Genomic DNA, 115343 nt, shown 5'->3' on the forward strand with positions numbered 1-115343 from the left:
GGTGTGGATCGCGCTCTGGAACGCGCCCAGGCGTACGAGTCCGGCGGGCTCCTCGCCGAAGCCGTGCAGCTCCGCCTCGACGCTGTCCATGTGGTCGAGGACGGCGCGCGCCCGCCGGGCGAGGATCAGCCCGGCCGAGGTCAGCCGCACCCGGCGTCCAGTGCGTTCCAGAAGCTGCGTACGGGTCTCGGTCTCCAGCACGGCGAGCTGCTGCGACACGCTCGACGGGCTCAGGCTGGCGGCCTGGGCCACGGCCCGGATGGTGCCGAGCGTGTCGAGCTGGGTGAGCAGCCGCAGCCGCCAGGGATTCATCACGGGGCCATTCTTGTGCGGATCTACCGAACAGGACAGCCGGAAATGTGCGATGGACGTGTCGCTCGCGGGCCGCCTACCGTCGAGGACATGGCTGCTTCCCGCACTGGCACCCCCACGTCCACTACCGGCACCTCAACCGGCACCTCCACGGGCGCTTCCACCGGTACGACCGCGGGCACGACCCCCGGCGTGATCACCGGCCCCGCGGCCGTCCCGTCCGCCCCGCCGTCCGCCGAGAGCTTCTGGGCCGACGCCGAACGGCATCTCGTGCGCTACGGACCCGAGTTCACCCCCGAGATCATCGAACGCGCCGCCGGAAGCTTCGTGTACACCGCCGACGGCCGGAAGATCCTGGACTTCACCTCCGGCCAGATGAGCGCGATCCTCGGGCACTCGCACCCGGCGATCGTCGCCACCGTCCGGCGGCAGATCGCGGACCTCGACCACCTCTACAGCGGCATGCTCAGCCGACCGGTCGTCGACCTCGCCCGGCGGCTGTCCGACACCCTGCCCGCGCCCCTGGACAAGGTGCTGCTGCTGACGACCGGCGCCGAGTCCAACGAGGCCGCGATCCGGATGGCGAAACTCGTCACCGGCAAGCACGAGATCGTCTCCTTCGCCCGCTCCTGGCACGGCATGACGCAGGCGGCGGCGTCCGCCACGTACAGCGCGGGCCGCAAGGGGTACGGGCCGGCCGCGCCCGGCAACTTCGCCATCCCCGTACCGAACGCGTACCGGCCCGACTTCACCACGCCCGACGGCGCGCTCGACTGGCGCCGCCAACTCGACTTCGCCTTCGACCTGATCGACGCGCAGTCCACCGGCAGCCTGGCCGCGTGCCTGGTCGAGCCGATCCTCAGCTCGGGCGGTGTCATCGAGCCGCCGCCCGGCTACTTCGCGGCCCTGCGCGACAAGTGCCGTGAGCGCGGGATGCTGTTGATCCTGGACGAGGCCCAGACCGGTCTGTGCCGCACCGGGACCTGGTACGCGTTCGAGCGCGACGGCATCGTCCCCGACATCCTCACCCTGTCCAAGACGCTCGGCGCGGGACTGCCGTTGGCGGCCGTCGTGACCAGCGCCGCGATCGAACAGGAGGCGTACGACCGCGGGTTCCTGTTCTTCACCACGCACGCCGCCGACCCGCTCGTGGCGGCCGTCGGCAACACCGTCCTCGACGTCCTGATCGCCGACAGGCTCGACGAACGCGCCCGCGCGCTCGGCGCGTTCCTCCGCGAGGGCCTGGCGGAGATCGCCGAACACCACGCTGTGGTCGGCGACATCAGGGGCCGCGGCCTGCTGACCGGACTCGAACTCGTCGTCGACCGCGACACGAAGCAGAGCTCCGACGAGCTGGGCGCACGCGTCACCCGCCGCTGCCTCGAACTCGGCCTGCACATGAACATCGTCCAACTCCCCGGCATGGGCGGGGTCTTCCGCATCGCCCCGCCCCTGACCGCCACCGAGGACGAACTCTCCCTGGGCCTGGCCGTCCTCGACCAGGCGATCGGCGACGCGTCCGCCACGCTCTGAGCCGCCCTCACGGCCTGAGCCGCCCTCACGCTCTGGACCAGCGCCATGCTCTGGACCACGCCCCCGCTCCGAACGACCGCCGCGCGAGCGGCTCGTGTGGCGGCCTAGCGCGGGGAAGCGCTCCCCTTCGGCGGAGTCGAGGCGTAGGGGAGCAGCGCCATCTCGCGGGCGTTCTTGACGGCCTTGGTGATCTGGCGCTGCTGCCGCGCGCTGATCCGGGTGACGCGGCGGCTGCGGATCTTGCCCCGGTCGGAGATGAACCTGCGCAGCAGATCGGTGTCCTTGTAGTCGATGTACTCGATCTTCGCCGCGTCCAGCGGGTTGGGCTGGGATGCGGGGGCCTTGCGGGGATCGGGTCGGCGGGGCATGGGCGGCACTTCCTCGGTCGGTTCGGGTCCCGGCCGCTCCGGCCGGGGGAAAGAGCGGATCAGGACAGCGGGGAGAGCAGTTCGTCGAAGGCGGCCGGGAGGGTCCGCCATCCGGCGCGGCCCGCCGCGTACTCGGCGTCCGTCAACAGGCAGGAGTCCAGGAGGTCTTCGAGTCCCGACCGGTCGAGGCCGGGGGAGGTGAAGACCAGATGCTGGCAGCGGTCGCCGTGCTCCGGGTCCCAGTCGAGGGACGCGGCGGCCGTACGGACCGGGGACTCCAGCTCCCAGGCCGCGTCCGGCAGCGACGCCAGCCACGGGCCGACGCTCTCCACGCACAGGGCGCCACCGGCCGCGTCCCACGCCAGGAGCGTGTCGGGCCGGTCCGCGAGCCAGAAGCGGCCACGGCTGCGGGCGGCGGCGCAGGCCAGATCCTCCAGTGCCGCGTACAACCGGCCGGGGTGGAAAGGGCGGCGCCTGCGCCAGACCAGGGTGCCTACCCCGGCCTCCTCCGCGTCCTGCGGCAGCCGTGAGCAGGCGGGGTGCTGCGCGGCGGCGGCGCCTGCGACGTCGAAACCGGCGAAGGCCATCCTGGCCAGCTCGGTGGTGCCCGCCGCCACCTGCCGCGCTGTCGGGTGGAGTTGACGCAGCAGGGCGCGCTCCTCGTCGGTCGGCTCCTCGTCCTGCACGACGACCAGCACCGGCGGGTACTCCAACTGGCGGGCCCAGGTGTCGCCGACGGTGCGCCGGTCCTGCGGCGCCACCGCGAGGCCCGCGTCGCCGAGGTCGTCGCCGTTGGCCAGGCAGGGCAGGACGAGAGCGGGGTCGACCGCCGTCATGACACCGGCCAACTCCAGGAAGCCGGAGCCCGGTTCGGCGATGATCTCGGCCATCCCCTGCGGCTCGACGGAGTCCCACAGCTCCACCACCGCGAGCCGCGTCAGACCGCTCGCGGCCAGCCGCTCCAGCTCCGGCACCAGGTCCTCGCGCAGAGCGCAGCACGCGCAGTCGTTGACCAGCGGTGTCTCGCCCTCGGACACGAGGCCGTCCGCGTCGCGCACCGTACGGCGCACGACACCGCGTTCCGCGGCCCGCGACAGGTCGTGGTGCAGGGCGACGCTGTCGGGGACCATCGACAGCAACTGCCCGACGACCGTGCGGCGCGCGTCGCCGTGCATACCGGCCACCACGACGACCGGCAGCCGGTCGTACCCCCGCGTCATCGCGGACCCCGCCGCGCGTACCGGCGCTCGAAGCGCTCGACGCGGCCCGCGGTGTCCAGGACGCGGGCGGTGCCGGTGTAGAAGGGGTGGCTCCGCGAGGAGATCTCTACGTCGATGACGGGGTAGGTCCTGCCGTCCTCCCACACCACCGTCGTGTCGCTGGTGGCGGTGGAGCGGGTGAGGAAGGCGAAGTCGGCGGCCTTGTCGCGGAAGACGACCGGGCCGTACGGGGGATGGATGTCGGGCTTCATGGAGGTGTCCTCGTCGTGAGTCGTCGGCTGCGGGGTCCGGTTTCTCCGGCCGCGGTGTCGGGTCAGCGCGCGGGGTCGAGCAGGCCGCGCTCGTAGGCCCTGGCGAGCCGCCGGGGGACCGCGTACGCGACGCCGTCGATGGTGACGGTGACCAACCGCGGTGCGGCGGCCTTCCATTGGGCGCGGCGGTGCCGGGTGTTGCCGCGAGACATCTTGCGTTTGGGAACGGCCATGACGGTCCTTCGTGAGGTGGGCGGACGGGCGAGCCACCACACTATATGGAGATGGATATCGTTTTCAATTAGAGTTGCGTGGACGGGCGCGATCCCGGACACGCCGGTGCGCCGGGACCCTGTGAGCGGGTCCCGGCGCACCGGTCGAGCGGGTCGGACGTGGTCAGGCGCGGTCAGGCCGGTTCGGCGTAGCGGCGGCAGGCGAAGTGCCTGACGACCGGCTCGACCTCGCCGGGCTCGCGCAGGCGACGCACCGCCACCAGGGCGTACGTCTCATGGCCGTCGACCACGTGGGTGCGCGGCAGGGCGAACCTCTCCCCGGGAACCGGCCAGACCAGCAGCCACAGGTGCCTTTCCGAGGTGTACGGCCGCGGGTCGACGGTGACCGCGGCGATCTGGTCCCAGCGAAAGACGAGGTCGGTGGCGCCGAAGTCCCGCATCGCGATGCCCTCGGGGCCGATCCGCAGGCGCAACGGCCGCAGCCACCGCAAGAAGAGCCAACCGCTGCCGTACAGACCGCTGAGCCCGACCAACGGCCCGAGGGCGACGGCCTGTTGGGCGCCCCCGACGGGTCCGCCGGTCCGTAGCGCAGCCCGACCCCTTCGATCTCACCCCAGCCCAGCCGGTGCTCATCGAGGGTGATCCCGTACTCGTCCACCCGCAGCCGGAACGGCAGGCTCGCCCTCCGCAGCGACCGCGCACCCGCGAGGACGGACAACACGGCCAGGAGCAGGGCGATATAAGCCGTCTGCCGGGAATCGCCGCGCGCGAGCGCCGCCCATACGACGGCGCCGACCGCCACTAGCGCCCCCCACCCCACCCAGCGTCTGCCGCTCCGGCGAAGCCGCCCGCTCCTGGTGAACTCCACCGTGCTGCCCCCCTGTTGCCGTCCCTCGGCCGCGTCCGTCGCTACGCGTCAGGGGAGACGACGGGGCCGCGCGCGGCAGTTCCTGTCCGCGCGGGAACGGTGGGGGAGTGACAGGGAAGCGGCCGGGGGCACCGCCGTGGTCGGCGGTGCCCCTGCGGCGTACGGCGTCCGGTGTGCGGCGTGCTACGAGGGTCAGGCGCCGGTGGCCTTGGCGTAACGGGCGCTGACGTCGGTCCAGTTGACGAGGTCCCAGAGCTTGGTGACGTAGTCGGGGCGGACGTTCTTGTACTGGAGGTAGTAGGCGTGCTCCCAGGCGTCGAAGACCAGCAGCGGGGTGGCGCCGTGGCCGACGTTGCCGTGGTGGTCGTAGACCTGTTCCACGATCAGCCGCTTGCCGAGCGGCTCCCAGGCCAGGACGCCCCAGCCGGAGCCCTGGACGGACGCGGTGGCGGCGGTGAGGTGCTTCTTGAACGCCTCGAATCCGCCGAGGTGCTCCTCGATGGCGGTGGCCAGCGCGCCGTCGGGGCGGTCGCCGCCGTCGGGGGACAGATTCTCCCAGAAGATCGAGTGCAGGACGTGGCCGGAGAGGTTGAAGGCGAATGTCTTCTCCAGGCCCACGAGCCGGGCCGGGGCGAGCTGTTCCTTCTCGCGGGCCTCGGCGATCTGCTCCAGCGTGTCGTTGGCGCCCTTGACGTAGGCGGCGTGGTGCTTGGCGTGGTGCAGCTCCAGGATTTCGCCGGTGATGGCCGGTTCCAGAGCGGAGTAGTCGTACGGCATGTCAGGAAGCGCGTAGGTGCCCATCAGGCACGGCCCCTTTCGACAGAGTGAGAATACGTGCCGCGACCCACCCTATGACCTTATTGCGATAGAGTTGCAATAGCGGCACAGGTGCAGCAGCATGGTGTCGGGCGGGGTCGGCCCGACAGCATCCCGGGAGAGTCGCTTCCTCGACGCTGATCGTCTTTCCAACCGGCAACCCGCCGGCCCGCCGGTCCCGCCCGCCGACGTACTGCTGTGCCCGCCGCCCGCGCTCCGATGCCGCCGACCTGGGCGGGCGGGGGGGCCGGGAACGCCGGAGCCCCCTTCGGCGCGGATCTCCGCGTCGAAGGGGGCTCGGCCACGCGTGCCGGAAGTCGGCCGCCTACTGCTTCTTGCGCCGCCCCGCCGCCTTGGGTTCGTCCAGGCAGAGCCGCTCCGCGGTCCTGCTCAGGTGCTCGCGCATGATCCGCTGCCCGGTCTCCACGTCGTCCGCCCGGATGGCCGCGATGATCGCCCGGTGCTCCTCCATGCCGCGCTTGCCCCTCTCGGGCGCCGTCCGCTGCGCGGTCGCGGGTGATATCAACTGCGGCCCGTGGAAGGAGTGGATCAGCATCTCGAACGCGGTGTTGTGCGTGCTCGCCGCCAGCCGCGTATGGAATTCGGCGGACAGCGACACGTCGTAGTCGCCGCCCGCGACCGCCTCCTCCTGCCGGTCGCAGATCGCCTGGAGCGCGGCGATGTCCTCGTCGTCCGCGGTCGCGCACAGCAGCGGCATGATGCCGACCTCCAGGACCAGCCGGACCTGGGTCACATCGGCCGCCGACACCGAGGAGAGCGTGAGCAGATCGGTGATGCTCGCCCCGATCCGGTCGCTGGTCGGCGTGGTGACGAACGCCCCGCCGTGCGCGCCCACCCGGATCTCGACCAGTCCGCCCGCCTCGAGCACCCGCAGCGCCTCGCGCACGGTCACCCGGCTGACCCCGAACCGCTCGCACATCTCGCGTTCCGGAGGGAGCCGGTCGCCCGGCGTCAACTTGCCCTCATGGATGAGCGAGCGCACCTGGTCGACGATCAGCGCGGAGATCCGGCGGTCGTTCACGGGGCTGAGGAGCCGGCCGGACTGACCGTCCTCGGTCCTCGCTGTCGGACGGCGAGCGGCCATAAGGGTTCCTTCCCTAGACGCGGACGACCCCATAGTAGCTGATTAAGGTATGACCAATAGGCCCTGGTTGGGGCCCGGCTCGTGCTCCCCCGTGAGGTCGGCCTCCGGGCCCTACCGACTCCGTGTGCCCCGGTATTGAGCCTTTCCCGCCTCCCGGCGCGCGGATGTTCTCCCGGTGTGTTCGACCGCGCCGCCCGACCCCCTCCCCGGTCTCCTGGCGATAGCGGGCGCCCTGCCGCCGGCCTGGGCGCTGACGGCCTGCGCGGGCGAGCGGCCCGGTCACAGCCCGAGATGGACCCGCCGCACCCGGCGGGTCAGCGCGGGGGAGGGAAGGACTGGGTGGCGCCCGGTCGCGCGGGCATGGGCTGGGTGGAGGCCGCGGTCTGGGCGGCGAGGTGGGCGGCCGTCGTGGCGGGGGCGAATTCCGGGCTGGTCGGGGCGGGTTTGCGGTCCTGGAGGCGGAGGGCGCCGGTGAGGTCGCCGAAGGTGCGGCGGCGCCACTTGCTGATCGGGGTGAAGGTCACCGGACCGTGGCCGGACAGGCCGCCCGCCGCGGTGATGGTCTCGATGAACCGGAGCGCCGAGGTGTGGTCGGAGACCTCGGAGAAGATCCGGCCGCCCACGGTCCAGGGGGAGACGATGACGCACGGCACGCGGAAGCCCGCGCCGACCGGCAGCCCCCCGCCCGGAGTGCCCTTCGGCGACGTCAGGTGGACGAACTCCTCCGGGTACGTACGGGGGTTGGGGACGGGCGGCGGGACGTGGTCGAAGAAGCCGTCGTTCTCGTCGTAGTTCAGGACGAAGACGGTCGAGTTCCACAGCTCCTCGTTGGAGGCCAGCGCCTCCAGCTTGGACGCCAGGTACTGCGCGCCGGCCGCCGGGAGATTCGGCGGGTGCTCGTCGGCCTCGCTCGGCATGTAGAGCCAGGACACGTCCGCGAGGACGCCGTTGGCGCAGTCCTCCTCGAAACCGAGCGCCGGGTCGGACGCCGGGGACGGGTGGGTGGGATCGCCGACCCGTCCCGGTGTGCCGTCGCCGTAGAGCGTGCCGCCGGTCATGACGGCGGTGTGGAGGGCGACGGGCAGGGTCGCCTTGTTCTTGAAGCTGGCGAACCAGGCGAAGACGTTGAACCCGCTGGTCGCGCCGGAGAAGTACGTCTTGACGCTGTACCCCGCGTCGTAGAGGATCTCCGCCGCCGACGGGTGGGTCATCGGGTTCGGCGTGACCGTCTCCAGCACGGGGCCGCCGAATTTGCCCTCCGGGTCGTTGGTGCCGGACATCCACACCAGCCGGTTCGGGTCGGTCGGGCCCAGGACGGAGCAGTGGTAGTTGTCCAGCAGCGTGAAGGACTCGGCGAGCGCCCAGTGGAACGGGATGTCCTCGCGGGTGAAGTAGCCCATCGTGTACGCGCCGTTGACCTCGCCGTCCGAGGCGATGTGCGCGGACAGCCAGCCGTCCATCGCGCCCTGGTTCCACGAGGCGTGCTGGTCGCGCCAGTCGTGGGAGAGCGACGGGATCGCGGCGGCGCCGGTGCTGAGCGTGGACATGTGGAACGGTTCGAGGTACCCGTCGGGGTTGGCCGGATCGGGCTGCCGGAAGACCGAGTCGCCGTTGGGCAGCTTGATCGCCGTCTTGTCGTTGAAGCCGCGGGCACCGGGAAAGGCGCCGAAGTAGTGGTCGAACGACCGGTTCTCCATCATCACGTACACGACGTGCTTGATCTGGGACAGGTCCCCCTCGGCCGGCCCCGCGGTCGCGGCCCGCGCGAGGTTCTCGGGCAGCACGCCCGCCACCCCGGCGGCACCCGCCAGCGCGGCGGCGCTGGCGACGAAGCGGCGCCGGGAGATTCCCGAGCGGCCTGAAGCGGTGTTGCTCATCGTCTGTCTTCTCTCCGTCTCGTGGGACCCGGTCAGGACTTCTGCGGGGCGGGACCGCGCGGGGCGGAGCCGTCGGCCCCGCCGCGTCACCGGACCGGGCGACACCGAGCACCTGGGCGACCGCGCTGTTGCGTGTGTCGGCGAGGTACAGCAGGTCCGAGGACCGGTCGATCGGAGGTCGCCGCGCCGCCGTCGCCGGAGAACGCGCCGAGGCCGTCGTCCGCCTTGTCGGCAGTATGGTCGCCCGCCACGGTCGTGATGGTCCCGGTCCGCGCGTCGACCCGGCGGATCACGTTGTTGGCCGAGTCCGCGATGTAGTCACGGAAGGCGCCGTCGCGGTCGTCGGCGCGGCGGCGTGCGGCGGCTCGGGGCGGGGCACGCGTGCACCGCGAGCGGGTCTCCTGTCGTTCTTCCAGCGTTCAACTCGTAGTCCATGACGGCGCATTGTGCTGTCCCTAGGGTCCCTGAGGGCTGTGAAAGAAGGGACTCATGGACACTCTCCTTGCTGTCCGGGCTCGTGGGATCACCAAGTGCTTCGGTGACGTCGTCGCCCTCGACGGCGTGGATCTGGACGTCGCGCAGGGGCGGATCCACGGCCTGGTCGGACCGAACGGCGCAGGCAAGACCACGTTGTTGGGGCTGCTCCTGGGCCTGGCCGTCGCCGACGCCGGGCACCTCGACATCCTGGGCACGCCGATCGGCCGACTGCTCGCCGCTCCCGAGGGGGTGGCCGGATTCGTGGACGGGCCGGGGCTGTACCCCTCGCTCACCGCCCGGCAGAATCTGGCCGCGCTGGCCGCCCTGCGCGGACGCGACGCGCGGACGGCGGGGATCGACGACGTACTCGACCAGGTCGGCCTCACCGACGTCGCCGACGACAAGGCGCGCGGGTTCTCCCTCGGCATGCGGCAGCGCCTCGGACTCGCCGCGGCCCTGCTCACCACACCCCGGCTGCTCGTCCTCGACGAACCGTCCAACGGCCTCGACCCGGCGGGGAAGAAGCACGTCCACGGTGTCCTCACCCGGCTCGCCGCCGAGGGCGCCGCGGTCGTGCTCTCCAGCCACCGCATGGACGACCTCGAAGCGCTGTGCTCCGACGTCACCATCCTCGCCACCGGAAGGACCGTCTTCTCCGGCCCGCTGGGCAAGCTGGCCGCCGAGAGCCGCGAACTCGACTACCGGCTGCTGACCTCGGACCAGCGGGCCGCCAGCCGGCTGGCCCATGACACGGCCGGTGTGCGTGTCGTGGACGAGGCCGCGACATGGCGCGGCGCCGACGTCCTCGTCGTCCGCGCGCCGACGCCGGCCCTGGACGACCTGGTGGCGCGGATCGTCCGTGACGGTGTCGCCGTACGAGAGGTGGGCCCGGTGCAATCGCCCCTCGAAGCCGCGTTCCTCGCCCTCACCGAGCAGGAGGCGGCCCGATGACCGCGACCGTGTCCGCGACCGACCGCCCGGCTGACGGCCATGACGCCCATGACGGCCATGACGACGGGGCCGGAGTCCGCCGCGTCTCGGTGGCCCGCGCCTACCGCTTCGAACTGGTCAAGCTGGTGTCGCAGTGGCGCATCCGCCTGCTGGTGCTCGCCTGCTGGATCGCGCCCGCGCTCTTCGTCGCCGCGGTGAGCCAGCAGAGCACGCTCCCCTCCGACACCCTCTTCGGCCGCTGGATGCATGCCACCGGGTGGGCCGGATCGCTGGTGGTGCTCGGCTTCTCCGGCACCTGGGCGCTCCCGCTGCTGACCTCGCTGGTCGCCGGGGACGTCTTCGCCTCCGAGGACCGGCTCGGCACCTGGCGGCACCTGCTGGTGGCGGTCAGGTCGCCCGGGCGGATCTTCGCCGCGAAGGCACTGGCCAGCCTCACCGTCATCCTGCTGCTCGTGGCCGGGCTGGCCGCCTCCGGCGTGGTCGGCGGGCTGCTGTCGGTCGGCAACCATCCGCTGGTCGGCCTCGACGGGCACCTGCTGGCGCCTTCCGACGCCGCGCGTGACGTCCTCCTCGCCTGGGCCTGTGTCGTCGCGCCGACCCTCGCCCTGGCCGCGATCGGACTCCTCGGGTCGATCGCGCTGGGACGGTCCCCGATGGGTCTGCTCCTGCCCGCGCTCGTCGCGCTCGCGATGCAGCTCGCCCAGATGCTGCCGCTGCCCGTCGCCCTGCGCCTGGCCCTGCCCGGCTACGCCTTCCTCTCGTGGAACGGTCTGTTCACCAGTCCGGGACAGCTCGAACCGCTGCTGATCGGCATCGCGGTGAGCGTGGTGTGGGCCGTGGTCGCGACGGGACTCGCGTGTCTGCTCTTCCTGCGCCGCGATTTCACCGACCTCACCTCCGACGGCTCGGGGCGCCGTGCCGTCACCGCCGGACTCCTGCCGCTGACCGGCCTGTTGGCCGCGACCTTCGCGGTCATCGCCGTGGCGACCCCGTCGACGGGCTCCGGAATCGACCAGGACAAGATCCAGCGGTCGGTGGCCACCGCGTTCGCCCACCTCTACCGCGTCCAGGCCGGCGACCTGAACCGCCCCGACGTGACGGAGGAGCACCTGCGCGTCACCGCGGCGTGCAACAGGGGCGGGGGCCAGGTCGCCGCCGAGGGTCCGGGCAACGACTGGCGCTGCGTCGTCACCTGGCATCTCCCCGACGTCACGGCCGCGGGGACGGCTGTCTACCAACTCGACGTCACCGCGGACGGGCGGTTCGTGGCCGACGGCGACGGGCCGAAGGAAGTCAACGGCTACTTCCTCGTGCGCACCCCCGTCGGGGACGCGCCGAACCCGCTCTGGCAGTTCGACGGCAACGTCGAACTGCTCCACTCCTCGAAGGGATGACTCCATGCAGGTAGCTCGCCGCCGAAGGCGTACCGAGAAACCGGAGTTCAGCATTTTCGGCAAACGCGTCGGACGCCGGGCGGTCCTGGTGACGTCGGGCGTCAGCGCCCTCGCCCTCGCCGCCACCGGCACCGCGTTCGCCCAGACGCACCAGTTCGGCACCCAGCAGGTCGGGCAGACCACCGACCGGGGCCAGGTCATCTCCAGCGACCAGTACATCGCCCCGTACGGCGAGCGCCTCGTCGTCAACAACGGCAAGATCATGTCGTCCACCGTCAGCCCGGACGGCACCCACCTGGCGGCCGCGGTCACCGACGGCGGGATGGCGCTGTCCGTCGTGGACCTGAAGAGCTGGAAGGTGCAGCAGCTCATCGGCAACTCCGCCGCGGCCGATCTGCGGATCGGCGGCAATGACGTGGGACAGGAAAGCCCCGCGTACTCGCCCGACGGCTCGCAGTTGTGGCTCGGCCAGACCGACGGATACACCAAGTTCACCGTGAACGCGGACGGCAGCCTCGCCCACCCGACGGCCGTCAAGATCCCCGCCGACGGTCCCCGGCACGCGCTGGCGAGCGCGGCGGTCTTCTCGCCCGACGGCGCCACCGTGTACAGCGTGGTCAACGGCCAGAACCGCGTGGTCGCCATCAACGCCGCGACCGGATCCGTCCAGCGGAGCTGGCCCGTCGGCAACGCCCCGCGCGGCATCGTCCAGGTCGGCGACAAGCTGTACGTCAGCAACGAGGGCGGACGTCCGGCGCGTCCCGGCGAGACCACCATCAACTCGTACAACACCCAGGTGGCCGCCGACCCGGTGACCGCCGCCACCACGACCGGCACGGTCAGTGTCATCAACCTGGCCAAGCCCGACGCCGCGCCGGCCAGCATCACCGTCGGGCTGCACCCGACCGCGGTCTACGCCAAGAAGGGAGCGGTGTTCGTCACCAACACCGCGACCAACGACGTGTCGGTGATCAGGACGGCCAACGACAAGGTCGTGCAGACCATCGCCACCCGGCCGTGGCCCGAGGCGTCGGTGGGCTACGAACCCGACGCCGTGACCCTCACCGACGACGGGCACCTCCTGGTGACGCTCGGCCGCGCCAACGCCGTCGCCGTCTACCGCTACACGACCCCGCAGGAGCCGGTCAGTTACGTCGGACTGCTCCCGACGGACTACTTCCCGGCCGAGATCGCGACCGTCGGCAAGCAGGTGGTCGTCTCCAACACCCGCGGCGTGGACGCCCGTCGGCCCACCACCGCCGCCGGGCACGGCACCCACGACACCACGTCGAGCGTGCAGCACTTCACGCTGCCGAACGACCGTGTCATCGCGTCCCAGACGGCCAAGGTCTTCCGCCAGAACGGCTGGACCAACGGCTCGCTCAAGGAGGCCGCGTCCAAGGGCCACGCGAAGCCGGTGCCGGTCCCCGCGCGGCTCGGCGACCCCTCGACGATCAAGCACGTCTTCCTGATCGTCAAGGAGAACCGGACCTACGACCAGATCCTCGGCGACCTCCCGCAGGGTGACGGCGACCCGTCGCTGACCCAGTTCGGCGAGAACGTGACACCCAACCAGCACGCGCTGGCGCGCCAGTTCGGGCTGTACGACAACACGTACGACATCGGCACCAACTCCGCCGAGGGCCACAACTGGCTGATGCAGGCGGACAATCCGGAGTACACCGAGTCCTCCGCCGGTGAGTACCTGCGCAGTTACGACACCGAGGACGACGCGCTCGGCCACCAGCGAAGCGGATTCCTGTGGACCGGCGCGCAGGCGGCGGGGAAGTCGGTGCGGGACTTCGGCGAGTTCCAGCAGTTCCTGACCAAACCCGCCGACGCGAGCTGGCAGAACCTGTACTGCGACGCCAAGACCATGGACGCCACCGGGAAGGACACCGCCTACCCGCTGGACTCCTCCTCGCCGATCCCGTCGCTCAACGCCGTGTCCGTGCCGGGCTTCCCGAAGTTCGACACCAGCGTCCCCGACGTCTACCGGTACCAGATCTGGAAGCAGGACTTCGAGAAGAACGGTCCGGCGAACCTGAACATGTTCTGGCTCTCCAGCGACCACACCGGCGGTCCCGCGAGCCCGGCCGCGCAGGTCGCCGACAACGACCTCGCGGTCGGCAAGATGGTCGACGAGATCTCGCACAGCAGGTACTGGAAGGACTCCGCCATCTTCGTGGTCGAGGACGACTCCCAGGCCGGTCTCGACCACATCGACGGCCACCGCGCCCCGATCCAGATCATCAGCCCGTACGCCCGGCACGGCGTCGTCGACAACCACTACTACTCGCAGATCACGATGATCCGCACCATCGAGCAGATCCTCGGGGTCCACCCGATGAACCAGAAGGACACGGCGGCCAGCCCGATGACCGCGGCCTTCACCAAGAAGCCCGACCTCGCGCCGTTCAACGCGCTGGCCAATCGCACCTCGCTCACCGACGGTCTGTCCACCCCGCCCTCCTGCGGCGTCGACACCCCGGCGGCGCAGAACCCCAACGCGGCGGCGGTACCGGCGGCGGCGGTCCCGGCTGCCGAGAAGCGGCTCGCGGACCAGTGGGACACCTGGAAGTCCCAGCAGCGCCTGACCGGCCCCAACGCGGTGCCCGACTACGCCAACCCGGCGCAGATGAACCACCTCACCTGGTACCAGACGCACAACTGGACCAAGCCGTACCCCGGCGAGGCCAGGATCTTCGCGCCGAACGACGTACCGGGCGCGTACATCCCGTCGTCGGAGAACGACGGCTGACGGTCCGAGCCGGATCGATCGCGAGAGGGCCCCTGGCCGGCGTCACCGCCGCCCAGGGGCTCTCCTGCCGTCCTGGTGTCTTTCCGTCAGCGGGAACGCGAGATCCGCTCCTCGGCGCCGTAGCGGTGCTCCTGGTCGCCGTCCATCGCCTCGTAGATGGTCCTCTTCAGACCCTCGGGGTCGGGAATGTGCTTCAGGGTCAGCAGGCCCTGCTCGGAGGCCGACTCGATCTTGAGCGTCCCGCACCGGATGATCCGCTCCCACAGGGAGGCGGCGAACGAGATGTCGTTGATCCGGGCCAACGGGATGCTGCGCCCGGTCTTGTTCACGAAGCCGACCCGCATGTGGACCCGCTTGGTGGTCAGGATGTAGAGGGTGCCGCGCCACTTCATGAGCGGGATCAGCCAGAACCACAGCGACACGAGCGCGGCCACACCGAGCACCACGTACCTGGCGGCGTCCGTCCAGCTCTTGCCGGACGGCAGCACCCACATACGTTTCCGCCCCCCGCCGACCACGTCGCGGCGCGGCCGGTGCCGCCGTGCTGTGTGTCGAACCCGCCGTCCATCGCCGTTGGTACCGGCAGGTGCGGACGGAATCCGGCTGGGCGGGCCGCTGGTCGGCGGGTGGCCGGTCGCGAACGGGCAGGTCGGGGACCGTACAGTGGGCGATCCGAACGGTGGTACGAACAGCGAAACGCGTGTCGGCACGGGAAAGGCCCGATCATGACGTCCCCTCTGAGCCCGCAGGTCCGCCCGAATCTCGTTCCGGACGACGGCGTCGTGCTCTTCATCGGCGACAGCATCACCGACTGCGGTCGTGACCTGGACGCGCCCGACTCCCTCGGCGACGGCTACGCGGCGATGGTGGCCGAGCGGTACGCGGCCGAGCACCCCGGCTCGGGGGTCCGCTTCGTCAACCGGGGCATCAGCGGCAACCGCGCGGTCGACCTGCGGGGCCGCTGGGACCGGGACTGCCTGGCGGTCGGCGCCGACGTGGTGTCCGTGCTGGTCGGGATCAACGAGGTGTGGCGCCGCTTCGACAGCGACGACCCCACCTCCGACGAGGAGTACGAGGACCACTACCGCACCGTGCTCGGCCAGGCCGCCGACCGGGGCAGCGCGCTGGTGCTGATCGAGCCGTTCGTGATGCCCGTCAGCGAGGACCAACTGGCGTTCCGCGACGACCTGGACGGCAAGCTGGCGGTGGTACGGCGACTGGCCGCCGACTTCTCCGCCACCCTCGTCCCCGCCGACGCGCTGATGACGCGGGCCGCCGCCGACGCCGGTCCCCGCAAGTGGACCGACGACGGCATCCACCTGACCCCGGACGGTCACGCCCTGCTCGCCGACGCCTGGCTCACCGCGGTCGGAGCGGCGCTCCCCGAGCGGGCCTGACCCCCGCGCCCCGGCCGCTTGCCGGTCGCCAGGGCCACCCGGCTCACAGCCGGGTGGCCGTGCGGACCAGGGCGGCGAGGGGGAGGGAGCGGCTGTGGGCGGGCCAGGCGATGTGGGTGACGACGGGCGGAGCGTCGCTGAGCGGGACGGCGGTGTGCTCGGCCCACAGCCAGGCGCGGGCGGAGTCGGGGAAGACGGCCATGGTGCGGCCGAGGGCGATGAGCTGGGCCAGTTGCGTCTGGTCGTGGATCTCGGGGCCAGGGCCTGGGGGATACGTGCCGTCGTGGGCCCAGCGGGCGAGCGGGAGATCGGGGAGGTCGCTGACGTCGGCCAGCGACAGGACCTCGCGCGTGGCCAAGGGGTGCCCTGCGGGCAGAATGGCGATCTGGCCCTCGGTCATCAGTTCCTCGCTGTCGAATCCGGCGAGGGAGTTGAACGGCTTGTGCATGAGCGCCACGTCGGCGCGGCCGTCGCGCAGCATCTCGCCCTGCTCGCACGTGCCGCTCGGCAGCACCTCGATCTCGGCGGCGTCCGGCTCGGCCGCGTAGGCGTCCAGGAGCTCGTGCAGCAGCTCGTGGGACGCGGCGGCCTTCACCGCCAGGACCAGACGGTCGCGGGCCCCGCCCGCGCGGTCGGCGTCACCGGCCCGGCGGGTACGGCGCGCGGCGGCGGCCGTCGCGTCCAGGGCCGCGCGGCCCTCGTGCAGCAGCACCTGACCGGCGCCGGTCAGAGCGACCCCGCGGCGGTCGCGGATCAGCAGCGTGACACCGAGCCGCCGTTCGAGCTGCTGGATCGCGCGGGACAGCGGTGGCTGGGCCATGCCGAGGCGCTCGGCGGCGCGGCCGAAGTGCAGTTCCTCGGCGACCGCCGTGAAGTACCGAAGCTCGCGGATCTCCAAGGTGTCCATGACCCCACCGTACGTGTGATACCTGCCGGGTATGACAGAGCACCGTATCGGTGTTGGATGCGCGGCCCGGCCGCGGGCGAGCATCAACGGTATGAGCGAAACGAAGATCGCGCTGGTGACCGGCGCGAACAAGGGAATCGGCTACGAGATCGCGAGCGGCCTCGGCGCCCTCGGCTACCGGGTGGGCGTGGGAGCGCGTGACGGGGGCCGCCTCGAAGCCGCCGTCGACAAGCTGCGCGCCGCCGGGGTGGACGCCTTCGGGGTGCCGCTGGACGTGACCGGCGACCGCAGCGTCACCGACGCCGCGGAACTCGTCGAGCGGCGGGAGGGCCGCCTGGACGCCCTGGTCAACAACGCCGGTATCTCAGGACCGACGGGGCCGGGGTGGACGCAGGACCCGACGACGCTCGACCTCGACCTGGTCCGCACGGTCGTGGAGACCAACGTCCTCGGCGTCATCCGCGTGACCAACGCGATGCTGCCCCTTCTGCGGCGCTCCGCGTCGCCGCGCGTCGTCAACGTCTCCAGCAGCGTCGCCTCCCTGACCCGGCAGGCGGACCCGGACGTCGAGATCGGCCCGGTCATGGCGGCCTACTCGCCGACGAAGACGTTCCTCAACGCCGTCACCGTGCACTACGCCCGGCAGTTCGCCGGTACGAACATCCTGATCAACGCCGCCTGCCCCGGCCTGGTCGCGACCGACTTCACCGGCTTCCTCGGCCCCCGCACCCCCCAGCAGGGCGCGGCCACCCCCATCCGCCTCGCCACCCTGCCCGACGGCGGCCCGACCGGCGGGTTCTTCGAGGACGCCGGCGTCGTCCCCTGGTAACGGCTTCCAGCACCGAGTCCCGAGGGTGCGCCGGGTCAGCCGGTGACGGCCTCGGCCGCGAGGGCGTCCTGCGCCGTGCCGCGCATGCCCGCGACGATCATGTCGACACCGCGCCGGTAGTACGCGTCGTTGCTCGCGCACGACAAGAGCGCGTCGGCGGCGGCCACGACGTGCGGGTACCGGTCGGGGGAGAGGTCGAGCAGGCTCGCCTTCTTCGCGCTGACGGCCTCCTCGCGGGACTCGGGGTCCAGGGCCGGATTGCTGCGGCCGGGCTCGGTGATGACGAGGGTCACCAGCGAGCACAGCGCCTGACCGGCGGTCTGCGCGCCCTGCTCGACCGGCAGACCGGCCGCGGAGAGCAGCGCGAGGGTGCGTTCGGTGACGACGAGACCGGGCTCCGAGGCGAAGATCCGGGTGATCACCAGACCGGCGGCGTTGGGGTGCGGGCGCAGCGCCGCGAGGAAACCGCTCAGCAGGTCGTTCATCTGCTCGTGCCACGGCCGCTCGTCCGGCTCCGGGACCCGGACGTCGGTCAGCAGCCGCTCGGTGACCGCGTCGAACAGCCCGTCCTTGTCCGGGAAGTGCCGGTACAGCGCCATCGGCGTCACGTCGTGCTGCTGGGCGACCCGCCGGATGGTGACGGCTTCGAGACCTTCGCTGTCGGCCACGGCGAGCGCGGTGGAAATCAGCTCGTCCCTGTTCAAGCGTTTGTGAGCCGCCACGGATCCCGCCACCTCCTGGTCGACAGCCTGAGCGACACCGGATTCCTCGCCGCCGCCACTACGCAGCGTACTGCGTATACAGCCGCGAACGGTGCCGCCGAGGATCAAGGTATACGCCGTACGCATACGGGGTGCGACGCCGGGACTGTCCCGGAAACGGCGGCCGGTCCGCACCTCGGCCGGTGGCCGTATTGCCGGAATTTGCTATGGTCGGATGAGTACCCGACGAGCGCGTCGTACCGGGACCCTGCAAAGACGGCGCACCCCCGTAAGCACGAAACCCACGGAGGTGCCCTCATGGCATGGGTCCTTGTTGTTGTCGCAGGTCTGCTCGAAGTGGCCTGGTCGATCGGAATGAAGTACACCGACGGCTTCACCCGTCCCGTCCCGAGTCTGCTGACCGGCGCGGGCATCGTGGCGAGCATGCTGATGCTCTCCCAGGCGGCGAAGACGCTGCCGATCGGTACGGCGTACGGCGTCTGGGTCGGCATCGGCGCGGCCGGTGCGGCCGTGGTCGGCATGGCGGTGCTCGGCGAGCCCACGACCGCCGCCCGGATCTTCTTCGTCTCGCTGCTGCTGGTCGCCGTGGTCGGTCTGAAGGCGACCTCCGGCCACTGACCGGCGCTGCCGACGGGTCAGCTCGGCTGGCCCGTCGGCATGACGGTGACCTGCTGGATGTTGACCCGCGGCGGCAGCGTCGCGATGAAACCGACGGTCCTGGCGATGTCCCCGGCCTCCAGGAACTCCATCGACCGCCGGGCGCCGTCCAGCCACTCCAGCGCGCCCGCGTCCGTGACGTGGGTCTGGAGTTCGGTGCCGACGATGCCCGGCTCCAGGGAGGTGACGCGCACGTTCTTCGGGCCGAGTTCGACCCGCAGATTCGTGGACAGATGCGTCACGAACGCCTTCGTCCCGCAGTAGACGGCGAAGGTCGGGAAGATGTTCCGCGCGCCGATGGACGAGGTGTTGATCAGGTCGGCGACGCCGCGCTCGGCCGCGGCGGCGATCAACTGCGGGGTGAAGGCGCCGATCGCGTTCATCAGGCCCTTGACGTTGAGGTCGATCTGCCGCTGCCACAGGTCGGTGCGCAGCTCCTCGATCGGCGAGGGCAGCATCACGCCCGCGTTGTTGAACAGCAGGTCGGCGCCGCCCAGTTCGGCCGCGACCCGGTCGGCGGCGGCCAGCAGGGCTTCCGGGTCGGTGACGTCGACCGGCAGGGCCAGCGCGGCGCCGCCGTTCTTGGTGATCCGGGCGACCAGGTCGTCCAGCCGGTCGGTGCGGCGGGCCAGCACCGCGACCTTCGCGCCGAGTTCCGCCAGGTGCTCCGCGGACGCCTCGCCGAGACCGCTGGAGGCGCCGGTGACGACCGCCACGCGGCCGGTGAGGGGCTTGCTGATGTCGTGCGCGGACATGGCTGTCCACCTTTCGTGTTCGGTGTGATCCGGCGGCGGACCCTCGGTCCGCCTGCCGTCCAGCACACCACTCGGGCAGCCGCCGCGGAGCGCCGAAAAGCGCCCTGAGCAGGCAGGTAACGGCCTGACCCGCACCGGCGAGGCAGGTACTGACAGGGCCAGTCACGACGCGCGCGGCCCGCGCGCCGCCCGCCACACTGGGGGTATGGACCGCAGCACCGACACCGCCGACTTCCTGCGCTCGCGCCGGGCCCGTATCACCCCCGACGAGGCGGGACTGCCCGCCGACGGCCGGGTCCGCCGGGTGCCGGGGCTGCGCCGCGACGAGGTGGCCCGGCTGGCCGGGGTGAGCACCGAGTACTACACCCGGCTCGAACAGGGGCGCGGCGGGAACCCGTCCCCCGAGGTGCTCGACGCGCTCAGCCGCGCGCTGCGGCTCGACACCGCCGAGCGCGAGCACCTGACCGACCTGCTGACCCGCAGGCCCGCAGGTTCCCGGCACGCGCCGAGCGGACCGCAACGGGTTCGGCCGGGACTCCATCTGCTGCTCCAGACGCTGGAGCACGTGCCCGCCTTCGTCCTCGGCCGCCGCACCGACGTGCTGGCGTCCAACCGGTTGGCCCGCGCGCTGCTCGTCGACTTCGACGCGCTGCCCGCGACCCGCCGGAACATGGCCCGCTACTACCTGCTGGACCCCGAGGCGCGCGAGCGCGTCGTCGACTGGGAGCAACTCGCCGCCGAGACCGTCGCCATGCTCCGGCTGGAGGCCGGCCGCTACCCGAACGACCGTCAGCTCGCCGACCTGGTCGGTGAACTCACCCTGCGCTCACCGGAGTTCACCACGTGGTGGAACGACCACCGGGTGCTGCGCCGCACCCACGGGATCAAGCGCTACCGCCATCCCGTCGCGGGGGACCTGGAGTTCTCCTACGAGTCGCTGCAACCGCCCGGCGATCAGGACCAGACGCTGTGCGTCTACACCGTCGAGCCGGGCTCGCCGAGCGCCCAGGCGCTCCAGCTCCTCGGCAACTGGACGGCGCCCGCTCCGGAAGGGCGCGACGGCGGCCGGGGAAGCGGCCAGGACAGCGACCCGGAGCTGCAAATTTAAGTTAATTAGGAATTATCGTTGACAGGGTTCGGGACCGCCGCCACAGTCTTCGTCGTGGCGGCGGTCCCCGGTGTTCCGGGAGGCGGCCGTCCGCGTATCCCCAACTCTCGGGAGACCCTTCATGACTTCGCATCGTTCAGGGACGGCGCGTGCCCGGCGCGCCGTGGCGACGGCGGGAGCGGGCGTACTGCTCGCGGTCGCGGTGCCGGGGGCGGCGCATGCCGACACCTCGGCGCGTACCGCCGCCGACGGCGCCCCCGCCTTCTACGACAGCGGCCTCGCGCCGACGCCGTACATGGGCTGGAACACCTACTACGGCCTCGGCGCCCCCACCGAGGCCCAGGTCAGAAGCGTCGCCGACCACCTCGTCAGCAGCGGTCTGCGCGACAGCGGCTACGACATCGTGTGGCTCGACGGCGGCTGGCAGGCCGACACGCCCCGCGACAGCGCCGGACGCCTGACCGCCAACCGGGACCGATTCCCCTCCGGCATACCGGCGTTGGTGACCTATCTGCACCAGCGCGGACTCAAGGCCGGCATCTACACCGACGCGGGCGACTACGACCCGGCGAACTGCGGGCTCGGCAGCCGCGGCCACTACCGGCAGGACGCCGACCAGTTCGCCGCCTGGAAGATCGACGCGGTCAAGGTCGACTTCCTGTGCGGCATCGCGGAAAAGCTCGATCCCGGCCCGGCCTTCAAGGAGTTCAGCGACGCCGTCGCGAAGTCCGGCCGCCCGATGATCCTCAACCTGTGCAACCCGCTCACCGACGACTGGGGTCTGCCGCACACCCCGGCGCAGGACGCGCACAACGCGTACGTGTACGGGCCGACCGCCGCCGACTCCTGGCGCAGCGGCACCGACATCGCCTACGGCACGCCGACCGCGGACGAGTGGCCCAATGTGCTGCGCAACATGGACGCCAACGCCTGGCACCCCGAGGCGCAGGGCCCCGGCCACTACAACGACCCCGATTATCTGATCCCGATGCGGAAGATGCCCGACGGCTCGTACGAGCTGACGCAGGAGGAGTCCACCACGCAGCTCGTGATGTGGGCGGAGATGGCCTCCCCGCTGGTCATCGGCTCCGACCCGCGCACCCTGCCCAAGGCGATGCTCGACACGCTGCGCAATCCGGAGATCCTCGCCGTCGACCAGGACCCGCTGGCGATCCAGGGCGTACGGGTGGCCACCGACGCGACCGGCGACGTCTACAGCAAGGTCCTCCAGGGCGCGGGCCGCCGCGCGGTCGTCCTGCTCAACCGCTCGGACCGGCCCGCCGCGCGCACGGTCGACTTCGCCGCCGCCGGGCTGACCGGCAACGTGGCCGTACGCGACCTGCGGGCGCGCGCCGACCGGGGCACGCGCACCGGCTCGTACACCGTCACCGTCCCGGCCCACGGCACCGCCTTCCTGAAGCTCACCGGGCGCGACGACGCGCCCGGCGTCACGCTCGGCGGCCGGTCCACGGCGAGCCCCGCGCTGGTGCGCGACGGCGCCACGCTGACCGCGTTCACCCGCGGCGACGGCGGCGAACTGCGGGCGCGCACCGGCCGGGACGGTCACTGGCCGGCGCGCACCACCGACCTCGGCGGCCCCACCCGCGGCCGGTTCCTCGGCGACCCCGCCGCGTACGGCAGCGCGGGCGGCCGGATCGACGTGTTCGTGCGCGGCACGGACGGCGCCGCGTACCGGCGGACCTACGAACACGGCCGCTGGGGCGGCTGGCAGAGCCTGGGCGGGCGGCTCGCGGACGCGCCGACCGTCGCCTTCGACGGCCCCGACCGGTGGACGCTGTTCGCCACCGGGAGCGACGGCACGGTCCGCAGCCGCGGCCCGCGCACCGGCTGGACCTCGATCGGCGCGCCGGACGGACTGGCGCTGTACGGACGGCCGTCGGCCGTCACCGACTCCGCGGGCCGGATCCATGTGGCGGTGCGGGCCGCGGACGACGCGGTGTGGACGCGGGTGCGCGACACCTCGGGCGCCTGGTCCGGCTGGTCGTCGCTGGGCGGCACCATCAGTGCCGCGCCCACGCTGGTCACGGCGGGCGGCACCGTCCAACTGCTCGCGCGGGCCTCGGACTACACGCTCTGGCAGCGCGGGTACGACGCCGCGAGCGACACCTGGTCGGGGTGGTACCCGCGCACGGCGTTCGTGAGCGGGGCGCTCGACGGGTCGGCCGGGGCCACGGCCGCGGCGGACGGGAGCGTGCTGGTGGTCTTCCGCGGGGTGGGCGGAGCCGTCCGCCAGAGCACGCTCTGACAGGTCGGGTACGGCGTCCGGTGCGGGATCGCGCACGGCCACGGACGTGCCTAAGTAAATAAATTAGGAATTAATCTTGACGGCGCTCCGCCGTCACGACAGTCTGTACCAGCCGAACGAGGGCCCGGTCGTCAGGGGGCCGGGCCCCGTTCCGTGGGCGTAAGGGAGTCCCATGAACACCTCGCAACCCAGCCGCCGCCGGTTCCTCGCCGGTGCGGGCGCCGTCGGCGCCGCGGCGATGATGAGTAGCTGCGTCACCTCCGGCTCGTCCGGTGCCAAGACCCAGTCGGGCAAGGGCCCGGTCACCCTTCAGTCCAACCTGTCGTCCCCGCAGGCGAAGGCCGCGATGCAGGACCTCGTGGCCGCGTACAACAAGCAGGGCGACGGCAAGGCCAAGCTGAACACGGTCGCCTCTGAGACCTTCCGCACCCAGCTCCCGACGTACCTCACCTCCGGCAACCCGCCGGACCTGCTCACCTGGTACCCCGGCTCGGTCGCGGACTCGTACGCCAAGAGGAATCTGCTGCTCGACGTCGGCGACATCTGGGCCGAGCCGGAGCTGTCCGGCTACTCCAAGGCGCTCCAGACTCTGTGCACCTCCTCGTCGGGCCAGAAGGTGTTCGTGCCCGCCACGTACTACTGGTGGGGCGTGTTCTACCGGAAGTCGAACTTCGCGAAGTGGGGCGTCCAGGAGCCCAAGACCTGGGACGAGTTCATGGCCCTGTGCGAGACGCTCAAGTCCAAGGGCGTCGCGCCGATCGGCCTCGGCGCGGGCGGCGGCACCGCGTGGGTCGCGTCGTCCTGGTTCGACTACCTCAACATCCGTATCAACGGCGCCCAGTACCACCGCGACCTGCTCGCGGGGAAGCACCGCTTCGACGACCCCGAGGTCCGCAAGGTCTTCGACAAGTGGGCCGAGGCGCTGCCGTACTTCGACCCCAACGGCACCGCGCTCGCCTTCCAGGACGCCACCACGGCGCTGCTCCAGGGCCGCACCGGGATGATGCTGATCGGCACCTTCTTCGCCGACTCCGCCCCGAAGGGCGAACTGGACGACATCGACTTCTTCCGCTTCCCGGTGATCGACGCCAAGATCCCGATGGCCGAGGAGGGCCCCACCGACGGCTACTTCGCCAGCGCCCGCACCGGCCACCGGGACGAGGTCAAGGACTTCATGCGGTATCTGGCCACCGCCCCGGCGCAGGAGACCTACATCAAGGGCTCCTCCGGCACCGCGCTGCCGACCAACCCCAAGGCCAAGGACAGCGGCACCCCGCTGGTGAAGAAGGGCCGCGCGCTGATCGAGAGCGCCGCCGAGGTCACGCAGTTCTTCAACCGCGACTCCAGCGACGCCCTTCAGCCGACCGCCGACACCGCGCTGACGAAGTTCCTGGCCAAGCCCAAGGAGATCGACTCGATCCTCACCACCTGGCAGCGGGACGCGCAGAAGATCTGGAGCCAGTGAGATGGCGGTGCTCACCGCGACCCGCGCGGACCCGGGCAAGAAGCCGGGGAAGCCGAAGAAGCGCAAGCAGGCGACCCGGGTCCCGCCCGTCGTCCTCGCCTTCGTCCTGGTCCCGCTGCTCGCCGAGGGCTTCTGGGTCTTCTGGCCCGCCCTCCAGGGCTTCTACCTCTCGCTGACCAAGTGGGACGGGGTCTCGGCGCCGCGGTTCATCGGCCTGGGCAACTACCGGGAGATGGTGCACGACAGCGTCTTCCACACCGCCGTGCTCGACACCGTGCTGTGGCTGGTGCTCTTCGGCGGCCTGTCCGCCGCGCTCGGCCTCGGCGCGGCCCTGCTGCTCCAGCAGGAGCGGCGCGGGGTCGGCTTCTACCGGGCCGCGCTCTTCCTGCCCGTGGTGTTCTCGCTGACTGCGACCGCCCTGGTCTGGCAGGCGATGTACCAGCCGGACGGCCTGATCAACCACACCCTGTCCGGCCTCGGACTCGGCAGCCTCACCCACCCCTGGCTCGCCGACCAGGACACCGCGTTCTACGCCGTGATCGTGCCCGCCCTGTGGCGGCAGATCGGCTACGTGATGGTGCTCTACCTGGCCGGACTCAAGGGCATCGACCCGATGCTCTACGAGGCCGCCAAGGTCGACGGCGCCTCCCGCTGGCAGCAGTTCCGGCACATCACGCTGCCGCAGCTCAGCAGCGTCAACGCGGTCGTGCTGTCGGTCATCATCATCGACTCGCTGCGCTCCTTCGACGTGGTGTGGGCGCTCACCCGCGGCGGCCCGTACCACTCCTCCGAACTGCTCAGCACGTACATGTACTCCACCGCCTTCCAGTCCCTGCGGCTCGGCTACGGTTCCGCGCTCGCCGTCGTGATCTTCGTGCTGGCGTTCGGCGTGATCGCGTCGTACCTGGTGCGCGCCTTCAAGGAGGCCGACTCATGACCGTCACGCACGCGGGCGCCGACGCGGCGCCGACCGCGGACCGTACCGGCGAGGACGCGGGTGCCGGTGCGAAGGCCGCGCGCGGCGGGAGCCGTCGGCCCGACCGGCGCCGCGCCTGGGGGACCGCCGCCTTCCACACCGGCGCGGGACTGCTGTCGCTGATCTGGCTGATCCCCATCGTCGTCGTACTGGTCACCAGCACCCGCTCCTTCGACGACATCGCCGCCAACGGCCTCGGCGGCCTGCCGCACTCCTTCACCCTCGACGGCTTCCGCCAGGCATGGGTCGACGGCGGACAGCAGCGCGCGCTGATCAACAGCATGCTGGTGTCCGTCCCCACCGTGCTGATCTCGCTGCTGCTCGCCTCGATGGCCGCCTTCGCGCTCAGCCGCTACGACGTGCCGCTGCGCCGCGTACTGCTGCTGGTGATGCTCAGCGGCAATCTGCTGCCGCCGCAGATCCTGCTGATCCCGGTCTCCAAGCTCAGCGAGCAACTGGGCTTCTACGACTCGCTGTACGCCCTCATCGGCGTCCAGGTCGGCTTCGGCGTCGGCTTCTACGTCTTCGTGCTGCACGGCTTCATGCGGTCCATCCCGCCGGAGATCCAGCAGGCCGCCGTCATCGACGGAGCGGGCCCCTGGCAGATCTACACGCGGATCATCCTGCCGCTCGCCAGGCCCGCGCTCGCCGCGCTCACCGCGCTGTCGTTCACGTGGATCTTCAACGACCTGCTGTGGGCCATCACCGTGCTGCGCACCGACAGCAAGATGCCGATCACCGCGTCGCTGATCGGCCTCCAGGGCCAGTACGTCTCTATGTGGAACGTCATCGCGGCCGGTTCCGTTATCGCCGCCGCCCCGACCGTCATCGTCTTCCTCCGATTCCAGCGGCACTTCGTGGCCGGACTCAACCTGGGAGCAGTCAAGTGACCCCGTCCGCAACGCCGTCGGCCGCACCGTGGCTGCTGCGCACCGACACCACCACCTACGCCGTCCGCCTCGGCGGCGACGGGCGGTGGGCCGAGGTCGCCGCCTGGGGCCCGCACGGCGCCGAGACCGGCCCGTCCCCGCTGGACTGGTCGCGCCGCACCCACTACATCACCCCCGCCGACGCCGCCCCGGCCGAATACCTGCCCCAGGGCATGCGTCCCTTCGGCGGCGCCGACCTCGTCGTACGCCGCCCCGACGGCGAACGCGGCGTGTGGTGGACCTTCGAGCGCGCCACACAGGACGACGACCGGTCGCTGCGCCTGGACTTCACCGACGACCACCTCGGACTGCGGGTCGCGCTGCGCTACGAGACCGTGCCCGGCACCGACGTACTGCTGCGCTGGACCGAGCTGACCTGCACGGGACCGGACGAACTGCGCCTGGAACGCCTGGACTCCGCCGCGATCAGCGTCCCCGTCACCGACGGCGGGGGCGCCCGGCTCACCTACCTCACGGGCCAGTGGTCGCAGGAGTTCCAGCGCACCCAACTCGACCTCGTCAGGGGCCGGTTCGAGATGGCCTCCACCCAGGGAGTGCCGGGCCACGCCTACGCGCCCTGGCTCGCGGTCCAGGACGCCGCCGCCCCGCAGGAGGGCGACACCCCCACCTACGGCATCGCGTTGGAGTGGTCGGGCAACTGGCACATCACCGCGGACGCGGAACCCGGCGGGATCGTCCGCGTACGCGCCGGACGGCTGCCGCACGAGGAGTCCGTCCGCCTCGCGCCCGGCGCCACGCTCACCACCCCGCGCGTCGCCTGCGCCTTCAGCCCGGAAGGGCTCGACGGACTGACGCGGATCTGGCACGCGTACGAGCGCGCGCTGAGCGGCGAGCGGCTGCACCGTACCCGCAAGGTGCAGTACAACTCCTGGGAGGCCACCGGCTTCGACGTCGAGGCCGACGCGCAGCTCGAACTGGCCGCCGTCGCCGCCGACATGGGCGTCGAACTCTTCGTCGTGGACGACGGCTGGTTCCGCGGGCGGCGGGACGAGACCGGGGGACTGGGCGACTGGACCCCGGACCCGGCCAACTTCCCCGAGGGATTCGACGGCTTCATCGAGCGGGTCCGCGCCACCGGCATGGACTTCGGCCTGTGGGTCGAACCGGAGGCGATCAGCCCGCGGTCCGAGCTGTACGCCAAGCACCCCGAGTGGGTGTACCGGATCGACGGCCGCCCGGCGACCCTCGTCCGCGAGCAACTGCTGCTCGACCTCGGCCGGGTGGACGTGCAGGACTTCGTGATCGCCACCTTGGACCGGCTGCTCGGCGAACACGCCGTCAGCTACCTCAAGTGGGACATGAACCGCCCGCCGACCGAGCGCGGCAGGCCCGACACGGGACCGGCCGCGGGCCAGGACCTCGACGCCGACCACGTCGCCGGATACCTGCGGGTCCTCGACCACCTGCGCGCCCACCACCCGCACGTCACCGTCGAGGGCTGCGCGGGCGGCGGCGCCCGCATCGAACACGCCACGCTGGCCCGTACCGACGTGGTCTGGCCCAGCGACAACACCGCGCCGCTCGACCGGCTCGCCATCCAGTACGGCTATCTGCACGCGCACGCCCCGCACACCATGAGCTCCTGGGTCACCGACGCGCCCGGCGTCTTCGACCCGCGGCCCCGCTCCCTGGCCTTCCGCTTCGTCCTCGCCATCGCGGGCGTGCTCGGCATCGGCGCCGACATCCGCGCCTGGACGCCGGAGCAGCGCACCGAGGCGGCGGGCTGGATCGCCCGCTACAAGGAGATCCGCGACGTCGTCCACCACGGCACGGCCCGGCTGCTGAACGGCCCCGCCGATCCGACCTGCGGTGTCCAGTACGAGGAGCGCGGCGGCGCGCGGGTCGTGGTCACCGCGTGGAGCACCGGACGGCTCGACGGCGCGCCGCTGGTCCCCGGACGCGCCTCGCGGCTGCGGCTGCGCGGCCTGGACCCCGCCGCCCGCTACACCGACACGGCGGACGGGACGGTGTACAGCGGGGCGTATCTGCTCCACAGCGGCCTGCCGTTCGGCTGGACCGGTCGACACGACGCCGAACTCGTCGTGCTGGCGCGGCAGGAGGCCGCCGACGGCTCCGGGCGTCACTAAAGTCGCGGGAGGCCCGGACCGGTCCGACCGCACCGAGCGACCCGACCGCACCGACCGTACCGACCAGCCCCACCGTACCGAGGAGCAGGACCAGCACATGAACGCAGCACTCCGCTTCGCCGACAAGGTGGCCGTGGTCACCGGAGCCGCTTCCGGGATCGGCGCGGCCACCGCAGAACGGCTCGCGGCCGAGGGCGCCGCCGTGGTCCTCGCCGACATCGCGGCCGACCGCGCCGAGGGCGTCGCCGCGGGCATCCGCGAGGAGGGCGGCCGGGCGGTGTCCGTACGGGCGGACGTGTCCGACCCCGAGGACTGGGAGCGGATCGTCGCGGTGGCGCACGCCTACGGCCCCGTGGCGGCCCTGGTCTCCAACGCCTACACCGTCGACGTGGCCCCGGCCCACGAGATGTCCGTCGCCTCCTGGGAGCGTCAGCTCGCGGTCAACCTCACCGGCGGCTTCCTCGGCTTCCGGGCGCTGCTGCCCGACCTGCGCACCGCCCGCGGCGCCGCCGTCCTCACCTCCTCCGTCCACGCGCACAAGGGCATCCCCGGCCACCCCGCCTACGCGGCGGCCAAGGGCGCGCTGCTGTCGCTGAGCGGCCAACTGGCCGTCGAGTACGGGCCCGAAGTCCGGGTCAACGCGGTGCTCCCTGGTCCGATCCTCACCGCGGCCTGGGACCGGGTGCCCGAGGAGGACCGGGCCCGCAGCGTCGCGGAGACCGCGGCGCGCCGCTTCGGCCGCCCGGAGGAGGTCGCCGCGGCCATCGCCTTCCTCGCCTCGGACGACGCCTCGTACATCACCGGTTCGAGCCTGCTGGTGGACGGCGGCTGGAGTGTCACCAAGGCCTCGGCCTGACCGCCGCCGACCACCATCGCCGTACCTCACCCGGGATACCCCACCCGACCTGGAGAAAGGCAGAACGACATGACGCCATACGCGCGCCGCGGAGTGCACGGGCAGACCGTGGAGACTCTCGCGCGCCGGGTGCTCAGCGGCGAGATCCCCGAAGGGGCGACACTCGATCTCGTGGCGTTGCAGAGCGAGTTGGACGTCAGTCTCACCGCGCTGCGCGAATCGCTGAAGGTGCTGGCGGCCAAGGGGATGGTCGACGCGCGGCAGAAACGCGGCACCTTCGTCAGAGCCCGCGCCGACTGGAATCTGCTGGACGCCGACGTGCTGCGCTGGCAGTTCGCGGGCGGCACCGGCACCGGGGCCGACCTGGGGCTGCTGCGCAGCCTCGGCGAGGTCCGCGGGATCGTCGAACCGGCCGCCGTACGGCTGGCGGCGGTGCGCCGTACCGACGGCGACCTGGTCGCGCTGGACGCCGCGCTCACCGCGATGGGTGAGGACGAGGGCGGCGCCGCGCACGCGGTCGAGGCCGACCTCGCCTTCCACCGCGCCCTGCTCGCCGCAACCCACAACGAACTGCTGGAGCGGATGGAGATGGTGATCGAGTCCGGTCTCGCGCACCGCGACGAGATCGTGCACAGCTCCCCGCACGGCCAGGACCCGGTGCCCAGCCACCGGGCCGTCCTCGACGCGGTACGCGACCAGGACCCGGACGCCGCCGAGCGCGCCATGCGGGCCCTGCTTGACCAGGCCGTCCGCGACCTGGACCTGGTGCACGGCTCGGGCGCCGAGGCGGTCGAGGGGTCCGGCGGGTCCGGCGGGTCCGGGACAACCGGGGCATCCGAAACGGCGCGGGCATCCGAAAGGGCGCAGGCATCCGAAACGGCGCGGGCAACCAAGGAATCCCAGACCTCCACGGCTTCAGAGGCGGCGAAGTGAAGATAGTGCGCGTCGAGACCTTCCTCGTACCGCCCCGGTGGCTGTTCTGCCGGATCGAGACGGACGAGGGCGTCGTCGGCTGGGGCGAACCCGTGGTCGAGGGGCGGGCCGAGGTGGTGCGCGCCGCCGTCGACGTGCTGGCCGAGTATCTGATCGGCCAGGACCCGCTGCGGATCCAGGACCACTGGCAGGTGCTCACCAAGGGCGGCTTCTACCGCGGCGGCCCGGTGCTCTCCAGCGCCGTCGCCGGTCTCGACCACGCGCTGTGGGACATCGCGGGCAAGACGTACGGCGCCCCCGTGTACGGCCTGCTCGGCGGTCCGGTCAGGGACGCGGTCCGGGTCTACGCCTGGGTCGGCGGCGACGAGCCCGCGCGGCTCGCGGAGGACGTCGGCGCGCAGGTCGAGGCGGGCTTCACCGCCGTCAAGATGAACGCGGCCGGCCGCACGTCGGCGCTCACCACGCCCGCCGAGACCGCCGCCGTCGTGGAGCGGGTGGCCGCCGCGCGCCAGGCGCTCGGCCCCGGACGCGATGTCGCCGTCGACTTCCACGGCCGCTTCACGGCCGCGGGCGCCCGGCGCGTGCTGCGTGAAATCGCCCCGCTGCACCCGCTGTTCGTCGAGGAGCCGCTGCTGCCGGAGCTGGGACATCTGCTCGGCGGCCTGGTGGCCTCCACCGAAGTACCGATCGCGACCGGTGAACGCCTGTACGGGCGTGCGGAGTTCCTGCCCGCGCTCACCGCGGGCATAGCCGTGGCGCAGCCGGACCTCTCGCACGCCGGGGGCATCACCGAGGTGACGCGGATCGCGTCGCTCGCCGAGACGTACGGCGCCCAACTCGCCCCGCACTGCCCGCTGGGGCCGATCTCGCTCGCCGCCAGCCTCCAAGTCGCCTTCTGCACGCCGAACTTCCTCATCCAGGAGCAGAGCCGCGGCATCCACTACAACAAGGACGCCGACCTGCTGTCGTATCTGGTGGACACCGAGCCGTTCCGCTTCGTGGACGGCCAGGCGCTGCGCACCGGGCTGCCGGGGCTCGGGATCACCGTGGACGAGGCGGCGGTACGCGCCGCCGACCGCGGTGGGCACGCCTGGCGCAATCCGGTGTGGCGGCACGCCGACGGGTCGTTCGCGGAATGGTGACAGCGCTGACCGGGGCGGCGCTTCCCGTACGGATCGTCACCGACCTTGCGCACGGCGGCCGTTGGACGTCGCTGCGGGCCGGGGACCGCGAATGGCTCTGGCACCGGGACGAGCCGCGCCGCGCGGGCGTCGCGCCCGGTGACGCCTTCGCCGACGCGGGCGGTGTGGAGGAGTGCCTGCCCACCGTCCGGGGCGTCCCCGACCACGGCGACGTGTGGTCGCGCCCCTGGCGGCGCGAGAACGGCGGGGACGGCGAGGATGGCGCGGGCGGCGCGGATGGCGCGGACCGGGTCGACCACCCCGACTTCCGGCTCACCCGGCGGATCGGGGGCGGCCCCGGCGGCGGCGCGGTGGTCGACTACCGGCTGACCGCCGCGCCCGGCTACCGCTTCCTGTGGGCCGCCCACGCGCTCCTCGACGTGTCGCGGGACGGCCGGATCGAACTGCCGCCCGGCGCACAGGCCCTGCACTACCCGGACGGGGGCGCGCGGCGCGAGCCGTTCACCTGGCCGTCCGCCGGGGGCACGGGCGACGGGACGCGTACCCGCTTCGACCTGCTTGGGCCCGACGACGGTACGGCGAGCGGCGCGGTCGTCGAGGCCGCGACGGCGACCGTGCACGACGGGCCCGACCGGCTGCGGTTCGCGCTCGACGTGGCCGGTCAGCCCGCGTCCATCGCCCTGTGGCGGAATCTGGGCGGCTTCCCCGAGGGCGCGCCGTACCGCTCGATCGGCGTGGAGCCGATGCTCGGGCGGGTCTTCGACCTGGCGACAGCGGGGGAGGGGGACGCGGCCCGCGTGCCCGCGAGCGGCGAGGTCCGCTGGCGGCTCACGGTCACGGCCGCCGGTGCTTCCGCCGCCACCGCCGCCGCGTCCGCCCAGAACCGCTGAACCCTCGACGGGATCGGCTGACCGTGTCCGGCTCACCACGACCGGCTCACCGCACCGCGACCGGCTCACACCGACCCCACCGCCCGCCCCGGCCCCACGCCGTCCCAATCACCGCAACAGGAAAGGAACATCACCCGTGGACCTGCTCACCGCGCTGCGCGCCCACCGCCTCGTCGCCATCGTGCGCGGCGACGACGAGGACGCGTCGCTGCGCACCGTACTGACCCTGGTCGAGGAGGGCGTCGCGCTGGTCGAGGTCTCGCTCAGCGGCCGGAACGCGCTCGGCGTCATCGCCGCGGCCCGGGCCGCCCTCGGCCCCGACGCGCCGCTCGGCGCGGGCACCGTCCTCACCGAGCAGGACGCCAAGGACGCGCACCGCGCCGGGGCCGACTTCGTCGTCACGCCCGCGGTCGGCGAAGGCGTCAGCGCCGCACGGGAGTTGGGCCTGCCCGTGCTGGCCGGAGTGATGACGCCCACCGATATCGTCACCGCGCGGCGGCTCGGCGCCACCGCGCTCAAGCTCTTCCCCGCCGAGCAAGCGGGCGGCCCCGGCTACCTCCGCGCCCTGCGCGGCCCCTTCCCCGACCTGCCCTTCGTGCCCGTCGGCGGCGTCGACATCCCGGCCGCCCGCGCCTACTTCGCCGCCGGAGCCCTCGCGGTCGGCGTCGGCTCGCCCCTCATCGGCGACGCGGCGAGCGGCGGCAGCCGGACCGCGCTCCGCGCGCGGGCCAAGGACTTCCTCGCCGCCGTCGCGGAGACGGACGCGCCGAGCGCGCGGGCCGCGCGATGACCGGGAGTACGACGGGACGGGGGCAGCGCCCGGCGCCGTCACTCGCCATGACCGGACGGGGCCCGCGCCGTACCCCCGCGAGGAGACTGCCGTGATCCGGATCGGCGGGCCCGTCGCCTGCCTCGGGGAGACCATGGTCGCGATGGTGCCGGAGACCGGTGAAACGCTCGCGGAGGCCCGGCGGTTGCGGGTGGAGGTCGCCGGGGCGGAGTCGAACGCGGCGATGTATCTGGCCGACCACGGGGTGGAGGCCCGGTGGGTGTCGGCGGTCGGTGACGATCCGTTCGGGCGGCGGATCGTGGCCGAGGTCGCGGCGTGCGGGGTGGACGTCGGCGGCGTCAAGACCGACACGGGGCGGCCGACCGGGGTGATGGTGAAGAGCCCCGGCGGGCAGGGCACCCGCGTGCACTACTACCGGCGGGGGTCGGCCGCGTCCGCGCTCGGGCCGCGATCGCTGGCGGCCGAGGCCGTACGCACCGCGGGGCTGCTGCACCTGACCGGCGTCACGGCGGCGCTGTCGGACTCCTGCCGCGACCTGGTGGACGCGGCGCTGCGCGGCCCGCTGCCGGTCAGCTTCGACGTCAACCACCGGCCCGCGCTCTGGCCGGACGGCGCGGCGCCCGGCGTCCTGCGCGACTTCGCCGACCGCGCGGACATCACTTTCGTCGGCCTGGACGAGGCTCAGGAGTTGTGGGGCGCGCACATCGCCGACGCCGCCGACGTACGCGCCCTGCTGCCGGGCCCGCGTGTGCTGGTGGTCAAGGACGGCGCCCGCGCCGCGACCGCCTTCGACGGCGCGACGGCGCACACCGTGCCCGCCCGCGCCGTCGAGGTCGTGGAACCCGTCGGCGCGGGCGACGCCTTCGCCGCCGGATTCCTCACCGGCCTGCTCCGCGGCGAGCCGCCCGTCCGCGCGCTGCGCCTCGGCCATGTCACCGCGGGCGCGGCCCTGCGGGTCCCCGGCGATCACGGCCCGCTGCCGGACCCCGCCCGTATCGCACACCTGCTGGACGCCACCGAGGCGCGGTGGGCCTCGGCGGCGTCCCCGGGCGGCGTCACCGATAGTTGACGGTGACCTGCTGACGCACGGACCTCTGCGGAACGGTGACGGTCACCTTCCCGGCGGCGGCGTCCCACGCCCAGGCGCTCCTGGCCACCGGGACGCCGTCCACGGTCACGGACTTCGGCGCGGTGGCGTTGGTCACCGGCACACCGGCACACCGGGCCTCCGAGCCTCCTCGGCCAGGGTGTACGTGTACGGCAGCAGCGCCTCGCTCGAGCGGGTGTCACCGGTGAAGTACACGGTGGTGCGCTTGTCGGCCCACGGCCCGGTCACGAGCCCGGCCCTGCCGCCGTAGCCGCCGGTCTGGAGTGAGCCGTACGCGCGCGAGAACCCGCTGGGTGAACGGGGCGCCGCCGAAGCCGTCACGGCCGACGGCGTTGAAGGTCGGCGCGTCCAGGAACGCGGTGTCGCCCGCGTACGCGGTGCGGATCAGCGTGGGGGAGAGGACCTCGAACCGCGCTCGAGACCACGGCGTCGGTTCGACGTCGGGTCATGTCTGGTTGTGGGTCCGCTGGAGCGCATTTCTGTTCGTGCGCTGACAAGTCGACGATGACAGATCCGGCGCCGCGAGGGGAGTGTGCCGACTGGCGCGAATGGGGTTGGTGCAAAGAGCTGATGCGAGCGGATGTACCCGGCGGGGCGCACCGGCTGGTGAGCCGTCAGGGGGCGGTCTGCTCGCGCAGCGGGCCGGTGTCCTTCGCGGGGTCGGCCGCCGGGGCCGGGGCGCCGGAGTCGTAGCGCCAGAAGGAGCGGGCCAGCGGCGCGGCGAGTGCCACGACCGCCACGCAGGCGAGGCCGCCGATCGTCCAGGACAGCCCGGCGCCGAGCGCGGCGGCCATGGTACCGGCGCGCAGGTCGCCCAGCCGGGGGCCGCCGGCGACGACGACGGTGTGGACGCCCTGCATACGGCCTCGCATCTCGTCGGGGGCGTAGGTCTGGAGGAGCGTCTGGCGCAGGACCGCGCTGATCAGGTCGGCCGCGCCGGCCACGGCGAGGAACAGGACGACCAGCCAGAGCTGCCGGGCCAGGCCGGAGACGGCGACGGCGGCGCCCCACACCAGCACGGCGCCGGTGAGCACCACGCCCTGCCGCCGGATCCGGCCGATCCATCCGCTGGCGAACCCGGCCAGGACGGAGCCGATCGGGATGGCGGAGTAGAGCAGTCCGACCGAGCCGCCGAAGCGGGCGTCCGCGACGGCGGGGAACAGCGACCGCGGCATCGCCAGCGTCATGGCGCAGATGTCCACGAAGAAGCTCATCACCAGCACCGGCCGCCCGCCGATGAAGGACAGCCCGTCCCGTACCGACCGCAGACCCAGGCGGGCCGCGGAGCCGTCCGGCGGAAGTCGGGGCAGCCGCAGCGTGGAGTGCAGCGCGGCCGTGAACAGCACGGCGTCCGCGCCGTACGCGTACGCGAAGCCGTGCGGGACGGTGACGAGAACACCGGCGATCAGCGGGCCGACCACCTCGCCCACCGTGCCGATCACGTAGTTGAGGGTGTTCGCGGCGGGGATCAGGCCGGGCTCGACGATGCGCGGCACGATCGCGCCGCGCGCGGAACTGGCCATCGCGAACCCGGCCGACTGCGTCGCGACCAGGGCGAGGATCAGCCCGACATTGCGCAGGTCGAGCAGCGTCTGCGCGAGCAGCGCCAGCGTCACCGTCCAGGTGCCGAGCGAGGACCACAGATACAGCGTCCTGCGGTCGACGGCGTCGGCGACGGCCCCGCCGTAGAGGCCGAAGACGATCAGCGGCACCAGACCGGCGAAGCCGACCATGCCGACGGCCAGCGACGAGTGCGAGATCCGGAAGACCTGGACCGGCACCGCGATCTGGGTGAGCATCGAGCCGACGAACGACGTGCCCTGGCCGATGAAGAGCCGCCGGAAGGCGGGCAGGGCCAGCGGGCGGGTGTCGATGGCGTGGTCGGCGAGCAGCCGCCGCGCTCCGCGAGGGCTCGGCTGCTCCGCGCGCTCCACGGCGTCGCCTTTCATCCGCCTCTGCTTTCCGGGCCGCCGCGGCCCTCTTCCCGTTGCCGTCCGCCGGGGGCCCCTGCCCGGCCGTTCGTCCTGCCGGGCCCTTTGCCGCCGCGGCTCACAGGCGGCAGCTGATCTCCATGCCGTCCTCGACCGGGAAGGTGACGCTCTCGTAGCCGTTGCGCGGATCGCGGACGTAGTCGAGATACGGCGCCAGGTCCGTGAGGTCCACGTCGTCGGCCACGACGAGGGTGCCCGGCGCGAGGCGCGGTTCGAGCAGCCGCAGGACGGGCAGACAGAGGTCCTTCCAGCCGTCGAGCAGCAGGAAGTCCACTGGACCTGACAGCTCGGCGAGGGTGTCGCGGGCGTCGCCTTCGAGGACGGTGACCAGTCCGTCGAGACCCGTCTCGGCGAAGGTCGCGCGGGCCGCGGCGGCCTTGTCCGCGCTCAGTTCGGTGCTGATCACCCGCCCCGCGCCGTTGTCGCGCACCGCGGCGGCCAGGTGGAGGGTGGAGATCCCGAAGGAGGTGCCGAATTCGACGACGGTGGCCGGACGGACGGCCCGGACCAGGCTGTACAGGAGTTTTCCGCCGTCGGCCGAGATCGGCATGTACACCTCGGCGTTGGCGTCGGCCAACTCCCGCGGCGTCGCCGGGGCGAAGCCGTCGGGCCACGCTGCCCGGATACGGCGGCGGGTCGCGTCGTCCTGCGCGGCCCGGTCGAACATCGCGGTCAGGGCGGAGACGACCCGGGGGTCGCGGAGGGTGCTGGTGGCTGTCATGGGCTCTAGGGTAGACGCACCGTTGCGTTGCGTCTAGAAGTTGCCGACCTACCCCGGGACCCGGAGGATGCAGACATGGAGCGAGGGAGTTCGGTCGCCGACGGCGCCAGGGGCGCCGAGAGCGCGGGGGGCGCTGAGGGTGCGGACGGCACGGAGGGTGCGGGGGGCGCCGTGGCTGACGCCGACCGGACGGCGCGGCACCACGGCAACCGGCACGGGCGCAGCGAGCAGGCGCGGATGGCCGTACTGGAAGCCGCCGACGACCTCCTGGTCGAGAAGGGCTTCGCCGGTGTCACCGTCGAGGGCATCGCGGCGCGGGCCGGGGTCGCCAAACAGACCATCTACCGCCGCTGGAACACCAAGACCGACATCCTTCTGGACGCCTTCCTCCAGGACGCCGCCGAAGCCCTCGCCCCGGCCGACCACGGCGATCTCGGCGCCGATCTCCGCGAGCACCTGGGCCTGCTGGCCGGCTTCCTCACCGCGTCAGACGCGGGCGCGGTCTTCCGGGCCCTGCTCGGGCACGCGCAGCACGACCCGGAGTTCGCGGCCGTGCTGCGCGCCCGCTATCTCGACGAGCAGCGCCGCCGCGACCGGCTCCCGCTGGAGAACGCGGTGGGCCGCGGCGAACTCCCCGCCGGTCTCGACCTGACGGCCGAGGTCGACCGGCTCGTGGGGCCGATCTACCACCGCGTCCTGGTGACCGGGGACCCGGTCGACCGGGACTTCACCGACCGTCTCGTGGACGACTTCCTGCGCCGCCACCCCCGTGCCCGTCCCGCGTCGGACGGCGCTTCCTAGCGGCGCGTGGTACGTCCTCCCGTCGGCGTCCCTCAGGCTCCGGTGCCGTCGGCGGCGGCCTTGAGCGCCGCCAGGTCGATCTTCTTCATGCCGAGCATCGCCTTCATCGCGCGCTGGCCGCGTTCCGCGTCGGGGTCGTTCAGCATCGCCACCATGCCGGTGGGGACGACCTGCCAGGACAGCCCGTACTTGTCCTTGAGCCATCCGCACGGGCCCTCGGAGCCGCCGCCCTCGGTGAGCCGGGCCCAGTAGTGGTCGACCTCGGCCTGGTCCTCACAGGTGATCAGCAGCGAGACGGCCTCGGTGAAGGGGAACTCGGGGCCGCCGTTGATCGCGATGTACGGCTGGCCGTCCAGCTCGAACGCCACGGTCAGTACGGTGCCCGCCTCGCGCGGACCGGCCTCGCCGTAGTAGGTGGTGTCGGTGATCCGCGAGTTCGGGAAGACCGAGACGTAGAACTCGGCGGCTTCCTGGCTCTCGGTGTCGAACCAGAGGTTGGGGGTGATCCGGGGCATCGCGGTCTCCTCGCGTCAGGCTGTCGTCGGCGCCCGAGCGCCGCCGTTCACCTTTATGACCGGCCGCCCGCCGAAAACTCATCGGCGACACAGCACCCGCGCGGCTCAGTCCCCCAGCCGGTCGATCTGCCGGATCTTGTTGGTGACGTCGAGCGCCGCGACCTTGTAGGACTCGGCGAGCGTCGGGTAATTGAAGACGGCGTCCACGAGGTAGTCGACGGTGCCGCCGCAGCCCATCACGGCGTGGCCGATGTGGATCAGCTCGGTGGCGCCGGTGCCGAAGCAGTGCACGCCGAGCAGCTTGCGGTCCTCCGGCGAGACCAGCAGTTTCAGCATGCCGTGCGCGTCACCGATGATCTGGCCGCGGGCCAGCTCGCGGTAGCGGGAGACACCCACCTCGAACGGCACCAGTTCGTCGGTGAGCTGGTCCTCGGTGCGGCCGATGAAGCTGACCTCGGGAATGGTGTAGATGCCGATCGGCTGGCCGTCCCGCATCGCGTGCACGGGTTCGCCGCAGGCGTGGTACGCGGCGGTCCTGCCCTGCTCCATCGAGGTCGCGGCCAGCGCGGGGAAGCCGATGACGTCACCGACGGCGTAGATGTGCGGGACCGCGGTGCGGAAGTGCTCGTCCACCGATATCCGGCCGCGCTTGTCGGCTTGCAGACCGGCCTTGTCGAGGTCCAGCTCGTCGGTCAGACCCTGCCGTCCCGCCGAGTACATCACCGCGTCCGCGGCGATCTTCTTGCCGCTCTCCAGCACGGTCAGGGTGCCGCGCTCGTGCCGCGAGACCGCCGCGACCGTCTCGCCGAAGCGGAAGGTGACCGCGAGATCGCGCAGGTGGTACTTGAGCGCCTCGACGATCTCGGCGTCGCAGAAGTCCAGCATTCCCTCGCGCTGCTCCACCACGGTGATCTTGCTGCCGAGGGCGGCGAACATCGACGCGTACTCCATGCCGATGACCCCGGCGCCGACGATCACCATGGACCGCGGCACCCGCTCCATGCTGAGGACGCTGTCGGAGTCCAGCACCGTACGGTCGTCGAACTCGACGCTCGCCGGGCGCGCGGGCCGGGTGCCGGTGGCGATCACGATGTGCTCGGCCGTCACCAGCCGGTCCTGGCCGACCGCGTCGCGCACCGCGACGGTGTGCTGGTCGACGAAGCGCCCGGTGCCGGAGAGCAGCGCGACCTGGTTCCTGGAGAGCTGACTGCGGATCACATCGACCTCGCGGCCGACCACATGCTGCGTCCTCGCGGTCAGGTCCGCGACGGTGATGTCCTCCTTGAGCCGGTAGCTCTGGCCGTACAGATCCCGCTGGTTGAGGCCGGTGAGGTAGAGCACCGCCTCCCGCAGCGTCTTGGACGGGATCGTGCCGGTGTGGATCGACACCCCGCCCAGCGAGTCCGCGCGGTCCACCACCGCCGCCCGCCGTCCGAGCTTGGCCGCCGCGATGGCCGCCTTCTGACCACCAGGACCTGAACCGATCACCAACACGTCGAAGTCGGGCACACCAGCGAGTGTGACAGTCGGCGGCCCGCCCCGGAAGGCTTTGCCGAACAGGGCCGCCCGCGGCCGTAGTCGCGCTGCCGCCGGTCCGCTACGTGACCGGCCGCCCCGCCCGCTGCCCGCCCCGTTCCCCGAACCGCTGCTCGCCCGGTTCCCCGACCCGTAACCCGACCGGCTACTTGACCGGCGCGAAGAGGTGCTGCGCCGCCACGGCCGCGCCGCCGCGCGCCCACTCCTCGAACGGCAGCGGGCGCAGCAGCAGATCGCACTCGGCGGCGGCGCCGAACGCCTGGGCGGCGAAGGTCTCGCGGATCTGGTCGGCGAACAGGTCGTAGGTCGCCACGCCCTCGCCGGAGATGATGATCCGCTCGGGACCGATCAGGTTGGCGACCGAGGCGATGGCGAGGCCGAGCGCGTGCCCGGCGCGGGAGAACACGGCGCGGACCGCCTCGTCCCCGGCGTGCGCCAGCCGTACCGCTTCGGTCATCGTCAGCCCCGGATTCCCCGTGGCCTGCCTGGCCTGCTCGGTGATGGCGTGCGTGGACGCGACGGCCTCCACACAGCCGGTGTTGCCGCAGGTGCAGGTCCGCTCGGTGCCGCCGACCGGCAGGTGGCCGACCTCCCCCGACACGCCGTGCGCCCCCGACACCACGCGCCCGCGGATGGAGAGTCCGCAGCCGATCCCGGCGCCGACGGTGATCAGCGCGAACGAGTCCAGGCCCGCGCCCGCGCCGAACCACTGCTCGGTGACGGTCAGCGCGCGTACGTCGTTCTCGATCACCGTCGGTGTGCCGGTGGCGGTCTCGACGAGCCGGGCCAGCGCGACCCGGCGCCAGTTGAGGAACGGCGAGTACTGCACGATGCCGGTCTGCCCGTCGACGTCGCCGGAGATGGTCACGCCGATGCTGTGCACGTCCTCGCCGTGCGCGGGCCCGGCCGCCGCGCGCAGCCGCTTGACCAGCCGGGCGATGGCCAGCACCACGGTGCCGACATCCCGCGAGTCGAGGGTGACCCGGCGTGCGACGAGCGGCTTGGCCGTGAGATCGGCCAGTACGCCGATCAGCTCGTCCGCGGTCACCTTGACGCCGATGAAGCGGGCCCGCTCCGGGCGTACCGCGATCAGCGTGGCGGGTCTGCCGGTCGCCCGCTTCGGGGCCGGGGTGCTCAGCTCGGTGATCCAGCCGTCGCTCAGCAGCGGCGCCGTCACTTTGGTGACGGCCCCCGCGGACAGGCCGGTACGTCGGCCGGCCTCGGCCCGGGTGAGCGGCCCGTGGGCGAGCAGGGTCTGGAACACCAGGGCGGCGGCGGGCGGCTGATCGGCGGGAGTCACGTCTCCGACCCTACCTTTCCGCCGGAAGGTAAGGGAAGGGCGAGAGTGGCGCGAGGGGTGCACAGGATTCACAGAATCCGCCGGGAAACCAGGTGGTGACTATGTTGACGCTGGAAGGAAACTCTGGCTACAGTCGCCGCACTCCACAGCCGAACGGGGTCCGGGACGGCCCCGAACGGCAGGAGCGCGACCGGCGTTCCTCCCCTCCGGCCGCGGCCCGCGCACGGGGCGGCGTCCCCTCGGACCGCCCCGCGAGCGCAGGCGTCCACGCCAACCAACCCTCCTCGTCACCCGGCCCCGCCGTGCCCGCGCACGGTGCCGAGATGGAGCAGTCATGGCACCTTCCGATGGACCCGTACGCCTCAGCGCCCGTGCCGCCCGCGCCAGAGGCGGCGCCCGGAACGCCGTCCTCCCCGCCCTGCTGGCGGCCGGAGCACTGATCGCGGCCTTCGCCGTACCGGCGTCCGCGTCGGCGCCCGCTGCCGCGCCCGGCTCCGCACCCGAGTCCGTACAAGCCGCCGTCTCCCGAGCCGCCCCCGCCCCCGCTCCGTCCTCGGTCCTGGCCGCCAAGCCGTACATGGGCTGGAGCAGTTGGAGCCTGGAGTCGACCAACTTCCCCGGCTACGGCGGGATGAGCTGGCTGACCGAGGCGCATGTGAAGCAGCAGGCCGATGTGGTGGCCAAGAAGCTCAAGTCCCACGGCTACGAGTACATCAACATCGACTCGGGCTGGGTCGGCGGCTTCGACCACTACGGCCGCCCGATGCCCAATGCCACGACGTTCCCCGACGGACTGAAGGGCCTGGCGGACTACGTGCACGCCAAGGGCCTGAAATTCGGCGCCTATCTGGCCGTCGGGCTCTACTTCGACGCGTACAACGACGGGAAGTCGCCGATCTACGGGGCACCGGGCTGTACGACCAAGGACATCGTCTACCCGGACCTGCGCAAGACCAGCGGCTGGGACAACGTCTCTTACCAGATGGACTTCTCCAGCCCGTGCGCCGCGAAGTACATCGACTCCGTCGCGGCCGAACTGGCGGGCTGGGGCGTGGACTTCCTCAAGGTCGACGGCGTCGGCCCCGGCTCCAACCAGGGCGACGCGGCCCACGACAACATCCCCGACGTCCAGGCATGGCACGCCGCGCTCCAGAAGACCGGCCGTCCGATGCAGTTCACGGTGTCCTGGTCGTTGAGTCATGACCGGGCGGACGTGTGGAAGCGGAACTCCAACGGGTGGCGGGTCGACACCGACGTGGAGTGCTACTGCGACACGCTGGTGACCTGGGACAACTCCGTCAAGCAGCGGTGGAACGACGTCGTCCAGTGGATCGACGACGCAGGCCCCGGCCACTGGAACAACCTCGACTCGCTCGACGTCGGCGCAGGCGCGATGGACGGCCTCACCGACGCCGAACGGCAGACCTACATGACGCTGTGGGCGGTCGAGTCCGCACCGCTGTACTCCGGCGACGACCTCACCCGACTCGACCCCTACGGCCTGAAACTCCTCACCAATGACGAGGTGATCGCGGTCGACCAGGCGGGCAACCCCGCCAGGCCCGTCAGCCAGGCCACCGACCAGCAGGTCTGGTACGCCCGCAACACCGACGGAACGTACACCGTCGCCCTGTTCAACCTCGGCAGCGCACCCGCCGACGTCACCGCGGACTTCGCCGACCTCGGCATCACCGGCAAGGCCGCCGTCCGCGACCTGTGGAGCCGCACCGGCCTCGGCAGCGCCTCGGGCCACCTGACGAAGAACCTGCCCCCGCACGGCTCCCGCCTGTTCACCCTCACCCCCGCCAAGAAGACCCCCGCCCCCGGCACCCCCCTCGGCGTCCACGGCACCGCGTCCACCGCCACCACCGTCTCCCTGGCCTGGAACCCGGTGAACACCGGCCCCGCCACCACGGGATACGACGTGTACGTCAACGGCCGCAAGGCCACCTCGACCGGCACCACCTCCGCCACCGTCACCGGCCTCACCCCCGCCACCGGCTACACCTTCACCGTCACCGCCCACGACGCCAAGGGACGCCACTCCGCGCCCGGCAAACCGGTTCCGGTCACCACCCCCGCCCCCGGCGGACGCGTCACCTACGAAGCGGAAGCCCCCGCCAACACCCTCACCGGAAACGCGAGCATCACCGACTGCGCCGCCTGCTCCGGCGGAAAGAAAGTCGGCAACCTCGGCGGGGACAGCGCGGTCGCCATCAACCATGTGACAGCGCCGAAGGACGGCACCTACCTCCTCACGCTCGGCTACGCGGACGGGTCCTCCGGCCGCACCGCCGTGGTCACCGCGGGCGGCTCGTCGTTCCAGCTCCCGCTGCCCGGCGGCAACGACAACAACTGGGGCGTGGCGCGGTCCGTGACCGTACCGGTCCACCTGAAGGCGGGCGACAACACCGTCACCTTCGGCAACCCGGCCGACTACGCCTCGGACGTCGACCGCGTCACCGTCTGACCCCGGTCGCCGTCCCGCGGTTGGGGCGCGGCAGCCGCCACGGCTGCCGCACCCCACCGGCGGCGCCCTGGTGCCCGATGACGATGATGGTCACCGGACCTGCGGAAAGGACTCATTCATGACCACCATCCCCGCGCGGATCGTCACCCTGCGCGCGGCAGGCGCCGCCCTCGTCGTGGAGCTCGGCGAGCCGGTGCCCAGAGTCCTGCACTGGGGCGCCGACCTTGGCGATCTCTCGGACGCCGACCTCGCCGCGCTGAGCCTGACCGCCGAGGGCGCGGTGCTCAACAACTCCCTCGACGTCCCGCGCCGGTTCACCGTCTGGCCCACCGAGGCCGACGGCTGGTCCGGCAGCCCCGCCCAGCAGGGCCACCGGGCGGGCACGGCGACCACCCCGCGGCCGTCCCTGACCGGCGCCGAGCAGCGCGAAGTGCCCGGCGGCGGCGGTGAGTTGGTGATCCGCCTGCGGGACGAGGTCAGCGACCTGGCCGTCACCGTCACCTACCGCCTGGAGCCGTCGGGCGTGCTCGGGGTGCACGCCGAGCTGACCGCGGGGCAGGCGGCGGGCTCCAACACGGACCCGGCGCCGTACGACCTGTCCGCGCTCGGCCTGCTGCTGCCGCTGCCCGAACGCGCCGGTGAGGTACTGGACTTCACCGGCAAGTGGAGCAGGGAACGCTCCCCGCAGCGCCGCCCGCTGCACTACGGCTCGTACGTCCGCGAGGTCCGGCGCGGCAAGCCCGGCGTCGACTCGCCGTACCTGCTGACCGTCGGCGTGCCCGGCTTCGGCTTCCGGGACGGCGAAGTGTGGGGCCTCCACGTCGGGTGGAGCGGCGACCAGCGGTATCTCGTCGAGCGGCTGCCGGAAGGCGCGGGCAGCGACCACGCCGTGGTGCTCGGCGGCGGCGAACTGCTGCGCGCGGGCGAGGTACGGCTGGCACCGGGGGAGTCGTACACCTCCCCGGTCTGCTGGTTCGCCTGGTCCGACGCGGGCCTCGACGGGCTCGCCGACCGCTTCCACACCCTGCTGCGCGCCCGCCCCACCCACCCGGCCACCCCGCGCCCGCTGATCCTCAACAGCTGGGAGGCGGTCTACTTCGACCACGACCTGGACCGGCTGCTGCGGCTGGTCGACCGGGCCGCCGAGGTCGGCGTCGAGCGCTTCGTCCTGGACGACGGCTGGTTCAAGGGCCGCCGCGACGACACCGCGGGCCTCGGAGACTGGACGGTGGACGCGACCGTCTGGCCCGACGGCCTGACCCCGCTGGCCGACCACGTCCGCTCCCTCGGCATGGAATTCGGCCTGTGGGTCGAGCCGGAGATGGTCAACCTCGACTCCGACCTCGCCCGCGAGCACCCGGGCTGGATCCTCGGCCCCTCGGCGGGCCTCGGACCCAGCTCCCGCCACCAGTACACGCTCGACCTCGCCAACGAGGACGCCTGGCAGTACCTGCTCACCTCGCTCGACACCCTCGTCGGCCGGTACGGGATCGGCTACCTGAAGTGGGACCACAACCGCGAGCTGCACGAGGCGGTCGAGCGCGGCCCCGGCGGCTTGGACCGGCCCGGAAGCCGCGCCCAGGTCCTCGCGCTGTACCGGCTGATCGACGCGCTCAAGGCCCGCCACCCGGGCCTGGAGATCGAGAGCTGCGCCAGCGGCGGCGGCCGGATCGACCTCGGCATCCTCGCCCGTACCGACCGGGTGTGGGCCTCGGACTGCAACGACCCGGTGGAACGGCAGACCATCCAGCGCTGGACCGGCCAGCTGCTGCCGCCGGAACTCTTCGGCGCGCACGTCGGCCCCACGCCCAGCCACACCACGAGCCGTCCCGGCACCGACACCTTCCGGATGGCCACCGCCCTGTTCGGCCACGCGGGCATCGAGCAGGACCTCAGCCGCTGCACCCCCGAGGAGCTGGCCCGGCTCACCCACTGGTCCGCGCTCTACCGCGAGCAGCGCCCGCTGCTGCACTCGGGACGGGTGGTCCGCGCCGACCTCGCGGGCGGCGCCGTCCTGCTGCACGGCGTCGTCGCCGCCGACGGCTCGGCCGCGCTGTACGCGTGGGCCAGGATCGCCACCTCGCCCGAGGGCCAGTCGGGCCGCGTCCGGCTGCCGGGCCTCGACCCCGCCATCGCCTACCAGGTCCGCGTCCGCACCGAGATCGGCCTGCCCTCCTTCCACCAGACGACCGCACCGCCGTGGCTGGCCCGCGCCCTCGAGGGCTGGCTGCCGCTGCCTGGCGCCGTCCTGGCCACGGCGGGAATCCCCATGCCCACGCTCGACCCGGAGCACGCGATGCTCATCGAGGTGCGCACGGCACCCTGACCCGGCGGACCGGCGGACCGGCGGACCGGCCGGCCGACGGGCGTACGGACCGGGGGAGCCCATTGGGGGAGGCATTCGTACCCCAGGTGTACGAATGTCGAATCCACCGGCGCAGGCGGCACGGCGAACCGCCCTCGAACGGGTCACGGACCCGCACGGAGGCGGTTCGCCCTGTTAGGCAGGAGTCGATGCCCGCCATCGAACCCTGGAGTCCCCTTGTCCTTCGCCACCGCCGCCCGCGAGGAGCCGACCGCCTGCCTGCCCGGCCCGGTGCCCGCCCAGAGCGACGGCGCCACGGCGCGGCCATTCGCCCGGATCAGTGAGTGGCATCTGGAGTACGAGGGCTTCCGGTACACCTGCCGGATCAGGCACCACGAACGGCCGGTCGACGCCCCCCTGCTGATCCTCGGCGGCTCCTCCCAGGACCGGCACTCGTGGATGCGGCACGAGCAGCGGATCGGCACCGCGGCCGACGTGATCACCGTCGACCTGCCGGGCTACGGCACCGCCGACTTCCTCCCGGCGTTCTACGGCATCGACTTCCTGGCCGCCGTCGTCCGGCATCTGCTGGACGAACTGGTCGTGCCCGCCGTCAACCTCGTCGCGGCCTGCTTCGGCGGCGCCGTCGGCCTGCGCTTCGCCCAGCACTACCCGGCGCGGGTCGAGCGGCTGTTCTTCGTCGGCATGACGACCCGGATCCCGCCGGACTACGCGGCGGCCATGGAACGCTGGGACGGCATGATCGACCGTGGCGAGACCGACCGGATCGCCCGCGAGCTCACCGACCGCTTCATGTCCCCGCCCGGCACCGGCCGGGTACGCAAGCACGCGGCCGTCGCCCGCCTGGTGTACGGCGGTCTGATCGGCCAGGACGCCGAGCAGTTGCGGAAGTCCGCCGAGCACAACAAGCGGCTGATGCGGCACGAGTGGTACCGGCCGGAGCCCGTACCCGCGGTGCCCAGCCTGGTCGTCACCGGCGAGTACGACACGCTGTGCACCCCGGAGATGGGCCGCGAGGTCGCCGCGGTGCTGCGCGCGGCCACCTTCCTGACCATCGATGAGACCGACCACCTCGCGCCGGTCGAGCGGATCGCGGACTTCGCCGACCTCGTCACCCGCTTCTGCGCCGGCCACCCGCTGGACGACCTGCCGTACTGCAGCGCCCCCGAGTCGGCCGCGGCCGGCACGCTCCGGGAACCGGCCGTGGCCTGGCGCGGCCGACCGTAAGACCGGCGGTATGAGCGACTGTAAAGCCCGGCGATGATGACCGGCGGTGACGGGAGTCCGAAAGGGCAGGGGACCCGCGCTACGGGGTCGGGATGCCCGCGGGCTTGTTCGGCAGGCCGAAGCGGACCGGGACGCCGGGGGAGTACAGCACGCTGACCGGGTCCCCCAGCGGCCGGGCCAGACCGGCGGCCGTCACCACGTCCTCGTCCAGGGACAGCAGCTCGGCGCGGTGCAGCGGCCAGCGCGGATGGGCGTTGGGCAGATACACCGGCCGCCCGAAGAAGGCGTTGTGCATGCCCCAGCGGGCGGTGAGGAAGTGTTCGAGTTCCGTGGGCTCCGCCACCGGCTCACCGATCCGTACGCTCAGCGAGGCCCGCGCGCCGCGCGGCCCCGGCCAGCGGCGGGAACTGGTGTACGTGATGGTGTCGGCGTCCCGGCGCACCGACATCCGCGACCACAGATAGGGCAGCCGGAAGACGCCCCGGCCCACGACGACCGGTATCAGCCGGGACGCGTCCAGCGACCGGAACACCACACCGCGCCGCCCCCGCTCGTCCACCGAGTACAGCCGCACATTCGTCTCGGGGAAGGTGCCCAGATACGGCACACCGGGCAGCCGGAACCAGCCGACCCGGCGCATGCGGAAGGCGACCAGACCCACGTACGTGACGCCGTGCAGGGTGTCGGGCCGTACGCCCGGCGGCAGCAGCGGTGCCACCAGCCCAGGCTCCACCGGCCAGTGCACGAAAGCCAGGTCCAGCCACCACTGCGTCATCAGCGGCTCGGCCGCGGCGCCGGGCGGCGCCTCGGCCACGATCGGCTCCGCGTCGGCGGGGATGGTGGACACGCCGTCCAGCATGCCACCGCCGCGTCACCCGCCCGGCTCCGGGGGACGGCCGGTCAGCTCGGGCGCGGGCGGTAGCGGATCTCCAGCATCAGACAGCCGGGGCCCGTGCGGTACGGGCCGTGCGGCATGCCGGGAGGGCGGGAGGCGAAGTGGCCGCTGGCGAAGGTCTTCCCCAGGGTCAGATCCTCCAGCTCGCCCTCCAGGAGATAGACCTCCTCGTAGTAGGCGTGCCTGATCACCCCGGCGGCTGAGGTGTCGAGCCCCGGCTCCCAGCGGGCGAGCCGGGTCAGCTCCGCGCCGTCGGCGGCCGGGTCGGCGGACAGCACGCGCTCGCTGACGCCCGGCGAGCCCTCCGCCGGGGTCCACGGGATGTCCGCGGCGGCGAGGAATTCGTGTTCGTCCTTCACGGGGGAGACCTCTTTCAGCACGGGTACGGGGGTGCGGGCGCCGGCCTCGAATTCGGTTGACCGACGCATGCGGCCGGTATAGCAATGCCGGGTGATAGAAGGCGAGAAAATCCAGCTCAGGGCCAGGATCGAGAGCGATGTCCCGGTGCTCCACGCCGAGTTGCAGGACGACGTGGTGGGCAGGTCCCGCTCCGACTCCCGCCCCTGGCGCCCCATATCGCCGGGCACGGCGGACTCACCGTACGCGGTGAACGGGCTTCCTCCGGAGGTGGTCGTCTTCTCCGTGGTGGAGACCCGGACGCGGGAGCTGGCGGGCGCGGCCTCGATGTGGGGAATCGACACCCACAACCGGCTCGCCCACCTCGGGATCGGTCTGCGCCCCGCCTACCGCGGTCGCGGCCTCGGCACCGACGTCGTGCGCGCGCTGTGCCACTACGGCTTCGTCGTGCGCGGCCTGCACCGGATCCAGCTCGAAACCCTCGCCGACAACACCGGGATGATCACCGCGGCCACGCGCGCCGGATTCCGTGTCGAGGGAACGCTGCGCCGGGCGGCCTGGGTGTACGGCTCCTTCCTCGACGAGGTGGTCCTCGGGCTGCTCGCCGACGAGTGGACCCCGTAGGGCGGACTCACCGCGTCCGGCTCATGGACGTACGGTCAGTCGGTCAGTCGGCCGGTCAGCCGGTCGGCCGGGGAGACCGGCGGACGGCCGCGCGGCGCGGTTCACATGCCCTCGCGTACGCGGCAGGAAGCGGCCGACCCGCCTGGTCGGGAAGACGTATTGTCCGATATGCCCCGTTATGCTCGACGGTGTGAAGACGATCCGATCCCGCTGGCGCTCCTGGTGGCCGGACGTCCGATGGGATCCCGTCCTCCTGACCCCGCTCCTGCTGACCGTGATGATCATAGTGGTGGCGCTGGTCACTCCGACCGACTTCGCGATCAGCCGCCTGCTGCCCGCCGCTCCCGCGCTCGCCGCCTCCATGTGGCCGGTGCGCCCGACCGTCGCGCTGGGCGTAGTGGCGACCGCCGTGGTGGTCGGTGACTCGCTCATCATCGACTCCCCGAACATGCTGTTCACGGCCGGGGCGATCGCCGTGGTCACCGCCGCGGCCGGATACGCGGCGCACAGCCGGCTGCACCGCGAGGAGACCCTCACCCAGGTCAGATCGGTGGCCGACACCGCACAGGCGGTCGTCCTGCGCCCGGTGCCGCCCCGTGTCGGGAACGTGGACGTCGAGACGCTGTACGTGGCCGCCGCCGCGGAGGCCCGGATCGGCGGCGACTTCTACGCGGCGGCCGACACCCCGCACGGCGTACGCCTGCTCATCGGCGACGTCCGCGGCAAAGGGCTGAACGCGGCGGGCGCGGCCGGGGCGATCGCCAACAGCTTCCGCGACGCCGCCCACGACGAACCCGACCTCGCGGCGGTCGCGCGCAGGCTGGACAGGAGTGTGGTCCGCTACAGCGCGTCGATCCCCGGCGGCGACGCGCCCGAGCGCTTCGCCACCGCCCTGTTCGTCGAGATCCCGGCCGACGGCGGCCACGCCGTCCTCCTCAACTGCGGCCACCCGCCGCCGCTGCTGCTGCGCGGCGACCAGGCCACGTCCCTCGATCCGAGCGCCCCGTCACCGCCCCTGAACATGGCCGTGCTGATCGGATCCGACTACCGCATGGACACCGTCCCGCTGGTCCGCGGCGACCGGCTGCTGCTCTACACCGACGGCGTCATCGAGACCCGCGACGACACGGGCGCCTTCTTCTCGCTGCGCCGATGGGTGAGCGGCAGACCGCCCGTGGAGCCCAGGGAACTGCTCGACCAGCTCCGCGCCGAGTTGCTGCGCTTCAGCGACGGACAGCTCGACGACGACATCGCCGCCGTGCTCGTACGCTCCCGCGCGGGAGCATACGATTCGCGCGGTTCGGGCAGCGCGGACGGCTCGTCCGGCTCAGGCGGCGGCTCACCCGGTTCACGCGGCGCGGGTGAAGACGTGTGAGCGGCCGATCGGGGTGAAGCCCCGCCGCGCGTACCAGGTGCGCGGCCAGTCGTTCGCGTCCGCGATCAGGAACAGCAGCGGGCACTCGGCCGCCAGGTGCACGGCGGTGGCGAGATTGACGTCCGCGTAGCCGCGCCGCTGATGCGTGGTCGCGGTGACGACCTCCTCGATCTGCGCGATGCCCTCCGCCGGGTCGAGGTAGAGGTCGGTCCACGCGCCGACCGCCCCCTGCTCGTCCCTGACCGCCAGGAAACGCACCTGCTCCGCGCCCCGCAGCCGGGCGGCGCGGCGGTCGGTGAGCTGGCGCAGCACCTCGTCGTCGGCCTTCGGCAGCCACTGCCGCGTCTGGCGCAGCACGGCGGACCGCAGGGCCCGCGGCGTGACGGTCTCGGCGGCCGGGTCCGGCGCGGGCGCGGGACCCGAGTGCCGCATCACCAGTTCCGTCTCGTGCTCGTAACCGGCCGCGAGCAGCGTCGGCGCGCACAGCACACCGAACTCGTCGTCCAGCACCGAGATCCGGCGGTGCGGCAGATGGGCGAGTACGGCGTCGGCGAACGCGGGCAGCTCGTCCACCGCCACCGGTCCCTCCACGACGATCTGATTGTGCTCGTGGGAGGCGGCGTACGCGCCGTTGAGGACCGCCGCGCCGCCGGGGAACTCGACGACGCACCGGGCCTGCCGCCGCTGGAAGGCGGCGCGGAAGGACGCGATGCGGTGCAGATCGACGGCGGAGACCTCGACAGCGGGCATACCGCCCAGTCTAGGAACACCTGGTCACGGCGCCGCAAGCGCATTTCCCGCCGCCCGCGCGCCGTACCGCTGCCTCGGGGAGGCGCGACCGGTCGGCCGTCACTCCCCGATGTCCTCGTACCAGAGCTCGGGCCGGGCCGCGATGAAGTCCCGCATGAGCGCGACGCAGTCGGGGTCGTCCAGCAGCGTGATCCGCACGCCGTGCTCCGCGAGCCAGTCGTGGCCGCCGGAGAAGGTGCGCGCCTCGCCGATCACCACATGGCCGATGCCGAACTGCCGGATCAGCCCCGAGCAGTACCAGCACGGGGACAGCGTCGTCACCATCGTCGTGCGCCCGTATCCGCGCAGCCGTCCGGCGGCACGGAAGGCCGAGGTCTCGCCGTGCGCCGACGGGTCGCCGTCCTGCACCCGGCGGTTGTGCCCGCGGCCCAGCACGTGCCCGTCCTGGCCGAAGAGGGCCGCGCCGATCGGGATGCCGCCCTCGGCGAGCCCGGCGCGGGCCTCCTCCAGGGCCGTGGCCAGCATCGTTGTCGGGTCCGGGGCCGCCGCGTCAGTCATGTGCCCACTGTGGCCGCGGGGGAGCACCGCCGCAATGCCGTCGGCGGCGGACGGCCCGAGGCGCGGAACCGGTCCCTTCCCCCGTGGCCCGGCGCGGACGCCGTGCAAGGGTAGTGACAGGCGTGGCCCGCGTTGCTTCAATGCAGCAAGCGCTTTCCGTCCCCGTTTCCCTGGAGCCGCCGCCGTGCCGATATCCCGTCGTGTCCTGCTCTCCTCGGTCCCGGCGGCGAGCCTGACGGCCCTGGTCGCACCCTTGCGCGCGCGAGCCGCGGACGGCCCGGTCCCGGCGGGCGGCGCGCACAGCGCGAGCGCGGACCAGGCGGCGCTCGTCGCCAACACGGTGGCGGTCTTCGCCGGTACCGCCGAGTCCAACGTTCGCCCCGAGGTCGCCGCGAAGCTCACCGCGATCGAGGCGACCGCCCGCGCCAGGCTGGCCGCGCTGGGCACGGCAGGAGCGCATCAGCTCTTCGGCGGCCTGACGCTCGGCACCAGCGACACCAACCTGACGACGTCGTTCCAGTACCTGTACGAGACGGCGCTCGCGACCCGCGTACCCGGCGCGCCCGGCGGTCCGGGCTCCGGGCTGCGCGACGACGTGGCCGTGCAGCGGCGCGTCATCGACGGCCTGGCCTTCCTCTACGACGGCTACTACGGCGACCAGGCGAAGGGCTACTACGGCAACTGGTTCAACTGGGAGATCGGCATCTCCACCCACGTCACCAAGACGCTGCTGCTCCTCCAGGACGCCCTCGCCGCCTACCGGCCCGACCTCACCGCCGCGTTCGTGGCCGCCATGGACGCCTATCTGCGCAATGGCGAGGACGGCGACGTCGACCTCGACTCGCGCTTCCACACCGGCGCCAACCTCGCCGACATCACCACCAACCGCATCCTGCAAGGCGCGGTCCTCGGCGACGACGCCCGCACGTCCAAGGCCGTCGCCGACCAGTTGACGGTCTTCGCCACGATCGACCCGTACGGTCTGCGGCACGGCGTCACCGACGGCTTCTACGCGGACGGCTCCTTCATCCAGCACGCCTCCGTCGCCTACACCGGCTCGTACGGCACCGGGCTGCTGAGCCGCGTCGTGCAGACGGTCCGGATGCTCGACGGCACCAGCCATGTGCAGGGCGACGACCTGATCGGCGTCGTGCAGGGCTGGATCGCCGAGGGCTTCGCCCCGCTGATCTTCGAGGGGTGGATGACCGAGATCGTCAAGGGTCGCGCGATCTCCAGGACCACCACCGGATACGCGGACGTCGCCACCGTCGTCGAGGCCGTCACCGGAATATCCGCCTACGCCACCGCGAACGACGCGGCGGCGCTGGCCGGTTACGTCCGCTACGTACGGCAGACCTCGCGGGCCGCCCTCGACCCGGTCAGCTTCGTCTCCCCGACGACCGTCGTCCGCTACGCCGACATCCTCGCCGACACCTCGGCCCCGGCGCGCGACCTCGTCCCGGCCGCGCACCACGCGGCCCTCAACTCCATGGACAGGACCGTCCACCGCCGCCCCGGCTACGCCTTCGCGCTGGCCCGCAGCTCGGCCAGGATCAGCAAGTACGAGTACATGAGCGGCGAGAATCTGCTGCCGTGGTTCCAGGGCGACGGCGCCCACTACCTCTATCTCACCGGCCAGGACCATACCCGCGCCTACGGCATCGACTACCTCACCGCCGTGTCGCCCTACGGCCTCGCGGGCGTCACCGCCCCCGTCGAGACCCGGCGCAGCGTGCCCGAGCTGTACGGCACCGCCTGGTACGACAACCCGGAGCTGGGCTTCACCGCCTCCTCCGAGTCGCAGAACACCTACGTCTACTTCCCGCGCGCCACCAACGCCCTCTCCGGCGGCGCCACCCTCGGCGCGTACGGGACGGCCGCCTTCGTGCAGTCCGACGACGCCGCCTACGCCGCCGAGCGGGCCGGGCTCCTGCCGGACGACTTCGTCGTCTACCGCAACGCGGACGCCACGAAGTCCTGGTTCATGCTCGACGACGAGATCGTGGTCCTCGCCGCCGGAGTCGGCGACGGCGCGGGCCGCGCGGTGACCACGACGCTCGACACCCGGATCGCCGACCCGGCGGACCCGGTCACCCTCACCGGGCGGCTGCGCGACGGCGCCCCGTGGTCCGGCACCGGCACCGCGCCGCTGGCCTGGCTGCGCTACGCCGACGCGGGCCAGGGCACGGCCGTGGGGTACGTCTTCCTCGACGGCTTCGAGGATCGGCGACAACCGGACCGGGGACACGGGCGGTCCGGACCGCGCACCACCGTCGCGCTGGACACCGTGGCCCGCAGCCGCCGCGTCGTCCGTACCTCCAACCCCGACACCACCGTGACCAAGCAGGTCTTCGCCGTCCGCGTCGAGCAGGCCGCCGGAGCGCGGCCGGTCTCCGTGGCGTACGCCCTGGTCCCGCACGCCAGCGAGACGCGTCTGCGGTCGTACGCCCGCGGCCCGCTGTCGGTGGTCGCCAACTCCACGGCGGCGCAGGCGATACGCCACCGCGACCTGGGCCTGCTCGCCGTCAACACCTTCACCGCGGGTTCGCACCACGCCGAGCGGCTCTCCGTCGAAGGGCCCGCGTCCGTCCTGCTGCGCGAGGACCGGCGCGGCGTGGTCTCCCTCGCCGTCGCCGACCCGACCACGCAGCGCGACCGGATCACGCTCGTCCTCCGGGGCCGTCCGCTGCGCGCGGTCACCGCCGACGACGGCGTGCGCGTCTCCCGTGTGCCCGGCGGCACCCGCGTCGAGGTGACCACCCGGCACGCGTACGGCCGCAGCTTCACGGCCACGCTGCGCTGACCGCCTGGCCCGGCCGGTCCCCGGGAACCGCGGCGACCGCCGTGGGCGCTGTCCGTCGCGGGTCCCGGTAAGGGGTCGGCAAAGGATCAGCGAGGACCGCCCGCGTGTCCGATTCGCCCGCATGCCGTTCGTCTACAGTCGTGTAGTCGTCGGCCTGTCGGGGCTCGCCGCCCTGGTCGGCGCGTGCTCGGGGCCGTGCTGTGCGGAGAGCGGAATCGGCCTGCGCGCCGGGAGAGTTGCGGTCCTGTGGAACAACCTGTGGAGCAGCGGTCCGCGCGTGCGCGGACGGTCGGAGCGGTGCCGTACGAGTCGGCGGGCGCCGGTCCCGTACGGCACCGGCGGACGGGGCGGAGCGGCCTCGCGGCCGGCGGCGCCCTGAGCAAGGTGCCGGAGGTGACCGCCTGGTTCTGGCTGACCAAAGTACTCACCACCGGCATGGGCGAGACGACCTCGGACTTCCTGGCCCGCGCGCTCGGCCCGGTCGTCGCGGGCGGCCTCGGCCTGATCGGCCTGGTGGCGCTGCTGGTCGCCCAGTTCCGCGCGCCGCGCTACTCGCCGTGGATCTACTGGTCGGCGATCGTCATGGTCAGCGTCTTCGGCACCATGGCCGCCGACGTCGTGCACGTGGTGGCCGGGGTACCGTACGCGGTCTCCACGGTGGCCTTCTCGCTGATCCTCGCGGCCGTCCTCACCGCCTGGTACGCCGGCGAGGGGACGCTGTCCATCCACAGCGTCCGCACCCCGCGCCGCGAGGCGTTCTACTGGGCGACCGTCCTGACCACCTTCGCGCTCGGCACCGCGGCCGGCGACCTCACCGCGGGCAGCCTGCACCTGGGCTACTTCTCCTCCGGCGTCGTCTTCGCCGTCCTGATCGCCGTACCGGCGCTCGCGGGCCGCTTCCTCGGGCTCAACGCGGTGGCCGCCTTCTGGTGGGCGTACATCCTCACCCGCCCGCTCGGCGCGTCCTTCGCCGACTGGATGGGCGTACCCCTCCACCGCGGCGGCCTCGGCTGGGGCACGGGACCGGTCAGCCTGGTGCTCACCGTCCTGATCGCCGCGCTGGTGGGCTTCCTGGCGGTCAGTCACCGCGACCTGCCCGCGAACGCGGGCGCGTAGCACCGGACGTGACGCGCGGTCGCCCGCGCCGCCGCCGGGATCCGGCGGCGGCGCGGGGGCCGAGGAAGCTGTCCACCGCCCCCGCGCCGAATTTCTGCACGATGCTGTACGCCAGCACCGGCATCAACACCTGCGGATGCGCGGGGAGATGAGTCGCCGCGAGCACCGCGCTCGCGCTGCTGTTGTTCATCCCCGAGGCCAGCGTGATCGCGACCGTGTCGGCCCGGTCACTGCGCAGACCGCGCGCCAGACCCCAGCCGACGGCCAGCGCCGCGAGGCACGCCAGGGCCGCCACACCGACCGACGCGGCGATGAACGCCACCTGCGGGTGCCGCAGTTGACCGCCCAGCGCGCCGCACGCGTTGGCGTACGTCAGCAGCAGTGACGCCAGCAGCGCGGCCAGCTTCAGACCGGGAAGCGCGCGGTCCCGCCGCTCCCGCGACGTCATCCGCTGCGCCAACAGCCCGGCCAGGCACGGCGCGACGACCCCGGCCAGCGCGAAGGCGCCGCTGCTCGCACCGGCCATCCGCCCCAGATCGTGGGCGTAGTGGCCGTGCGCGAAGACGGCGGCCATGGAGAGCGTCAGCGGGGTGGTCAACGGGCTGAGCAGCGTGGAGGCGAGCACGATGCCGACCACCAGCGCGTGGTTGCCGCCCGCCCGGCCGCCCCAGACCGTCGCGCCCCCGGCCACCGGCATGGCGCCGACGAGCGCGATCCCGGTCAGCAGCCCGCTGCCGCCGTCGGTGTCGGGCGAGAACCGCAACAGTCCCGCCAGCAAGGGCAGGACGAGCAGCGGCACGGCCGCGTTCACCGCCGTACCGGTCATCAGCGCCCCCGGGCGCCTGGCCAGCGCGGGCAGCCGCCGCACCGGCACCTGAAGGGCCGCCGTGAACAGCACGAACGCCAGCAGCGCCGAGGGCGGCGACAGCGCGGCGGCCGGTACGCCGACCCCGCGCGGCACGCTCCACCGCAGGTGCCGCAGCCACAGACCGGCGGCGGGAGCGACCGTCGCGACGGCGTAGGCCAGGGCCATCAGCCAGGTCAGGGACCGTTGGACGCGCGCGAGGGCGCGGGGGACGAAGGGAGCACGCACGGGCTGTCGTTCCTGTCTGCTGCGATACGGCACGGGGGACCGGTGGACGCCGGTGACCGGCGCGGGCCGCGTATCAGCGCGGACAGGACGGTGGCAGCCGGGTACGTCATCAGGCGGTTTCCGCCGCCCGCCGGTCCTGCTGGGCGTGCTCGTCCAGCGGCGTGTGCGGTGCGGGCCGCTGGTCCTTGCGGGTCCGGGTCAGGTAGACGACCAGCGCCAGGATCGTGGCCAGGAACAGCGCGCTGGTGCCCACCGTGCCGAGGCCGAGACCGCCGTCCGCGCGCGGCTGCGAGAGGTAGTCGCCCAGGGACGCGCCCAGCGGCCGGGTCAGGATGTACGCCAGCCAGAACGCGAGCACGGCGTTCAGCCGCAGCCGGAAGTGCGCCAGCGCGACCACCGCGATGACCGCGCCGAAGGCGAGCGCGGAGAGCCAGTAGCCGAGGTTCATCCGCTCCGCGACCAGGTCGCCCGCCGCCGTGCCCAGGGCGAAGGTGAACAGGATCGCCAGCCAGTAGAACGCCTCACGGCGCGGGGTGCGGATGCTGTGGATCGACAGCGTCCGCTCGACGGCGAACCAGAGCGCGAAGGTCGCCGCCAGGACGACCGCGAAGACCGCGGTCGTGGTGGTCAGCGCCACCCCGAGGTTGTCGGTCAGATTGTCCGTGACCAAGGTGCCCACCACGCTGATCAGCACCACCGCGAGCCAGTACACGCCCGGCACGTACCGCCGTACCCGGAACTGCGCCACCAGGGCCGCCACCAGCAGCACCGACATCACGTACGTCGTGTTCGTCAGGCCCATGTGGAGATTGGTGTTGAGATAGTCCGCCGCGGTCTCGCCGACCGTGGTGCACAAGACCTTGATCAGCCAGAAGTAGACGGTGACTTCCGGCACCTTGTTGAGCATCGTGCGCACCCCGGGCGCGGAGCCCGAGCGTTCCATGGTCGTTGTCATGCCGCGCAGGCTGGCACGCGGCGCCTGAACACAACCTGAGCGCCGCCCCGCCTCCGGCCGCCCGGCCCTTCCCCGACGTGCCCGGTCGTCAATACTGGGCCCATGACCGCCCACTGCGTCCTGATCGTCGAGGACGACCACGGACTGCGCGACGTCCTCGCCCGCGGCCTGCGCGAAGAGGACTTCGAGGTGCTCACCGCCGCCGACGGCGCGAGCGCGCTGCGTACGGTCGGCCCGCGCGTGGACGCGGTCGTCCTCGACGTCGGCCTGCCCGACTCCGACGGGCGGGACGTCTGCCAGGCCATGCGCGCCGTCGGCATCGAGGCCGCCGTGCTCTTCCTCACCGCGCACGACGCGCTGCACGACCGGCTGTCGGGCTTCTCCTCCGGCGGCGACGACTATCTCGCCAAGCCCTTCCACCTGGCCGAGCTGACCGCCCGTCTGCACGCGGCGCTCCGCCGCGGCAACCGCGTGGCGGCCCGCGAGGTCGAGGGACTGCGCCTGGACCCCGTCACGCACGCGCTGTCCGCGGACGGCGGCGCGGCCGTACCCCTGACCCCCACCGAATTCCGCATCCTGGCCTGCCTGATGGCCGCGCCCGGCGCCGCCGTACGACGGCACAGCCTGGTACGGGCGGCGTGGCCGCACGGCGCCCAGGTCAGTGACAACACCCTCGACCAGTACGTGTCGCGGCTGCGCCGCAAGCTCCGCGAGACGGGCAGCACGCGCGGCATCGACACCGTGCGCGGCATCGGATACCGGTTCGCGTGAGGCCGCCCGCGCGCGTGCGACGTCCGGGCCGGGCGGAACGCCCGAGCCGCGCCGGGCAGCAGCCGCGCGCGGGGCGGGCGCGCCGCCGAGGTCTGTCCGGCACGCTGCCCGCGACCCTGCGCGGCCGACTGGCGCTGCTCGCCCTCGTCACCACCGTGCTGTGGGTGGCGCTGCTCACCGCCGCGTTCAACGTCGCGCTGCACGAGATACTGCGCCGCCAGGCCGACGACCTGCTGCGCACCCGCGCCGCGGCCGTCGCCGCGACCGTCGACATCCGCGCCGACGGGACCATCGCCGTCCGGGAACCGGGCGACGACGGCGCGCTCGACAGCGGCATCTGGATCTACCGCGGCACCCACGTCGTCGAACTCCCCGCCGCTCCGGAACCGCTCCAGCGCCGCGCGGACGCCCTCGCGGGCAAGGGGACCCGATTCGCCGACACCTCCACCCCGCGCTCGACCCGGCTGTACGCGATGCCGCTGAGCAGCGCGGGAGTTCAGATCGCCACCGTCGTGGCCGCCGCGAGCCTGGAGCCGTATCTGCTCACCGCCCGTTCGGCGCTGGCCGGTTCGCTCGGCCTCGCCCTGCTGCTGGTCGGCGGCGTCTACCTGGTCACCCGCATGGTGATCGGCCGCGCCCTGCGCCCGGTCAGCACCATGAGCGATCAGGCGTCCCGCTGGAGCCGGTACGGCGCGGCGCAGCGCTTCGGCGCGCGGGAGGCCAGGCCCGCGGAACTGGCCGCGCTGGCCGCCAATCTGGACCAGCTCCTCGACCGCCAGGCGGCCGTCCTGCGGCACGAACAGCAGCTCACCGCCGAGCTCTCCCACGAACTGCGCAATCCGCTGGCCCGGATCACCGCGGAGACGGACTGGCTCACCGCCCGCCCCCGCACCGCGGACCAGTCCCGCTCCTCCCACCAGGCCATCGCCGCCGCGGCCACACAGATGGCGCAGATCTGCCGGACACTGCTCAGCGAGGCCCGGCAGCCGTCCGCGGCGGCGGCGGGCCGCTGCGCCGCCCTCGACGTCGCCCGCGCGGTCGCCGACCGCAGCCGCGCCGAACACCCCGAGGCGCCCCCGGTCACGGCGTCCGGCGAGCCGGTGGACGTCGGCGTCACTCCCGAACTCCTCGAACGCGTCCTCGCCCCGCTGCTCGACAACGCCCGCCGCTACGCCGCCCGCGCGATCGCCCTCGAATGCGTCCGACTCCCCGACGGCGCGCGGGTGTTCGTCGCCGACGACGGCCCCGGCGTCCCCGCCGAACACGCCGAGGCCGTCTTCGAGGCGGGCCGCCGCTTCGGCTCGGAGACGGACGCCCACGACGGCGCCGGGCTCGGCCTCCCCCTGGCCCGCCGCCTCGCCCGCGCGGCAGGCGGCGACATCACCCTGGTCCCCGCACCGCGCGGAGCCCGCTTCCAGGTGACACTCCCGCCGGGCTAGGGTCCGTTCCGCGGATCACGAACGGCCCCTCGGCCCCGGCCCCTTCGGCCCTGGCACGCACGCCCGTGCCCGGCGTCGTCAGGACCGGCGGCCGCGCGGGCGCCGCGCCGGGCGGGTGCCGGGAGCGGCGCCGGTGGCCTGCCCCGAGGCGTGATCGCGCAGCAACCTCTCCAGCAACCTCTCGTCCTCCGCTGGCAGTTCGGAGACGAAGCGGGCCAGGACGGCCGCGCGGTCGCCGCCGGCTTCCAGCAGGTCGCGCATGCCGGCCGCCGCGTGGCCCGCCTCGTCCCGCACGGGGGAGTAGAGGTAGCCGCGTCCGGCGCGCTCGCGGGTGACCAGGCCCTTGTCGTGGAGGCGGGTGAGGATCGTCAGGACGGTGGTGTAGGCGGGCTCGCCCGCGACCTGTTCGCGTACGGCGCCCGCCCCGGCCGGCTCGCCGACGGCCCACAGCGCCGCGAGGACTTCGCTCTCCAGCTCGCCCGGCGCGCGTCGCCCGGCGGCCGGGCCTTCCTGCTCGGCCACGCTTCCCGCTCCTTCGTAGGAATCCTCACGGTACTACGGCACGACCTGGCCGCCCCGGCCCCGGCCGCCCGACCAACCGGCCACCGCGAGACCCCCGTGATCGCGCAACGGGCCGACCGTCAGGCCGCGTTCCTGACAGAAGTCGAGAAGGCGGGGGAGCGCCCCGAGCGTGTTGCGCCACGACCCGGTGGCCGAGGCGCAGTCGGAGTCGTGGAGCAGGACGGTGCCGCCGCCGCGCAGGTCGCGGGTGACGGTGTCGAGGACGGTCCGCGGCGTCGCGCGCCCGCGCCAGTCCTCGCCCCAGGCGGTCCACAGCACCGGCGTGAGTCCGAGGCGGCGGCAGGCCAGATGCGTACCGGCGGTCATGACGCCGTACGGCGGCCGGTAGAGCGTCGGCGCGCCGCCGGTGAGGCCGCCGACGAGGTCGCGGGCGCGGGCCAGGTCCTCGTACGTGGTCCAGGGGCCGCGCAGCAGCGCGGGCCGGTGGGTCCAGCCGTGGATCGCGACCTCGTGGCCCGCCTCGTACATCTCCGTGACGAGGCCGGGGGAGCGGACGGCCATCGAGCCGAGCAGGAAGAAGGTGGCCCGCACGCGGCGGGTGTCGAGCAGTCGCAGGAAGTGCGGGGTGGACAGGTGGTCGGGGCCGTCGTCGAAGGTGAGCGCCACGCTGTCGGGCCGTCCGCGTCCCGACAGCCGCGGCATGAGCCGGTTGCGCAGCGGCCCGAAGGTCGACAGCGCGGGCCCTGCGTACGCGGCGGCCAGCGCGGACGCGGCCACCGCACCCGTGCGCAGGACGGTACGGGCGACGATCCGCCGGTCGGAATGAGGAGTCACGGTGATCGGCCTCCTTGCGGGCGTGGGCAGCGGGAGCCGGGCATGCCGGACCCGCGCCCCGCGGTGACCTCGGCGGACGGCCCCGGCCGGGGGCTGCCCGCGAATCTACTACACGTTGTAGAAGGTGGACGAGGTGCCCGTCGATCGGAGGGCGCACGGGGCGAGCGGCGGCGGTCTCCCGAATCCACGGACGGGCAACATTGGATCTTGCGAGAGAAAGTAGAGATTGAGCAAAGATAAGTTCGTATATTGCGCTGCCGTGTCCACGACATTACGGTTCCCCTTGCGCCGTCACCCCCCACCCGTCGACCGCTTCAGCGCAACGCCCCAGTCGCCATCCCCTTCACCGCCACCGCGACGGGCCGTGTCCCAGGCCCGCTCCGGCGTCGGCGGCCCAGCTCCGCTTCACCTCGCTTCTCCATGCCCTCGTACGGCTGTCCGCACGGCGCAGGTCCGGCATTCCGTGTCGAAAAGGAGCAGACGTTGTTCCAGCCCATCAGATCCCTGAGGCGCACCATCGCCGTGGGAGGCACCACCGCGCTGATCGCCGCCGCGGGCGTCATCGCCCTCGCGGCCCCACCGGCATCGGCCGCCGCAGCCACCGGCGGCAGCGGCGCGAGCCTTCCCTACGTCGAGGTGCAGGCGGAGAACTCCGCCACCAACGGCACGGCTATCGGCCCGAGTTTCGCCGCGGGACAGCTCGCCGACGAGGCGTCGTACCGCAAGGCGGTGACCCTCTCGGGCAGCGGCAAGTACGTCACCTTCACCACCCCGGTCGCCACCAACTCGATCGACTTCCGCTACAGCATCCCCGACGGCTCGGGCGGCTCGGTCTACACCGCCCCGCTGTCGTTCGCGATCAACGGCGCCGCACAGCCCGACTTCACCCTCACCAACGCCTATAGCTGGTACTACGGCAGCTACCCGTTCACCAACACACCGGGCAGCAACCCGCACCACTTCTACGACGAGGTCCACCGGCTGCTCCCGCAGACGTATCCGGCCGGCACCACCTTCACCCTCCAGACCAGCGGCTCCAGCGCCGCCACCACCATCGACTTCGCCGACTTCGAGCAGGTCGGCGCCGCCCTCCCGCAGCCGTCCGGCTCGGTCTCGGTGACCAGCCAGGGCGCCGACGCGACCGGCGCCGCCGACAGCACGGCCGCCTTCAACGCGGCGATCAACGCGGCGGGCCCCGGCGGCACGGTGTGGATCCCGCCGGGCACCTTCAAGATCCCCCGGCACATCACGGTCAACAACGTCACCGTCACCGGCGCGGGCATGTGGTACTCGACGGTGACCGGCGCGGCGCCCGGCTTCTACGGGCTCGGCGAGCCCGACAGTTGCGGAGTCGGCGGCAATCGCGGGGTGAGCAGCAACGTCCACCTCTCCAACTTCGCGATCTTCGGCCAGGTCGGCGAGCGCAACGACTGCGACCAGGTCAACGGCATCGGCGGCGCGATGAGCAACTCCACCGTCTCCAGCCTCTGGATCGACCACCTGAAGGTCGGCGCCTGGATGGACGGGCCGATGGACAAGCTGACCCTCAGCGGTCTGCGGATCCGTGACACCACCGCCGACGGCGTCAACTTCCACGGCGGAGTGACCAATTCGACCGTCACCAACAGCGAGATCCGCAACACCGGCGACGACGGCATCGCCACCTGGGCCGACGCCGCGCTCGGCGCCGACGCGAACGACACCATCTCCAACAACACCGTGGAGACCCAGATCCTGGCCAACGCCATCGCGATCTACGGCGGCCACGACAACACCGTCAGCGGCAACCTCGTACGGGACACCGGACTCGCCCAGGGCGGCGGCATCCACGTCGGCCAGCGCTTCACCTCCACCCCGGTCGGCACCACCACGATCTCCAACAACACCCTGATCAGGGCGGGCAGTCTCGACCCGAACTGGCAGTTCGGCGTCGGCGCGCTGTGGTTCGACGGCAGCCAGGGCGCCATCACCGGCCCGATCAACGTGACCAACGCGCTGATCCAGCAGAGCCCCTACGAGGCGGTGCAGTGGGTCGAGGGCACCGTCAGCGGGGTCAGCCTCAACAACGTGACCATCGCGGGCGCCGGCACCTTCGCCCTCCAGGAACAGACCGGCGGCGCCGCGAAGTTCACCAACGTCACGGCCACCGGCATCGGCGCCAGCTCACCGATCTATAGCTGCGAGGGCAACAACTTCACCGTCACCGACGGCGGCGGCAACTCCGGCATCAGCGGCACCCCGTTCTGCGGCGGATTCCCCACCCCCGTCTTCCCGCCCTACCCGGCGGAAGGCGTGACCGCCAGCCCGAGCGCGCTCAACTTCGGCTCGGTCGCCACCGGTTCGACCAGCGCCGCCCAGACCGCGACGGTCACCAACCCGACCGGCTCGGCCGCCTCCGTCTCCGCCATCACCACCAGCGGTGACTTCTCGCAGACCAACACCTGCGGCACCTCCATCCCGGCCAACGGCTCCTGCACCGTCAGCGTGAAATTCGCGCCGACGGCGACCGGGGCGCGTGCCGGGACACTGACCGTCGGCGCGGGCGGCAACACCAGCACCGTCGCCCTGTCCGGCACCGGCACCGCGCCCGGCCCGATCCTGGGCACCAACCCGGCGAGCCTGTCCTTCGGCGGCACGGTCGTCGGCGCGACGGCCGCCCCGCAGACCGTCACCGTCACCAACTCCGGCACCACCACGGCCACCGTCTCGGCCGTCGCGGCGACCGGCGACTTCACCCAGACCAACAACTGCTCGTCGCTCGCGGTCGGTTCGTCCTGCGCGGTGACCGTCACCTTCAAGCCGACGGCCGGCGGCACCCGTAACGGCACGCTGACACTGACCAGCAACGCCAACAACAGCCCGACCACGGTCGCGCTCAGCGGCGCCGGAATCGACAGCAGCACCGACATCGCCGCAGGCCGCCCGGCCACGGCGAGTTCCGCCAACGGCACCTTCGTCGCGGGCAATGTCACCGACGCGGACGCGTCCACGTACTGGGAGAGCGCCAACGGCGCCTTCCCGCAGTGGGTCCAGGTCGACCTCGGGCAGAACTACGCCGTCGGCAAGGTGACCTTGCGGCTCCCGCCGTCCACGGCGTGGGCCACCCGTACCGAGACCCTGTCCGTACAGGGCTCCACGGGCGGCACCTCGTTCAGCACCCTGTCGCCCTCCGCCGCGCAGACCTTCGACCCGAGCGCCAACAACAACACGGTGACCCTCACCTTCCCCGCGGCCACCGCCCGCTACGTACGGATCAACGTCACCGCCAACTCGGGCTGGAGCGCCGCCCAGTTGTCCGGCCTCCAGGTCTACCCGAGCGGCGGCACCAACCCGTCGTCCGCGACCTTGTCCGTCACTCCGACCTCGCTCACCTTCGCCTCCCAGGCGCCCGGCACCACCAGCGGCGCGCAGAGCGTGACGGTGACCAACACCGGTACGGCCGCCGCGTCGATCAGCTCGGTCACCGCCTCCGGGGACTTCTCGCAGACCAACACCTGCGGCACGTCGCTCGCGGCCAACGCCAGTTGCTCGGTCGCGGTGAAGTTCACCCCCACCGCCTCCGGCACCCGCACCGGCACCCTGACGATCAGCGGGAACGCCTCCAACAGCCCCACCACCGTGGCGCTGACCGGCACCGGCAGCGGCACCGTGAGCACCAACCTGGCGGCGGGCAAGGCCACCAGCGAGTCCAGCCACTCCGACGTCTACGGGTCCTCCAACGTCACCGACGGCAGCCAGAACAGCTACTGGGAGAGCGCCAACAACGCCTTCCCGCAGTGGGTCCAGGTCGACCTCGGCTCCGCGCAGAGTGCGAGCAAGGTCGTCCTCCAGCTCCCCGCGGGCTGGGGCGCCCGCAACCAGACGCTGTCCCTGTCGGGCAGCACCGACGGCAGCACCTTCACCACCCTCAAGTCCTCGGCCTCCTACTCCTTCGACCCCGCCTCCAACAACACGGTCACCCTCACCTTCACCGCGGCCACCGCGCGGTACTTCCGGGTGACGGTCACCGCCAACTCCGGCTGGCCCGCCGGGCAGATCTCCGAATTCCAGGTCTGGAACACCTGACCCGGACTGACCTCCTCCGACCCGACCTCCTCCGGCCCGGCCCGACCCGGCCGGCGTCCCTGAGCACAACCGGCCCGGCCCCTCGCGTGCGATACGCGAGGGGCCGGTGGCGCTCCGGGGACGGCGACCAGGCGCGGACGGCCGGACGGAGGGGGAGCATTTTATGCCCAGTGCGGTCATGTACCGCTGGAAATTGCCAGAAGTCCTTCGCGCGAGTGCCACCGTGCGTAACGTGACGGTCACTGCCGATCCGTCGGCGGGCCAACAGCGGCCTCACGCAGGGGAGTCGGGTGTCCGGGATAGACGAGTGCCTGCGCGAGGCCATGACGCTGCCGGGAGCCCGGGGCGCCGCTCTCGTGGAGTGGATCAGCGGGCTCTCCCTCGGACAGGTCGGAGACGCGCCGGGCGGTGACCCCGAGACGGCGGCGGCCGAGACCGCGGAATTCGCGCGCATGGCCGTGGAGCACTCGGCGTTCGAACCGGCGGAACCCCTCGGCTCACCGCGCGGCGGGACCACGGGACCCGCCGCGCCCGCCGCTGCCTCAGGACCCGCAGACACCGCCAAGGGACTGCCGGTCGAGGACGTCATCGTCGTCACCCGCACCGGCTACCACCTGCTGCGCTTCGTCGAAGCGCCCTTCGACGGCGGGGTGTTCCTGCACCTGTGGCTCGACCGCGAGCACGCCAACCTCGCCCTCGCCATGATGCGCGTACGCGACCTCGCCGAACGGCTGGTGCTGGCATGACCGGGCCGCTGTCACCGATGCTGCTGCGCCTGGCCGAGGAGGGCGCGACCGGCGCGCTGCTCCGGGACAGCGGGGCGCTCTACCTCGCGGACGGCGTCGTGGTGCACGCCGAGAGCCCGGCCACCCCCGGCATCGACGTCCTGCTGACCGCCGGCGGCCGACTTCCCGTCGAGGTGTGGCAGGAGGCGGTGGACGCCGCCGGAGCCCGCTGCCGGACCGCCCGCCACCTCCTGGAACACCGCAGGATCTCCGCCGCGGAACTGGAGATCAGCCACCTCGGCGCGCTCTACGACGCCGCCTTCTTCGTCCTCGCCGCGGGCAGCGGCCCCACGCGCTTCCGGCACGGTGTCGTCCACTGGTTCGGCCCCGTGCGCCCGGTGCGGGTGGCCGAGGTGGAGCGCGAGACCCGCCGCCGCCGCGGACTCCTCGACGCCCTGTGGCCGTATCCGCAGCTCGACACCGCCCCCGTCGTCCGCCGCAGGGCCGCGTGCCTGCCGCCCGTACCGCGTCGGCAGCGGGCCCTGCTGGACCTCGCGGACGGGGTACGCACCCCGTCCGCCATCGCCACCGTGCTCGGCAGGCCCACCTTCCACGCGCTGGTCGACGTACGGCGGCTGGCCGCCGCCGGGTACTGCGAGACCCCGCGGCGCGCGGCACCGCCACCAGGGCAGGGGCGGCCACCGGGACGGGCACAGGAAGCCGCATCCGCACCGGCCACCGCGGACCGCGCCGGGTACCTGCCGGGACCTCCCGACGTCGGCACGCTCCGCAGGGTCCTCGACGCCTTGGAGGCACGACCGTGAAGCGCACTCCCGCCCGCAGGACCGGGACCGCACAGATATGAGGCGCGTCGTGCGACAACGCGCCGACAAGAAGGTCGGAAGGAGAGAGGAGAGAAGGAATCTGATGGCGCAGGAGGCCGAGATACGCGAGGAACTGCGGCGGCTGCGGGCCCGGCTGCCGCACGCGACGGGCGCGCTCGCCGCGGGCGTCGACGGCATGGTGCTCGCCCAGGAGGCGGACACCGTGGAGGCCGAGGGAGTGGCGGCCCTCACCGCCGCGGCGCTGGGCGTCGGCCTGCGGCTGACCGACACCGCGTCCCACGGCCCCTTCCGGGAACTGCTGGTCCGCGGCGAGCAGGGATACGTCGCCATCTACGCCGCGGGCACCGCCTGCGTGCTCACCGTCCTGGCCGGACCGCAGGTCAACGTGGGCCGGCTGCACATGGAGGCCCGCCGCTCCGGCGCGCACATCGCGCACCTGGTCGACGGCGACCCCGAGCCACGGGAGGACGCCCCCACACCATGACCACCCGACCCACCCGGACCGGCGGCGCCCGCCACCGCGCGCCCACCGCCCCCGACGCGGCAACGGCATCGACCGTATCCACCCCATCGACCGTATCCACCGCGTCCACCGCATCCACGTCAGCACCGCACATGAACCGACCGGAAGGAAGCCCAGCCATCATGGCCAACACCGAAACCGCCCTCAAGGACGCGATGACCTCGATCGACGGCGTCATAGGCGTCGCACTCGTCGACTACACCAGCGGAATGGCGCTGGGCGCCCTCGGCGGGGGCAAGGAACTCGACCTCAACGTCGCGGCGGCCGGCAACACCGACGTCGTCCGTGCCAAGGCGCGCACCATGGAACTGCTCGGCCTCAAGGACGAGATCGAGGACATCCTCATCACCCTGGGCTCGCAGTACCACCTGATCCGGCTGCTCAAGGGCCGGGGCAAGAACGGCCTCTTCCTGTACCTGGCGCTGGACAAGTCGCGCGCCAACCTGGCGATGGCCCGGCACCAGTTGAAGCGGATCGAGAACGACCTGGAGCTGTGACCGGGCCGTCGCGCCCGTACGCCGTCGGCCGTGCCCACCGGGCCGCGCGGAGACGGCCGTCCTGCCGGGCGGCCGTCTCCGCGCGACATCCGTTCACGGCCCGCTCACCAACCGCCCGTAGCCCGAGCGCGCCGCCCGTCCGAGGCCCGCGTCCGGCCCAGAAGGAGAAGCCGAAAAAAAGATGGGTGTGAAGCGACTGGGGTGGGGCAGAAGCCCTGACGGTTGTGCCGGACAACCGGACAGGGGCAAGAACATGCGTTCCAGCGCGATGGCCGTGAACGGCCCGCATCAGCAGGCCGGGCAGGACATCTGGGCGGGAGCCGCGTACGACGGCGAGACCGGATCGATCGCGGCGGCCCGCGCCTTCACCGCCGACTTCCTGGCCGGTGTGACGGGCGGGCGCGCCCAGCCGATCCCCGCGGTCGTCGTCGCCGACGCGCAACTCGTGGTGAGCGAGCTGGTGACCAACGCGTGCAAATTCGCGCCGGGTCCCTGCGCGCTGAACCTGGAGATCCAGGGCACGGAACTGGTGATCACCGTGTGGGACACCGACTCGTCGATGCCGCTCGCGCGCGCGGCGGAGCCCGGCAGGATCGGCCAGCACGGCCTGGAGATCATCCTCGCGGTCTGCGAGGGCTTCGACGTCCGGCGCGAGCCGGTGGGCAAGCGGATCAAGGTGCGCGTCGCCCTCGGAGCGTGAGCGCCTGACCCGGTCAGGGGGCGTGGGCTGACGCGTTACGCGCCGCCCGCGCTTCCGCACGCTCCTGTTCGCGAGCCGCGCGGTGATCTTCACTGGGTACGGAGCGAGCTGCCCGCCTGAACTCTCGGCCGGATCTCGCCGAGCCACCAGGAGCACCGTGACCACCGGCCAGGACGCGGCTCAGCCGCCCCCTCAGCAACCGACCCCTCATGACCCGCCGCAGGCCCCGCCCCACGGTCCGCCGCCGCCCCGGCGCCCCCGGCGCGTGGTCTTCGACGCGCCCTTCACCGACCGCACGGCCTGGGCGGCGGGCCGCACCTCCGCCTACCCGGAGAGCGGCCGCAATCCCGGCGACAACAAACTCGACCAGATCGGCCCCGCCTACGCCCCCACCGCCGGGGGTGTCTTCCGCGCCCGGCGGGCGGCGGGCGGCGTCTGGCACACCGACCTGGTGTCGACCGAGTACGCCCCCGGCGGCTTCGAGCTGCTGCCGGGCGACGAACTCACCGCCACGTGCGTGGTGCACGCCCCGCAGGGCGCCTGGCCCGCGATCTGGACCTGGGGCCGCGACAGCGACGCGGGCCGCCCCCAGCCGGGCCACGGCGAGATCGACCTCTTCGAGTACCACCCCACCAACCCGCGGCTGCTCGAACTGTCCAACCACGTACGCCCCGGCGGGTTCGAGGCGGCCGACGTGATCGCGCCCGGCCGCCCCTTCGCACTCCGGGTCCGCTTCGACGCCGACGACGTCTGCTGGTCCATCGACGACGAGGTCGTCTTCCGCGACGGCCACGGCGTCGGCCCCGCCTGGCGCGCCTGGCCGGTGGTGAACATCAGCGTGTCCGCGGGCGCGTACGGGCACACCCCGCCCGACGCGCGCACCAGCCTGCTGCACTGGGAGTGCGCCGGACTCACCGTCACCCGCTGATCCGGACCCGGTGGCTCACGCCGTCGCCCGCAGTGCCTCCTCCGCCGTCGAGTACACCTTGAGGACGCGGTCCACGCCGACGATACGGAGCAGCCGCGCCAACTGCGGCGGCACGGCGGCGACTCGCAGGTCACCGTGCTGGTGGATGCTCAGCAGCAGATTGAGGAAGCTGGAATCGGCGAAGGTGATCCCGCTGGCGTCGAGCACCAGCACCCGGCCGGCCTCGGCCGCCTCGGTCAGCTCCTGCCGCAACGGCCCCAGCGTGTCCGCGTCGAGGTCGCCGTGCGGGGTGACAATGCGCGGGAGGTCGCCGACGACCGGGTCCCTATGCGCGTCGTGGTGTGTCGACATATGACAAGTATGTCCAGCGTCACGGGGGAGAGGAAAGAGCGGATCAGGGCGAACCCGAGTGCGCCCCCGTCGACGCGCGCCGGTGGAGCCCGATCCCAGGTCAGAAACTGATCGCAAGCGGTCGGAACCAGTCGCAAACCGATGGGCCGCTGCGGCGGACCGTCCGCTAGGCGGAGCGGGCGTGGATCCCCATGCCGCCGGAGACGATCAGATTGTCGCCCGTGATGTAACCGGCGGCGTCGGAGGCGAGGAAGGCGACCGCCTCGGCGACATCGGCGGGGGCTCCGACGCGGCCGAGAGGAACGTCCTCGCCCCACGCGGCGACCGTCTCCCGGCCGATGCCCAGCTTGCCGTACGCGGGAGTGTCGATCAGGCCGGGGCTCACCGCGTTGACCCGGATACGGCGCGGGGCCAGTTCGATGGCGAGCGAGCGCATCAGAGGCAGCAGCGCTCCCTTGGCGGCGGTCATGGCCGCGCCGAGCCCCTCGCCCGCGCCGATGGTGAACACCACGGACGCGCCCTCGTTCAGCAGCGGGAGCGCCTTCCGCAGGGTGAAGAAGTTCCCCTTGACGTTGATGTCGAACAGGGCGTCGAAGGCGGCCTCGTCGGTGGACTCGATCGGTCCGGGCCGGGAGATGCCCGCGTTGAGATGGAGCAGGTCGAGGGAGCCCAGGTGCCCGCGCGCCCGCTCCACCGCCTGGTCGATGTCCGTGAGCGAACCGGCGTCGGCCCTGATGGCGACCACGTCGTGCGGCAGGCCGGAGCTGTCGACGCTGCCGAGGCCGGTGACCATGACGCGGTAGCCGCGCGCGTGGAGCAGTTCCGCGGTGGCCTTGCCGATCCCGCTGGTGCCGCCGGTGACGAGTGCTGTCTTTGCTGCCACGGTCGCTCTCCTTGTCGACGCGTGGGGCGCGTGGACGGCCCCACTGATTGTCACCGTACGCCCGTATGGCAGTGACTGCCAAATGTCGTGTGAATGCCACGATGGCAGGCCGCGCTAAGGTGATGTCATGACGCAGGGAACAACGGGCGACGGGCCGGCCGCGCCCACACTGTGGGACCGGACGCGGCAGCTCGCGGCCCGGGAGATCCTCGACACCGCCCTGCGGCTGTTCACACGGCAGGGGTACGACGAGACGACCATCGCGCAGATCGCCCGCGAGGCCGGTGTCTCGCAGCGCACCCTCTTCCGCTACTTCGGCACCAAGGAAGACCTCATCGGCGGCAGCCAGGAGCAGTTCGTCACCCTGCTGACGGAGACCGTTCGCGAGCAGCCCGCCGACGCCGACGCCTGGCAGACCCTGCGCGCCGCCCTTGAGGCCGCGCTCTCCGTCCACACCGGTCCCGAACAGGCCCTGGAGCGCTTCCGCCTGATCCACCGCACCGACTCGCTGCGCGCCGCCTACCTCGGAAAGCGCGTGCGCTGCCAGGAGGAACTGCTCCCGCTCCTCGAAGCCAGGCTGGCAGCCTCGGGCGCCGACCGAGTACAGGTCCGCGCCGTCCTCGCCACGGCCTTCGGCTGCTTCGACGCCGCCACCGCGACCTGGATCGAGGGTGACGGCGAGGGCGACATCCTCGACCTCTACGACCGCGGCCTGGCCGCGGTCCGCGACGTCCGCTGACCGGGTCGCGGGCGTACCGCCGCGACTCCCCGGCGGGGGCTCAGTCGTCGATGCCGGAGCGTTCGATGCCCGCCACGATGTGCCGCTGGAGGAGCAGGAAGACCAGCAGCAGGGGCAGGATCGACACCGCCGCCGCGACGAACAGCTCGTGGATGTTGACCACTTGGGCGGTGGTGAAGGTGGACAGCGCCACCTGCACCGTCCAGGACGACGTGTCCTGGCCGATGACCAGAGGCCACAGGAAGGCGTTCCAGGCGCCGATGAAGACGATCGTGGACACGGCCGCGAAGACCGGCCGGGAGTTGGGCACCACGATCCGCCAATAGGTGCGCCAGTAGCCGAGTCCGTCGACCTTCGCCGCGTCCTCCAACTCACCGGGAAAGCCCAGGAAGTACTGCCGGAAGATGAAGCAGGCGAACGCCGAGAAGATCGTCGGGATGATCAGGCCGCGCAGCGTGGAGATCCAGCCGAGCGAGGACACCAGCACGAAGCTCGGCACGAAGGTGACCGCGGCGGGCACCATCAGCGTGCCGAGAATCGCGTAGAACACCTGGTTGGACCAGCGGTACGGGATACGGGCCAGTCCGTATCCCGCCAGCGACGCCAGCACCACCGTGCCCACCGTCGTGGTGACCGCGATCATGGCCGAGTTGAGCAGCGACCGGGCCATCGGCACCGCCGGGTCGTCGAACAGCTCGCGGATGTTGGACCACTGGAGGTGGGTGGGGAAGAACGTCCAGTCCGGCGAGGTGATGTCCTGCTCGGCCGACAGGCCGTTGCGCACCAGCAGGTAGAACGGGATCAGGAACAGCAGCGCGAGTACCACGAGCAGCACCAGGCGCACCGCCCGCCCGAATCTGAGCAGGGCCTGCTCCATGTCAGTCCTCCCTCCTGCCGAGCCCGAACCAGCGGGCCTGGACGACGGTGACCACCGCGATGATCAGCGCGAGGACGACGGCGCCCGCGCTGCCCACGCCCAGGTTCTGCCCCCGCCCGAGCGCGGTGGTGTACAGGTACACCAACGGCGGCCGGGCGTACGGCGGATAGCCGCGGGAGTCGCTGAGCAGGTTGTAGAACTCGTCGAACGCCTGGAAGGCGTTGATGACCAGCAGCAGCGCCACCGCCACCGAGGTGGCCCGCAGTTGGGGCAACGTGATGTGGCGGAAGACCTGCCAGCCGGGCCGCGCGCCGTCCACCGCCGCCGCCTCGTACAACTGCGCGGGGATGCGCTGGAGTCCGGCGAGGAAGAGGATCATGTAGAACCCGGCCTGCAACCACAGCCGTACGGTCACGATCACCAGCCAGTACCACGGCGGGTGGGTGGTGGACAGCCACGCCGTCTGGTCGGCGCCGAACCAGCCCAGGACGGTGTTCGCCAGGCCGAACCGCACACCGTTGAAGATCGACAGCTTCCAGATCAGCGCCGCCACCACATAGGAGCAGGCGGCCGGCAGGAAGAACACCGAACGGAAGAACGCCTGCGCGTACCGGAGCCGGTTCACCATCAGCGCCAGGGCGAGCGAGAGCGCGTAGGTGGCGGGCACGATGAACAGCGCGAACACCCCGAAGGTGCGCAGGCTGTCGGTGAACGCCTGGTCGCCGAGGACGTCCGCGTAGTTGCCCAGGCCCACGAAGCGGTGCGGGGACACCGTGTTGTGCGCGTCGAAGAAGCTCAGATAGACGCTCCACAACAGCGGCACGTACGTGAACAGGGCGAGCCCGGCGGCGAATGGTCCGACGAAGACCCAGAACCACAGCGTGCGGTGTCTCACGACTTCTTCCGGACCCGCTGCAATTCGGAACTGGTCTTGCGCACCACCGACTTGAGCTCCGTGTCGGGGTTCGCGCCGTCCTTGATGATGCGGCTCAGCGCGTCCTGGTACGCGGTCTGGCTGGCCGGTGTCCACAACAGCGGCTGCGAGAAGCCGTGGTCGGTGGCGTACGAGACGGCGTCGGCCGCCGCGCCCTCCCGCAGTTTGGCCGCCTTCTTCGCCAGCGAGATCCGGGCCGGGATGTGGAAGCCGTAGGAGAGCGCGAAGTCCTCCTGGTACTCGGTCCTGTCGATCCACAGCCACTTGATGTACGCCTTGGCCTCGGCTTGGTGCTTGCTGCGGGAGTTGACGGCCGAGCTGTACGCGCCGACCGGCACCGTGGGCTTGCCCGCCGCGCCGTCCTTCGGGAACGGCAGCACCCCGAAGTCGTCCCCCAGGGCCTTCTTGACCGCGGGCAGCGCCCAGAGTCCGGACCACTGGAGCGCGGTGAGCCCCTGGATGAACGCCGAGGGGTCGGACCAGTCGGTCGGCGCGCCCAACAGCAGCGACTTGTCGGCGTAGAGCCGGTGGAACTTGGCCAGGGTGCGGGCGGCGGCCGGGTCGTCGAAGCCGACGGTGCCCTCCGGGGTCACCAGGCTGAGCCCGGCGGCGTAGAGCGGTGTACCGCCGAGCACCCCGGCGCCGCCGTCGTTGCCCAGGAACAGCCCCTTGACCTTCTTGGTGGTCAACTTCGCCGCCGCGTCGACCAGTTCGTCGAGCGTGGTCGGCGGCGCGATGTTCGCGGCAGTGAGCAGGCTCTTGCGGTAGTACAGGAGCTGCATGTCGATGACCTGCGGGACACCCCAGATCCTGTCCCCGTACGTCGTCACCACAGCCGGGTTGAAGTCGGCCTTCACCGGGCCGACCAGGTCGGTGACGTCCACCACTTGACCGCCCTGGATCTGGTCCAGCGTCGGGCCGCCCTCGAAGACGTCCGGTCCCGACGAGGTGAGCAGCGCCGCGGCGGTCTGCTGATCGTAGTCGCCGGGCCGCCACTGCACCTTGACGTTCGCCGCGGTGTACGCGTCGGCGTACCGGCGCACCGCCTGCTCCGTACCCGCTTCGCCGTACTGGTGGTACCACTGCTGCAAGGTGACCTTGCCGCCCTTGCCGCCCCCGTCGTCCCGGCCGCTGTTCGACCCGCAGGCGGCGGCCAGCGCACCGGTCAGGGCCAGGCTGCCTCCGGTACCGAGCAGTTGTCTGCGGCTGAACGTCACTGCGTATCCCCCTAGTCAGAGTGGGTCCCGGCGATCTTCGCGCTGGACCATGCACCAACCATGCAGGGGAATTACGACAGCGACATTGCGCCAACGTGGCGGCACCCTGGGTGGCGGCGCGGGCACTCTGCGCGGTCGTCCGCGTGGCGCGTGGGCGTCATCGTCGCACCTTGGAATCGCACAAGGCCGCTTGTCAGTCGGCGGGCGATGGGGGGATGAAGAGTGCCACCGCGGGACCGGCGCGACACCGTTAGCCGGACGTGTCCTGTCGGCAGGACGCGCCGGTGCGCAGGTTCACGGAGGCGCCGGCGATGACCGAGTCGAGCCGGTCGCGGGTGTGTGTCAGATCCGCGATGTGCCGGTCGATCTGATCACGCTCGACGGTGAGGCGATCCAGAAGCTCGGGCGTGGCCCGGCCGTCGATGACGCAGGGGGTGAGTGCGGCGATGGTCTTACTGGACAGACCGGCCGCGTACAGCTCCCGGATCAGATTGATCCGGTCGACCGCGGCCTCCGCGTAGTGGCGCTGGCCGCTGTCGCTGCGCTCGGAGACCAGCAGATCCTGCTCCTCGTAATACCGCAGCGCCCTGGTGCTGACGCCCGTGCGACGAGCCAGTTCCCCGATGCGCATGTCCCACTCCACGTCCCTGCGATCCGCGTCACAGCCACTTGCCTTTGACGTCAACGTCAGGTTTTAGCGTAACCAATGCGCCCTTCTCTCGGAGCTTCCTCCCGGAGAGCCCCGCTTCCCGAGCCACCGCACGCACGCCCGCACGCACGCACCTTCGCACGCCCGCCCCCCGCACCTCCGCACCTCCGCACCTCCGCACCCCCGCACCTCCGAAAGAGACACGCATGACCACGTATTCGGCGACCGGCCTCACCGGCCCCGCGCCCACCCCGACCGTCTCGGTCAAGCCGCTCGTCCTGCCCGCCCCGCACCGAGGCGCGGACCTGCGGGTACGGATCTCCGCCCCGGTCACCGGCACCCGTCTGCCGATCGTGCTGTTCGCGCACGGCTTCGGTTCCGACCTGGACGGCTACGCGCCGCTGGTCGACCACTGGGCCGCGCACGGCTTCGTGACCGTCCAGGCCACCCATCTGGACTCCAAGCGCTTCGGCCTCGCCGGGGACGACCCCCGTACGCCCGACCTGTGGCGCTACCGCGTCCAGGACATGAAGCGCGTCCTGGACGAACTCGGAACGCTGGAGGCGTCGGTGCCGGGCCTGGCGGGCCGGACCGACCGCGGCCGTGTCGTCGCGGCGGGACACTCCTTCGGCGGTCAGACCGCGGGCATCCTGGTGGGGCTGCGCGTCAAGGACCCGCGGACCGGCCTCGCCGAAGACCTGTCCGACCCGCGGGTCATGGCCAGCGTCCAGCTCGCCACCGCGGGCAAGGGCGGCGCGGAACTCACCCCCTTCGCCCACGAGCACCTTCCCTGGCTCCGTGACCAGGACTTCTCCCACATCACCGCCCCCGGACTCGTCGTCGCGGGCGACAAGGACGACCTCCCCCTCTCGACCCGGGGTCCGGCGTGGACCACCGACCCCTACACGCTCAGCCGAGGCGACAAGAGCCTGCTCACCGTCCGCGGCGGCGAGCACTTCCTCGGCGGCATCTCCGGCTACCGGTCGGCCGAGACCACCGACGAGGACCCCGGCCGCGTCGCTCTCGTCCAGCAGGTCACCCTCGCCTACCTGCGCCACATCACCGGCGATGACCACACCGACTGGGAGACGGCCCGCTCCGTCCTCGCCGCCGCCCACCCCCTGGGACACCTGGAGTCCAAGTGACCCGTACGGCGCCGGGCCGCCACCGACGATCGCGGCGACGCTGCTGATCCGCTGACGGCCCGCTCCTGTGCGGCGGCATCGCCGAGCCCGCGTGGACGGTGACGCGTGCGGACCAGCCCGTCGCGGACCCCGGCGCGACGGCCTCAGCCGAGGACCGGGGGGCGTGGTTGCCGGCCGGTGTCGGCGCTGTCCTCGCTCGTGAGGATCGCGCTCGCGATCACGTCGAAGAGGTGGTCGGCGCGGGGGGCGAGGGAGGGCTGGTCGCCGAGCCAGGCGAGCATGGCGACGAGGGCGAACAGGTCGGCGCCGTCGATGTCGTCGCGTGCCACGCCCGCGGCCTGGGCGCGGGTGAGGAGCCGCGCTCCGGCCGCGCGCAGGGTGACGCACGAGGCGTGGAGCGCGGATTCGGCGTCCTCGATGGCGGCGGCCATCAGGACGGTCACACCCCGGTACTCGGTCGTCCAGGCGACGCAGTCGCGCAGCCACGAGACGAGGGCGTCCTCGGGTGACCCCTGTGTCTCCAAGTCGGCCGCTCGCGACGTCAGTTCACCGAAGCTCGTGTGGAGCAGGGCTTCGAGCAGGGCCTCCCGGGTGGGGAAGTGCCGGAGCAGTGTCGCCAGGCCCATGCCGGACCTGCGGGCGATGTCGCGCAGCGAGACGTCGACACCGTGCTCGGCGATGACGGCGCCCGCGACGTCGAGCAGGTGGTCGCGGTTCTTCCTGGCGTCGGCGCGCATGGGTCCCTCTTGACTATCCGGATCAGTGGTCCATATATTCGGATCAGTGGTTCGGATAGATGGACCACTGATCCGTTCAGCGTATCCCCCGGTGGGGGCAGGAGACGACGATGCCCACGAAGATGCCGTCAGACACGATGCGGGCGATCCGGCTGCACGAGCACGGCGGCCCCGAGGTGCTGCGTGAGGACCGGGTGCCTATTCCCGAACCGGGACCGGGCGAGGTGCTCGTCCGCGTCCACGCGGTGGGCGTCAATCCTCCGGACTGGTACCTGCGCGGCGGGCTGACCTCGGTGCCGGGGGAGCCGGAGTCGACCGTCAGGCTGCCCGCCGTTCCGGGAACGGACGTGTCGGGTGTCGTCGAAGCCGTCGCTCCGGACGTGGACGACCTCGCCGTGGGCGACGAGGTCTTCGGTCTTCTGCGCTTCCCCGGCTTCCACGGCAGCGCCTACGCCGAGTACGTGGCCGCGCCCGCGTCGGACCTCGCGCGCAAGCCGTCCGGCATCGACCACGTGCACGCCGCCGGGGCGCCCATGGCCGGGCTCACGGCGTGGCAGTTCCTCATCGAGGCAGGACACGACCACCCCTCGCCCTTCCAGGCGGCGCGGCACCGCCCGACGCCGCTCGACGCCGACAGCAAGGTGCTCGTCAACGGCGCCGCGGGCGGCGTGGGGCACTTCGCCGTGCAGTTGGCGAAGTGGAAGGGCGCGCATGTCACCGCCGTGGCGTCCGGCGCGCACGAGGCGTTCCTGCGCGATCTCGGCGCCGACCGGTTCATCGACTACACCAAGAGCCGTCCCGAGGAGCTGGTGCACGACGTCGACCTCGTACTCGACGCCGTCGGCGGCCCCGACAGCAGGCGGTTCCTGCGCACCCTCAAGCGCGGCGGCGCCCAATTCCCCGTGCTTCCCGGGGACTTCGACGCCGAGGAGACCGCGAGGCTGGGCGTCACCGTCTCGACCGCCCAGGTCCGCTCGAACGGCGCGCAACTCGCCGAACTGGGACGCCTGCTCGACGCGGGCACGGTACGCGTCGCCGTCGACAGCACCTTCCCGCTCGCCCGCGCGCGGGCGGCGCATGAACGGGCCGCCCGCGGACACCTCCAGGGCAAGATCGTGCTCACGGTCGAGCAGGTCACGGCGCCGCGTTGAACAGCTTCCAGTTCCCCTCGGAGACGATCTCGACGCCGTCGTCGGTCACCTTGATGGCGGTCTGGTTGTCGATGGCGTATGCCGGGGCCTTGAGCGAGGCGGCCCACCGCTCCGCCTCGGCCATGGTGTTCTCGGGGCAGCCCGGACTGTCGAGGTGCGGGAAAAGGGAGAAGTCGACGACTCCCAGGGCGCGGTCGTCACCGGTGGGCGGCTGCCAGGCGACGAAGTGCTCCCCGACGCGGGGAGTCAGCACCATGCTCCCGGCGCTGAGCCCCACATAGACCGTGTCGTGCAGCGAAGGGAACAGGTCGGCCAGGCCGGACTCCCGCATCCAGTGAGACAGGTACAGCGCGTCGCCGCCGTTCACCAGCAGGACGTCCGTCTCCCGGACCCAGGAGACCCACCGCTCCTTGTCGATGCCGGGCAGCGCCGTGAGCTCCAGTACGCCGACCGACTTCCAACCCAGCCCGGTCATGGGGTGAAGGGACTGTCCGCTGATGAAACGCCACGGGCCGCCCGGATCGCCGTACGGGCCCCCGTACCCGGCGGTGGGAACGCACAGGGCGTTGGCCTCGGCGATCGGTTTGTCCAGGAGATCGAGCAGCGCCGCCAGAATGCTGGCGTTCTTGACACCGGAGTCGGTAAGGAGAAGCTTCATGACGCCCCCGCACTGATCGCTCTGTGAAAGTGAGCGAGCGACGCTAACACACCCGCTGTCGGCAGAGCAGGCGCGCGGAGACCGGTCGCCTCACGGCCAGGTCCAGGCGGTGTCGCGCAGCAGCCGGAGGCCGTTGAGGGCGACGACGAGAGTGGAGCCCTCGTGGCCCGCGACCCCGAGCGGGAGCGGGAGAGTGGCGGTCAGGTCCCAGACGGCCAGAGCGGCGATGAACACCGCGGCGACCGTCAGATTCTGGATCACCAGACGGTGGGCGGCGCGCGAGAGCTTCACGACGGCCGGGACGGTGGCCAACTCGTCGCGGATCACCACGGCGTCGGCGGTCTCCAGCGCGAGGTCGGACCAGGCCCTGCCCATGGCGACGCCGGTGTGTGCGGCGGCCAGCGCGGGCGTGTCGTTGACGCCGTCGCCGACGACCAGCACCTTGCGACCGCGTGCCTCCCACGCGCGTACGGCCGCTGCCTTGTCCTGCGGCAGCAGGCCGGCGCGTACGTCGGTGATGCCGACCTCTGCGGCCAACTGCGGGGCGGCCCGTACGTTGTCGCCGGTCAGCAGGACCGGGGGGAGGTCGGTCATACGGGCGAGGGCGGCGACGGTGGCGGCGGCGTCCGGGCGCAGCCGGTCCGCGATGCCCAGCACTCCCAGCGGCGTACCGTCGCGCAGCACCGCCACGGCCGTGCGCCCGGCGGCCTCCACCTCCCGCACTGCCTCGCGCACGCCGTCCCGCGCCGCCTCGCCGGTCCCGACGGGGAGGAGGCGGGCGGGGGAGCCGACCTGGACGGTGCGGCCGTCGACGGTGGCCGTGACGCCCTGGCCGGGGGCCGAGGTGAAGCCGTCGGCGGCGGACAGCGGAAGGCCGCGCTCGCGGGCCGCGTCCACCACCGCGCGGGCCAGCGGGTGTTCGCTGGGATGCTCGGCCGACGCGGCGAGCCGGAGCAGGGCGTCCGCTTCGAGGCCGCTGTCGGCCAGCGTTGGCCATCGCGGACAGCAGTGGCGGCATCGTGGACCTGCCGGAGGCGGTCGCGGCCGACTGAGGCCGCGCGCGTGCCGTCAGCGCCGGGCGGTCGGTGAACGACGGTCCTACGGCCTCACGCGTCGGCCTCCCGGGCCGCCCGCTCCAGGCGGTCACGGTGGTTCTCCCACCATGCCGCGTCGCCCGGTGGCAGGCTGCCGTTGTTCTCGTTCATGCCCACCGCGCCGTCGGTGAGTTCGCGCAGGATGTCCGCGTGCCCCGCGTGCCGGTGGGTATCGGAGATCACCCGCACCACGGCGTGATGCAACGTCACCTCGTCCCGGCCGTCGGGCCACCACGGCACCCGGCCGGTCGCGTCCAGGGCCAGCGCGTCGATCGTCGCGTCCGCCTGGGCCCACGCCCGGTGGTAGAGGCCCACGATGTACTCGCGTGACTCGTCGGCGGCGGCCCACATGTCCGCGTTCGCCTCGGCCCCCGCGTCGAGCCAGGGCAACGGCTCGCCCGACGGCCGTCCGAAGGTGTCGCCGAGGTAGCCGAACTCCACGCTGGCCACATGCTTCACCAGGCCCAGCAGATTCGTGCCGGTCGGCGTCATCGGGCGGCGCACTTCGTACTCCGAGAGCCCTTCCAGTTTCCACAGCAGGGCGTCGCGCGCGGACTGGAGGTAGAAGCGCAGGTCGGTCTTGGCATCCGTTACGGTCATGCGGCCAGTCTCGCGCCCGCCCGACCACCGGTCACGCCGTTTACGCCGTCGGTGCGGGGCCCGCGCCGGGCGGCGGTTCCGCGACGCCGACGAGGAACCCGGCCCTGGTGCGGACGCTGACCGACCACTTCAGCGCGGTGAGGTCGTCGGTGAGCGTCCGGGCGTCGTGGAACACCTTGACGATGCGGTACCGACCGCCATCGTCGGTCCTGCGCAGCGCCGCCGGGGTCGCATGGCCGGTGAGGACGTCCTCGTACGTCGCCGCGCCCGGGCCGTCGTCGACGAAGACGGCCCTGCCGCCCGGGGCGAGCGCGGCGGCGACGGTGCCCCAGAACCCGGGCAGCCGGGCGGGCGGGACGTGGGAGAGCCAGAAGGCGAAGAAGACCGTGTCGTAGCGGCGCGGCGGCTGCCACGCGAACACGTCGGCCTCGACGAACCGGACGGTGGAGGACGCGGTACGGGTACGGGCGATGGCCAGCACCTCGGCCGCCGCGTCGACCGCCGTCACCGACCGCGCCCGCGCCGCGAGCCTCGGGGTCCACTGGCCCGTCCCGCAGGCCAACTCCAGCACGTCCCCGGTGATGGGGAGTTCGTCGACCACCTCCAGCAGGTCCCGCAGCTCCTGGTACTGCGCGTAGGTCCGGTCGTACTCGCCCGCCCGCGCCCGGTAGTACGCCATCTGCTCCGCCACGAGGGCGTCGTCGTCCATGGGTGGGTCCTCTCGTCCGGTTCCCGCCGGAGCCGCGTGGGCTCCGCTCGTCGGCTGGTCTCCACCGGCACTGTCGACCTTCACCTCCGGTCAAGGTCAAGGGTCCCGGCATCAGCCACTCGCCGTGGCAGGGCCGCCACACCCTTGCCCGGCACGTCGCCGACCCCGTACGGGGGCGGCGGTGGGCGGCGCGGGACGCTCTGCGGCGGCGTCCCGTCAACTGGGCCATGAACGCCGAACTCGGCGCGGAAGGCCGCGCGGACCCACTGGACGGTCACATCGGCGAGCCGCGCGCCCACCTGGGGCGATTCGTGCACGCCGCGGCGGACGCGTAGGCCGCCGCGTGCGCCGGGTTCAGTACAGCGGCAGGATGAGGGTGATCCGCTTGCCGCGCGGGGTGCCGTCGGGCGCGGGGTCGTGCGGGGTGACGGTCACCCGCAGGGCGAGCTGCTGGATCAGACGCCAGCCGAATCCGCCGCCCACGTAAGGGGCTTCGGTGCCCGGCGGGCGTTCGGTGAGTCGGGGGAGCGCGGGGCTCAGGTCGTCGATGCTCACCTCGACGCCGAGCGGTACGAGGCGGGCCTGGCAGTGGGTGATACCGCCGCCGTGCACGATGGCGTTGGTGGCGAGTTCCGAGGTGGCGAGCACCGCGTCGCCCATGGCTCTGGGATCGCACGGCTCGGGGTCGGCGGCCACGGTCTCCCGCACCAGAGCGCGTACGGCGGCGGCCGTGAAGGGGGCCCGAAGCGCTCGCATACCGGTGGGGGGCGTTTGCGTGGAGCGCTGCCCACCACCCGGCGGCGGCCTGTCAGCGGCCATCTGATCTCCAGGAATTCGACATCGGGTCGCAACGGACGGCGACGGTCCGGGGAGGTCGCCCGCGGTGCGCGGTGACACCTGCGGACGTTTTTCCCAGGTCTGTCGTCAACGGGGCGTCTTGCCGACGTGCCATGACCGAAACGCATCCGCCACAGTTGGGACCCGCGCAGTTTGCCACCGGTCGCACGGGCAAGGCGACGAGGTTGACCCGGTCGGCCTTCCGAGGGCGCCCGGACGCCCCCGGAGGTGCTGGGGCACCTCCGGTACGGCTGTGACCTGCGGATCTGCCGTGTTGGGCCGCTCTGGGCGCGGCGTCTCCCGCTGGGGATGCAAGGATGGTGCCCATGGACAACGTGTACTTCGACATCTCCATTGACGGCGCTCCGGCCGGTCGGATCGTCTTCCGTCTCTTCGACGACGTCGTGCCCGAGACGGCGCGGAACTTCCGTGAGCTGGCCACCGGCGAGCACGGCTTCGGCTACGCGGGCTCGGCGTTCCACCGGATCATCCCGTCCTTCATGCTCCAGGGCGGCGACTTCACCAGCGGCGACGGCCGCGGCGGCAAGAGCATCTACGGCAACAAGTTCGCGGACGAGAACTTCAAGCTCAAGCACGACCGCCCGTTCCTGCTGTCGATGGCGAACGCCGGGCCGAACTCCAACGGCTCGCAGTTCTTCGTCACCACCGTGGTCACCGACTGGCTCGACGGCAAGCACGTCGTCTTCGGCGAGGTCGTCGAGGGCGAGGAACTGGTCAAGCAGATCGAGGGCAAGGGCTCGCGCAGCGGCACGCCCTCCGCCAAGGTCGTCATCTCCGCATCCGGCACCGTCGCGTAAGCACCCCACCAGCGACCTCGTAGGCCCGAAGGCCCCCGGCGACCCGCCGGGGGCCTTCCGCGTTCGCTGAGCGGGGCGGGCGGGACCGGGGGAAAATCGAAGAGCCGGGAGCGGGGTCCCGGCGGCGGGACCGGGAGCAGAAGCGGGGGAGCGAGAGCCGGAGAGAGGTCACCGAATGTCGACATCAGCAAGCCCTGAAGGGACGACGGCCACGACTCAGGCCGGGACGACACCGGAGCCGCAGGCCGAGATGAAGGCGGTTCAGTACCGCACCGTGGGCGCCGCCCCCGAAGTGGTGACCGTCCCGCGCCCCGAGCCGGGCCCCGGCCAGGTGCTGCTCAAGGTCACGGCGGCCGGGGTGTGCCACTCCGACATCGCCGTCATGAGCTGGCCCGCCGAGGCCCTGCCCTTCGCGCTGCCGCTCACCCTCGGCCACGAGGGCGCGGGCACCGTCGCCGCGCTCGGCGAGGGCGTCGGCGGCCTGGAGCCGGGCGAGTCGGTCGCCGTCTACGGCCCGTGGGGCTGCGGCGGCTGCCTGATGTGCGCGCAGGGCAAGGAGAACTATTGTCTGCGCGCCGAGGAGCTGGGCATCCGCCCGCCCGGCCTCGGCGCGCCCGGCGCCATCGCCGAGTACATGATCGTCGACGACCCCCGGCACCTGGTGCCGCTCGGTGACCTCGACCCCGTCGCCTCGGTGCCGCTGACCGACGCGGGCCTCACGCCGTACCACGCGATCAAGACCTCGCTGCCGAAGCTGGTCCCCGGCAGCACCGCCGTCGTCATCGGCACCGGCGGCCTCGGCCACGTCGCCGTGCAGCTGCTGCGGGTGCTCAGCCCGGCCCGCGTCATCGCCCTCGACGTCAGCGACGAGAAGCTGGAGCTGGCGCGCGCGGTCGGTGCCCACGAGACCGTCCTGTCCGACGCCGACGCGGCCGACCGGGTCCGCGCGCTGACCGACGGCGTCGGCGCCCAGGCCGTCTTCGACTTCGTGGGAGCCGCCCCCACGGTCGCCAGCGCCACCGCCTGCGCCGCCGTCGAGTCCGACGTGACGATCGTCGGCATCGGCGGCGGCAGCGCCACGGTCGGCTTCGGCACCATCGCCTACGACGCGGCCGTCCGCGCCCCCTACTGGGGCTCGCGCGCCGAGCTGATCGAGGTGCTCGACCTCGCCCGCTCCGGCGCGGTCGAGGTCCACGTCGAGACGTACTCCCTGGACGACGCTCCGCTCGCCTACGAGCGGCTGCACGCCGGGAAGATCAACGGCCGCGCGGTGATCCTGCCCTGAAGGTCGACCTCACGTTGAGCTTCTGGGACTTTCTGTGACCTTCTGTGACTTTCTGGGGCCTTCGGACCGGGTACGGCCGAGGACCGCTCAGACCGGCTCGTCCGCCGGTGCCGGGACCTTCGCCGCACCGCCGCCCGTGGCGCGCACGTGCCGCGCCGGGATGAACGCGGCGATGACCAGCGCCGCGACGGCCGCGCCGCAGGCGACGGCGAAGGCCACCCGGAAGCCGCTGAGCGAGGGCAGCGGCGCGCCGTGGTACGTGGTGGTCATGTGGGCGAGGATCACGCCGACGACCGCGCTGGACGACGAGGTGCCGATGGACCGCATCAGGGTGTTGAGCCCGTTGGCGGCGGCGGTCTCCGCCAGCGGCACCGCGCCCATGATGAGCGCGGGCATGGCCGCGTAGGCGAGGGCGATCCCGCAGCCGATGACGGAGGCGACGACCACCACCTGCCACACGGCGTGGGTGAGGAACAGGCCGAGCCCGTAGCCGACCGCGACGACGGCCATGCCGATCATCAGGGACACACGCGGGCCGCGGGCCGCCGAGATCCGCGCCGACAGCGGCGACACGGCCATCATCACCAGCCCTGACGGGGCCAGGCACAGACCGGCCACGAGCATGGACCGGCCGAGCCCGTACCCCGTCTCCTCGGGGAGCTGGAGGAGCTGGGGCAGGACCAGCGACATCGCGAAGAGCGAGAAACCGGCCATGACGGAGGCGATGTTGGTGAGCAGCACCTGCGGCCTGGCCGTCGTGCGCAGATCCACCAGCGGCGCGGTGGTGCGCAGTTCGAACATGCCCCAGCCGACGAGTACGACGACGGCCGCGGCCAGCAGTCCCAGCGTGGTGCCCGAGGCCCAGCCCCAGTCGCCGCCCTTGGAGATCGCCAGCAGCAGGCAGACCAGCCCCACGGACAGCCCGATCGCGCCCGGCACGTCGAACCGGCTCGGCGTGCGCACCGGGGACTCCGGCACGAGGAACAGGACCAGCGCCATCGCCGCCACGCCGAGCCCCGCGGAGGTGTAGAACAGCGCGTGCCAGTCGGCGTGCTGCGCGATCAGCGCGGCGCTGGGCAGGCCGAGCGCGCCGCCGATGCCCAGCGACGAGCTCATCAGCGCCATCGCGGAACCGAGCCGTTCCGCGGGCAGTTCGTCACGCATGATGCTGATGCCCAGCGGGATGACGCCCGTCGCGCCGCCCTGGAGCGCCCGGCCCACGACCATCGGGACCAGCGACGAGGTGAAGGCGCAGACCAGCGAGCCGACGACCAGCAGACCGAGGCTGAGCAGCAGGACGCGGCGCTTGCCGTACATGTCGCCGAGCCGTCCGGTGACCGGGGTGGCGACCGCTCCGGCGAGCAGGGTGGCGGTGATCACCCATGAGGTGTCGGAGGCCGAGGCGTGCAGCAGGCCGGGCAGTTCGGGCAGCAGCGGGACGACCAGCGTCTGCATGAGGGCGACCACGATGCCCGCGAAGGCCAGCACGGCGACGACCGCGCCACTCGCGGGCCGGTGGACACCGGCGGTGTGACCGGCTGCCGGTATGCCGGTGCCGCTTGCTGAGTCGGACATGTCGTCGCCTTCGATGGGGGTCGTCGGGCCGCGGGCCGTGGACGACGTGGGCAGGGAGATGTGCATGATACATAGGATGTGCGTCATGCACATTGCCCAGGTCGTGGGTACTCTCGGGAGGCGGGAGCACGGACGTCACGGCGCGCGCCCCCGGTTCGTACGTCCCACGTCGTGCGTCCATACGTCATGCGGAGGCGGTGTGCTGGAGCGGCTGGAGCGGGAACTGATGCTGGTGGCCCGCCACCATGTGCTGACGCGCCGGGACAGCTCGGCCGAGCGGCTGGACAAGTCCGCGTATCTGCTGCTCGCGCGCCTCGATTCGGAGGGCCCGATGTCCATCGGACAGCTCGCCGACGCCTTCGCGCTCGACACCTCGACGGTCAACCGGCAGACCGCCGCCCTCCTGAGGGCCGACCTCGCCGAGCGCGTCCCCGACCCCGACGGCGGCCTCGCCCGCAAGCTCCGCATCACCGAAGAGGGCGCCAAACGGCTCGCGGCCGACCGCGCGTTCTACATCGCGGGCATCGACAGCGTCCTGACCGACTGGTCACCGCAGGACGTGGAACTCCTCAGCGACATGCTCGCCCGCTTCAACCGCAGCATCGAGTCCCGCGAAGGGCGGCAGTGGCCGCGGCCGTGAGACCGCGCTCGGCGGGCCGTCCACGTGAGGGCGTACGGCCGGTCAGCCGAGCAGGGCCAGCAGACGGCCCGCCTGCCGCCGCGCCGTACCCGGCGGATTGCGCCGGGCGGCGGGATCTCCCGAGGCCAGGTCCTCGAAGGACAGCAGGAACAGCCACACCAGCGCGATCAGCCGTCGGCAGTCCCGCAGCCGTACGGTCTCCGCCGCCGTCAGCTCGACGTGCGACAGGAACGCCGCGACGTCCAGCGGGTGTTCCACCCAGCTCGCCACATGCTCGGTGATCTCCGCCAGTTCATAGGCGCGGTCGCTGCGGCCGGAGTCCTCGAAGTCCACGACCCGCACACGCGAGCCGTCCCAGAGGTAGTTGGCGAGATTGCCGTCACCGGGGCCGAAGACCGCGGGCACGGCGGTCTGTTCCGTACGGTCCAGGCCCGACGCGTCCAGCCAGGCGAGGCCCGCGTCGACAGCGGCCCCCACGGCCGCGTCCACCCGTCCCCGCAGCCGCGGCGCCCAACCGCGCAGCCGCGCGCCGAGTTCCGCCGGACCTTCCGGCCGTACGGGCACCCGCGCGAGGACGTCGGCGGGCAGCGCGCTGTGCAGCGCGTTCACCGTCCGCGCGAGACGCGTCAGCCGCTCGCCGTCCAACGGCGCGCCCCGGATCGGCGCTCCGGGCAGCAGGGACATCGAGACCACCGGCCCCGCGTCGCCCAGGTCGCAGGAGTACGGCCGCGGCGCCAGCCCCGGCGCGTGCCGGTCGAGCAGCGTCAACGCCCGCCACTCGCGCACGGCGCGCTCGTGGGCGGTGGCCGGGAACCGCTTGGTCACGCCGTCGGCCGCGAACGTCACGGCGTGCGTGCCCCACTGATGCGCGCCCATGGCAACCGATCCTGCCAGGCCCGCCGTTGGACCCGCCGGGAGGCGGCGCGGGAAACGCCGTGTGCGAAGTGCCGCCGCTCGCCGCTCGATTGATTTGGCAATCTCTTTACAACCCGGCGCCACCCCGCGTCGTCTCTCCCCTGCGAATCCCCTTACGGCCCGGCCGGCGCTCGTTCCGGAGCGCGGCAGCCGGGGGGAGAAGGGAAGACCGGACATGCGCATGAGTTCACTCGCCGTCGGCGCCGCCGCGTTCTCGACCGCGGCCAGTTTCGCCGTACTCGGAGCGTCCCCGGCGACCGCCGTCGCCCCCGCGAGCGACACATCGAGCACTCCGATGTGCGCCACCTCCCAGCTCACCGCGTCCCTCGGCGGTCAGGACGCCGGAGCGGGCAACCTCTACCGCTACCTGGTGCTGACCAACCACAGCGGCACCACCTGTCACCTCACCGGATTCCCCGGCCTGTCGCTGCTCGACGCGAGCGGCAAGCAGATAGGCGCGCCCGCCACCCGCGAGCACAACGGCTACGCGGCGGTCGTGCTGCGCCCCGGCGGCAAGGTGAGCGACACCATCCACACCATCAACCACCAGGGGACCTGCCTGCCGACCTCCACGAGCCTGCGGATCTACCCGCCGGGGAACAAGGCGTCGCTGGTCTTCGCGGGGAAGATCACCAACTGCGACAACCAGTTCTCCGTCACCCCGCTCGTCGCGGGCACGGGCGGCAACCCCTCCAACTCCGCGCCCGCGCCGACGCCCACCACCACGTCCTCCGGCTCCGGCTCGCAGGTCACCGCCGTACCCAGCGGCGCCCCCGACACCGGCCTCGCCGAGACCGCGCACTCCTCGGGCACCCACGACAAGGACACCCTCGCGCTGGCCGGCGCCGGTGTGCTGGCCGTCGGCGCCCTCGGCCTGGTCACCGGGATGCGCCGCAGGTCGCACGGCCGGGCACAGGACTGACCGTTGCCGACCGTCACCTCCCTCAGCCGTTCCGTCCCGGTACGGGCCTGGTGCGTGCTCGCCGCCGCCGTACTGGTGCTGCTGAGCGGCTGCCAGTCCGACCCGCCCGCTCGGGCCACCCCGGGCGGGACGGAGCGGACACCGTCCGCCTCGGCGTCCGCGACCTCGACGCCGTCGTCCGGCGGCACGACCCCGGCGACCACCGGGGCCGTACCGCTGGCCCGCTCGGTCCCGGTCCGGCTGCGGATCGCGGCCATCGGCGTCGACACCCCGGTGATGTCACTGGGGCTCAACTCCGACGGCACCGTGGCCGTACCGCCGATCGAGGCGCGCTCGCCCGCGGGCTGGTACAGCGGCTCGCCGACGCCCGGCGTCACCGGACCCTCGGTGATCCTCGGCCACGTCACGGTCGGACAGTACGGCGACGGCGTCTTCCGCCACCTGTCCGAGCTCGCCGCCGGCGACCGGATCGAGATCGGCCTCAAGGACGGCGCCACGGCCGCCTTCACCGTCGACTCCGTCCAGACGGTCGCCAAAGCGCGATTTCCGACGGACCGCGTGTACGGGAACGTCGACCACCCCGCTCTGCGTCTCATCACCTGTGGCGGCACCCGGATCACCGGGAGCGGCTATCAGGACAACGTGATCGTCTACGCGTCCCTGTCGTCGGGAGCGGGAACCTGAACAGGACCCCGCACCCGTCCGCCGTCCGGACGCCCACCGCTCGTACGCACCGGACCCGGTCCGCGCGTACGTCCCCGGCGCCGGCCCCGAACCGGGGCCGGCGCGGGGCGGGCGGCACCGGGCGGCCCGGGAGGTCTGCCCCGGCGCCACCGGGGCAGACGACGATCACCACGAGGACGACGAGTGAGGAGAGCGGCCATCCGGTCCCAAGAGCGCGCGGCCGCCGAGCTGTTCGAGGCCGTCTATCCGCGCCTGGCGGGCTGGTGCCGCCGTCTGGTGGACGACGACGGGACCGCGCACGAGATCGCGTCCGAGGCCTTCACCCGGCTGTGGGCGCGCTGGACCAAGGTCGAGGAGCCCAGCGGATACCTCTATGTGACCGCGGCCAACCTGGTCAGGGACCACTGGCGCAGACTGGAGCGGGAGCGCCGCGCCATGCGCCGATTCACCACGGAGGAAGCCGTGAAGGAGCAGCAGGACAGCAGCGACCCCTCGGTGCGCATGCTCGTCCAGTCCCTCCCGGAGCGACTGCGCGACCCGGCACTGCTGTACTACTACGCGGACCTGCCCGTACAGCAGGTGGCCGCGCTGCTCGGCCGGAACGAGGGCACGGTCAAGGCCGACCTGCACGCGGCCCGCGAACTGCTGCGCGCCAGGCTGGGGGAACACCATGACCGGACTGTCTGACGACGGTCCCGGCGGGGAGCCCTTCGACCCGCTGGAGCCGCTGCTGCGCCCGCCCGCGGTCTATCTGCCGCCGCCCGCGGGCTCGTTCGAGCTGATCCGCCGCCGCGCGGCCAGGCGCCGCCGCTCCCGCGCGATGGTCGGCGGCACGCTCGCCGCCGCCGTCATCACCGGTGCCTTCTACGTAGCCGGCACGCTCAACAGGGACGACTCGCAGGAGGTCGTCCCCACACCGGCCAACAGCAGCGGGCCCGTCACCACGGCCCCCGGACCGACGACCCCGCCCGTCGTGCCGCCGCCCGCGCCCACCCCGACGCGGACCACGCCCACCAAGGGCCCGGGCGACGGTACGACCGTCACGTCCGAGCCGTCAGGGACCACCCCGCCCACCTCGCCGACCAGCACCAGCACCGGCACCGACTCCGCCGCCACACCGCTGTGCACGGCCGCGCAGCTCACCGCCTCCCTCGGCGACGGCGACGCGGGCGCGGGCAACCTCTACCGTTACCTGCTGCTCACCAACCACAGCGATACGGTCTGCCATGTCACCGGCTTCCCCGGCCTGTCGCTGCTGGACGCGAACGGCAAGCAGATCGGCGCCCCCGCCACGTACCAGAATCTCCCGCACGGGCCCGTCGTGCTGCGGCCCGGCGAGTCCGCGAGCGACACCATCCACACCGTCAACCAGCAGGGGACCTGCCTGCCGACCTCCACGAGCCTGCGGATCTACCCGCCGGGCAGCAGGGCGTCGCTGGTCTTCCCGGGGAAGATCACGAACTGCGACAACGAGTTCGTGGTCACCCCCTTCACCGCGGGCGCGACGGGCAACCCGCCGTCCTGACGGGGACGGCGGGGGTCGGTCCGCGCCGGCGCCGGCTCAGTGCACGTCCGGCGGGCTGGAGGTCGCGGGCGGCATCGAGTAGGTGGGGGACGCGGGGGAACCCGAGCGGACGCCCGGCGGTTTGCTGGGCGGCATCGGCGCCGCGGTGATCAGCACCCTGCCGTACGCCGCCATCGCCGCCGCCATCACGAGCAGGATCATCAGCCAGCGCAGGTGCAGCCGGGCGGGGACGCTGAGCAGCAACGACAGCATCCCGCCGGACAGCAGCAGCCCGGAACGACTCCTGCGGTTGACGCCGCGACGGCTCATCGGCGCCCCCTCCCGCCGGTGGGCCGGGTATGGGGCAGGGTGCGTCCGATCTGGTCGCGGTAGCGCAGGAGTTCCAGCGGCATGTCGAAGGCGACGGCCGCCACGATCTGCGGACCGTACGCGGTCTGCCGGGAGTAGCGGACGAGGAAGCGGTCGGAGCGCATCGAGCCCGCCATGACCTCGGTGTCCGTGCCGAGCGCGGGGATGCCCACCGCCTGGATCCGGATGCCGTGCTGTTCCGACCAGAAGCGCGGCACCGGAGTGAAGCGCGCCGCGCGTCCGGGGCCGCGCAGCAACGAGTCGGCGGCGTGCTGCCCCATCTCCACGGCGTGGATGAGATGTTCGACCCGGCGCGGCTCGGTGTCGAACCGCGGGTTCGGCCAGCGGGCCACGTCCCCGGCCGCCACCACATGCGGCGTGGTCCTGCCCCACTGGTCCACCGCGTGGCAGGTCGGCCCGCAGAGCACGCCGTCGGAGATCTCCAGACCGCTGCCCCGCAGCCACTCGGTACGGGGCTGGCCGCCGAGACCGAGCACCACGAAGTCGCAGTCGAGGACCGCGCCGTCGTCGAGCCGCAGCCGCAGCCCGTCGCCGTGGTCCTGCCAGTCGGTGATCTTCGTGCCGAGGCGGACGTCGACACCCGCGCGGCGCTGGAGCGAGCCGACCACCGCGCCGACCCTGGCGCCGAGCACCCGGCGCAGCAGCGGCGCGCTGTGGACGACGAGCGTCACGTCCATCCCGTTCTCCCGCGCGGTGCAGGCGAGTTCGCAGCCGATGAAGCCGCCGCCGAGGATCACCACCCGACGGGCGCGCGCCGCGTGCATCGCCCGCCGTATCGCCGCCGCGTCCTCGATCGTGCGGACGGTACGGACCCGGTCGCTGAACACCGGCGCCTCGGGCAGCCGCTTGGCGTCCACACCGGTCGCCACCACCAGCCCGTCGAACGGCAGATACTCCCCGCCGCGCAGTTCGATCGCGGACTTCGCCAGGTCCAGCCCCGTCATCCGGGTGTCGAGCAGCCAGTGCGCGTCCAGCGCCGCGTCCGCCCGGAAGGGCAACTGCTGCTCGGCGAGCCGGCCCGACAGATACTGCTTGGACAGCGGCGGACGGCTGTACGGCCGGTGCGGCTCCTCGCCGACCATCACCAACTCCCCGTCGAAACCGCGCTCCCTGAGTCGGGTCGCGGCGCTCAGCCCGGCGAGCCCGGCGCCCGCGACGACGATCCGCCGCAGGCTCGCCCGCGCCGCGGAGCCGCTGCGCAGCGGCCTCGCCGCCCGCCGCCCGATCGCGGCGGGAGCGCCGGACGGGCTCTGCCCGCCGTGGACGGTGATGGCCTGCATCGGGCAACACCGCACCGCCTGGCGGGCCTTGGCCGCGTAGTCGGCGGGCACGCTGCGCGTGTAGTGCAGCGAACCGCTCTCGGCGATCCGGAAGACCTCGGGCGCCTCCTGCTGGCAGATGCCGTAGATGTGGCACCGGTTGTTGTCGACGCTGATCCGTACCGGCTCCGCCTCGGGCACCAGTACGGGCCTGGCGGGCGCGAACGACTCGGCGGCGATGGGGGCTTGGGGGAGCGGCGGCGCGGTGCGCGCGGGCGGGCGGCCCTGGTGGACGACGACCGGTGTGGTGGGCCGTGCGGCGGGCGTCTGACCCGGTGGCCAGGGCGCCGGGGGGACACGGCCCGGGGGAGGCGGCTGGATCATTCGGCGGCTCCCGGCCTGCCGAGGTAGGTGCGCTGTCTGAGCCGGGAGCGGGACGGGAAGGCGCGGATCAGGAAGGCCAGCAACACCGTGCCCGCGCCGGTGGCGATGCCGACCGACACCAGATTCAGATGGCGCGGCTCCGGGTGCACCAGGAAGACGTGCAGCCAGATCAACCCGAAGGCCACGTAAGCGAACTGATGAGTCCTCAGCCAGCGGTGGTAGCCCAGTCTGCGCTGGAGCCACACCGAACATCCCACGGCGATGGCCAGTTCGGTGCCGAGGATGCCGAAGCCCACCGGGAGCCGCTGCACACCGCCGGTGAACGGCACGGTCAGCTCACGGCCGCCGATCCGCCAGACCGGCTGGTAGAGAAAGGTCGCGCCGTGCACGACACCGAAGATCATCGCGGAGAGCGCCAGCGTCATGTGCGCGCCGTAGAAGGTGGCCCGGTTGACCGCGTGCTGCAGGAATCTCAGCCGCAGCAGCACACCGAGGACGACGGTGGCCACCATCAGCACATACGCGATCAGAGCCGCGAGTCTCGCGATCTTGTGGACGCCCATGTCGTAGGGGACCTGCTTGTCGTACGCGTCCAGCGGAGAACCGGGGATGGGAGCGGCGGCGGAAGTGCCGCGCGCCAGGAGCAACCCCACCGTGAAAAGCACCAATACCGAGAAAAGCACCAGCAGAAGACGGGAAGCACCGCTGAGCGCGGGGGCCTTCTTACGGCTGTCGAATGCCGCGACCGTGACCATATCCTGTGACTCCTCGTATCGACGCGACTGCGACACGCGCAGGGCGAAGACCTGGGGCGATACCCGGAGTCGAGCTGTCCCGTTACCCTTTTGTGCATTCGCCGATGAATGCGGCAAAGGTGTTCGGGGCAGGCTTCTCTTCGGGCCCTTTCCCCTGAAGGACACGCTGCTTGGCGGCAGACGCTACACCAAGATTCGCGCGCGGTCGATGCATGGCCAACGGGCCCCGGGCCGGCTCGATATGACGCTAAATCACCATTGTGACGGCGAATCACCGGCCCGGATCGCGTAGCTCGCGTAAAGGCTTTGCGCGGCGATGGTGAATCACGAACCGGTGTACTGCGCGGCGAATGGTGAAGGACCGGGCCGGGCGCGGCTCAGCCCGCGCCGCCAGGACGGTCGGCCGTGCGGGGGAGCGGCAGGTCGCCGGTGAGGGAATTCTGGATCACCGGCGCGTACACGGCGATCAGCGACGGCGTGCTCGCGGATGCCAGCGGCTCGACGCGGATGATGTAGCGGGCCATGACCAGACCGATGAGCTGAGAGCCCAACAGGGCCGAGCGCAAAGCGCGTTGTGGCTCGGCCAGTGCCTGGGCCAGCGGGCCGAGCACTTCGCGGCCGAGGAATTCCCGCAGGATCCCGGCGGCCGTCTCGTGCGAGACCGCCGACCGGATCACCGCCAGCAGCGCGTCGTGCCGCTCGGCCGACTCCCACAGGCCGAGGACCGTCGTCAGCAGCCGCTCGCCCGAGGTGGCGGGATCCCCGGCGAGCACCGGCAGCAACTCCATCGGGCGCACCGCCTCGTGGACGGCGGCGGCGAACACCCCTTCCTTGGACCGGAAGAAGTGGTGCACGAGCGCCGCGTCGACCTTCGCTTCGCGGGCGATGCCGCGCACCGTCGTCCGCTCGTAGCCGTACTCGGCGAATTTCAGCCGCGCCGCCCGCAGGATCGCCTCCCTGCTGCCGCTGCGGCCCGGCCGTCGGCCGGGCCGTCCGGTGACCGCCTCTCCCATGACCGCCGCCCTGTCACGTAAATTCACCGTTCGGTGATTTATGAGAGTAGCCTCGGCGGGGTGAAACGCCAACCACCCGCCGGCCGTGCGCCGGCCACCGTCGGCGCCGCGGGCGCGGACCGCGTGCGGACCGGGCGCCGGTCCGGTCCGGCGCCGACGCGGCCCGGCCGCCCGCAGGGCGCTCGACACGCCTCGCCGAACCCGGAAGAATTACCCGCGAGGGTCGCTTGAAACCTCTTTGGGACGCAAACGGGCGACCTGTCCGCGAGGGGAGTTTATCGGCGCGCCGTGACCTGTGCGGCGGCTCGGGGCATTGCCCGAAAGGGCTATAGATTTAACTTTCAATCATAACGAGCTCAAATGTTCCATGTTGATGCTGGTCAGGCGTGCGTGCTAGAGTCGAAATAACGTGCTGTTTGCTGAAGGTCGGGGGCTCGATGCTTCAGGATGGGATCACGAGAGTTCTTCTCGTCGACTCCAGAGCGGTTTCCCGTGTGGGACTCAGTGTCCTGCTGAGCAGGGAAACCGATCTGGAAGTCGTGGGCGAGGTTGCCGATATTCGGCACGCTCTGCCCTGTGTGGCAAGGTTGTCTCCGCATGTGGTGATCATCGACGCGCTGGATGTGGCGCCGGATGTTCCGCATGCCATCCAGCAGCTCATCGTCGGCGGCGCCGACGGCTGCCCTAAGATATTAGCCCTGGTCCAGAGCCTGGAGCAGTGCGCTCAGCACTGGCAGGCGGCCGGTGCCAGGGGTGTGCTCGACAGTCAGGCGAGTCCGGAGCGGATCATCGCCGCCGTCCGGATGGTCGCCGCCGGTTACCGACTGGTGATTCCCACCGTCGGCGCCGCCACTGCCGCCGCCACCGCGGCGGCCATCACGCCGGAACCGCCGCAAGCGGAAACATCGGAGACCGATCTGGTGTCCAGTGGAATAACCCGGCGTGAGCGCGACGTGCTCCAGCTCATCATCCGCGGCTATTCGAACGCGGAAATATCAGAAGCACTTTTTCTGAGTGAGAGCACCGTGAAATCACACGTTCAGCGCATGCTGGACAAGCTGGCTCTGCGCAATCGAGTACACGCCGTTATATATGCTTATGAAAAAGGAATTGTCAGAGCCGGCGGCAATTTAGAATCTTTAGTCGGTACCAGTATGTGACACCATTTTCGCGACCTGGGAACGGTCTTTCTTGCCGTTCCCGGTTCGGGGTATCTCGTCGAAAAGGCTGAGGCTGTCGACGAGCATGTAGGTGGGGAGCCGTTCGGCGCTCCACCGCTTGAGCGCGAGCAGGCCCGGAGCGCTGTCCGGGGCCGGGACCACCACGGCGTGCAGCCGTGCCGTGAGCCCGGTCCCGAGCACGACCACGGCCACGTCCCTGACCTGCGGGTGCAGGCTCAGGACGCTCTCGATCTCGCCCAGCTCCACCCGGTTGCCGCGGATCTTCACCATGTGGTCGCGGCGCCCCAGGTACTCCAGCATGCCCGCGTCGTCGTACCGCACGAGGTCGCCGGTCGCGTACGGGCCGCTCTGCGGCGGATGGCCCCAGTACCCGAGCATCACCGTGGGGCCGGAGACCAGCAGCTCCCGCCCCGCCTGGCCCGCGACCTCGGGGCCCAGCTCCAGGGTGTCGCCCGAGCAGACCGCGCCGATCGGCAGGGCGCCCGCGCGGTCGAGATCGGCGGCGCAGACCTCGTACGACGTACAGACATTCGTCTCGGTCGGGCCGTACCAGTTGAGCAGCCTGACGTCCTGCCAGGCCGAGCGCAGCCGCCGCACATGGGCGATCGGGAACGCCTCGCCCGCGAAGACGCAGGCCCGCAGCGCGCGCGGCGGCGGCCCGTCCAGCAGCCCGCCCTTGGTGATCATCAAGGTGAGCGCCGACGGCACCGAGTACCAGACGGTGATCGCGTGCTCGTCCATGAAGCGGACGAGCTGGGCCGGCGCGTAGGCCAGCGCCTCGGGCACCAGATGGACGCTGGCGCCCGCCAGGAACGCCGCGTAGAGGTCGAAGACCGACAGGTCGAAATTGAACGGCGCGTGGTTGGAGAGCCGGTCCGAGGGGACCAGCCGCAGATCGGCCGCCGCCCACCGCACGAACGCCAGCGCGTTGAGGTGGCTCAGGCACACACCCTTGGGCTCACCGGTCGAACCCGACGTGAACAGGATGTACGCCGGATCGTGCTCCGAGCCCTCGACCGGCGACGGTACGGGCTGGCCCTCGCCCGTCGCCAGCAGGTCCGCGAAGGTACGGCAGGGCGCCGCGTCCCAGCCCGCGTCGGCCGCCGCGTCCGCGCCGTCCTCGTCGGTCACCACCAGCGCGGGGGCGCAGGCCGTGACGATCCGCGCCAGCCGCGACGGCGGGTTCGAGGACGCCACCGGTACGTAGACCGCGCCGCCGCGCAGGCACGCCTGCATCAGCGCCACGACGTGCAGGCTCTTCGCGCTCCACAGCACGACCCGGTCGCCCGGCCGCACTGCGCTCGCGGCCAGCGCCGCGCCGTAACGCGCCGCGAGCGCGTCCAGTTCGCCGTAGGTCAGCCGTCCGTCGACGGCGTCGACCGCGAGGGAATCCGGCGCCCTGCGGGCGGCGGCGGTGACGAATTCGTGCAGCCTCACAGTCCCAGCTCCTTCGCGACGAGCTCCTTTTGGATCTCCGAGGTACCGGAGAACAGCACGCTCGGCACCGCGTCCCGCAGCGCCGCCTCCATACCCGACTCCGACCGGTATCCGCGACCGCCGAGAATCCGTACGGCGTCCAGCGCGCTCTGCACCGCGGCCTCGGAGACGGCGAGCTTCGACAGCGCCACCGGCAGGGTCGCCCTGCCGCCGCGGTCCATCTCCCAACAGGCCCGGTAGAGCAGGAGTCTGGCGCTCTCCAGCCGCAGCTTCATGTCCACGATGCGGTGCGAGACCGCCTGGAAGCCGGAAATGCGACGGCCGAACTGCCGCCGCTCGCTGGCGAATCGGACGCACTCTTCGACCAGGCGGTCCATCAGGCCCAGATAGCCCGCGAAGAGGCAGGCGCGCTCCCAGCCCATGGACGTCTGGAAGATCGTCGCGCCCATCCCCTCGACGCCCAGCACCTGGTCGTCGGGGACGAAGCACTCCTGGAAGGTCACCGTGCCCGCCAGGCAGGAGGACAGGCCCATCTTCTCGAAGGGCTCACCGCGCAGCACCCCGGGGGCGTCGGCCGGCACGACGAAGGCGGTCTGGCCGAGGTGTCCCGAGTCGGGGTCGCTGGTCGCGTACGTGACCAGGACGTCGGCGGCCGGGCCGTTGCTGACGAAGCTCTTCTCGCCGTCCAGGACGAATCCGCCGGGCACTTCGGTCGCCGTCACCCGCAGCCGCGAGACGTCGGAGCCGGACTCCGGCTCCGTCATGGCGTTGCCCGCGATCATCCGGCCGGACGCCAGCTCCGGCAGGAAGCGCTTCTTGAGGTCCGCGCTGCCGAACTCCGCGATCGGCACGGCGCAGGCGAAGAGGTGGGCGCTGGCCGCGAAGACCAGCCCGGTGTCGTGGCAGCCGCGGCCCACGGCCTCGATGACCCGCGCGGTGTCGAGCGCGCCGAGGCCGTCCCCGCCGTACTCGGCGGGAAGACAGGCACCCAGGGCGCCGATCCGGCCGAGTTCCCGCCAGTCGGACCGTTCACCGGGGCGCCGCGGACGGTCCGCGGGGAACGCGTCGGCGGCCCGGCGGACGGTCTCCTCGTACCGCGCGGTCTGCTCGGTGCTCCAACTGAAGTCCACGCTGGCTCCTGCATCGGGAGGGGGGAGGGAGAGAGAGACGGAAGGTGGGGTGCTGCGCTCGGGGCTCGGGGCTCAGGGCTGGGGCTCGGGGCCGAGGGCCCCGCGGTCAGGGGTCGCGGATCACATCGCGCCCACCGTGAGCAGGTCCGCCAGCGCGGAGCGCAGTTCGGCGCTGGCGAGCATCATGTGGCCGCCCCGCACGGTGGTGACCCGGCACGGCCCGGTGGTCTCCGCCGCCCACGCGGCCAGCCCCGGCGCGTCCACCACCGGGTCCAGGTCGCCGGCGAAGACATGCACCGGGCAGGACAGCGGCGGCAGTTCGGTGGGACGGCGGTAGGTCTCCGTCATCCGCAGGTCGGCGCGGAGCGGCGGAAGGAACAGGTCGAGCAGTTCAGGACTGTCCTCGACGGCGGGCAGCGCGCCCTCCAACGTCCGCAGGCCGCTCAGCAGTTGGGCGGGCGGCGCGTTGTGCAGCGGCGGCAGCGCGTGCGGGGTGCGGGGCGAATTGCGTCCTGAGACGATCAGGGCGGCGGGCGGCCCGACCAACTGCGAGAGCCGGTGAGTCAGTTCGAAGGCGACCACGGCGCCGAAGCTGTGCCCGAACACCGCGTAGGGTCCCTCGATACCGGGTGCCAGCTCGGCCGCGAGGGTACGGGTCAGCGTGCCGATGTCCTGGGCGAGCGGTTCGCGCCTGCGGCTGCCGTGGCCCGGCAGGTCGACCGGGCGGACCCGCGCCACCTCGGCGAGGCCGGGCCGCCACGCGTGGTACATCACCGCGCTGCCGCCGGCATGGGGCAGGCACAGCAACTGGGGCCGTAGGGCGGGAAGCAGCACGGCCGCGGACCTCCTGTGATCGGGCGCACCGGATGGTCCCTCGATCCTCGCCGTTGCGGCGGCACGGGGCCACGGCCGTGAGTACTCATCATTAATGAGGACCCGCACGTGAAGCGGAAGCGGCGCCTCCCCCGTAAGTACGCACTTCGGGGCGTGTGTGCGCGGGCGTAATTCATCAGGTCTGGTGAAGTCCTCCGGCGGCGCCCGTAGCTACGTTTGGGGCCCTGGCCGAGCCGACCGCGACTTCGTGGAGTCGGGGGTTCCGCCGTGTCAACCCCGGACTCCGGAAGGTCGCTACGCATGTCCGACAGTTCTGATCCGCAGCTCGGCTACGACGAAGTCCTCGCGGAGCTGAAGGAGTTCGTCGAAACGCGATTCCTGCCCGAGGGCGAGGAGGGAATCGAGCCCGATTCCCCGCTGCTCCAGCTCGGAATCCTCACGTCGCTGAACACCACCGAGCTGATCGCCCATATCCACGACAGGTACGGGCTGTTCATGCCGCCCGAGTACATCGTCGGCAGGAACTTCAAGAGCCTGGACGCCATCAGCAAGCTCGTGGTCCGGATCCAGACCGACCCCGCCGCCATGGCCTGACGCTCTGTCCGACGCCGCTGTGCCGCCGCCGCTTTGACGCGGACGCGAACCGCCCGACCGGAAGCGCGGCCCGTGCCGAGGCAGGGCCCGTCCGATCCGACTCAAGAGGAGCAGTCTTGTCCGCAGTCGACTATGACATCGGGATCATCGGTGGAGGCCCGGCAGGCTCCACCGCGGCCTCATACCTGACCAGGGCCGGACTCACCGTCGCGGTCTTCGAGGGGGAGACCTTCCCCCGCGAGCACGTCGGCGAGTCACTGGTGCCCGCCACCACCCCCGTACTGCGCGACATCGGCGCGCTCGACCTCGTCGAGCAGGCCGGATTCCCCCGCAAATTCGGCGCGGCCTGGACGTCCGCGGCACCGGCCGGCATCCCCACCATGGGCTTCGGCGGCCTCTCGCACGGCCTCGGCGCCGCCGAGATCGAATTCGACGAGCGCGACCAGCCCGGCGTCCTCCAGTCCCACACGTACCACGTGGACCGGGGCAAGTTCGACCAGCTCCTGCTCCAGCACGCCGCCTCCTGCGGCGCGAAGGTCTTCGAGAACACCCGCATCGGCAGCGTCGACTTCTCCGGCGAGCACCCGGTGATCCACCCCGTCCGCGACAAGGACACCGGTGTCACCGTCCGCATGGTCGTGGACGCCAGCGGGCGCGGCACGATGCTCGGCCGCCAGCTCAAGCTCAAGGTCCCCGACCCGGTGTTCAACCAGTACGCGGTGCACACCTGGTTCGACGGCCTGGACCGCACGGCCCTCTCGCACGACAAGAAGAAGGCCGACTACATCTTCATCCACTTCCTGCCGCTGACCGACACCTGGGTCTGGCAGATCCCGATCACCGACACCATCACCAGCGTCGGCGTCGTCACGCAGAAGAAGCACTTCACCGCCTCCAAGGACGACCTGGAGGGCTTCTTCTGGGAGTGCGTGGGAAGCCGCCCCGAACTGCGCGCCGCGCTCGAGGACTCCGAGCGCGTACGCCCCTTCAAGGCCGAGGGCGACTACAGCTACGGCATGAAGGAGATCACCGGCGACAACTTCGTGCTGATCGGCGACGCCGCGCGCTTCGTGGACCCGATCTTCTCCAGCGGCGTCAGCGTCGCGCTCAACAGCGCCCGCATCGCGACCAAGGACATCATCGCGGCGGCGGAGGCCGGGGACTTCAGCAAGTCCCGCTTCACCGAGTACGAGCGGACGCTGCGGCGCGGGGTGAGCAACTGGTACGAGTTCATCTCCATCTACTACCGGCTGAACATCCTGTTCACCGCCTTCGTGCAGGACCCCAGGTACCGGCTCGACGTCCTCAAGATGCTCCAGGGCGACGTCTACGACGACGACGAACCGCGCGCGCTCGCCGCGATGCGGAAGATCGTCGCCACGGTCGAGAACGATCCCGACCACCTCTGGTACAAGCACCTGGGCAGCCTGTCCGCGCCCTCAGCGGCGGCGCTGTTCTGATGACCGATCAGGCCCCGGAGGCGGTGGCGATCATCGGTGCCGGCTGCCGCTTCCCGGGCGGCGTGGCGGACCTGGCCGGATTCTGGCGGGTGTTGCGGGACGGCACGGACGTGATCACCGAGATCCCGCCGTCCCGCTCCGACCTCGCCCGGCACTACGACCCGGACCCCGACGCGCCAGGCCGGACGTACACGCGCTGGGGCGGTTTCATCGAGGACGAGACGCGTTTCGACGCGGAGTTCTTCGGTATCGCCCCGCGCGAGGCCCGGCAGATCGACCCGCAGCAGCGGATGCTCATCGAGGTCGCCTGGGACGCGCTGGAACACGCCGGGATCGTCCCCGGCAGCCTCGCCGGCACCCGTACCTCCGTCTTCTCCGGCGGCCTGAGCGTCGACTACTTCCTGCGGCACTCCCGCGAGGCGGGCGTCCGCGGCATCGACCCCTGGTACGCCTCGGGCAAGGAGGCCAGCTTCGGCCCCGGGCGGCTGTCGTACCTGCTCGGCCTCAACGGCCCGAGCGTGGCGCTGAGCACCGCCTGCTCCTCGTCGCTGGTCGCCGTGCACCTCGCGCGGCAGAGCCTGCTCACGGGGGAGTCCGACACCGCGCTGGTCGGCGGCGTCAATCTGCTGCTCTCCGCCGAGCTGACGGTGTTCATGTCCAAGGTCGGCGCCATGGCCAAGGACGGGCACTGCAAGGTCTTCGACGCGGCGGCCGACGGAATCGTCCGCGGCGACGGCTGCGTGGTGCTCGTCCTCAAGCGGCTGACCGACGCGCTCGCCGACGGCGACCGCGTGCTGTCCGTGATCCGCGGCTCCGCCGTCAACCACGACGGGCACAGCGCGGGACTGACCGTGCCCAGCGCCGCCGCCCAGCAGTCGCTGCTGCGGGACGCCCTGGCCGCCGCGGACGTACGGCCCGACGAGATCGGCTACGTCGAGGCGCACGGCACCGGCACCCCGCTCGGCGACCCCATCGAGATGAGCGCGCTCGCCCGGATTCTCGGCGAAGGACGCGACGCGGAACACCCGCTGCTGGTCGGCTCGTTGAAGACCAACTTCGGGCACACCGACGGCGCGGCGGGCGCGGCCGGGCTCCTCAAGGCGGCACTGGCCGCACAGCACGGCGAGATCCCCCCGCATCTGCACCTGGACCGGCTCAACCCCGGTATCCGCTGGGACCGCTGGCCGGTGCGGGTGCCGACGGACCTCACCGCGTGGCCGGACGGCGGCGGGCGGCGACTGGCCGGCGTCAGCGCCTTCGGGCTCAGCGGAACCAACGCCCATGTGATCGTCGAGGCACCGCCAGCGGTCGCCGCGCCCGCCGAGGCGGCACAGGACCGGCCGTCCCGGCTGCTCCTGCCGGTCTCCGCGCGCTCCGGCGCCGCGCTGCGCGAACTGGTCCGTGCGCACCGCGACCGGCTGCTCGACCAGCCGGAGGCCGAACTGGCCGCGTACGTCACGGCGGCGGGCACCCGGCGCACCCAGCACCGCGAGCACCGCATCGCCGTCACCGGCAGGACGGCCGCCGAACTCGCCCAGGAACTCGGCGCGTTGCTGGAGACGTCTCTCGACTCCGCCGTGCCGGACCTGGCGGCGGAAGAGCGAGGCGGCGCGCAGTGGGGCGGCACGGACGCCGGGGACTTCGGCGACCCGGGCGACTCGGGCGACGACCTGCCGCAGGTCTGCTTCGTCTTCTCCGGGCAGGGCGGCCAGTGGACGGGCATGGGCCGCGAACTGCTGGCCCACGAGGACGCCTTCCGGACCGAACTGACCCGCGTGGACGAGCTGATCGCCGCGGAGGCGGGCTGGTCGGTGATCGGCGAACTGACCGCGGACGCCGAGCACTCCCGGCTGACCCGGACCGAATTCGCCCAGCCCGTCGTCTTCGCCGTGCAGGTGGCCGCCGCCGCGCTCTGGCGCTCCTGGGGCGTGGAGCCCGCCGCCGTCATCGGGCACAGCATGGGCGAGATCGCCGCCGCCCACGTGGCGGGCGCACTGACCCTCACCGACGCCGTACGCGTCATCGTGCACCGCGGACGCCTCCTCCAACGGGCCGAGGGCGGCGGCCGGATGGCCTCCGTGGCCCTCCCCGAAGCCGACCTGCTGCCGCTGCTCGCCGCATACGGCGACGACGTGACCGTGGCCGCCGTCAACGGTCCCGCGAGCACCGTCGTCTCCGGACGCACCGAGGCCGTCGAGGCCCTGGGCGCCGAACTGGCCGAGCTCGGCCACGGCTACCGCGCGATGCCCGGCGAATACGCCTTCCACAGCGCGCAGATGGCGCCCTACCAGGACGAACTCGTCGCACTGCTCGGCGAGATCACCCCGGCGAAGCCGCGCGTGCCGGTCCACCTCACCTGCGAGCCGGGCGCCGATGGTCCCTTCGGCGCCGACTACTGGGGACGCAACCTCCGCCAGCCGGTCCGCTTCTCCGCCGCGCTCGGCCGCGCGCTCGACGCCGGTCACCGCCTCTTCGTGGAGCTGGGCCCGCACCCGGTGCTCGCCCAGCCCGTCGTCCAGAGCCTGGAGGACCGGGGAGTCGACGGGCTCGTCGTCCCCACCCTGCGCCGCGACACCGACGACGTCGCCACCGCGCGCACCTCGCTGGCCAGGCTCTACGCCGCCGGGGTCGACATCCGCTGGCCCGAGGTCAATCCGGGACCCACGTCCGTCACGGACCTGCCCGGCTACCCGTGGCAGGGCGACAAGCTGTGGTTCGACATCCCCGCGCCCGACGCGAACGCCGATGGCGACACCCTGCCGCAACTGAGCGCACTGCACGGTGAGTTGAAGCTGTACGACGAGGCCGGGCGGCTCGTCGCCGAGACCGTGGGGCTGCGCCTGAGCACTCCGGGCGCGCCGCTGTCCGAGACGGCGCCGCCCGCCCTGCCCGCGCCGGTGGACGCCGCTCCCGCCACCGCTCCGGCGACCCCGGCGCGCCCCAGCCGCGACCAGCTCGCCGACCTGGTCGCGGACGCCGCCGCGGAGGTGCTGGGGCTGGCCTCCGGCACCACCGTGGCGCGCGGTCGCGGCTTCACCGACCTCGGCATGGACAGCCTCGGCGCCGTCGAGCTGTGCAAGGTGCTGGAACGGTCTGTGCCGCTGCGGCTGCCGAAGACCGCGGCCTTCGACCACCCCACCGTGCGGCGGTTCGCCGACTACCTCGACGGCCTGCTCGGCGACGCCCCGGCTCCCGCACCCGCCGTGTCCCGTACGACCGACACGGCGGCCGTGTCCCGTACGACCGCCACGCCCGCGGCTCCGGCCGCGCCGACCGGCACGCCCGGCGCGCCCGAGCCGATCGCCGTCATCGGCGTCGGCTGCCGCTTCCCCGGCGGCGCCGAGGGCCCGGACGCCTACTGGCGGCTGCTGACCGCGGGCCGCGACGCCGTACGCCGCGCCCCCGACGGCCGCTTCGACGACCCGCGCGTGTGGTGGGGCGGCTTCCTGGACGACGACCCGGCGGGCTTCGACGCGCCGTTCTTCCGGATCCCGCCGCGCGAGGCCAAGGTGATGGACCCGCAGCAGCGGATGTTCCTCGAAGTGGCCTGGGAGGCGCTGGAACACGCGGGCGTCCCGCCGACCTCGCTCGCCGAGTCCCGCACCGGGGTCTTCGTCGGCATGAACTCCACCGACTACGCCCAGATCGTGGGCAGCCACCCCGACAACGTGGACGCCTTCTACGGCACCGGCACCTCCTTCAGCGCCGCCGCCGGCCGCCTGTCGTACCTGCTCGGCATGCGCGGCCCGAGCCTGGCCGTCGACACCGCCTGCTCGTCCTCGCTGGTCGCGGTGCACCTCGCGGTGGCCAGTCTGCGCTCGGGCGAGAGCGACCTCGCGGTCGCCGCGGGCGTCAATCTCATCCTCGGCCCCACCATCCACCGGGCCAGCGACGCCGCCGGGGCCCTCGCGGCCGACGGCCGGTGCAAGACCTTCGACGCCACCGCCGACGGATACACGCGGGGCGAGGGCTGCGGAGCCGTCATCCTCAAGCCGCTGTCCGCCGCCCGGCGCGACGGCGACCGGGTCCTGGCGCTGATCCTCGGCTCCGCCGTCAACCAGGACGGCGCCAGCAGCGGCTTCACCGCCCCGAACGGTCCCGCGCAGGAGACACTGCTGCGCGCCGCACTCGCCGACGCCCGCGTCGGCGCGGACGACATGGACTACGTCGAGGCGCACGGCACCGGCACCCCGCTCGGCGACCCGATCGAACTGCGGGCGCTCGGCGCCGCGTTGGCCGGCCGGACGGCCCAGCAGCCCTGCCTGGTCGGCTCGGTGAAGACCAACATCGGCCACCTGGAAGCCGCGTCCGGCATCGCGGGACTCATCAAGACCGTCCTGGCCCTGCGGCACGAGACGGTGCCCGCGCACCTGCACTTCACGCGGCCGAGCCCCGACATCCCCTGGGACGAACTGCCCCTGGACGTCCCGACCGAGGCCCGCCCATGGTCCCGCGGCGAGCGCCGCAGGGTCGCCGGGGTCAGCGCCTTCGGCTTCAGCGGCACCAACGCGCACATCGTGCTCGCCGAGGCCCCCGCGACCGACGCCTCCGACGCCTCTGATGCCCCCGGCACCTCCGACGCGGACGACGGCGCGGCCCTGACCGCCCGCCTCCACGTCCTGCCGCTGTCCGCCGCGTCCCCCGCCGCACTGCGCGACCGGGCCGCCGCCCTGCGCTCACTGCTCACCGCCGAGCCGGACGGCGACGCGACACGGGACGCGCACGGCGCGGAACCGGCCGCCGTGGCACGGACCCTGGCCGTACACCGCTCCCACCTCGACCACCGGCTGGTCGTCGTGGGCCGCGACCGCGCCGCGCTCGCCGAACGACTGACCGCCGTCGCCGACGGTGACAGCGTCCCCGGCACCGTCCTCGGCAAGGCCGCCGCACGCGCACGCGGACCCGTCTTCGTCTTCTCCGGGCACGGCTCCTACTGGCCCGCCATGGGCCGCTCCCTGCTGGCCGCCGACCCGGTGTTCCGGGACGCGATCGCGGACTGCGACGCCGCGCTCGCCCGCCACCTGGACTGGTCGGTGCGCGAAGCGCTGGAATCCGCGCGCGAGCCTTCGAACGAACTCGACCAGCAGATCATGCTCTTCGCCACCCAGTACGGCCTGACGGCGAGCTGGCGCGCCCTGGGCGTCGAGCCCGCCGCCGTGCTCGGCCACAGCATGGGCGAGGTGTCGGCCGCCCTGTGCGCGGGCGCGCTCGACCTGGCGCAGGCCGCGGAGATCATGGTGCGCCGCACCCACCTGCTGCGGGCCCTGGTCGGCCAGGGCGGCATGGCCGTGGTCGGCCTCGACGCCGACCGCACCGAGGACGAACTGGCACCGTACGGCGACCGGTTGTGCGTCGCCGTGGTCAACAGCCGACAGTCGACGGTGGTGTCGGGAGAGACGACCGCACTGGAGGAACTGGGCGCCCGAATGCGCGCGCGCAACGTGTTCTTCCGTGCGGTCAACGCCGGCGGCCCGGCCCACAGCCCCTGGGCCGAGCCGCTGCGCGAACAGCTTGTACACGCCCTGACCGGGCTGGCCCCGGCCGCCCCGCGCCTGCCGATGTACTCCTCGGTGGACGGCGCGCCGCTCGCCGCCGACACCCCCCTGGACGCCGCCTACTGGGGCCGGAACCTGCGGCAGACCGTACGGTTCGCCGACGCCGTACGGGCAGCGGCGGCGGACGGACACGACACCTTCGTGGAGCTGTCCGCCCATCCCATCCAACTCGTGCCCATCGAGCAGGAGTTGCGGGCTGCGGGCACCGACGGACTGTTCGTGCCGTCACTGCTGCGCGACCAGGACGGCCCGGAGTCGCTGCTCACCGGGCTCGGCGCCCTGCACGTCGGCGGCCAGGCCGTGGACTGGCCGCGGCTGCACCCCGGGAACGGCCCGCTCGCCGAGCTGCCGACCTACCCGTGGGAGCACAAGCGGTACTGGGTCGACCAGCGCGACGCCGCCCCCGCGAACAAGGGCGCCCACCCGCTGCTGACCCGCGACGTCCGCACCCCGTCGGGCCGCGTCGTGGAGACGGACCTCGACGCCCGTACCGCCACCCGGCTCGGCGCCGAACCCGTGGGCGCCGCACTGCGGGTGCCCGGCGCCACCTGGCTGGAGCTGGCCGTCGCCGCGGCCGGGACCGCCTTCGGCCCCGGCCGCCCCGTCCGCCTTGAGGACATCACCCTCGACCGCCCCCTGCTGGTCCCGGCCGACGGCTCCGTCACCACCCAACTCACCCTGGAACGGGCCGCGTCGGGCGACCGGCCGGGTCTGGCGCTCACCTTGTGGGAGCCCGCCAGCGACACCGCGCCGCGCCCCCGCCGCCTCGTCTCGGGCCGCGCCCTGCCAGGACGCGCGCCGTCCGACACCGCTGCGGACGCCCCGCCGCACCCGCGCGGCCCGGTCGACGAGGCCCTGCGCGCCTGGGTGGCCCGGCACGCCACCGGGGACTGCGCGCCGACCCCGGAATCGGCCCGGACCGCCGACGGCCGCATCGAACTCGAACTGCGGCTGCGCCCGGCCACCATGCGCTGGCACCTCGCCCCCGACCTCCTCGAACTCGCCCTGCGGCTGCCCGCGTTCCTGCTGTCCGCCGACCCCGCCGACCCGGCGCCGCTCCCCGCCTCCCTCGACAGCCTCACCCTGTACGCGGCCCCCGACGACCGCGTCCTCGTCACCGCCGCCCTGCGCCCCGACACCGCGGGCGACCCGACCGCCGACATCCGCCTGACCACCCCCGAGGGCCGGTCGCTCGCCGAGATCACCGGCCTGCGCCTCGCCCCGCCGCGAGGCCGCGTCCTCAACCAGGAGGAGACCGCGCGCCTCACCACCAGCCTGTACGTCCTCGGCTGGCAGGAGCGCCCGCTGACGGTCCGTCAGCCCGAGCAGCGGTCGGCCGAAACCCCGGCTCGGCTCGAAGCCGGGACTCCGCAGCGCGGCTTGACCGCCCATGTCCCGGCCCAGCGGGACGGCCTCGGCGCATCGCGGACCGAGGACGACCCGTCCACAGCCGCCGGGGGACCGGGGGCGCCCCTGACCGGGCCCGTCACTGTCGTCCTCGCCGACCGCGGCGGCGTCGCCGAGGAACTGGCACGGGCACTGGCCGCACAAGGGCGGCCCGCGACCCTGCTGGCGGCCGACGGCGAGCCCGACGCCGTACGGCAGCGACTCGCCGACGTGCTGCGGGAGTTGCGCACCGGGCCCGGCTGCCGGGACGTCGTGCACCTCGGGGCGCTGGACCTGCCGGAGCGGGACGAGCCCGACCCCCTCGCCGTGGCCGACGCGTGCGCGGGGGTGACGGCGGTCGCCTCCGTGACGGCGGCGGTCGGCAGCGGCGCACGCGTGCTGTACGTGACGCGGGGCGCGGTCGCGGTGGACGAGCTGGAACTGCCCGCCGCCGCACAGGCACCGCTGCGGCAGTCCGCGATCGTCTCCGGCGTGGAACGCCCCACCGCCTGGGGCGCCGCGCTCGACCTGGACCCCCTGACCTCGGGTGTGGCGGAGGACGCGGCGGCCGTCGCGGCCGAACTGCTCGCCCACGGCGCCGACCGCGCCGGAGGCGAGGACGTCGAGGACCAGATCGCGCTGCGCGCCGGACGCAGGCTCACCGCCCGGGTGCTGCGCGCCCCGGCCCCGCCGCCGCTGTTCGAGCCGGTCGAACTGGCCGCCGACCGCAGCTATCTGGTGGCGGGCGCGGAAGGACCGCTGCCCGACCGGGTGGCCGCCTGGCTGACCGCGCGCGGCGCGGGCCGCACGCTGGTCGTGCCCCGCGTGGAGGACGCCAAGCAGGCGACCCGGCTGATCGAGGACGAGGCCGCGGCCGGACACCCCGTCGCGGGCGTGATCTGGCTCGGCGTCGGCTGGAATCTGCCGATCGACCAGGAGCCGACCGCCGCCGCGATCGCCGAGGCGGTCGAGGACCGTGCCCGCGGCGCGTGGCTGCTGCACCAAGCAGCGCTCGACACGCGTACCGACCTGGACCTCTTCCAGGTGTGGGGCACCGTGGCGTCGGCCTGGGCGGCGATCGGGGCGGGCGTACAGGCCCCGGTGGACGCGCTGCTCACCGCCCTCGCCGGGCACCGGCGCGCCCTGGGCCTGCCGGTCTGCGCCATCGCCTGGGCGCCCTGGCTCGACGTGGATCTGCTGGACCGCGACAGCGCCAACCGGCTGACACGCAGCGGCATGCGCCTGCTCCCGCCCGGCATCGCCGTGGAACTGCTCGACCGGATCACCGCGGCGGGCCTGACCGGCGCCGCCGCGGCCGACGCCGACTGGGGCCTGCTGCTGCCGCTCTACCAACAGGCCCGCCCCTGGCCGCTCTTCGACGCCCTGGCCGCCGAGGCGGCGGCTGCGCCCGGTGACTCCGGCGCGCTGCTGGACAAGCTGCGCTCACTGCCCGACGCGGCGCGCGGCGATCTGCTGCTGGAGTGCGTCCTGGAGGAGGTGGCGGTGGTGCTCGGCCTGGACGGACCCGGCGAACTGGAGCCCCGGCAGGGCTTCTTCGAACTGGGCCTGAACTCCATCACGGCGCTGGAGATGAAGGTACGGCTGGAGCGCCGCTTCGGCAGCGCGCTCCCCGCGACCCTCGCCTTCGAATACCCGACGGGCGACGCCGTGGCCGGATTCCTCGCCGCCGAGGTGGTCGGCGGATCGGGCGACGAGCGGTCTGACGCGCCGCAGCCCGCCGCCGACAGCGTCACCCGTACCCAAGACACCGGACGCGCCGAGAACGCCGCGACCACCGGACGCGCCGAAAGGACCGAAGGCACCGCGGACAACGCCACCGTCACCGGCGACCTCACCGATGAAGACGACTACGACGACCCCGACGACGCGGACCTCTTCGCCCGTCTGGACGCCGAAGTCGCCGCCGTGAACGCCCTCATCGAGGGAGACAAGCGATGAACCAGCCCACCGACGGTGCCGGACCCCGCACATCGGACCGTACGCCGGAGCGCGCACCGGACCAACGGTCCCGCCTCGCCCAGGCATTGGAGACCATCGGGCGGCTGCGCACGATGGTCGAGGACCAACGGGCCGCGCTGCACAGCCCGGTGGCCGTCATCGGCGTCGGCTGCCGCTTCCCCGGCGGCGCCGACTCGCCCGAGCGCATGTGGGACCTGCTGCGCGACGGCGTGGACGCCATCGGCCCCTTCCCGCGCGACCGTTGGGACACCGACCCGTACTACGACCCCGACCCCGAGGCGCCCGCGAAGGCGTACGTCGTGGAAGGCGGCTTCCTGGACAGCGCCGACACCTTCGACGCGCAGCTCTTCGGGATCGCGCCGGGCGAAGCGCTCGGAATGGACCCCCAGCAGCGGATCGCGCTCGAAGTCGCCTGGGAGGCGCTGGAGCGGGCCGGCATCCCGCACGACTCGCTGGACGGCTCCCGCACCGGCGTCTACATCGGCGCGAGCACCAGCGACTACGTACGGCTGCGGCAGCAGTACGGCGACCCGGCCGCGATCGACGGCTACCAACTCCTCGGCGAGAACAGCTTCATCGCCGGACGCATCGCGCACACCTTCGGGCTGCGCGGACCCGCGCAGGTCGTCGACACCGCCTGCTCCTCCTCACTGGTCGCCGTCCACCAGGCGTGCCAGGCCCTGCGCCTGGGCGAGACCGATCTGGCACTGGCGGGCGGGGTCAACGTCATCCTGTCCCCGTACGGCTTCGTGCTGGTCAGCAAGGCCGGGGCGGTCTCGCCCGACGCCCGCTGCAAGGCGTTCGACGCCTCCGCCGACGGCTACGCACGCGGCGAGGGCTGCGGTCTGGTGGTGCTCAAGCGGCTCAGCGACGCGGTGGCCGACGGCGACCGGGTGCTCGCCGTCATCCGGGGCAGCGCCGTCAACCACGACGGCCACGCCAGCGGCATCTCCGTACCCAGCGGCAAGGCGCAGCAGGAGGTCATCCGCGCGGCCCTCGCCGACGCGGGAGTCACCGCAGACCGGATCGGCTACGTCGAGGCGCACGGCACCGGCACCGCCCTCGGCGACCCCATCGAACTGCGCAGCCTGGAGACCGTCCTCGGCACCGGCCGTTCGGCGGATCACCCCGTCTACGTCGGGTCGGTGAAGACCAACGTCGGCCATCTGGAGGCGGCGGCGGGCATCGCCGGGCTGATCAAGAGCGTGCTGGCCGTCGGCCACGGCGAGATCCCGGCGAGCCTGCACTTCCGCACGCCCAACCCCAACGTCGACTGGGACGCGCTGCACCTGCGGGTCGCCGCCGAGCACACCCCGTGGCCGTCCGACGGGCAGCCGCGCACCGCGGGCCTCAGCTCGTTCGGCGCCAGCGGCACCAATGTCCACCTCGTCATCGAGGAACCGCCCGCCATGACCACCGAGCAGCCCGAGCCGGACCCGCGGCCGGGGCGGCAGGCAGAAGTGTTCGTCGCGTCGGCCCGCAGCGAACCGGCGCTGCGTGAACTCTCCCTGCGCTGGGCCGACTTCCTGCGCGCCAACCCGGCGACCCCGCTGGACTCCGTGGCCCGCACCATCGCCGCCGGCCGCTCACCGCAGCAGGTCCGCGCCGCCTTCACCGCCCGCGACACCGCCTCGCTCGCCGACCGGCTGCACGACTTCGGGACCGGCGACGGGGGCCCCGCCCCCCGCCGCGCCCAGGCCGCGCACCGCGTGAAGACCGCCTTCATGTTCACCGGCCAGGGCGCCCAGTTCGCGGGCATGGGACGGGAGTTGTACGAGGCCGAGCCGGTGTTCCGGCAGGCTCTGGAGCGCTGCGCCGAGATCGTCGACCCGGTCCTGGACCGACCGCTGCTGGAGATCGTCCACCCCGTCGAGCCCGACGGCTCGCTCGACAGGACCGGCTACACCCAACCCGCGCTGTTCGCCGTCGAATTCGCGCTCGCCGAACTGTGGGCGTCCTGGGGTGTCCGCCCCGCCGCCGTGATCGGCCACAGCGTCGGCGAGTACGCGGCGGCGTGCGTCGCCGGAGCGGTGGACCTGGAGGACGCGCTCGGGCTGATCGCCCTGCGGGCCCGGCTGATGGAGTCGGTGACCGCGCCCGGCGCGATGCTCGCCGTACAACTGGACGCGCAGGCCGCCGAGCGGGCCATCGGCTCCCGCGCCGACCTGGTCGCCGTCGCCGCCGTCAACGGGCCCCAGGACACGGTCCTTTCCGGCGATGCCGACGCCATCGCGGAGATCCGGGCGGAGCTGGCCCGCGAGGGTGTGACCGCCAAACCGCTGACCGTCTCGCACGCCTTCCACTCGCCGCTGCTCGACCCGGTCCTCGCCCCGCTGGAGGAGGCGGCGGCGAAGATCACCTTCCGTGAGCCGCGCGTCCCGCTGATCTCCAACCTCACCGGCCGGCCGCTGGACCGCGCCACCCTCGCGGACCCCGGCTACTGGGCCCGGCACGCCCGGCAGCCCGTCCGCTTCCACGACGGCGTGCTGGCACTGCGCGAGACCGGCGTCGGCGCCTTCGTGGAGATCGGCCCCGGCCGGACCCTGCTCGGCCTGGCCGCCCGCGCCCTGCCCGACCCCGACCTGCTGTGGCTGCCGTCCCTGCGGCGCGGCCGGCCCGAGGCCGAGCAGGTCCTGGGAAGCCTGGGCGCGCTGCACGCCTGGGGCGTACCCGTCGACTGGTCGCGGGTGCACCCGGCCACCGCCGACCGGCACGTGCCGCTGCCCACGTACGCCTTCCAGCGGCTGCGACTGAACTTCCCGCTGGCCGACGACACCTCTCCGGTACTGCCAGGACCCGGCGGGGCGGTCGCGGACCCCGAAGCCGCGGACTACCCGCAGTACGCGGTGGAGTGGCGCCGCTCGCCGCGCGCGGGCCGCGCCGCGGATCCGGCCGGGCGCACCCTGCTGTTCACCGACACCACGGGGGTCGGTGAGCGGCTGGCGGCGGAGCTGTCCTCGCTCGGCGGGGAGTGCGTGCTGGCCAGGATCGGCGACGGTCCGGCCGGGCTGCCGGGCGCCCGGAGCGTCCCCGCGGGCGATCCCGCCGCGCTGCGCGCGCTGCTGGCCGACGTCGGCCCGGTCGACCGGATCGTGCACCTGGCGGCCCTCGACGCGCCCGGCGGCGACAAGACCACCGTCGAGGACCTGGCGCGGGCCCGTGTGACGGGACCCGAGACCGTGGTGCACCTGATGCAGGCGCTCGCTGAAGGTGCCTCTCAGGCGCCTCCCGGCTCCGCCTCCGAAGCCGCCACCGCCGGGGCCCGGCCGCCCCGGCTGTGGCTGGTCACCCGCGGCGCGCAGGCCACCGGCGAGGAGGAGGCCCCCGAGGGCCTGGCGGGATCGCTGCTCACCGGCCTCGCCAAGGTCGTCTCGCTGGAACACGCCGACCTGTGGGGCGGGGCCGTCGACCTGGACCCGCAAGGCGGCGCGGCCGACAGCGGCGCCGCGGAACTGGCCGAGGAACTGCTCCTCGGCGACGAGGACGACGAGGTCGCCTACCGCGGCGGCGCCCGCCTCGTCCCCCGTCTGATCCGCTCCGGCCCCCCGGCCGACGACGCCCCGCGCCTCCAAGTGACCGGCGACGGAAGCTACTTGATCACCGGCGGGCTCGGCGGCCTCGGGCTGACGCTGGCCGAGTGGCTGGTCGGCCTCGGCGCCCGGCACCTGGTCCTCACCGGCCGCGCGGGCCTGCCCCCGCGTCAGAGCTGGGACGACCCGGCGCTCCCCGCGCCCGTCGCCGAGCGGGTCGCCGCGATCCGCGCCCTGGAGACCCACGGCGCGCGGGTGACCGTCGCAGCCGCCGACGTGGGCGACGAGGCGGGCATGGCGGCGGTCCTCGCGGACATCGCCGACAGCGGGCAGCCGCTGCGCGGCGTCATCCACGCCGCGGGCCTGGCCGGGGCGCAGAACATCGCGGAGGCCGACCCCGAGTCGCTGCACGCCGTGCTGCTGCCCAAGGTCGAGGGAGCCTGGACGTTGCACCGGCTGCTGGACGGCGCACCGCTGGACTTCTTCCTGCTGATGTCGTCCATCGCCTCCGTGTGGGGTTCGGCGCACCTGGGCGCGTACGCCTCGGCCAACCGCTTCCTCGACGCGCTCGCCGCCTACCGGCGCGGCACCGGCGCCACCGCGCTCAGCGTGAGCTGGGGCCCCTGGCGGGTGGCCAGCGGCCTGGGCGGCGACGAGCTGATGGCCCGTCTGGAGGCCCTGGGGCTCCGGGCGATCGACCCGGAGACCGGGCTGCGGCACCTGGGCCCGCTGCTCGCCTCCGACACCGCGCACGCCGTGGTCTCCGGCGCCGACTGGACGACGCTCGGCCCGCTGCTGGAATCGCGCCGCGCCCGCCCGCTGCTGACCGAGGTCCGCGCCGACAGCGCCGGTCCCGGCCAGGACCAGGGTCCCTCCGAACACCTGCGGGCCGTCTTGGACGCGCCCGCCGACCAGCGCGAACCGCTGCTCGACGGCTACGTCAGAACGGTCCTCGCCGACCACCTCGGCGTCGCGCTCACCGAGATCACCGACGACATCAGCCTGCTCGACCTGGGACTGGACTCGCTGGGGGTGACGCAGGTCATCGCCCGTTACCGCGCCGACCTGGCCCTGCGCCTGGAACCCCGTCCCTTCTTCGAGGAACCGGCCGTCCACTGGGCACGGCTGCTCGCCGCCGAGGTCGCCCGTCAGCACTGACCCACCGATCCGGCTGCACCGGCCGAAGCCCCAGGACACACCGCCGTATCCCAGGAGGTCGCAGATGAACACCCGCCACGACGTAGCCATTCTCGGCGCAGGCATCGCCGGTTCGATCCTGGGCGCCGTACTCGCCCGCAACGGCGCCAAGGTGCTGCTGCTGGACGCCGGCACCCACCCGCGGTTCGCCATCGGGGAGTCCACCATCCCCTACACCTCGGTGCTGATGAAGGTCGTCAGCGCCCGCTACGACGTGCCGGAGATCGCCCACCTCGCCAGTTTCCAGAGCGTACGCAAGCACGTGACCGGGGCCTGCGGCGTCAAGCGCAACTTCGGCTTCGTCTACCAGCGCGAGGGCCAGGCCCAACGGCCCGACGAGGTCAACCAGTTCGTCATCCCGAAGATGCTGCACACCGAGAACCACTTCTACCGGCAGGACATCGACGCCTACATGGCGTACACCGCCGCCTCCTACGGCGCGGTCCTGCGGCAGCAGACCCGGATCCAGGACGTCGACATCGACGGCTCGGGCGTCACCTTGACCACCGACCGCGGCGAGACCTTCCAGGCCCGCTACGTGGTCGACGCCAGCGGCCACCGCTCCCCGGTCGCCGAGCACTTCGGCCTGCGCGAACAGCCCACGCGCTTCAAGCACCACTCGCGCTCGCTGTTCACGCACATGGTGGGCGTCACCCCGTACGACGACGTCATGCGCAACCCGTCGCAGTACGGCAACCCCAGCCCGTGGCACCAGGGCACCTTGCACCACGTCTTCGACGGCGGCTGGCTGTGGGTGATCCCCTTCGACAACAACAAGGGCGGCACCAACCGGCTGTGCAGCGTCGGCCTCACCCTGGACCCGCGCCGGCACCCGCGGCCCGACGGGCCGCCGCAGCAGGAATTCGACGAATTCCTCAGCAGGTTCCCCGACATCGCACCGCAGTTCAAGAACGCCCGCCCGGTCCGCGAGTGGGTCTCCACCGGCCGGTTGCAGTACTCGACCACCAGCACCGTCGGCGACCGCTTCTGCATCACCGCGCACGCCGCCGGATTCATCGACGCGCTCTACTCCCGCGGCCTGACCAACACCCTCGAAGTCGTCAACGT

The 115343-nt window shown here is 72.5% G+C and carries 99 protein-coding genes, 2 pseudogenes and 1 riboswitch (2 of these 102 cut by a window edge); of the genes and pseudogenes, 52 read left to right on the top strand and 49 right to left on the bottom strand.

All coding sequences use genetic code 11. From position 1 onward, the window contains the following. Window positions 1-312, bottom strand: partial view of a LysR substrate-binding domain-containing protein gene (locus tag ACIQCJ_RS24995; RefSeq protein ID WP_355335767.1) — the 5' portion only. The gene continues 624 nt to the left of window position 1, outside the view; 312 of the gene's 936 nt are visible here — the first part of the coding sequence; it begins with the start codon at window positions 310-312; its stop codon lies beyond the left edge, outside the window. A gap of 90 nt (window positions 313-402) precedes the next feature. On the opposite strand from ACIQCJ_RS24995, the gene ACIQCJ_RS25000 reads away from it, so the two are divergent. Next, window positions 403-1845 carry an aspartate aminotransferase family protein gene (locus ACIQCJ_RS25000; RefSeq protein ID WP_402712581.1) on the top strand — a complete coding sequence of 481 codons (1443 nt, stop codon included), beginning with the start codon at window positions 403-405 and terminating at the stop codon, window positions 1843-1845. 104 nt (window positions 1846-1949) lie between these two features. On the opposite strand, the gene rpsR is transcribed toward ACIQCJ_RS25000, so the two are convergent. The 8 genes from rpsR to ACIQCJ_RS25040 form a co-directional block, all read right to left on the bottom strand. Next, a complete protein-coding gene (gene rpsR / locus ACIQCJ_RS25005; protein WP_402712582.1) occupies window positions 1950-2213 on the bottom strand; it encodes a 30S ribosomal protein S18 in 264 nt (87 codons plus the stop codon). Between the two features lie 59 nt (window positions 2214-2272). After that, window positions 2273-3433 carry a CobW family GTP-binding protein gene (locus ACIQCJ_RS25010; RefSeq protein ID WP_402712583.1) on the bottom strand — a complete coding sequence of 387 codons (1161 nt, stop codon included), beginning with the start codon at window positions 3431-3433 and terminating at the stop codon, window positions 2273-2275. Next, entirely contained in the window at window positions 3430-3684 is a 255-nt protein-coding gene (locus ACIQCJ_RS25015) for a type B 50S ribosomal protein L31 (protein ID WP_355335009.1), read from the bottom strand. The genes ACIQCJ_RS25010 and ACIQCJ_RS25015 overlap by 4 nt, the downstream gene beginning before the upstream one ends. A gap of 62 nt (window positions 3685-3746) precedes the next feature. Next, window positions 3747-3917, bottom strand: coding sequence for a 50S ribosomal protein L32 (rpmF, locus tag ACIQCJ_RS25020; protein WP_402712584.1), 171 nt, complete (start codon window positions 3915-3917; stop codon window positions 3747-3749). A 173-nt stretch (window positions 3918-4090) separates the two neighbouring features. Next, window positions 4091-4450, bottom strand: a complete 360-nt coding sequence (locus ACIQCJ_RS25025; protein WP_402712585.1) for a hypothetical protein — start codon at window positions 4448-4450, stop codon at window positions 4091-4093. A 527-nt stretch (window positions 4451-4977) separates the two neighbouring features. Then, on the bottom strand, window positions 4978-5586 hold the full coding sequence (locus tag ACIQCJ_RS25030; protein WP_391047834.1) for a Fe-Mn family superoxide dismutase: 609 nt from the start codon (window positions 5584-5586) through the stop codon (window positions 4978-4980). A gap of 340 nt (window positions 5587-5926) precedes the next feature. Further along, window positions 5927-6706: an FCD domain-containing protein gene (locus ACIQCJ_RS25035; protein WP_391162669.1), complete on the bottom strand. Its 780-nt coding sequence runs from the start codon at window positions 6704-6706 to the stop codon at window positions 5927-5929. A gap of 314 nt (window positions 6707-7020) precedes the next feature. After that, window positions 7021-8583, bottom strand: coding sequence for a phospholipase C (locus ACIQCJ_RS25040; RefSeq protein ID WP_402712586.1), 1563 nt, complete (start codon window positions 8581-8583; stop codon window positions 7021-7023). A gap of 489 nt (window positions 8584-9072) precedes the next feature. On the opposite strand from ACIQCJ_RS25040, the gene ACIQCJ_RS25045 reads away from it, so the two are divergent. From ACIQCJ_RS25045 to ACIQCJ_RS25055, 3 genes are read left to right on the top strand one after another with little or no spacing between them, the layout of a single operon-like run. Then, a complete protein-coding gene (locus ACIQCJ_RS25045; RefSeq protein ID WP_355334994.1) occupies window positions 9073-10011 on the top strand; it encodes an ABC transporter ATP-binding protein in 939 nt (312 codons plus the stop codon). Then, complete coding sequence (locus ACIQCJ_RS25050) at window positions 10008-11405, top strand: ABC transporter permease (protein ID WP_402712587.1); 1398 nt, start codon at window positions 10008-10010, stop codon at window positions 11403-11405. The genes ACIQCJ_RS25045 and ACIQCJ_RS25050 overlap by 4 nt, the downstream gene beginning before the upstream one ends. A gap of 4 nt (window positions 11406-11409) precedes the next feature. Then, entirely contained in the window at window positions 11410-14166 is a 2757-nt protein-coding gene (locus ACIQCJ_RS25055; protein ID WP_402712588.1) for an alkaline phosphatase family protein, read from the top strand. Between the two features lie 86 nt (window positions 14167-14252). Here the strand turns inward: ACIQCJ_RS25055 and ACIQCJ_RS25060 are convergent, their stop codons facing one another. Beyond that, window positions 14253-14660, bottom strand: coding sequence for a PH domain-containing protein (locus tag ACIQCJ_RS25060; RefSeq protein ID WP_402712589.1), 408 nt, complete (start codon window positions 14658-14660; stop codon window positions 14253-14255). Window positions 14661-14891: 231 nt separating this feature from the next. Here ACIQCJ_RS25060 and ACIQCJ_RS25065 point away from each other — a divergent pair, with 231 nt between their 5' ends. Next, entirely contained in the window at window positions 14892-15563 is a 672-nt protein-coding gene (locus ACIQCJ_RS25065) for a GDSL-type esterase/lipase family protein (RefSeq protein WP_391047819.1), read from the top strand. Between the two features lie 43 nt (window positions 15564-15606). Here the strand turns inward: ACIQCJ_RS25065 and ACIQCJ_RS25070 are convergent, their stop codons facing one another. Continuing rightward, complete coding sequence (locus tag ACIQCJ_RS25070) at window positions 15607-16470, bottom strand: LysR family transcriptional regulator (RefSeq protein WP_402712590.1); 864 nt, start codon at window positions 16468-16470, stop codon at window positions 15607-15609. A 91-nt stretch (window positions 16471-16561) separates the two neighbouring features. On the opposite strand from ACIQCJ_RS25070, the gene ACIQCJ_RS25075 reads away from it, so the two are divergent. Beyond that, the gene (locus tag ACIQCJ_RS25075) at window positions 16562-17299 is read left to right on the top strand and encodes an SDR family NAD(P)-dependent oxidoreductase (protein ID WP_401307464.1); all 738 of its coding nucleotides are present in this window, start codon (window positions 16562-16564) and stop codon (window positions 17297-17299) included. A gap of 35 nt (window positions 17300-17334) precedes the next feature. Here ACIQCJ_RS25075 and ACIQCJ_RS25080 read toward each other — a convergent pair whose 3' ends face one another. After that, window positions 17335-18021 (bottom strand): TetR/AcrR family transcriptional regulator, encoded by a 687-nt coding sequence (locus ACIQCJ_RS25080; protein WP_355334974.1) that lies wholly within the window; start codon window positions 18019-18021, stop codon window positions 17335-17337. Window positions 18022-18215: 194 nt separating this feature from the next. Then, window positions 18216-18286: riboswitch (guanidine-III (ykkC-III) riboswitch) on the top strand. 32 nt (window positions 18287-18318) lie between these two features. On the opposite strand from ACIQCJ_RS25080, the gene ACIQCJ_RS25085 reads away from it, so the two are divergent. Then, on the top strand, window positions 18319-18639 hold the full coding sequence (locus tag ACIQCJ_RS25085; protein WP_188280976.1) for a multidrug efflux SMR transporter: 321 nt from the start codon (window positions 18319-18321) through the stop codon (window positions 18637-18639). Between the two features lie 17 nt (window positions 18640-18656). Here ACIQCJ_RS25085 and ACIQCJ_RS25090 read toward each other — a convergent pair whose 3' ends face one another. Further along, entirely contained in the window at window positions 18657-19433 is a 777-nt protein-coding gene (locus tag ACIQCJ_RS25090; protein ID WP_401307460.1) for an SDR family oxidoreductase, read from the bottom strand. 205 nt (window positions 19434-19638) lie between these two features. On the opposite strand from ACIQCJ_RS25090, the gene ACIQCJ_RS25095 reads away from it, so the two are divergent. The 12 genes and pseudogenes from ACIQCJ_RS25095 (at window position 19639) to ACIQCJ_RS25150 (ending at window position 33965) form a co-directional block, all read left to right on the top strand. Further along, a complete protein-coding gene (locus ACIQCJ_RS25095) occupies window positions 19639-20541 on the top strand; it encodes a helix-turn-helix domain-containing protein (protein WP_402712591.1) in 903 nt (300 codons plus the stop codon). Window positions 20542-20662: 121 nt separating this feature from the next. Beyond that, window positions 20663-22807, top strand: coding sequence for a glycoside hydrolase family 27 protein (locus ACIQCJ_RS25100; protein ID WP_402712592.1), 2145 nt, complete (start codon window positions 20663-20665; stop codon window positions 22805-22807). 172 nt (window positions 22808-22979) lie between these two features. Beyond that, window positions 22980-24272: an ABC transporter substrate-binding protein gene (locus ACIQCJ_RS25105; protein WP_355334962.1), complete on the top strand. Its 1293-nt coding sequence runs from the start codon at window positions 22980-22982 to the stop codon at window positions 24270-24272. 1 nt (window position 24273) lies between these two features. Then, the gene (locus ACIQCJ_RS25110; protein ID WP_355334961.1) at window positions 24274-25209 is read left to right on the top strand and encodes a sugar ABC transporter permease; all 936 of its coding nucleotides are present in this window, start codon (window positions 24274-24276) and stop codon (window positions 25207-25209) included. Next, on the top strand, window positions 25206-26138 hold the full coding sequence (locus ACIQCJ_RS25115) for a carbohydrate ABC transporter permease (protein ID WP_355334959.1): 933 nt from the start codon (window positions 25206-25208) through the stop codon (window positions 26136-26138). Before ACIQCJ_RS25110 ends, ACIQCJ_RS25115 begins: the two co-directional genes overlap by 4 nt. Further along, window positions 26135-28285, top strand: coding sequence for an alpha-galactosidase (locus tag ACIQCJ_RS25120; protein WP_402712593.1), 2151 nt, complete (start codon window positions 26135-26137; stop codon window positions 28283-28285). The genes ACIQCJ_RS25115 and ACIQCJ_RS25120 overlap by 4 nt, the downstream gene beginning before the upstream one ends. A 97-nt stretch (window positions 28286-28382) precedes the next feature. After that, window positions 28383-29141, top strand: coding sequence for an SDR family NAD(P)-dependent oxidoreductase (locus ACIQCJ_RS25125; protein ID WP_355334955.1), 759 nt, complete (start codon window positions 28383-28385; stop codon window positions 29139-29141). A gap of 69 nt (window positions 29142-29210) precedes the next feature. Beyond that, window positions 29211-29948 (top strand): annotated as a pseudogene (locus ACIQCJ_RS25130) (FadR/GntR family transcriptional regulator); the annotation flags it as partial. Between the two features lie 122 nt (window positions 29949-30070). Further along, entirely contained in the window at window positions 30071-31216 is a 1146-nt protein-coding gene (gene dgoD / locus ACIQCJ_RS25135) for a galactonate dehydratase (protein WP_391047794.1), read from the top strand. Then, window positions 31210-32106 carry a hypothetical protein gene (locus ACIQCJ_RS25140; protein ID WP_402712594.1) on the top strand — a complete coding sequence of 299 codons (897 nt, stop codon included), beginning with the start codon at window positions 31210-31212 and terminating at the stop codon, window positions 32104-32106. The genes dgoD and ACIQCJ_RS25140 overlap by 7 nt, the downstream gene beginning before the upstream one ends. 136 nt (window positions 32107-32242) lie before the next feature. Then, window positions 32243-32896 (top strand): bifunctional 4-hydroxy-2-oxoglutarate aldolase/2-dehydro-3-deoxy-phosphogluconate aldolase, encoded by a 654-nt coding sequence (locus ACIQCJ_RS25145; RefSeq protein ID WP_401307442.1) that lies wholly within the window; start codon window positions 32243-32245, stop codon window positions 32894-32896. A gap of 91 nt (window positions 32897-32987) precedes the next feature. Next, window positions 32988-33965, top strand: coding sequence for a sugar kinase (locus tag ACIQCJ_RS25150; RefSeq protein ID WP_402712595.1), 978 nt, complete (start codon window positions 32988-32990; stop codon window positions 33963-33965). On the opposite strand, the gene ACIQCJ_RS25155 is transcribed toward ACIQCJ_RS25150, so the two are convergent. The 4 genes from ACIQCJ_RS25155 to ACIQCJ_RS25170 all read right to left on the bottom strand — a co-directional run bounded on the left by ACIQCJ_RS25155 (window position 33952) and on the right by ACIQCJ_RS25170 (window position 36716). Further along, a complete protein-coding gene (locus tag ACIQCJ_RS25155; protein WP_401854398.1) occupies window positions 33952-34101 on the bottom strand; it encodes a hypothetical protein in 150 nt (49 codons plus the stop codon). The two genes, ACIQCJ_RS25150 and ACIQCJ_RS25155, sit on opposite strands and share 14 nt — an antisense overlap. Next, window positions 34098-34325 (bottom strand): hypothetical protein, encoded by a 228-nt coding sequence (locus ACIQCJ_RS25160; protein WP_402712596.1) that lies wholly within the window; start codon window positions 34323-34325, stop codon window positions 34098-34100. Before ACIQCJ_RS25160 ends, ACIQCJ_RS25155 begins: the two co-directional genes overlap by 4 nt. A gap of 293 nt (window positions 34326-34618) precedes the next feature. Then, on the bottom strand, window positions 34619-35953 hold the full coding sequence (locus ACIQCJ_RS25165; protein ID WP_402712597.1) for an MFS transporter: 1335 nt from the start codon (window positions 35951-35953) through the stop codon (window positions 34619-34621). Window positions 35954-36053: 100 nt separating this feature from the next. Continuing rightward, window positions 36054-36716, bottom strand: a complete 663-nt coding sequence (locus ACIQCJ_RS25170; RefSeq protein ID WP_391162647.1) for a class I SAM-dependent methyltransferase — start codon at window positions 36714-36716, stop codon at window positions 36054-36056. A gap of 171 nt (window positions 36717-36887) precedes the next feature. Here ACIQCJ_RS25170 and ACIQCJ_RS25175 point away from each other — a divergent pair, with 171 nt between their 5' ends. After that, on the top strand, window positions 36888-37517 hold the full coding sequence (locus ACIQCJ_RS25175; protein ID WP_402712598.1) for a TetR/AcrR family transcriptional regulator: 630 nt from the start codon (window positions 36888-36890) through the stop codon (window positions 37515-37517). A gap of 32 nt (window positions 37518-37549) precedes the next feature. On the opposite strand, the gene ACIQCJ_RS25180 is transcribed toward ACIQCJ_RS25175, so the two are convergent. The 3 genes from ACIQCJ_RS25180 to ACIQCJ_RS25190 all read right to left on the bottom strand — a co-directional run bounded on the left by ACIQCJ_RS25180 (window position 37550) and on the right by ACIQCJ_RS25190 (window position 40868). After that, the gene (locus ACIQCJ_RS25180) at window positions 37550-38032 is read right to left on the bottom strand and encodes a VOC family protein (protein WP_355334929.1); all 483 of its coding nucleotides are present in this window, start codon (window positions 38030-38032) and stop codon (window positions 37550-37552) included. 105 nt (window positions 38033-38137) lie between these two features. Further along, window positions 38138-39541 (bottom strand): Si-specific NAD(P)(+) transhydrogenase, encoded by a 1404-nt coding sequence (gene sthA, locus ACIQCJ_RS25185; RefSeq protein ID WP_355334926.1) that lies wholly within the window; start codon window positions 39539-39541, stop codon window positions 38138-38140. A gap of 172 nt (window positions 39542-39713) precedes the next feature. Further along, window positions 39714-40868, bottom strand: coding sequence for an ROK family protein (locus ACIQCJ_RS25190; protein ID WP_402712599.1), 1155 nt, complete (start codon window positions 40866-40868; stop codon window positions 39714-39716). A 334-nt stretch (window positions 40869-41202) separates the two neighbouring features. On the opposite strand from ACIQCJ_RS25190, the gene ACIQCJ_RS25195 reads away from it, so the two are divergent. The 3 genes from ACIQCJ_RS25195 (at window position 41203) to ACIQCJ_RS25205 (ending at window position 46891) form a co-directional block, all read left to right on the top strand. Continuing rightward, window positions 41203-43338: a fibronectin type III domain-containing protein gene (locus ACIQCJ_RS25195; protein WP_402712600.1), complete on the top strand. Its 2136-nt coding sequence runs from the start codon at window positions 41203-41205 to the stop codon at window positions 43336-43338. 118 nt (window positions 43339-43456) lie between these two features. Then, entirely contained in the window at window positions 43457-45664 is a 2208-nt protein-coding gene (locus ACIQCJ_RS25200) for an alpha-galactosidase (protein WP_402712601.1), read from the top strand. 216 nt (window positions 45665-45880) lie between these two features. Further along, the gene (locus ACIQCJ_RS25205) at window positions 45881-46891 is read left to right on the top strand and encodes an alpha/beta hydrolase (protein ID WP_355334916.1); all 1011 of its coding nucleotides are present in this window, start codon (window positions 45881-45883) and stop codon (window positions 46889-46891) included. Between the two features lie 79 nt (window positions 46892-46970). Here ACIQCJ_RS25205 and ACIQCJ_RS25210 read toward each other — a convergent pair whose 3' ends face one another. After that, window positions 46971-47666: a DUF2071 domain-containing protein gene (locus ACIQCJ_RS25210; protein ID WP_355335765.1), complete on the bottom strand. Its 696-nt coding sequence runs from the start codon at window positions 47664-47666 to the stop codon at window positions 46971-46973. A gap of 125 nt (window positions 47667-47791) precedes the next feature. Continuing rightward, the gene (locus ACIQCJ_RS25215) at window positions 47792-48214 is read right to left on the bottom strand and encodes a cupin domain-containing protein (RefSeq protein WP_402712602.1); all 423 of its coding nucleotides are present in this window, start codon (window positions 48212-48214) and stop codon (window positions 47792-47794) included. Window positions 48215-48236: 22 nt separating this feature from the next. Between ACIQCJ_RS25215 and ACIQCJ_RS25220 the strand changes: the two genes are divergently transcribed. Together ACIQCJ_RS25220 and ACIQCJ_RS25225 are read left to right on the top strand one after the other, a co-directional pair. Further along, window positions 48237-48767: a GNAT family N-acetyltransferase gene (locus ACIQCJ_RS25220; protein WP_391047761.1), complete on the top strand. Its 531-nt coding sequence runs from the start codon at window positions 48237-48239 to the stop codon at window positions 48765-48767. Window positions 48768-48957: 190 nt separating this feature from the next. Next, window positions 48958-50142, top strand: coding sequence for a SpoIIE family protein phosphatase (locus ACIQCJ_RS25225; RefSeq protein WP_391047759.1), 1185 nt, complete (start codon window positions 48958-48960; stop codon window positions 50140-50142). Here the strand turns inward: ACIQCJ_RS25225 and ACIQCJ_RS25230 are convergent. Together ACIQCJ_RS25230 and ACIQCJ_RS25235 are read right to left on the bottom strand one after the other, a co-directional pair. After that, the gene (locus tag ACIQCJ_RS25230; RefSeq protein ID WP_402712603.1) at window positions 50116-50892 is read right to left on the bottom strand and encodes a GNAT family N-acetyltransferase; all 777 of its coding nucleotides are present in this window, start codon (window positions 50890-50892) and stop codon (window positions 50116-50118) included. The genes ACIQCJ_RS25225 and ACIQCJ_RS25230 overlap by 27 nt on opposite strands. Before the next feature lie 99 nt (window positions 50893-50991). Continuing rightward, complete coding sequence (locus ACIQCJ_RS25235) at window positions 50992-51450, bottom strand: nucleoside deaminase (RefSeq protein ID WP_401307403.1); 459 nt, start codon at window positions 51448-51450, stop codon at window positions 50992-50994. 184 nt (window positions 51451-51634) lie between these two features. Between ACIQCJ_RS25235 and ACIQCJ_RS25240 the strand changes: the two genes are divergently transcribed. Beyond that, window positions 51635-54253 (top strand): polysaccharide lyase family 8 super-sandwich domain-containing protein, encoded by a 2619-nt coding sequence (locus tag ACIQCJ_RS25240; protein WP_402712604.1) that lies wholly within the window; start codon window positions 51635-51637, stop codon window positions 54251-54253. Between the two features lie 375 nt (window positions 54254-54628). Then, window positions 54629-55369 carry a hypothetical protein gene (locus tag ACIQCJ_RS25245; RefSeq protein ID WP_402712735.1) on the top strand — a complete coding sequence of 247 codons (741 nt, stop codon included), beginning with the start codon at window positions 54629-54631 and terminating at the stop codon, window positions 55367-55369. Here ACIQCJ_RS25245 and ACIQCJ_RS25250 read toward each other — a convergent pair. Next, window positions 55332-56462, bottom strand: a complete 1131-nt coding sequence (locus tag ACIQCJ_RS25250) for a sodium-dependent transporter (protein ID WP_401307397.1) — start codon at window positions 56460-56462, stop codon at window positions 55332-55334. The genes ACIQCJ_RS25245 and ACIQCJ_RS25250 overlap by 38 nt on opposite strands. A 109-nt stretch (window positions 56463-56571) precedes the next feature. After that, window positions 56572-57417, bottom strand: coding sequence for a hypothetical protein (locus ACIQCJ_RS25255; protein WP_402712605.1), 846 nt, complete (start codon window positions 57415-57417; stop codon window positions 56572-56574). 102 nt (window positions 57418-57519) lie between these two features. Here ACIQCJ_RS25255 and ACIQCJ_RS25260 point away from each other — a divergent pair, with 102 nt between their 5' ends. Beyond that, window positions 57520-58188 carry a winged helix-turn-helix domain-containing protein gene (locus ACIQCJ_RS25260; RefSeq protein WP_391124879.1) on the top strand — a complete coding sequence of 223 codons (669 nt, stop codon included), beginning with the start codon at window positions 57520-57522 and terminating at the stop codon, window positions 58186-58188. Window positions 58189-58202: 14 nt separating this feature from the next. Further along, complete coding sequence (locus ACIQCJ_RS25265; RefSeq protein WP_402712606.1) at window positions 58203-59627, top strand: sensor histidine kinase; 1425 nt, start codon at window positions 58203-58205, stop codon at window positions 59625-59627. A 78-nt stretch (window positions 59628-59705) separates the two neighbouring features. Here ACIQCJ_RS25265 and ACIQCJ_RS25270 read toward each other — a convergent pair whose 3' ends face one another. Beyond that, complete coding sequence (locus ACIQCJ_RS25270; RefSeq protein WP_355334889.1) at window positions 59706-60149, bottom strand: BlaI/MecI/CopY family transcriptional regulator; 444 nt, start codon at window positions 60147-60149, stop codon at window positions 59706-59708. A 33-nt stretch (window positions 60150-60182) separates the two neighbouring features. Beyond that, window positions 60183-60959: a polysaccharide deacetylase family protein gene (locus ACIQCJ_RS25275; RefSeq protein WP_355335760.1), complete on the bottom strand. Its 777-nt coding sequence runs from the start codon at window positions 60957-60959 to the stop codon at window positions 60183-60185. Between the two features lie 507 nt (window positions 60960-61466). Between ACIQCJ_RS25275 and ACIQCJ_RS25280 the strand changes: the two genes are divergently transcribed. From ACIQCJ_RS25280 to ACIQCJ_RS25310, 7 genes are all read left to right on the top strand, one after another. Then, window positions 61467-65048 carry a choice-of-anchor D domain-containing protein gene (locus ACIQCJ_RS25280; protein ID WP_402712607.1) on the top strand — a complete coding sequence of 1194 codons (3582 nt, stop codon included), beginning with the start codon at window positions 61467-61469 and terminating at the stop codon, window positions 65046-65048. A gap of 323 nt (window positions 65049-65371) precedes the next feature. Continuing rightward, the gene (locus tag ACIQCJ_RS25285) at window positions 65372-65794 is read left to right on the top strand and encodes a hypothetical protein (RefSeq protein ID WP_391162934.1); all 423 of its coding nucleotides are present in this window, start codon (window positions 65372-65374) and stop codon (window positions 65792-65794) included. Further along, entirely contained in the window at window positions 65791-66597 is an 807-nt protein-coding gene (locus tag ACIQCJ_RS25290; protein WP_402712608.1) for a transcriptional regulator, read from the top strand. Before ACIQCJ_RS25285 ends, ACIQCJ_RS25290 begins: the two co-directional genes overlap by 4 nt. A 103-nt stretch (window positions 66598-66700) precedes the next feature. Next, window positions 66701-67102, top strand: a complete 402-nt coding sequence (locus tag ACIQCJ_RS25295; RefSeq protein ID WP_391047738.1) for a roadblock/LC7 domain-containing protein — start codon at window positions 66701-66703, stop codon at window positions 67100-67102. 161 nt (window positions 67103-67263) lie between these two features. Further along, entirely contained in the window at window positions 67264-67638 is a 375-nt protein-coding gene (locus ACIQCJ_RS25300; RefSeq protein ID WP_402712609.1) for a hypothetical protein, read from the top strand. Window positions 67639-67891: 253 nt separating this feature from the next. Continuing rightward, entirely contained in the window at window positions 67892-68338 is a 447-nt protein-coding gene (locus ACIQCJ_RS25305; RefSeq protein WP_402712610.1) for an ATP-binding protein, read from the top strand. Window positions 68339-68495: 157 nt separating this feature from the next. Next, window positions 68496-69266, top strand: a complete 771-nt coding sequence (locus ACIQCJ_RS25310) for a beta-glucanase (protein ID WP_401307382.1) — start codon at window positions 68496-68498, stop codon at window positions 69264-69266. A gap of 15 nt (window positions 69267-69281) precedes the next feature. Here the strand turns inward: ACIQCJ_RS25310 and ACIQCJ_RS25315 are convergent, their stop codons facing one another. Together ACIQCJ_RS25315 and ACIQCJ_RS25320 are read right to left on the bottom strand one after the other, a co-directional pair. Further along, window positions 69282-69617, bottom strand: coding sequence for an STAS domain-containing protein (locus ACIQCJ_RS25315; protein ID WP_355334871.1), 336 nt, complete (start codon window positions 69615-69617; stop codon window positions 69282-69284). 166 nt (window positions 69618-69783) lie between these two features. After that, on the bottom strand, window positions 69784-70500 hold the full coding sequence (locus ACIQCJ_RS25320; protein WP_391047731.1) for an SDR family oxidoreductase: 717 nt from the start codon (window positions 70498-70500) through the stop codon (window positions 69784-69786). Between the two features lie 127 nt (window positions 70501-70627). Here ACIQCJ_RS25320 and ACIQCJ_RS25325 point away from each other — a divergent pair, with 127 nt between their 5' ends. Beyond that, window positions 70628-71239 (top strand): TetR/AcrR family transcriptional regulator, encoded by a 612-nt coding sequence (locus ACIQCJ_RS25325; RefSeq protein ID WP_402712611.1) that lies wholly within the window; start codon window positions 70628-70630, stop codon window positions 71237-71239. A 40-nt stretch (window positions 71240-71279) separates the two neighbouring features. Here ACIQCJ_RS25325 and ACIQCJ_RS25330 read toward each other — a convergent pair whose 3' ends face one another. The 4 genes from ACIQCJ_RS25330 to ACIQCJ_RS25345 all read right to left on the bottom strand — a co-directional run bounded on the left by ACIQCJ_RS25330 (window position 71280) and on the right by ACIQCJ_RS25345 (window position 74898). Beyond that, window positions 71280-72116: a carbohydrate ABC transporter permease gene (locus ACIQCJ_RS25330; protein ID WP_355334863.1), complete on the bottom strand. Its 837-nt coding sequence runs from the start codon at window positions 72114-72116 to the stop codon at window positions 71280-71282. A 1-nt stretch (window position 72117) separates the two neighbouring features. Then, entirely contained in the window at window positions 72118-73011 is an 894-nt protein-coding gene (locus ACIQCJ_RS25335) for a sugar ABC transporter permease (RefSeq protein ID WP_355334860.1), read from the bottom strand. Further along, a complete protein-coding gene (locus ACIQCJ_RS25340; RefSeq protein WP_391162622.1) occupies window positions 73008-74267 on the bottom strand; it encodes an extracellular solute-binding protein in 1260 nt (419 codons plus the stop codon). Before ACIQCJ_RS25340 ends, ACIQCJ_RS25335 begins: the two co-directional genes overlap by 4 nt. 250 nt (window positions 74268-74517) lie before the next feature. Next, window positions 74518-74898 (bottom strand): MerR family transcriptional regulator, encoded by a 381-nt coding sequence (locus ACIQCJ_RS25345; RefSeq protein WP_355334854.1) that lies wholly within the window; start codon window positions 74896-74898, stop codon window positions 74518-74520. Between the two features lie 224 nt (window positions 74899-75122). Between ACIQCJ_RS25345 and ACIQCJ_RS25350 the strand changes: the two genes are divergently transcribed. Then, entirely contained in the window at window positions 75123-76061 is a 939-nt protein-coding gene (locus tag ACIQCJ_RS25350) for an alpha/beta hydrolase family protein (protein WP_402712612.1), read from the top strand. 143 nt (window positions 76062-76204) lie between these two features. Here the strand turns inward: ACIQCJ_RS25350 and ACIQCJ_RS25355 are convergent, their stop codons facing one another. Next, window positions 76205-76798 carry a TetR/AcrR family transcriptional regulator gene (locus tag ACIQCJ_RS25355; protein ID WP_402712613.1) on the bottom strand — a complete coding sequence of 198 codons (594 nt, stop codon included), beginning with the start codon at window positions 76796-76798 and terminating at the stop codon, window positions 76205-76207. A gap of 122 nt (window positions 76799-76920) precedes the next feature. Between ACIQCJ_RS25355 and ACIQCJ_RS25360 the strand changes: the two genes are divergently transcribed. Further along, on the top strand, window positions 76921-77949 hold the full coding sequence (locus ACIQCJ_RS25360; RefSeq protein WP_391048215.1) for a zinc-binding dehydrogenase: 1029 nt from the start codon (window positions 76921-76923) through the stop codon (window positions 77947-77949). On the opposite strand, the gene ACIQCJ_RS25365 is transcribed toward ACIQCJ_RS25360, so the two are convergent. The 5 genes and pseudogenes from ACIQCJ_RS25365 to ACIQCJ_RS25385 all read right to left on the bottom strand — a co-directional run bounded on the left by ACIQCJ_RS25365 (window position 77933) and on the right by ACIQCJ_RS25385 (window position 81766). Next, window positions 77933-78607 (bottom strand): Type 1 glutamine amidotransferase-like domain-containing protein, encoded by a 675-nt coding sequence (locus tag ACIQCJ_RS25365; RefSeq protein ID WP_402712614.1) that lies wholly within the window; start codon window positions 78605-78607, stop codon window positions 77933-77935. The genes ACIQCJ_RS25360 and ACIQCJ_RS25365 overlap by 17 nt on opposite strands. Window positions 78608-78697: 90 nt before the next feature. Then, a pseudogene (locus ACIQCJ_RS25370) lies at window positions 78698-79594 on the bottom strand (HAD-IC family P-type ATPase); the annotation flags it as partial. 119 nt (window positions 79595-79713) lie between these two features. Further along, entirely contained in the window at window positions 79714-80301 is a 588-nt protein-coding gene (locus tag ACIQCJ_RS25375; protein ID WP_391162606.1) for a DUF664 domain-containing protein, read from the bottom strand. A 40-nt stretch (window positions 80302-80341) separates the two neighbouring features. Continuing rightward, complete coding sequence (locus ACIQCJ_RS25380) at window positions 80342-81010, bottom strand: class I SAM-dependent methyltransferase (RefSeq protein WP_402712615.1); 669 nt, start codon at window positions 81008-81010, stop codon at window positions 80342-80344. 354 nt (window positions 81011-81364) lie between these two features. After that, window positions 81365-81766: an ATP-binding protein gene (locus tag ACIQCJ_RS25385; protein WP_355334838.1), complete on the bottom strand. Its 402-nt coding sequence runs from the start codon at window positions 81764-81766 to the stop codon at window positions 81365-81367. 407 nt (window positions 81767-82173) lie between these two features. Between ACIQCJ_RS25385 and ACIQCJ_RS25390 the strand changes: the two genes are divergently transcribed. Together ACIQCJ_RS25390 and ACIQCJ_RS25395 are read left to right on the top strand one after the other, a co-directional pair. Then, window positions 82174-82665 carry a peptidylprolyl isomerase gene (locus ACIQCJ_RS25390; protein WP_355334835.1) on the top strand — a complete coding sequence of 164 codons (492 nt, stop codon included), beginning with the start codon at window positions 82174-82176 and terminating at the stop codon, window positions 82663-82665. Window positions 82666-82915: 250 nt separating this feature from the next. After that, window positions 82916-83950, top strand: a complete 1035-nt coding sequence (locus tag ACIQCJ_RS25395) for an NAD(P)-dependent alcohol dehydrogenase (RefSeq protein ID WP_402712736.1) — start codon at window positions 82916-82918, stop codon at window positions 83948-83950. 87 nt (window positions 83951-84037) lie between these two features. On the opposite strand, the gene ACIQCJ_RS25400 is transcribed toward ACIQCJ_RS25395, so the two are convergent. Next, window positions 84038-85525: an MFS transporter gene (locus tag ACIQCJ_RS25400; RefSeq protein ID WP_402712616.1), complete on the bottom strand. Its 1488-nt coding sequence runs from the start codon at window positions 85523-85525 to the stop codon at window positions 84038-84040. A gap of 226 nt (window positions 85526-85751) precedes the next feature. On the opposite strand from ACIQCJ_RS25400, the gene ACIQCJ_RS25405 reads away from it, so the two are divergent. Then, window positions 85752-86165, top strand: coding sequence for a MarR family transcriptional regulator (locus tag ACIQCJ_RS25405; protein ID WP_391048211.1), 414 nt, complete (start codon window positions 85752-85754; stop codon window positions 86163-86165). 42 nt (window positions 86166-86207) lie between these two features. Here the strand turns inward: ACIQCJ_RS25405 and ACIQCJ_RS25410 are convergent, their stop codons facing one another. Continuing rightward, entirely contained in the window at window positions 86208-87041 is an 834-nt protein-coding gene (locus ACIQCJ_RS25410) for a phosphotransferase (RefSeq protein WP_402712617.1), read from the bottom strand. A 214-nt stretch (window positions 87042-87255) separates the two neighbouring features. On the opposite strand from ACIQCJ_RS25410, the gene ACIQCJ_RS25415 reads away from it, so the two are divergent. The 4 genes from ACIQCJ_RS25415 (at window position 87256) to ACIQCJ_RS25430 (ending at window position 90211) form a co-directional block, all read left to right on the top strand. Further along, window positions 87256-88002: a DUF4232 domain-containing protein gene (locus ACIQCJ_RS25415; RefSeq protein WP_401307350.1), complete on the top strand. Its 747-nt coding sequence runs from the start codon at window positions 87256-87258 to the stop codon at window positions 88000-88002. A 3-nt stretch (window positions 88003-88005) separates the two neighbouring features. Next, entirely contained in the window at window positions 88006-88686 is a 681-nt protein-coding gene (locus ACIQCJ_RS25420) for a class F sortase (protein WP_355334824.1), read from the top strand. Window positions 88687-88869: 183 nt separating this feature from the next. After that, complete coding sequence (locus ACIQCJ_RS25425) at window positions 88870-89373, top strand: RNA polymerase sigma factor (protein ID WP_355334821.1); 504 nt, start codon at window positions 88870-88872, stop codon at window positions 89371-89373. After that, window positions 89357-90211 carry a DUF4232 domain-containing protein gene (locus ACIQCJ_RS25430; protein WP_401307343.1) on the top strand — a complete coding sequence of 285 codons (855 nt, stop codon included), beginning with the start codon at window positions 89357-89359 and terminating at the stop codon, window positions 90209-90211. The genes ACIQCJ_RS25425 and ACIQCJ_RS25430 overlap by 17 nt, the downstream gene beginning before the upstream one ends. Window positions 90212-90247: 36 nt before the next feature. Here the strand turns inward: ACIQCJ_RS25430 and ACIQCJ_RS25435 are convergent, their stop codons facing one another. From ACIQCJ_RS25435 to ACIQCJ_RS25450, 4 genes are all read right to left on the bottom strand, one after another. Continuing rightward, complete coding sequence (locus ACIQCJ_RS25435) at window positions 90248-90520, bottom strand: hypothetical protein (RefSeq protein WP_402712618.1); 273 nt, start codon at window positions 90518-90520, stop codon at window positions 90248-90250. Further along, window positions 90517-92223 carry an FAD-dependent oxidoreductase gene (locus tag ACIQCJ_RS25440; protein WP_402712619.1) on the bottom strand — a complete coding sequence of 569 codons (1707 nt, stop codon included), beginning with the start codon at window positions 92221-92223 and terminating at the stop codon, window positions 90517-90519. Before ACIQCJ_RS25440 ends, ACIQCJ_RS25435 begins: the two co-directional genes overlap by 4 nt. Further along, window positions 92220-92978: a ferric reductase-like transmembrane domain-containing protein gene (locus ACIQCJ_RS25445; protein ID WP_402712620.1), complete on the bottom strand. Its 759-nt coding sequence runs from the start codon at window positions 92976-92978 to the stop codon at window positions 92220-92222. Before ACIQCJ_RS25445 ends, ACIQCJ_RS25440 begins: the two co-directional genes overlap by 4 nt. Before the next feature lie 377 nt (window positions 92979-93355). After that, window positions 93356-93991 carry a TetR family transcriptional regulator gene (locus tag ACIQCJ_RS25450; protein ID WP_355334808.1) on the bottom strand — a complete coding sequence of 212 codons (636 nt, stop codon included), beginning with the start codon at window positions 93989-93991 and terminating at the stop codon, window positions 93356-93358. Between the two features lie 494 nt (window positions 93992-94485). On the opposite strand from ACIQCJ_RS25450, the gene ACIQCJ_RS25455 reads away from it, so the two are divergent. After that, window positions 94486-95151: a response regulator transcription factor gene (locus ACIQCJ_RS25455; RefSeq protein WP_355334806.1), complete on the top strand. Its 666-nt coding sequence runs from the start codon at window positions 94486-94488 to the stop codon at window positions 95149-95151. On the opposite strand, the gene ACIQCJ_RS25460 is transcribed toward ACIQCJ_RS25455, so the two are convergent. The 3 genes from ACIQCJ_RS25460 to ACIQCJ_RS25470 all read right to left on the bottom strand — a co-directional run bounded on the left by ACIQCJ_RS25460 (window position 95131) and on the right by ACIQCJ_RS25470 (window position 98573). Further along, window positions 95131-96609 carry an AMP-binding protein gene (locus tag ACIQCJ_RS25460; RefSeq protein ID WP_402712621.1) on the bottom strand — a complete coding sequence of 493 codons (1479 nt, stop codon included), beginning with the start codon at window positions 96607-96609 and terminating at the stop codon, window positions 95131-95133. The genes ACIQCJ_RS25455 and ACIQCJ_RS25460 overlap by 21 nt on opposite strands. After that, entirely contained in the window at window positions 96606-97739 is a 1134-nt protein-coding gene (locus tag ACIQCJ_RS25465; protein WP_402712622.1) for an acyl-CoA dehydrogenase family protein, read from the bottom strand. Before ACIQCJ_RS25465 ends, ACIQCJ_RS25460 begins: the two co-directional genes overlap by 4 nt. Window positions 97740-97859: 120 nt before the next feature. Continuing rightward, complete coding sequence (locus ACIQCJ_RS25470; RefSeq protein WP_355334797.1) at window positions 97860-98573, bottom strand: alpha/beta fold hydrolase; 714 nt, start codon at window positions 98571-98573, stop codon at window positions 97860-97862. A gap of 300 nt (window positions 98574-98873) precedes the next feature. Here ACIQCJ_RS25470 and ACIQCJ_RS25475 point away from each other — a divergent pair, with 300 nt between their 5' ends. The 5 genes from ACIQCJ_RS25475 to ACIQCJ_RS25495 all read left to right on the top strand — a co-directional run. Continuing rightward, on the top strand, window positions 98874-99167 hold the full coding sequence (locus ACIQCJ_RS25475) for a phosphopantetheine-binding protein (RefSeq protein ID WP_355334794.1): 294 nt from the start codon (window positions 98874-98876) through the stop codon (window positions 99165-99167). Window positions 99168-99283: 116 nt separating this feature from the next. Continuing rightward, on the top strand, window positions 99284-100627 hold the full coding sequence (locus ACIQCJ_RS25480) for an NAD(P)/FAD-dependent oxidoreductase (protein ID WP_355334791.1): 1344 nt from the start codon (window positions 99284-99286) through the stop codon (window positions 100625-100627). After that, complete coding sequence (locus tag ACIQCJ_RS25485; protein ID WP_402712623.1) at window positions 100627-109527, top strand: beta-ketoacyl synthase N-terminal-like domain-containing protein; 8901 nt, start codon at window positions 100627-100629, stop codon at window positions 109525-109527. Before ACIQCJ_RS25480 ends, ACIQCJ_RS25485 begins: the two co-directional genes overlap by 1 nt. Next, a complete protein-coding gene (locus ACIQCJ_RS25490) occupies window positions 109524-114236 on the top strand; it encodes a type I polyketide synthase (protein ID WP_402712624.1) in 4713 nt (1570 codons plus the stop codon). The genes ACIQCJ_RS25485 and ACIQCJ_RS25490 overlap by 4 nt, the downstream gene beginning before the upstream one ends. A 64-nt stretch (window positions 114237-114300) precedes the next feature. Then, window positions 114301-115343, top strand: partial view of an FAD-dependent oxidoreductase gene (locus ACIQCJ_RS25495; RefSeq protein WP_355334782.1) — the 5' portion only. The gene runs 595 nt beyond the window's last position; the window shows 1043 of its 1638 coding nt (coding positions 1-1043); its start codon is at window positions 114301-114303; its stop codon lies off the right edge, out of view.

The sequence above is a fragment of the Streptomyces sp. NPDC093221 genome (assembly GCF_044753885.1).
Lineage (GTDB): Bacteria > Actinomycetota > Actinomycetes > Streptomycetales > Streptomycetaceae > Actinacidiphila.

Bases quoted from the DNA above. Each gene is read 5' to 3' on its own strand.
- ACIQCJ_RS25000 (WP_402712581.1), top strand. From the start codon at position 403: ATGGCTGCTTCCCGCACTGGCACCCCCACGTCCACTACCGGCACCTCA.
- rpsR (WP_402712582.1), bottom strand. From the start codon at position 2,213: ATGCCCCGCCGACCCGATCCCCGCAAGGCCCCCGCATCCCAGCCCAAC.
- ACIQCJ_RS25010 (WP_402712583.1), bottom strand. From the start codon at position 3,433: ATGACGCGGGGGTACGACCGGCTGCCGGTCGTCGTGGTGGCCGGTATG.
- ACIQCJ_RS25015 (WP_355335009.1), bottom strand. From the start codon at position 3,684: ATGAAGCCCGACATCCATCCCCCGTACGGCCCGGTCGTCTTCCGCGAC.
- rpmF (WP_402712584.1), bottom strand. From the start codon at position 3,917: ATGGCCGTTCCCAAACGCAAGATGTCTCGCGGCAACACCCGGCACCGC.
- ACIQCJ_RS25030 (WP_391047834.1), bottom strand. From the start codon at position 5,586: ATGGGCACCTACGCGCTTCCTGACATGCCGTACGACTACTCCGCTCTG.
- ACIQCJ_RS25035 (WP_391162669.1), bottom strand. From the start codon at position 6,706: ATGGCCGCTCGCCGTCCGACAGCGAGGACCGAGGACGGTCAGTCCGGC.
- ACIQCJ_RS25040 (WP_402712586.1), bottom strand. From the start codon at position 8,583: ATGAGCAACACCGCTTCAGGCCGCTCGGGAATCTCCCGGCGCCGCTTC.
- ACIQCJ_RS25045 (WP_355334994.1), top strand. From the start codon at position 9,073: ATGGACACTCTCCTTGCTGTCCGGGCTCGTGGGATCACCAAGTGCTTC.
- ACIQCJ_RS25050 (WP_402712587.1), top strand. From the start codon at position 10,008: ATGACCGCGACCGTGTCCGCGACCGACCGCCCGGCTGACGGCCATGAC.
- ACIQCJ_RS25055 (WP_402712588.1), top strand. From the start codon at position 11,410: ATGCAGGTAGCTCGCCGCCGAAGGCGTACCGAGAAACCGGAGTTCAGC.
- ACIQCJ_RS25060 (WP_402712589.1), bottom strand. From the start codon at position 14,660: ATGTGGGTGCTGCCGTCCGGCAAGAGCTGGACGGACGCCGCCAGGTAC.
- ACIQCJ_RS25065 (WP_391047819.1), top strand. From the start codon at position 14,892: ATGACGTCCCCTCTGAGCCCGCAGGTCCGCCCGAATCTCGTTCCGGAC.
- ACIQCJ_RS25070 (WP_402712590.1), bottom strand. From the start codon at position 16,470: ATGGACACCTTGGAGATCCGCGAGCTTCGGTACTTCACGGCGGTCGCC.
- ACIQCJ_RS25075 (WP_401307464.1), top strand. From the start codon at position 16,562: ATGAGCGAAACGAAGATCGCGCTGGTGACCGGCGCGAACAAGGGAATC.
- ACIQCJ_RS25085 (WP_188280976.1), top strand. From the start codon at position 18,319: ATGGCATGGGTCCTTGTTGTTGTCGCAGGTCTGCTCGAAGTGGCCTGG.
- ACIQCJ_RS25090 (WP_401307460.1), bottom strand. From the start codon at position 19,433: ATGTCCGCGCACGACATCAGCAAGCCCCTCACCGGCCGCGTGGCGGTC.
- ACIQCJ_RS25095 (WP_402712591.1), top strand. From the start codon at position 19,639: ATGGACCGCAGCACCGACACCGCCGACTTCCTGCGCTCGCGCCGGGCC.
- ACIQCJ_RS25100 (WP_402712592.1), top strand. From the start codon at position 20,663: ATGACTTCGCATCGTTCAGGGACGGCGCGTGCCCGGCGCGCCGTGGCG.
- ACIQCJ_RS25105 (WP_355334962.1), top strand. From the start codon at position 22,980: ATGAACACCTCGCAACCCAGCCGCCGCCGGTTCCTCGCCGGTGCGGGC.
- ACIQCJ_RS25110 (WP_355334961.1), top strand. From the start codon at position 24,274: ATGGCGGTGCTCACCGCGACCCGCGCGGACCCGGGCAAGAAGCCGGGG.
- ACIQCJ_RS25115 (WP_355334959.1), top strand. From the start codon at position 25,206: ATGACCGTCACGCACGCGGGCGCCGACGCGGCGCCGACCGCGGACCGT.
- ACIQCJ_RS25125 (WP_355334955.1), top strand. From the start codon at position 28,383: ATGAACGCAGCACTCCGCTTCGCCGACAAGGTGGCCGTGGTCACCGGA.
- ACIQCJ_RS25140 (WP_402712594.1), top strand. From the start codon at position 31,210: ATGGTGACAGCGCTGACCGGGGCGGCGCTTCCCGTACGGATCGTCACC.
- ACIQCJ_RS25165 (WP_402712597.1), bottom strand. From the start codon at position 35,953: ATGAAAGGCGACGCCGTGGAGCGCGCGGAGCAGCCGAGCCCTCGCGGA.
- ACIQCJ_RS25170 (WP_391162647.1), bottom strand. From the start codon at position 36,716: ATGACAGCCACCAGCACCCTCCGCGACCCCCGGGTCGTCTCCGCCCTG.
- ACIQCJ_RS25180 (WP_355334929.1), bottom strand. From the start codon at position 38,032: ATGCCCCGGATCACCCCCAACCTCTGGTTCGACACCGAGAGCCAGGAA.
- ACIQCJ_RS25195 (WP_402712600.1), top strand. From the start codon at position 41,203: ATGGCACCTTCCGATGGACCCGTACGCCTCAGCGCCCGTGCCGCCCGC.
- ACIQCJ_RS25200 (WP_402712601.1), top strand. From the start codon at position 43,457: ATGACCACCATCCCCGCGCGGATCGTCACCCTGCGCGCGGCAGGCGCC.
- ACIQCJ_RS25210 (WP_355335765.1), bottom strand. From the start codon at position 47,666: ATGACGCAGTGGTGGCTGGACCTGGCTTTCGTGCACTGGCCGGTGGAG.
- ACIQCJ_RS25215 (WP_402712602.1), bottom strand. From the start codon at position 48,214: ATGCGTCGGTCAACCGAATTCGAGGCCGGCGCCCGCACCCCCGTACCC.
- ACIQCJ_RS25230 (WP_402712603.1), bottom strand. From the start codon at position 50,892: ATGCCCGCTGTCGAGGTCTCCGCCGTCGATCTGCACCGCATCGCGTCC.
- ACIQCJ_RS25235 (WP_401307403.1), bottom strand. From the start codon at position 51,450: ATGACTGACGCGGCGGCCCCGGACCCGACAACGATGCTGGCCACGGCC.
- ACIQCJ_RS25255 (WP_402712605.1), bottom strand. From the start codon at position 57,417: ATGACAACGACCATGGAACGCTCGGGCTCCGCGCCCGGGGTGCGCACG.
- ACIQCJ_RS25260 (WP_391124879.1), top strand. From the start codon at position 57,520: ATGACCGCCCACTGCGTCCTGATCGTCGAGGACGACCACGGACTGCGC.
- ACIQCJ_RS25285 (WP_391162934.1), top strand. From the start codon at position 65,372: ATGACGCTGCCGGGAGCCCGGGGCGCCGCTCTCGTGGAGTGGATCAGC.
- ACIQCJ_RS25290 (WP_402712608.1), top strand. From the start codon at position 65,791: ATGACCGGGCCGCTGTCACCGATGCTGCTGCGCCTGGCCGAGGAGGGC.
- ACIQCJ_RS25295 (WP_391047738.1), top strand. From the start codon at position 66,701: ATGGCGCAGGAGGCCGAGATACGCGAGGAACTGCGGCGGCTGCGGGCC.
- ACIQCJ_RS25300 (WP_402712609.1), top strand. From the start codon at position 67,264: ATGGCCAACACCGAAACCGCCCTCAAGGACGCGATGACCTCGATCGAC.
- ACIQCJ_RS25305 (WP_402712610.1), top strand. From the start codon at position 67,892: ATGCGTTCCAGCGCGATGGCCGTGAACGGCCCGCATCAGCAGGCCGGG.
- ACIQCJ_RS25315 (WP_355334871.1), bottom strand. From the start codon at position 69,617: ATGTCGACACACCACGACGCGCATAGGGACCCGGTCGTCGGCGACCTC.
- ACIQCJ_RS25325 (WP_402712611.1), top strand. From the start codon at position 70,628: ATGACGCAGGGAACAACGGGCGACGGGCCGGCCGCGCCCACACTGTGG.
- ACIQCJ_RS25330 (WP_355334863.1), bottom strand. From the start codon at position 72,116: ATGGAGCAGGCCCTGCTCAGATTCGGGCGGGCGGTGCGCCTGGTGCTG.
- ACIQCJ_RS25345 (WP_355334854.1), bottom strand. From the start codon at position 74,898: ATGCGCATCGGGGAACTGGCTCGTCGCACGGGCGTCAGCACCAGGGCG.
- ACIQCJ_RS25350 (WP_402712612.1), top strand. From the start codon at position 75,123: ATGACCACGTATTCGGCGACCGGCCTCACCGGCCCCGCGCCCACCCCG.
- ACIQCJ_RS25355 (WP_402712613.1), bottom strand. From the start codon at position 76,798: ATGCGCGCCGACGCCAGGAAGAACCGCGACCACCTGCTCGACGTCGCG.
- ACIQCJ_RS25360 (WP_391048215.1), top strand. From the start codon at position 76,921: ATGCCGTCAGACACGATGCGGGCGATCCGGCTGCACGAGCACGGCGGC.
- ACIQCJ_RS25365 (WP_402712614.1), bottom strand. From the start codon at position 78,607: ATGAAGCTTCTCCTTACCGACTCCGGTGTCAAGAACGCCAGCATTCTG.
- ACIQCJ_RS25375 (WP_391162606.1), bottom strand. From the start codon at position 80,301: ATGACCGTAACGGATGCCAAGACCGACCTGCGCTTCTACCTCCAGTCC.
- ACIQCJ_RS25380 (WP_402712615.1), bottom strand. From the start codon at position 81,010: ATGGACGACGACGCCCTCGTGGCGGAGCAGATGGCGTACTACCGGGCG.
- ACIQCJ_RS25385 (WP_355334838.1), bottom strand. From the start codon at position 81,766: ATGCGAGCGCTTCGGGCCCCCTTCACGGCCGCCGCCGTACGCGCTCTG.
- ACIQCJ_RS25390 (WP_355334835.1), top strand. From the start codon at position 82,174: ATGGACAACGTGTACTTCGACATCTCCATTGACGGCGCTCCGGCCGGT.
- ACIQCJ_RS25395 (WP_402712736.1), top strand. From the start codon at position 82,916: ATGAAGGCGGTTCAGTACCGCACCGTGGGCGCCGCCCCCGAAGTGGTG.
- ACIQCJ_RS25400 (WP_402712616.1), bottom strand. From the start codon at position 85,525: ATGTCCGACTCAGCAAGCGGCACCGGCATACCGGCAGCCGGTCACACC.
- ACIQCJ_RS25405 (WP_391048211.1), top strand. From the start codon at position 85,752: ATGCTGGTGGCCCGCCACCATGTGCTGACGCGCCGGGACAGCTCGGCC.
- ACIQCJ_RS25410 (WP_402712617.1), bottom strand. From the start codon at position 87,041: ATGGGCGCGCATCAGTGGGGCACGCACGCCGTGACGTTCGCGGCCGAC.
- ACIQCJ_RS25415 (WP_401307350.1), top strand. From the start codon at position 87,256: ATGCGCATGAGTTCACTCGCCGTCGGCGCCGCCGCGTTCTCGACCGCG.
- ACIQCJ_RS25430 (WP_401307343.1), top strand. From the start codon at position 89,357: ATGACCGGACTGTCTGACGACGGTCCCGGCGGGGAGCCCTTCGACCCG.
- ACIQCJ_RS25435 (WP_402712618.1), bottom strand. From the start codon at position 90,520: ATGAGCCGTCGCGGCGTCAACCGCAGGAGTCGTTCCGGGCTGCTGCTG.
- ACIQCJ_RS25440 (WP_402712619.1), bottom strand. From the start codon at position 92,223: ATGATCCAGCCGCCTCCCCCGGGCCGTGTCCCCCCGGCGCCCTGGCCA.
- ACIQCJ_RS25445 (WP_402712620.1), bottom strand. From the start codon at position 92,978: ATGGTCACGGTCGCGGCATTCGACAGCCGTAAGAAGGCCCCCGCGCTC.
- ACIQCJ_RS25450 (WP_355334808.1), bottom strand. From the start codon at position 93,991: ATGGGAGAGGCGGTCACCGGACGGCCCGGCCGACGGCCGGGCCGCAGC.
- ACIQCJ_RS25475 (WP_355334794.1), top strand. From the start codon at position 98,874: ATGTCCGACAGTTCTGATCCGCAGCTCGGCTACGACGAAGTCCTCGCG.
- ACIQCJ_RS25485 (WP_402712623.1), top strand. From the start codon at position 100,627: ATGACCGATCAGGCCCCGGAGGCGGTGGCGATCATCGGTGCCGGCTGC.
- ACIQCJ_RS25490 (WP_402712624.1), top strand. From the start codon at position 109,524: ATGAACCAGCCCACCGACGGTGCCGGACCCCGCACATCGGACCGTACG.